The 115,343-nt window shown below is 33.0% G+C and carries 88 protein-coding genes (2 of these 88 running past the window's edge); 23 read left to right on the top strand and 65 right to left on the bottom strand.

Annotation, left to right across the window (positions count from 1 at the left end):
* Positions 1 to 1,229, top strand: partial view of an OmpA family protein gene (locus Q4Q47_RS11255; RefSeq protein WP_303306755.1) — the 3' portion only. It extends 370 nt beyond the left edge of the window; the window shows 1,229 of its 1,599 coding nt (coding positions 371-1,599); its start codon lies beyond the left edge, outside the window; its stop codon occupies positions 1,227 to 1,229.
* Between the two features lie 247 nt (positions 1,230 to 1,476).
* Here the strand turns inward: Q4Q47_RS11255 and clpX are convergent, their stop codons facing one another.
* From clpX to Q4Q47_RS11225, 6 genes are all read right to left on the bottom strand, one after another.
* Positions 1,477 to 2,709 carry an ATP-dependent Clp protease ATP-binding subunit ClpX gene (clpX, locus tag Q4Q47_RS11250; RefSeq protein WP_303306754.1) on the bottom strand — a complete coding sequence of 411 codons (1,233 nt, stop codon included), beginning with the start codon at positions 2,707 to 2,709 and terminating at the stop codon, positions 1,477 to 1,479.
* Positions 2,710 to 2,785: 76 nt separating this feature from the next.
* The gene (gene clpP / locus Q4Q47_RS11245; RefSeq protein ID WP_303306753.1) at positions 2,786 to 3,460 is read right to left on the bottom strand and encodes an ATP-dependent Clp endopeptidase proteolytic subunit ClpP; all 675 of its coding nucleotides are present in this window, start codon (positions 3,458 to 3,460) and stop codon (positions 2,786 to 2,788) included.
* Positions 3,461 to 3,601: 141 nt separating this feature from the next.
* Positions 3,602 to 4,930, bottom strand: coding sequence for a trigger factor (tig, locus tag Q4Q47_RS11240; protein WP_303306752.1), 1,329 nt, complete (start codon positions 4,928 to 4,930; stop codon positions 3,602 to 3,604).
* Between the two features lie 141 nt (positions 4,931 to 5,071).
* Positions 5,072 to 5,419, bottom strand: a complete 348-nt coding sequence (locus Q4Q47_RS11235; protein ID WP_303306751.1) for a phage holin family protein — start codon at positions 5,417 to 5,419, stop codon at positions 5,072 to 5,074.
* Positions 5,420 to 5,526: 107 nt separating this feature from the next.
* Positions 5,527 to 6,291 (bottom strand): alpha/beta fold hydrolase, encoded by a 765-nt coding sequence (locus tag Q4Q47_RS11230; RefSeq protein WP_303306750.1) that lies wholly within the window; start codon positions 6,289 to 6,291, stop codon positions 5,527 to 5,529.
* A 129-nt stretch (positions 6,292 to 6,420) separates the two neighbouring features.
* Positions 6,421 to 7,143, bottom strand: coding sequence for a pyridoxine 5'-phosphate synthase (locus Q4Q47_RS11225; protein ID WP_303306749.1), 723 nt, complete (start codon positions 7,141 to 7,143; stop codon positions 6,421 to 6,423).
* 250 nt (positions 7,144 to 7,393) lie between these two features.
* Between Q4Q47_RS11225 and Q4Q47_RS11220 the strand changes: the two genes are divergently transcribed.
* From Q4Q47_RS11220 to murI, 8 genes are all read left to right on the top strand, one after another.
* The gene (locus Q4Q47_RS11220) at positions 7,394 to 8,053 is read left to right on the top strand and encodes a CBS domain-containing protein (protein WP_303306748.1); all 660 of its coding nucleotides are present in this window, start codon (positions 7,394 to 7,396) and stop codon (positions 8,051 to 8,053) included.
* A gap of 89 nt (positions 8,054 to 8,142) precedes the next feature.
* Positions 8,143 to 9,027 carry an NAD kinase gene (locus Q4Q47_RS11215; protein ID WP_303306747.1) on the top strand — a complete coding sequence of 295 codons (885 nt, stop codon included), beginning with the start codon at positions 8,143 to 8,145 and terminating at the stop codon, positions 9,025 to 9,027.
* Between the two features lie 350 nt (positions 9,028 to 9,377).
* Complete coding sequence (gene porG / locus Q4Q47_RS11210; RefSeq protein ID WP_303306746.1) at positions 9,378 to 10,067, top strand: type IX secretion system protein PorG; 690 nt, start codon at positions 9,378 to 9,380, stop codon at positions 10,065 to 10,067.
* A gap of 1 nt (position 10,068) precedes the next feature.
* Positions 10,069 to 10,809 (top strand): isoprenyl transferase, encoded by a 741-nt coding sequence (locus tag Q4Q47_RS11205; protein WP_303306745.1) that lies wholly within the window; start codon positions 10,069 to 10,071, stop codon positions 10,807 to 10,809.
* Entirely contained in the window at positions 10,742 to 13,396 is a 2,655-nt protein-coding gene (gene bamA, locus Q4Q47_RS11200) for an outer membrane protein assembly factor BamA (protein WP_303306744.1), read from the top strand. The genes Q4Q47_RS11205 and bamA overlap by 68 nt, the downstream gene beginning before the upstream one ends.
* A gap of 174 nt (positions 13,397 to 13,570) precedes the next feature.
* Positions 13,571 to 14,560, top strand: a complete 990-nt coding sequence (locus Q4Q47_RS11195; RefSeq protein ID WP_303306743.1) for an OmpH family outer membrane protein — start codon at positions 13,571 to 13,573, stop codon at positions 14,558 to 14,560.
* Between the two features lie 44 nt (positions 14,561 to 14,604).
* Positions 14,605 to 15,105 (top strand): OmpH family outer membrane protein, encoded by a 501-nt coding sequence (locus tag Q4Q47_RS11190; protein WP_303306742.1) that lies wholly within the window; start codon positions 14,605 to 14,607, stop codon positions 15,103 to 15,105.
* 317 nt (positions 15,106 to 15,422) lie between these two features.
* The gene (murI, locus tag Q4Q47_RS11185; protein ID WP_303306741.1) at positions 15,423 to 16,202 is read left to right on the top strand and encodes a glutamate racemase; all 780 of its coding nucleotides are present in this window, start codon (positions 15,423 to 15,425) and stop codon (positions 16,200 to 16,202) included.
* 11 nt (positions 16,203 to 16,213) lie between these two features.
* On the opposite strand, the gene Q4Q47_RS11180 is transcribed toward murI, so the two are convergent.
* The 4 genes from Q4Q47_RS11180 to Q4Q47_RS11165 form a co-directional block, all read right to left on the bottom strand.
* Positions 16,214 to 16,732: a gamma carbonic anhydrase family protein gene (locus Q4Q47_RS11180; RefSeq protein ID WP_303306740.1), complete on the bottom strand. Its 519-nt coding sequence runs from the start codon at positions 16,730 to 16,732 to the stop codon at positions 16,214 to 16,216.
* Between the two features lie 126 nt (positions 16,733 to 16,858).
* Positions 16,859 to 17,593 carry a LytR/AlgR family response regulator transcription factor gene (locus Q4Q47_RS11175; RefSeq protein WP_303306739.1) on the bottom strand — a complete coding sequence of 245 codons (735 nt, stop codon included), beginning with the start codon at positions 17,591 to 17,593 and terminating at the stop codon, positions 16,859 to 16,861.
* A 285-nt stretch (positions 17,594 to 17,878) separates the two neighbouring features.
* On the bottom strand, positions 17,879 to 18,757 hold the full coding sequence (locus Q4Q47_RS11170; protein WP_303306738.1) for a DUF4349 domain-containing protein: 879 nt from the start codon (positions 18,755 to 18,757) through the stop codon (positions 17,879 to 17,881).
* 145 nt (positions 18,758 to 18,902) lie between these two features.
* Complete coding sequence (locus tag Q4Q47_RS11165) at positions 18,903 to 21,077, bottom strand: histidine kinase (protein WP_303306737.1); 2,175 nt, start codon at positions 21,075 to 21,077, stop codon at positions 18,903 to 18,905.
* Positions 21,078 to 21,452: 375 nt separating this feature from the next.
* Between Q4Q47_RS11165 and Q4Q47_RS11160 the strand changes: the two genes are divergently transcribed.
* The 4 genes from Q4Q47_RS11160 (at position 21,453) to Q4Q47_RS11145 (ending at position 26,677) form a co-directional block, all read left to right on the top strand.
* Complete coding sequence (locus Q4Q47_RS11160; protein WP_303306736.1) at positions 21,453 to 22,169, top strand: SIMPL domain-containing protein; 717 nt, start codon at positions 21,453 to 21,455, stop codon at positions 22,167 to 22,169.
* A gap of 14 nt (positions 22,170 to 22,183) precedes the next feature.
* Complete coding sequence (locus tag Q4Q47_RS11155; protein ID WP_303306735.1) at positions 22,184 to 23,341, top strand: vWA domain-containing protein; 1,158 nt, start codon at positions 22,184 to 22,186, stop codon at positions 23,339 to 23,341.
* 460 nt (positions 23,342 to 23,801) lie between these two features.
* A complete protein-coding gene (locus tag Q4Q47_RS11150; protein WP_303306734.1) occupies positions 23,802 to 24,236 on the top strand; it encodes a hypothetical protein in 435 nt (144 codons plus the stop codon).
* Positions 24,237 to 24,448: 212 nt separating this feature from the next.
* Positions 24,449 to 26,677, top strand: a complete 2,229-nt coding sequence (locus tag Q4Q47_RS11145) for a TonB-dependent receptor (protein WP_303306733.1) — start codon at positions 24,449 to 24,451, stop codon at positions 26,675 to 26,677.
* A gap of 200 nt (positions 26,678 to 26,877) precedes the next feature.
* Here the strand turns inward: Q4Q47_RS11145 and Q4Q47_RS11140 are convergent, their stop codons facing one another.
* Positions 26,878 to 27,882 carry a PorP/SprF family type IX secretion system membrane protein gene (locus tag Q4Q47_RS11140; RefSeq protein WP_303308463.1) on the bottom strand — a complete coding sequence of 335 codons (1,005 nt, stop codon included), beginning with the start codon at positions 27,880 to 27,882 and terminating at the stop codon, positions 26,878 to 26,880.
* 174 nt (positions 27,883 to 28,056) lie between these two features.
* On the opposite strand from Q4Q47_RS11140, the gene Q4Q47_RS11135 reads away from it, so the two are divergent.
* From Q4Q47_RS11135 to Q4Q47_RS11115, 5 genes are all read left to right on the top strand, one after another.
* Positions 28,057 to 28,959, top strand: coding sequence for a NifU family protein (locus Q4Q47_RS11135; RefSeq protein ID WP_303306732.1), 903 nt, complete (start codon positions 28,057 to 28,059; stop codon positions 28,957 to 28,959).
* A 91-nt stretch (positions 28,960 to 29,050) separates the two neighbouring features.
* Positions 29,051 to 29,251 (top strand): dodecin family protein, encoded by a 201-nt coding sequence (locus Q4Q47_RS11130; RefSeq protein ID WP_303306731.1) that lies wholly within the window; start codon positions 29,051 to 29,053, stop codon positions 29,249 to 29,251.
* A gap of 146 nt (positions 29,252 to 29,397) precedes the next feature.
* Positions 29,398 to 31,434, top strand: coding sequence for a thioredoxin domain-containing protein (locus tag Q4Q47_RS11125; protein ID WP_303306730.1), 2,037 nt, complete (start codon positions 29,398 to 29,400; stop codon positions 31,432 to 31,434).
* On the top strand, positions 31,431 to 31,784 hold the full coding sequence (locus tag Q4Q47_RS11120) for a DUF1304 domain-containing protein (protein ID WP_303306729.1): 354 nt from the start codon (positions 31,431 to 31,433) through the stop codon (positions 31,782 to 31,784). Before Q4Q47_RS11125 ends, Q4Q47_RS11120 begins: the two co-directional genes overlap by 4 nt.
* 35 nt (positions 31,785 to 31,819) lie before the next feature.
* Positions 31,820 to 32,632 (top strand): mechanosensitive ion channel family protein, encoded by an 813-nt coding sequence (locus tag Q4Q47_RS11115; RefSeq protein WP_303306728.1) that lies wholly within the window; start codon positions 31,820 to 31,822, stop codon positions 32,630 to 32,632.
* Here Q4Q47_RS11115 and tsaB read toward each other — a convergent pair.
* The 14 genes from tsaB to cyoE all read right to left on the bottom strand — a co-directional run bounded on the left by tsaB (position 32,629) and on the right by cyoE (position 45,002).
* Positions 32,629 to 33,312, bottom strand: a complete 684-nt coding sequence (gene tsaB, locus Q4Q47_RS11110) for a tRNA (adenosine(37)-N6)-threonylcarbamoyltransferase complex dimerization subunit type 1 TsaB (protein WP_303306727.1) — start codon at positions 33,310 to 33,312, stop codon at positions 32,629 to 32,631. The genes Q4Q47_RS11115 and tsaB overlap by 4 nt on opposite strands.
* A gap of 221 nt (positions 33,313 to 33,533) precedes the next feature.
* Positions 33,534 to 34,904, bottom strand: a complete 1,371-nt coding sequence (locus Q4Q47_RS11105; RefSeq protein WP_303306726.1) for a TolC family protein — start codon at positions 34,902 to 34,904, stop codon at positions 33,534 to 33,536.
* A 23-nt stretch (positions 34,905 to 34,927) separates the two neighbouring features.
* Complete coding sequence (locus Q4Q47_RS11100; RefSeq protein WP_303306725.1) at positions 34,928 to 36,055, bottom strand: efflux RND transporter periplasmic adaptor subunit; 1,128 nt, start codon at positions 36,053 to 36,055, stop codon at positions 34,928 to 34,930.
* Positions 36,056 to 36,069: 14 nt separating this feature from the next.
* Entirely contained in the window at positions 36,070 to 37,314 is a 1,245-nt protein-coding gene (locus Q4Q47_RS11095; protein ID WP_303306724.1) for an ABC transporter permease, read from the bottom strand.
* Position 37,315: 1 nt separating this feature from the next.
* A complete protein-coding gene (locus Q4Q47_RS11090) occupies positions 37,316 to 38,545 on the bottom strand; it encodes an ABC transporter permease (protein ID WP_303306723.1) in 1,230 nt (409 codons plus the stop codon).
* Positions 38,538 to 39,239 (bottom strand): ABC transporter ATP-binding protein, encoded by a 702-nt coding sequence (locus Q4Q47_RS11085; protein WP_303306722.1) that lies wholly within the window; start codon positions 39,237 to 39,239, stop codon positions 38,538 to 38,540. The genes Q4Q47_RS11090 and Q4Q47_RS11085 overlap by 8 nt, the downstream gene beginning before the upstream one ends.
* Before the next feature lie 87 nt (positions 39,240 to 39,326).
* Positions 39,327 to 39,548 (bottom strand): hypothetical protein, encoded by a 222-nt coding sequence (locus tag Q4Q47_RS11080; protein ID WP_303306721.1) that lies wholly within the window; start codon positions 39,546 to 39,548, stop codon positions 39,327 to 39,329.
* Between the two features lie 89 nt (positions 39,549 to 39,637).
* Complete coding sequence (locus Q4Q47_RS11075) at positions 39,638 to 40,174, bottom strand: DUF420 domain-containing protein (protein WP_331497713.1); 537 nt, start codon at positions 40,172 to 40,174, stop codon at positions 39,638 to 39,640.
* Positions 40,175 to 40,391: 217 nt separating this feature from the next.
* Positions 40,392 to 41,135: an SCO family protein gene (locus Q4Q47_RS11070; protein WP_303306720.1), complete on the bottom strand. Its 744-nt coding sequence runs from the start codon at positions 41,133 to 41,135 to the stop codon at positions 40,392 to 40,394.
* Complete coding sequence (locus Q4Q47_RS11065; RefSeq protein ID WP_303306719.1) at positions 41,136 to 41,858, bottom strand: hypothetical protein; 723 nt, start codon at positions 41,856 to 41,858, stop codon at positions 41,136 to 41,138.
* Positions 41,859 to 42,001: 143 nt separating this feature from the next.
* Positions 42,002 to 42,382 carry a cytochrome C oxidase subunit IV family protein gene (locus tag Q4Q47_RS11060; RefSeq protein ID WP_303306718.1) on the bottom strand — a complete coding sequence of 127 codons (381 nt, stop codon included), beginning with the start codon at positions 42,380 to 42,382 and terminating at the stop codon, positions 42,002 to 42,004.
* A 21-nt stretch (positions 42,383 to 42,403) separates the two neighbouring features.
* Positions 42,404 to 43,387 (bottom strand): cytochrome c oxidase subunit 3, encoded by a 984-nt coding sequence (locus Q4Q47_RS11055; RefSeq protein ID WP_303306717.1) that lies wholly within the window; start codon positions 43,385 to 43,387, stop codon positions 42,404 to 42,406.
* A gap of 137 nt (positions 43,388 to 43,524) precedes the next feature.
* Positions 43,525 to 44,106 (bottom strand): cytochrome c oxidase subunit 3, encoded by a 582-nt coding sequence (locus tag Q4Q47_RS11050; RefSeq protein WP_303306716.1) that lies wholly within the window; start codon positions 44,104 to 44,106, stop codon positions 43,525 to 43,527.
* 2 nt (positions 44,107 to 44,108) lie between these two features.
* The gene (cyoE, locus tag Q4Q47_RS11045) at positions 44,109 to 45,002 is read right to left on the bottom strand and encodes a heme o synthase (RefSeq protein WP_303306715.1); all 894 of its coding nucleotides are present in this window, start codon (positions 45,000 to 45,002) and stop codon (positions 44,109 to 44,111) included.
* A gap of 236 nt (positions 45,003 to 45,238) precedes the next feature.
* Here cyoE and Q4Q47_RS11040 point away from each other — a divergent pair, with 236 nt between their 5' ends.
* Complete coding sequence (locus Q4Q47_RS11040) at positions 45,239 to 46,102, top strand: MBL fold metallo-hydrolase (RefSeq protein WP_303306714.1); 864 nt, start codon at positions 45,239 to 45,241, stop codon at positions 46,100 to 46,102.
* Positions 46,103 to 46,275: 173 nt separating this feature from the next.
* On the opposite strand, the gene Q4Q47_RS11035 is transcribed toward Q4Q47_RS11040, so the two are convergent.
* The 11 genes from Q4Q47_RS11035 to Q4Q47_RS10985 form a co-directional block, all read right to left on the bottom strand.
* Positions 46,276 to 48,375, bottom strand: a complete 2,100-nt coding sequence (locus Q4Q47_RS11035; protein WP_303306713.1) for a gliding motility protein RemB — start codon at positions 48,373 to 48,375, stop codon at positions 46,276 to 46,278.
* Positions 48,376 to 48,501: 126 nt separating this feature from the next.
* Positions 48,502 to 49,299, bottom strand: a complete 798-nt coding sequence (locus Q4Q47_RS11030) for an energy transducer TonB (RefSeq protein WP_303306712.1) — start codon at positions 49,297 to 49,299, stop codon at positions 48,502 to 48,504.
* A gap of 128 nt (positions 49,300 to 49,427) precedes the next feature.
* Positions 49,428 to 50,150, bottom strand: a complete 723-nt coding sequence (locus tag Q4Q47_RS11025) for an energy transducer TonB (protein WP_303306711.1) — start codon at positions 50,148 to 50,150, stop codon at positions 49,428 to 49,430.
* Positions 50,151 to 50,210: 60 nt separating this feature from the next.
* Positions 50,211 to 50,588, bottom strand: a complete 378-nt coding sequence (locus Q4Q47_RS11020) for a VanZ family protein (RefSeq protein WP_303306710.1) — start codon at positions 50,586 to 50,588, stop codon at positions 50,211 to 50,213.
* Positions 50,581 to 50,961 (bottom strand): glycine cleavage system protein GcvH, encoded by a 381-nt coding sequence (gcvH, locus tag Q4Q47_RS11015; protein WP_303306709.1) that lies wholly within the window; start codon positions 50,959 to 50,961, stop codon positions 50,581 to 50,583. The genes Q4Q47_RS11020 and gcvH overlap by 8 nt, the downstream gene beginning before the upstream one ends.
* 507 nt (positions 50,962 to 51,468) lie before the next feature.
* Positions 51,469 to 58,794 (bottom strand): T9SS outer membrane translocon Sov/SprA, encoded by a 7,326-nt coding sequence (gene sov, locus Q4Q47_RS11010; protein WP_331497712.1) that lies wholly within the window; start codon positions 58,792 to 58,794, stop codon positions 51,469 to 51,471.
* Positions 58,795 to 58,800: 6 nt separating this feature from the next.
* Positions 58,801 to 59,382, bottom strand: a complete 582-nt coding sequence (ruvA, locus tag Q4Q47_RS11005) for a Holliday junction branch migration protein RuvA (RefSeq protein WP_303306708.1) — start codon at positions 59,380 to 59,382, stop codon at positions 58,801 to 58,803.
* A gap of 48 nt (positions 59,383 to 59,430) precedes the next feature.
* The gene (locus tag Q4Q47_RS23835) at positions 59,431 to 61,728 is read right to left on the bottom strand and encodes an NADP-dependent malic enzyme (RefSeq protein WP_303306707.1); all 2,298 of its coding nucleotides are present in this window, start codon (positions 61,726 to 61,728) and stop codon (positions 59,431 to 59,433) included.
* Between the two features lie 160 nt (positions 61,729 to 61,888).
* Positions 61,889 to 63,748: a trehalase family glycosidase gene (locus Q4Q47_RS10995; protein WP_303306706.1), complete on the bottom strand. Its 1,860-nt coding sequence runs from the start codon at positions 63,746 to 63,748 to the stop codon at positions 61,889 to 61,891.
* Positions 63,732 to 64,958 carry an MFS transporter gene (locus tag Q4Q47_RS10990; RefSeq protein WP_303306705.1) on the bottom strand — a complete coding sequence of 409 codons (1,227 nt, stop codon included), beginning with the start codon at positions 64,956 to 64,958 and terminating at the stop codon, positions 63,732 to 63,734. The genes Q4Q47_RS10995 and Q4Q47_RS10990 overlap by 17 nt, the downstream gene beginning before the upstream one ends.
* A 281-nt stretch (positions 64,959 to 65,239) precedes the next feature.
* Positions 65,240 to 67,870, bottom strand: coding sequence for a TonB-dependent receptor (locus tag Q4Q47_RS10985; protein ID WP_303306704.1), 2,631 nt, complete (start codon positions 67,868 to 67,870; stop codon positions 65,240 to 65,242).
* Between the two features lie 172 nt (positions 67,871 to 68,042).
* Here Q4Q47_RS10985 and Q4Q47_RS10980 point away from each other — a divergent pair, with 172 nt between their 5' ends.
* A complete protein-coding gene (locus Q4Q47_RS10980; protein ID WP_303306703.1) occupies positions 68,043 to 69,065 on the top strand; it encodes a LacI family DNA-binding transcriptional regulator in 1,023 nt (340 codons plus the stop codon).
* A gap of 15 nt (positions 69,066 to 69,080) precedes the next feature.
* Here the strand turns inward: Q4Q47_RS10980 and queG are convergent, their stop codons facing one another.
* The 18 genes from queG to Q4Q47_RS10890 form a co-directional block, all read right to left on the bottom strand.
* Positions 69,081 to 69,998 (bottom strand): tRNA epoxyqueuosine(34) reductase QueG, encoded by a 918-nt coding sequence (gene queG / locus Q4Q47_RS10975; protein WP_303306702.1) that lies wholly within the window; start codon positions 69,996 to 69,998, stop codon positions 69,081 to 69,083.
* A gap of 21 nt (positions 69,999 to 70,019) precedes the next feature.
* Entirely contained in the window at positions 70,020 to 70,487 is a 468-nt protein-coding gene (locus Q4Q47_RS10970; RefSeq protein WP_303306701.1) for a DUF1573 domain-containing protein, read from the bottom strand.
* A gap of 64 nt (positions 70,488 to 70,551) precedes the next feature.
* Positions 70,552 to 71,763 (bottom strand): hypothetical protein, encoded by a 1,212-nt coding sequence (locus Q4Q47_RS10965; protein ID WP_303306700.1) that lies wholly within the window; start codon positions 71,761 to 71,763, stop codon positions 70,552 to 70,554.
* Positions 71,764 to 71,924: 161 nt separating this feature from the next.
* Positions 71,925 to 72,200: a hypothetical protein gene (locus Q4Q47_RS10960; RefSeq protein WP_303306699.1), complete on the bottom strand. Its 276-nt coding sequence runs from the start codon at positions 72,198 to 72,200 to the stop codon at positions 71,925 to 71,927.
* 482 nt (positions 72,201 to 72,682) lie between these two features.
* Entirely contained in the window at positions 72,683 to 74,020 is a 1,338-nt protein-coding gene (locus tag Q4Q47_RS10955) for a cytochrome P450 (protein ID WP_303306698.1), read from the bottom strand.
* Between the two features lie 209 nt (positions 74,021 to 74,229).
* Positions 74,230 to 75,252, bottom strand: coding sequence for a Holliday junction branch migration DNA helicase RuvB (gene ruvB / locus Q4Q47_RS10950; protein ID WP_303306697.1), 1,023 nt, complete (start codon positions 75,250 to 75,252; stop codon positions 74,230 to 74,232).
* A gap of 170 nt (positions 75,253 to 75,422) precedes the next feature.
* On the bottom strand, positions 75,423 to 78,323 hold the full coding sequence (locus tag Q4Q47_RS10945) for a Calx-beta domain-containing protein (protein WP_303306696.1): 2,901 nt from the start codon (positions 78,321 to 78,323) through the stop codon (positions 75,423 to 75,425).
* Positions 78,324 to 78,819: 496 nt separating this feature from the next.
* Entirely contained in the window at positions 78,820 to 80,706 is a 1,887-nt protein-coding gene (locus Q4Q47_RS10940; RefSeq protein ID WP_303306695.1) for an OmpA family protein, read from the bottom strand.
* Between the two features lie 18 nt (positions 80,707 to 80,724).
* On the bottom strand, positions 80,725 to 81,681 hold the full coding sequence (locus tag Q4Q47_RS10935) for a PorP/SprF family type IX secretion system membrane protein (protein ID WP_303306694.1): 957 nt from the start codon (positions 81,679 to 81,681) through the stop codon (positions 80,725 to 80,727).
* A 29-nt stretch (positions 81,682 to 81,710) separates the two neighbouring features.
* The gene (locus tag Q4Q47_RS10930) at positions 81,711 to 86,471 is read right to left on the bottom strand and encodes a gliding motility-associated C-terminal domain-containing protein (RefSeq protein WP_303306693.1); all 4,761 of its coding nucleotides are present in this window, start codon (positions 86,469 to 86,471) and stop codon (positions 81,711 to 81,713) included.
* 480 nt (positions 86,472 to 86,951) lie between these two features.
* Positions 86,952 to 88,745: a cytochrome c oxidase subunit I gene (locus Q4Q47_RS10925; protein WP_303306692.1), complete on the bottom strand. Its 1,794-nt coding sequence runs from the start codon at positions 88,743 to 88,745 to the stop codon at positions 86,952 to 86,954.
* Between the two features lie 28 nt (positions 88,746 to 88,773).
* Positions 88,774 to 89,841, bottom strand: a complete 1,068-nt coding sequence (locus Q4Q47_RS10920) for a cytochrome c oxidase subunit II (protein WP_303306691.1) — start codon at positions 89,839 to 89,841, stop codon at positions 88,774 to 88,776.
* 30 nt (positions 89,842 to 89,871) lie between these two features.
* Complete coding sequence (locus Q4Q47_RS10915; RefSeq protein WP_303306690.1) at positions 89,872 to 91,224, bottom strand: quinol:cytochrome C oxidoreductase; 1,353 nt, start codon at positions 91,222 to 91,224, stop codon at positions 89,872 to 89,874.
* Positions 91,225 to 91,246: 22 nt separating this feature from the next.
* Entirely contained in the window at positions 91,247 to 91,798 is a 552-nt protein-coding gene (locus Q4Q47_RS10910; protein ID WP_303306689.1) for a c-type cytochrome, read from the bottom strand.
* A gap of 7 nt (positions 91,799 to 91,805) precedes the next feature.
* On the bottom strand, positions 91,806 to 92,336 hold the full coding sequence (locus tag Q4Q47_RS10905) for a DUF3341 domain-containing protein (RefSeq protein WP_303306688.1): 531 nt from the start codon (positions 92,334 to 92,336) through the stop codon (positions 91,806 to 91,808).
* Between the two features lie 9 nt (positions 92,337 to 92,345).
* Positions 92,346 to 94,082: an NrfD/PsrC family molybdoenzyme membrane anchor subunit gene (nrfD, locus tag Q4Q47_RS10900; protein ID WP_303306687.1), complete on the bottom strand. Its 1,737-nt coding sequence runs from the start codon at positions 94,080 to 94,082 to the stop codon at positions 92,346 to 92,348.
* 28 nt (positions 94,083 to 94,110) lie between these two features.
* Positions 94,111 to 97,227, bottom strand: coding sequence for a TAT-variant-translocated molybdopterin oxidoreductase (locus Q4Q47_RS10895; RefSeq protein ID WP_303306686.1), 3,117 nt, complete (start codon positions 97,225 to 97,227; stop codon positions 94,111 to 94,113).
* Positions 97,228 to 97,341: 114 nt separating this feature from the next.
* A complete protein-coding gene (locus Q4Q47_RS10890) occupies positions 97,342 to 98,640 on the bottom strand; it encodes a c-type cytochrome (RefSeq protein ID WP_303308460.1) in 1,299 nt (432 codons plus the stop codon).
* Between the two features lie 214 nt (positions 98,641 to 98,854).
* On the opposite strand from Q4Q47_RS10890, the gene Q4Q47_RS10885 reads away from it, so the two are divergent.
* Positions 98,855 to 99,253 carry an SPOR domain-containing protein gene (locus tag Q4Q47_RS10885; protein WP_303306685.1) on the top strand — a complete coding sequence of 133 codons (399 nt, stop codon included), beginning with the start codon at positions 98,855 to 98,857 and terminating at the stop codon, positions 99,251 to 99,253.
* Here Q4Q47_RS10885 and Q4Q47_RS10880 read toward each other — a convergent pair.
* The 5 genes from Q4Q47_RS10880 to rimP all read right to left on the bottom strand — a co-directional run bounded on the left by Q4Q47_RS10880 (position 99,250) and on the right by rimP (position 105,174).
* The gene (locus Q4Q47_RS10880; protein ID WP_408612139.1) at positions 99,250 to 99,735 is read right to left on the bottom strand and encodes a phage tail protein; all 486 of its coding nucleotides are present in this window, start codon (positions 99,733 to 99,735) and stop codon (positions 99,250 to 99,252) included. The two genes, Q4Q47_RS10885 and Q4Q47_RS10880, sit on opposite strands and share 4 nt — an antisense overlap.
* Positions 99,736 to 99,853: 118 nt before the next feature.
* A complete protein-coding gene (locus Q4Q47_RS10875; RefSeq protein WP_303306684.1) occupies positions 99,854 to 100,000 on the bottom strand; it encodes a hypothetical protein in 147 nt (48 codons plus the stop codon).
* A gap of 516 nt (positions 100,001 to 100,516) precedes the next feature.
* Positions 100,517 to 103,324, bottom strand: coding sequence for a translation initiation factor IF-2 (infB, locus tag Q4Q47_RS10870; protein WP_303306683.1), 2,808 nt, complete (start codon positions 103,322 to 103,324; stop codon positions 100,517 to 100,519).
* 145 nt (positions 103,325 to 103,469) lie between these two features.
* Positions 103,470 to 104,702: a transcription termination factor NusA gene (gene nusA, locus Q4Q47_RS10865; RefSeq protein ID WP_303306682.1), complete on the bottom strand. Its 1,233-nt coding sequence runs from the start codon at positions 104,700 to 104,702 to the stop codon at positions 103,470 to 103,472.
* A gap of 10 nt (positions 104,703 to 104,712) precedes the next feature.
* Positions 104,713 to 105,174 carry a ribosome assembly cofactor RimP gene (rimP, locus tag Q4Q47_RS10860; protein WP_303306681.1) on the bottom strand — a complete coding sequence of 154 codons (462 nt, stop codon included), beginning with the start codon at positions 105,172 to 105,174 and terminating at the stop codon, positions 104,713 to 104,715.
* A 134-nt stretch (positions 105,175 to 105,308) separates the two neighbouring features.
* Here rimP and Q4Q47_RS10855 point away from each other — a divergent pair, with 134 nt between their 5' ends.
* A complete protein-coding gene (locus tag Q4Q47_RS10855) occupies positions 105,309 to 106,133 on the top strand; it encodes a universal stress protein (protein WP_303306680.1) in 825 nt (274 codons plus the stop codon).
* A 78-nt stretch (positions 106,134 to 106,211) separates the two neighbouring features.
* Complete coding sequence (locus Q4Q47_RS10850; RefSeq protein WP_303306679.1) at positions 106,212 to 109,463, top strand: YCF48-related protein; 3,252 nt, start codon at positions 106,212 to 106,214, stop codon at positions 109,461 to 109,463.
* 292 nt (positions 109,464 to 109,755) lie between these two features.
* Here Q4Q47_RS10850 and Q4Q47_RS10845 read toward each other — a convergent pair whose 3' ends face one another.
* From Q4Q47_RS10845 to Q4Q47_RS10820, 6 genes are all read right to left on the bottom strand, one after another.
* Positions 109,756 to 110,517 (bottom strand): hypothetical protein, encoded by a 762-nt coding sequence (locus Q4Q47_RS10845; RefSeq protein WP_303306678.1) that lies wholly within the window; start codon positions 110,515 to 110,517, stop codon positions 109,756 to 109,758.
* A gap of 548 nt (positions 110,518 to 111,065) precedes the next feature.
* Positions 111,066 to 111,803: a LytR/AlgR family response regulator transcription factor gene (locus tag Q4Q47_RS10840; protein WP_303306677.1), complete on the bottom strand. Its 738-nt coding sequence runs from the start codon at positions 111,801 to 111,803 to the stop codon at positions 111,066 to 111,068.
* Between the two features lie 2 nt (positions 111,804 to 111,805).
* Positions 111,806 to 113,488: an ATP-binding protein gene (locus Q4Q47_RS10835; protein ID WP_303306676.1), complete on the bottom strand. Its 1,683-nt coding sequence runs from the start codon at positions 113,486 to 113,488 to the stop codon at positions 111,806 to 111,808.
* Positions 113,485 to 113,976, bottom strand: a complete 492-nt coding sequence (locus Q4Q47_RS10830) for a hypothetical protein (protein WP_303306675.1) — start codon at positions 113,974 to 113,976, stop codon at positions 113,485 to 113,487. The genes Q4Q47_RS10835 and Q4Q47_RS10830 overlap by 4 nt, the downstream gene beginning before the upstream one ends.
* Positions 113,977 to 114,755: 779 nt before the next feature.
* On the bottom strand, positions 114,756 to 115,127 hold the full coding sequence (locus Q4Q47_RS10825) for a hypothetical protein (protein WP_303306674.1): 372 nt from the start codon (positions 115,125 to 115,127) through the stop codon (positions 114,756 to 114,758).
* Positions 115,115 to 115,343 carry the end of an RHS repeat-associated core domain-containing protein gene (locus tag Q4Q47_RS10820; protein ID WP_303306673.1) on the bottom strand. The gene runs 6,335 nt beyond the window's last position, so only the last 229 of its 6,564 coding nucleotides appear in the window; its start codon lies off the right edge, out of view — the gene reads right to left on this strand; the stop codon is at positions 115,115 to 115,117. Before Q4Q47_RS10820 ends, Q4Q47_RS10825 begins: the two co-directional genes overlap by 13 nt.

Here is a 115,343-nt window from a genome sequence, read left to right as displayed (position 1 = left end):
ACCAATTAACATTCTCTCCGGATCAAAAAACGGTATACTACACCAGAAGTAGCAAAGCTAACTCGATGGAGTATAAATTATATAAAGCCGTTTTAGAAGAAGACTCACATGGTAATTGGATTAATGAAGAGCTATTAAGTATTAATAAAACAAATGTCTCGATAGAAAACCCTTTTATGAGCCCTAAAGGCGATAAGCTATACTTTTCATCAAATATGCCAGAATCTATTGGTGGTTACGACATCTATGTTTCTGATATAAATACAGATGGTTCTTTAAGTACCCCGGAGAATTTAGGAAGTACTGTTAATACCCTTTCAGATGAAAAATATCCGTCTCTTTCTATGGATTCTAAATATTTATATTTCTCTTCAAAAGGGCATGACAATATGGGTGGTTTTGACCTTTTCACAAGTAAAATTTTAAGTAATGGGTACAGAACGCCGAGAAATATGGGCAGCACTATTAATACTCGCTATGATGAAATTGCTTATTTCTTAGCTGCAAAAAACAAAGGATATGTATCTTCAAACAGGCCAAATGGAAAAGGTGGTTTCGATATTTATACGGCAACTAATGATGAGATAATTCAAACAATAAAAGGTAAAGTATTAGATTTGGAAACTAATATAAAACTTCCTAATACCTTAGTGATTTTAAAAGATGATGAAGGCCATGAAATTTCCAGGCAATTGACCAAAGCGGATGCCACTTATAACTTTAATGTTATTCCTTTTGAATCATATCGTATTACAACCCAAAAGGATGGGTTTAAAGATGGTGATTTTAAATTTACAACGACAAGAAGCTACAATACATCTTATACTAAAGATTTAGAATTACTTACTACCGAACCTGTAATTACAAAAGTTGAAGACGAGTTAAGAATTGTTTTAGAAAACATTTATTTTGATTTTAACAAATGGGGCGTCAAAGAAGAATCTTCTATTTCTTTAAACAAAGTCACTAAAGTGTTAAAGGAGCATCCTGAAATGAAATTAATTATTAATGCTCATACCGATAATAAAGGTAGAGATTCTTATAATTTAGGCCTATCTAAAAAACGTGCAGCATCTGTTGTCGCTTATTTAATAAATAATGGCATTAGCAAAAACAGATTACAATCTAAAGGCTACGGTGAAACGAAACCAAAAATTGATTGCAAAAATGATTGTACCGATAAAAATTTACAGGCTAATAGACGTGTGGAATTCGTTATTATAGAATAGATAAAATATCTCAAATACGCTTTTAATTTCGACTAAATGCCATAGTAAAAGTTTTTAAACGAGTATTTTGTCTAATCATCTAAAAGACAAGAAAACCTTTTGTGCATCATCCAATTAAGTATACTTTTAACAAAGTTTTTAGAAACACTGTGAAAATTTATCCATAATGTCTTTTATTAATTAACATCCATAAAATAAAAAACCACGCTAAATAGCGTGGTTTTTTTATACTATATATTTTAATTTTTTATGAAACTGCCTTTAGTTTCTTCAAAGTTGTTTTCGTTAATTTATCCTCAGCGTAGACTTTAGTTACATTTAACTTCTTCTCATTACTACTAGGCAACTCAAACATAGCGTCTGTTAATATTTCTTCGCAAAGCGAACGTAAACCTCTAGCTCCTAATTTATACTCAATGGCTTTGTTTACAATAAAACCTAAAGCACCATCTGTTATAGTGAAATCAATTTCATCCATAGCGAACAACTTCTTGTATTGTTTAATGATAGCATTTTTAGGCTCGGTTAAAATAGCTCTTAACGTATCTGCATCTAAAGGATCCATATATGTAAGTACTGGTAAACGTCCAATAATTTCAGGAATTAATCCGAAGTCTTTTAAATCTTTCGGAATAATATATTGCAGTAAGTGATCTTGATCTACAATCTCATCTGACATAGAAGCACTATAACCTACTGCTTGCATATTCAAGCGTTTCGAAATAATACGATCAATCCCATCAAAGGCTCCACCTGCAATAAACAAAATATTTTCCGTGTTAACTTCAATAAATTTTTGATCCGGATGTTTGCGTCCTCCTTTAGGCGGTACGTTAACAACAGTACCTTCTAAAAGTTTTAATAAAGCTTGCTGCACGCCTTCTCCAGAAACATCACGAGTAATAGATGGATTATCGCTTTTACGGGCAATTTTATCAATCTCATCAATAAAAACAATCCCTTTTTCTGCTTTTTCTAAATTATAATCTGCTGCTTGTAATAAACGCGTTAAAATACTTTCTACATCTTCACCAACATAACCTGCTTCAGTTAAAACAGTAGCATCAACAATAGCCAATGGCACATTTAACATTCTAGCCACGGTTTTTGCCATTAAAGTTTTTCCCGTACCCGTTTGCCCTACCATAATGATATTACTTTTTTGAATATCTATATCATCTTTAGAAGGAGGTTGTAATAAACGCTTATAATGATTATAAACGGCCACAGACATCACCTTTTTAGTCATGCTTTGTCCAATAATATAGTCATCAAGAAACTCCTTAATTTGTAAGGGTTTACGAAGTTTTAACTCAGCAGATAAATCACTACTATCACTTTGCTTAGATTCTTCAATTACAATACCATGCGCTTGCTCTATACATCTATCGCATATATGAGCATCTAAACCTGCTATTAATAAATTCGTTTCGGGTTTCTTCCTGCCACAAAACGAACATTCTAATTCTTCTTTTGCCATTAATCTATATCTGTTTTTGGATGTAAATCATTATAAATCCCTCAATAACAATTAACTAAAATTACGAATTTTTTATTTAACTACGAGATAAAATCTCATCAATCATACCATATTCCTTAGCTTTATCTGATTTCATCCAATAATCTCGGTCACTATCTTGATATACTTTGTCGTAATCTTGTCCTGAATGCTTACTGATAATTTTATAAAGTTCTTCTTTTAAAATCAAGATCTCTCTGGCTGTAATTTCTATATCACTAGCCTGTCCTTGTGCCCCACCTAATGGTTGATGTATCATAACTCGTGAATGTGTTAATCCACTACGTTTCCCTTTCTCTCCAGCACATAATAAAACAGCTCCCATAGAGGCTGCCATTCCAGTACAAATAGTTGCTACGTCTGGTTTTATAAACTGCATCGTATCATAAATCCCTAAACCAGCATAAACACTTCCTCCAGGAGAATTAATATAAATTTGAATATCTTTTGAAGCGTCAACACTTTCTAAAAACAACAATTGTGCTTGTATAATGTTTGCTACTTGATCATTGATAGCTGTACCCATAAAAATAATACGATCCATCATTAAACGAGAAAATACATCAAAAATAGCGATGTTCATTTGACGTTCTTCAATAATATTTGGCGTTAAACTGGATGGATACATACTACTTATAATTTTATTGTAATATGTGCTGCTAATACCTTGATCTTTTATCGCGAATTTTTCAAATTCCTTTGCGTAATCCATAGTCTCTTAATATTTAATTCGATTAATTGCCTGATTAACATGTAAATGACAAAAAAATCTATTTTAAAAATTCCTTGTTTTGAATAAAAAACGCTTAAATCCGTAGATTTAAGCGCCTAAATATAAGGAATTATTCTTTACTTATTTATCACCATAAACTTCTTTAACAAACTTTTCATAGCTTAATTCTTTAACCTTGATATTTGCTTTTTCTTTGTAAACCGCTAATAATTTTTGGCTAATTAATTGCTCTGAAATTCTACGAGCTTCATCTTGATTTGATAATACTCGCGCTGCAATATCATCCAATTCTTTATCTGAAGGATTCATTTGGCCAAATTGAGCCATTTGTCCTTTGATCATTTCTCTAGCATGATTTTTAATATCATCCATAGTTACCTGAACATCGTTATCAGTAATAAGTTTTCCTTCAATTAATTGATAGCGTAAACTTTTTTCTGATTTTTCATACTCTTCTCTTGCCTGCACCTCGTCCATTTCTTTTTCGCCAGCAGTTTGCATCCATTTTGTTAAAAATTCGGCAGGTAAATCGAACTTAGTATTTTCAACTAAATATTCGGTCACATCATTTAAAAGCTTTTGGTCTGCTTGCTGCACAAATTGCTTTTCGGCGTCTTCTTTTATCTTGGCTTTTAATTCAGTTACTGTAGTTACAGTATCTTTTCCAAAAAGCTTGTCGAACAACTCTTGATCTAAATCTGCTAACTCGCGTTCATTAATCTCTGTAATCGTAAAGTTTACTTCAATATCTAAACCATGTACCTCATCATGACTCAATTTTAAAGCATGCATTAACTCATGCTCATCATCATAAAGTCCTTTAGTTTTTAAGGCGATGACATCACCAGCTTTAGCCCCTATAAATTGTTTTTCTGTAGCTTTTCCTTTAAATTTATCTAAAGTTAAAGTGACTGTATTATCTATTTCTTTTTCTTCATTTTTATAAACTCCAGTAATTTCACTGTCTTTTACAACAACATCTTGAGAAACTAACTTTCCGTATTGTTTCTGAATACGCTCAATCTGCTCATCAATCATTTTATCGTCAGCAACAATATTATATTGCGTGATCGCTTTTTTACCTTTTAAGCTTACTTCAAATTCCGGTGCTAAACCTAATTCGAATTCAAAAGAAAATTCATCAGCATCCCAGTTAATATCATCTTGTGGTCTTGGTAAAGGTTGCCCTAATACATCCAGCTTTTCTTCTGTAAGATATTTGTTTAAAGCGTCTTGCAATAACTTATTAACCTCATCTACCAAAACAGCCTTTCCGTATTGTTTTTTAACCATTCCCATTGGCACATGCCCTTTTCTAAAACCAGGGATATTCGCTGTTTTACGATAGTCTACTAAGATTTTTTCAACTTTATCACTATAGTCTTCTTTAGCGATATCTACTTTTACAACAGCATTTAATGCATCAACGTTTTCTCTTGTAATATTCATTTCAAATTATATAAAGCCATATATCAGGCATTTAACAATAAAGTTTTCTTTTAAAAAACTAAAATTTATGTAACCAAAATTGGGATGCAAAAATATAATATTTTTACATCCCAACAAAGTTTTTAACCGCTTGATTCAAAGCTATTTTTTATCGTCTTTTAAAAGCGAATGAAGTATCGATTGCAAAAAGGAAAGTAGTATACTAAACAAAATCGCAATCCAAATGCTACTTACCGAAAAACCATCAATCAATTTATCGGCAAATAAAATAATTAGAGCATTAATTATTAATAGAAACAAGCCTAAAGTAACTATGGTTATTGGTAAAGTTAAAATAACTAAAACCGGTTTCACAAATAGATTCAATACCGATAGTACAATAGCTACAATAATAGCTGTGAGATAGCCATCTACATGTACACCTTTTAAAAAATATGCTATAACAAACACAGCTATGGCGTTTAATAGAAGTTTGGTTATGAGTTTCATCTGCTTATATTAAATTGGTTTTATTTAATAGACGTCAATTGCATAGTAAATGTTTCAGTAATCGCTAATTTTTTTATTATGCATATTTAATTAAATATACAAAAAAATTATACCACGAACTGTACAACAGTTTCAAAAAAGTCTTTCGGGTTTTCGGCATGCAACCAGTGTCCTGAATTAGAAATAGTAATAATTTCAACTTTATTAAAATGATTAGAAATCACCATTTCATCTTCTACGCCTATATATTCAGATCTATCCCCACGTAAAAACAAAGTACTCTTTTCAAACTTGGAATAGGTTGGTAACGCTTCCCCTACCTCTCCAACTTCTTCTTTTAAAACTTCCAAATTTATACGTAGCGCTAATTTGCCTTTTTCAATCCAGTATAGGTTTTTCAGTAAAAATTGACGGGTTCCTAAATCAGACACATAATCACTTAACAACTTATCTGCATCTCCTCTACTTTTAATGGCATCAAAATCTAACGCGCCTAAACCTTCCAAAATAGCATCATGGTGAATCGGATAAAATCGCGGAGAAATATCTGCTACAATTAATTTCGAAACTATTTCTGGGTATTGTGTTGCAAATAGCATAGCCGTTTTTCCACCCATAGAGTGCCCCAATAATATAATATTAGTAAGATTATGAGCATCACAATAATGCTTTAAATCTTCAGCAAGTACTTCGTAATTAAAATGATCATCCCAAAAACTACGTCCATGATTACGCTGGTCTACCAAATGAACTTGAAAATGGTGCGCGCTAAATTGGCGTCCAAGTGTTTTCCAGTTGTCACTCATTCCTAAAAAGCCATGAAGAATTACAAACGGCTGACCTTCCCCTATTATATTTGAATGTAATATCATAATCCTCCCTTAACCCCTCCAAAGGAGGGAAACTATTACATGATTACTCACTTATTTTTATCTTTTTTCTAATCTATCCTACTTAATTCCGTAAGGTTTTCGACAGAGTTTCTTTCCCTTTGGGAAAGATTAAGATAGGGCCTTTAGCTTATGCAGATACATCTGAATCACATTCTCTACACCTAAATACAAACTCTCTGCTATTAAAGCATGCCCTATAGAAACCTCTAATAAATCAGGAATATTCTTGTTAAAAAACGCAATATTGTCTAACGACAGATCGTGTCCTGCATTAATGCCCAGACCTAAACTATTTGCCAATACGGAGCTATCAACATAAGGTTTTATAGCCTCTTTATTTCCTAAACTGTATTGATGCGCAAAAGCTTCTGTATATAATTCAATTCTATCAGTTCCAGTTGCTTTAGCACCTTCAATTTGTTCTAGAACAGGATCTACAAAAATAGAAGTTCTTATCCCGTTTTGCTGAAACTCCTTAATAACATCAACTAAAAAATGGTTATGTTTTATAGTATCCCAACCCGCATTACTAGTAATAGCATCAACAGCATCTGGTACCAATGTAACCTGTGTTGGCTTTACATTTAAAACTAATTCCACAAAAGAATCTACAGGATTCCCTTCAATATTATACTCTGTATAAATCTCTGGTTTTAAATCGCGTGCATCTTGATAACGTATATGGCGTTCATCTGGCCTAGGGTGTACCGTTACTCCTTCGGCACCAAATCGTTGTACATCTTTTGCAAACTGAACCACATTTGGCACATCACCGCCTCTGGAATTCCTTAAAGTGGCGATCTTATTAATATTTACACTTAACTTTGTCATGTATGATTTTTAAAAATAGAAATCATTTAAGTTTTTTGACTTTGGCTAAAAAATAGTTCTTTTAATCTATACTTTAACTTTTTCTTACTTCGTAACCATGTTATGAAGTTCAAAAAGGTCTCCGTTTAAATTCAAAACTCCTAATTTTCGCTTCAGAGCAAAAAGTTTAAATGAGTTATGCAAAAATACAAAGTAGAACAGGCTTATATACTATTTTTTTAATTAATTTGCATACTCATAAAGCTGAACAATGAAACTTTCAGGATATATTATAAATGACATAAAACCATTAAATAGCACTAGTAAAATAAGTGAGTTGCAATTACTATTTAATCAACTAACCTATTCTCATATTCCTATTAAAGATGAGAACGGCATTTTTTTGGGAACTTTTTTTGAAACGGATGCGCATTGCTTTGAAGGCGACAAGCTTGTTAGTGAATATCTTTATTCTATTGAAGATTTTTTCGTGAGAGATAGTACACTCTGGTTAGATGTCTTGGAGGCTTTTGCTCAAAACTCCGCTAATATTATGCCTGTTTTAGATAAAAAAAACAATTATTTAGGTTATTATGAACTTAATGATATTATTAGTCTTTTTAATGAATCGCCTTTCTTTTTTGAAGCCGGAGGCGTTTTAGTCGTCGAAAAAGGAATTAATGATTACTCATTTAGTGAGATAAGCCAAATAGTAGAATCTAATAACGGTAAACTTTTAGGAGCTTTTGTTTCAAAAGTAAAAAATGACGTTGTGCAGGTCACCATTAAAATAGGTAGCACTGGGCTTAATGAAATCATTCAAACTTTCCGTAGATATAGTTATAATATTGTATCCGGACATGAAGAAGATAGCTATATTGAAAGCCTTAAAGATCGTTCGGATTATTTGAATAAATACTTAAATATGTAAATAATAAGCCTTCTATAAGTTAGTTTCATAAATGAAGCGATTATAAGGAGATGCCATAGCTTGCTATAAAAAACAATAAAAATAAACACATGAAGGTTGCTATTTTTGGACGATTCTACAATAAAACCACAACAACTTCTGTAGAAAGACTGTTTAATTACTTATTAAAAAAAGACATTGACGCCTATATTGAAACAGAGTTTTTTAATATTATACTTAATGAATCTCCTAATATAAAAGACTTTGCTTCATTTAAAACATTTGATACATTAGATAAATCTTTTGATTTCCTTGTAAGTGTCGGAGGTGACGGTACCATTTTAAGAGCAATTACTTTTGTAAAAGATATTGATATCCCTATAATTGGCATCAATACAGGTCGTTTAGGTTTTTTAGCAACTATACAAGTAGATGCTATCGAGCATGCTATTCAAAACATAATTGACGGTCATTATAAAATATCGGAGCGTAGTTTACTTTCAGTAGAAACCACTCCAGAAAACGAAAATATAACAGCACTAAATTTTGCCTTAAATGAAATAGCTGTAAGTAGAAAAAACACGACCTCCATGATTACTGTTGAAACACATTTAGATGGTGAGTATCTTACATCTTATTGGAGTGATGGCTTAATAATTTCTACTCCAACAGGCTCAACAGGTTACTCTTTAAGTTGTGGTGGCCCTGTAATTACACCTGGTACAAATAGTTTTGTTATCACACCAATTGCACCACATAATCTAAGTGCGCGTCCGCTAATAATTCCAGATTCAACAGAAATACAACTAAAGGTTGATGGACGGGAGGAAAATCATTTAGTGTCTTTAGACTCCAGAATTGCGACATTAGATAATGGTACCATAATCAAAATTAAAAAAGCAGACTTTAAAATTAAAATGATTGATCTATTAGATGAAAGTTTTTTAGATACACTCAGAAAAAAACTTCTTTGGGGAGAAGACAAACGCAATTAAACCTGCTTATGCATTGGAACTTCATTATGAAGCTTTTCAAGTATAATAAAAGCTGGTGGTTTTTTAATTTTTAGCATAGCGCGGCATGATCTGTCCCCGATAAATTGGGAAGTTAAATTAAAAAACGCAGCGCAGTGTCAGTTTTTGCAGTACCTAAAAGATGGAATAGATTTTCCTATGCATAAGTAGGTTAAACAATAATTCATAAGAAATACTGTTTTAGACTAATACAATTTAGCTCAAATTATTTATACCAATTAAATTTTTAAAACAAATTATATGCGGTGTTTTATAGTTTAATTGGTATTGAGCTAATCTTATTTATTATATTTGCAAACTTTTGAATATTTATGAGGCATTTAACCATAGTGATATTAAGCATTTTAAGCATTCATTTTAGCTACTCTCAAATTAACGAAGTAGGTTTTTTTGTGGGAGGAAGTAATTTTATTGGAGATGTAGGCGCTACCGACTATATTTCACCAAATCAATTAGCCTTTGGTGGCATTTATAAATGGAACAGAAGTAAAAGACATTCTTATAGAGCGTCAGTCATTTTTAGTGAACTAAAAGGTATGGATACAAAATCTGACGATCCAAGGCGTATTCAAAGAGGTTATGATTTTTCAAGTAATATTATGGAAATTTCATTGGGAATAGAATTAACATTTCTAGATTTTGATTTACATTCTGGACAAAAAATTGCTACACCATACCTATACACAGGTATAAGCACAGCCAAACATGACAATCATTATTTTTTAAATGGTGTGCAAACTCCCGAAAACACATCAAGTTGGGCATATGGTATTCCTATGGTACTAGGTTTTAAAGCTTCTTTTATAGACAATATTATTATAGGCATAGAAGTAGGAGCCCGTTATACATTTTCTGATGCACTTGACGGAAGTCTTCCAAATAATCAATCTAGACAACAATACAGATTAGGTAATATAAATAATAACGACTGGTATATGTTTTCAGGTTTAACCTTAACATATACATTTGGAGAAAACCCTTGTTACTGCCCAGGCAATTAAAATGAATTTAAAAGAAAGCATAGAAAACAAAAGATTACCAAAGCACATTGCTATTATAATGGATGGCAATGGACGTTGGGCAAAACAACAAGGTATGATACGTGCTTTTGGTCATGAAAATGGCACAAAATCTGTGCGAAGAACTGTTGAAGCCTCTGCAGAACTTGGCGTTGAAAACTTGACACTTTACGCTTTTTCTACTGAAAATTGGAACAGACCAAAATTAGAAGTTCAAACTCTAATGAAGCTTTTAGTGTCTTCTTTAAAAAAAGAAATAAAAACGCTTCAAGATAATAACATAAAGCTTATGGCTATTGGGAATTTGAATACGCTTCCTAAAAAAGTTTATAAAGAGCTTCATGATGTTATTGATAATACAAAGCATAATGAAAGAATGACTCTAACCCTTGCACTAAGCTATGGTTCTAGAGAAGAAATACTAAACACTGTTAAAGAAATTAGTATTAAAGTTAAAAATAATATAATTTCGCCCGAAAATATTGATGAATTAATTATAAATGAGCATCTTTACACGCATAATTTGCCAGATGTAGATTTGCTTATTAGAACGAGTGGGGAGCAGCGCATAAGCAACTTTTTGCTTTGGCAAATAGCATACGCAGAATTATATTTCACAAATGTATTGTGGCCAGATTTCACAAAACAGCATTTGTATGAAGCTATTATTGAATATCAAAAAAGAGAACGACGATTTGGGAAAACAAGTGAACAACTTAGCTAATATTTCATTTTTGGCAACACATATAAAGCACTTCACAATACTATTGCTTTTTGTAAGCAGCTTTAATATTCAAGGACAGGAATTACTATATCAAGATGGTAAAAAGTATACTTTAGGAGGCATTACTGTTTCTGGGAATAGCTCATTTAGCGAACAAACAATAGTTACTTATTCTGGTTTAAGAAAAGGAAAGGAAATAACCATTCCTGGGGAAGATATTAGTACAGCTATTAAGAAACTTTGGAACTCAAAATTATTTAGTGATATAGAAGTTTATGTTACTAAAATAGAAGATGATGTTGCTTTTTTAGAAATAAGACTATCCGATTTACCTCAACTTAACGAATTAAAAATAAATGGTGTAAAAAAATCTAAAAAAGAAAAAATAATTGAAGAGAATAAATTAAAAAAGGGAACCAAAGTAACTGAAAATCTGATAACCACAACTAAAAACTTTTTAGTTAACAAATACAAAAAAGAAGGTTATTTAAACTCTAAAATACATATTAATACTATAGATGTAAAAGATTCTATTAAAGTAGCACGTGTTAATATGGTGCTTAACATTGATAAGGGCGAAAAAGTTAAAATTAAAGACATTGTTTTTAATGGCAACGACGTTTTAAGTGATAAAAAGCTTAGAAAAAGTATGAAAAGTACTAAAAAAATAAACCGCCTAAGAATTTTTAAACGCTCAAAATTTATTGATTCAGCTTATCAGGCAGATTTATCTAATGTCATAGAAAAATACAAAGAAAACGGTTATAGAGATGCCCGTATTCTATCCGATAGCTTAATAATTAACGATGACAAAACGATCTCTCTTCAAATAAATGTAAAAGAAGGAGAATTATACACTTTTGGAGATATCACCTTTATTGGTAATACCGTTTACACTAATGAGGAGTTATCTAGAATACTTCGTATTAAGAAAGGCGATACATACAACGGTGTTTTATTACAGGAACGCATTCAAGATGACTCTTCACCTGACGCTCAGGATATAGCAAATCAATATCAAAATTTCGGTTACTTATTTTCTACTATAAGTCCGGTGGAGGTAAGTGCAGATAATAATGTTATTGACATGGAAATAAGGATAATTGAGGGAAAACCAGCTTATTTCAATAGCGTCACAATTGTAGGTAATGACAAAACAAACGACCATGTTATTTATCGAGAAATTAGAACGCGCCCAGGGCAATTATACAGAAAAGCTAATGTAGTACGTACGGTTAGAGAACTTGGTCAATTAGGGTTTTTCGATGCTCAAGAAATCTCACCAAACTTTAATAACCCAAACCCAAACGAGGGTACAATAGACATGGAATATTCTGTTAAAGAAACAGGATCCAGTCAAATCGAATTACAAGGTGGTTACGGAGGAGGTGGCTTTATAGGTACACTTGGATTATCTTTTAATAATTTTTCAATAAAAGATATCTTTAAAAAAGATGCTTATAAACCAATACCGATGGGTGATGGACAAAAATTAGCTTTACGCTTACAAGCAAGTCGTTTTTACCAAACTTATAGTTTTTCATTTTCTGAGCCATGGCTAGGTGGTAGAAGACCTGTTCAGTTTTCATCATCATTATCACATACTAAGCAATTTTTGTATAATCCGGCAACAAGAAATGCAGATAAAAGCAGAAGCTTTAACATTACTGGAATTACGTTTGGTTTAGCAAAACGTTTATCTGTTCCAGATGATTTTTTCACCTTATCGCAAGCCATCAGTTATCAACGTTATGATTTGAATAATTACAACACAGGCTTATTTACTTTTGGTGATGGCTACTCAAACAATTTATCATACACTATTGGTCTAAGTAGAAATAATACCAGTGTAGACCCTATTTTCCCGACAGCAGGATCAAGTTTTAGTGTAACCGCTAAATTATCAATTCCTTACTCCTTATTTAATGGAGTAGATTATGATGCTCTTAAAGATGAGCGAGACACTAATCTTAATATAAGAAATGATGTTAATAGTAGTACCGCAGATAGAGAAAATGCGCAAGCAAAAATTGCAGAAATAGATCAAGAACGTTATAAATGGTTGGAGTTTTATAAAGTAAGCTTTAAAGGTGATTGGTATACTCAAATCGTAAAAGATTTAGTTTTAAAACCAAGTGTAGAATTTGGTTTTTTAGGGGCTTACGATAATGCCAGAGGCGTTATTCCTTTCGAACGTTTCTTTGTTGGTGGTGATGGATTAGGAAACTACAGTTTAGACGGCAGAGAGTCTATCCAATTACGTGGCTATCCAAATCAATCATTGTCTGATCAAGATGGGGGAACTATTTATAATAAATTTTCTTTAGAACTTCGCTACCCTATAACATTAAAAGCATCTGCAAAAATTTATGCTTTAGGCTTTTTAGAAGGTGGGGCTTCATATAATAACTTTAGAGATTACAATCCATTTAGCATCAAGCGATCTGCGGGTCTAGGTATTCGTATTTTTATGCCTGCATTTGGGTTATTAGGGATTGATTTTGGTCGTCGTTTCGATGACATACCAGGTCAAGCTGGTAGTAAAAATAATTGGGAAACTCACTTTATTATTGGACAGCAGTTTTAGTATGAATTTTATTTTGGCATGATATTTTCTAATAACACTATAATGTTTTGCATGAGAATTAAAATTTTTAAGATTAAAATTCGTTAATTTTGAAAATACGATTCGAAAAAGGCAGAAACAAAAAATCATTTGTCGTTTTAGAATTTATAAGTCAATAAATTAAAATATATACAGATGAAAAATAAAGTTCTTTTTTTACTGACATTAGTTTTTATGATAAGCTTATCAATGCATGCACAACGTGGTGTAAGAGTTGCTTATATAGATACTGAATATATTTTAGAGAATGTTCCGGAATACCAGGAAGCTACTGCTCAATTAAATCAAAAAGCAGACAAATGGAAAAACGAAATTAGTGTTAAACTGGGAACTATTGAACAAAAACGAAAAGATCTAAGTAATGAAAAAGCACTTTTAACAAAAGAGCTTATTGATGAAAGAGAAGAGGATATTGCTTTTGAAGAAAAAGAAATTTTTGATTATCAACAAAAACGTTTTGGTCCTAATGGCGATTTGTTTATTCAAAAAAAACAATTAATGCAGCCTATTCAAGATCAAATTTTTGCAGCAGTTCAAGATATGGCCGCAAGCAGAAAATACGATTTCATTTTTGATAAATCGTCTGATGCAGTCATGTTGTTTTCGGCAAAACGATTTGATTTAAGTGATCAAATACTAAGAAGTATAACAAGATCATCAAAACGTAAACAAGCACAATCTAAAGCAGAACGTAAAGCAGCTGAAAAAGAGGAATTAGTTCCAGAAATTAATTACGAATTGGAAGAACGCCAAAAAGCATTAGAAGATAAAAAAGCGGAACGAGAAAGTGCAATTGAAAAAAGAAGACAAGAAATTTTAGCCGACCGTGAAGCCAAGAAAAAAGAAGCTGAAGCCAGACGTAAAAAGATACTAGAAGATCGCAAAAAAGCAAAACAAGCGAAGTTAGATGCCAGAAACAAAACAACAAAAGCAGATGATTCTAAAGAAAGTGAAACATCAAAACCTGATACAGAAACAGTAGAAGGAGAAACAAAAACTAAAGCGCAGCTTATTGAAGAGAATAGACAAAAAAAATTAAAAGAAAGAGCCGCTAGAAAAAAAGCCTTAGAAGAAAGAAAGAAAAAAATATTAGAAGATCGTCAAAAGACAAAAGACAGTATTTAAACTACAATAATTAATAATCTATAACACATTAATACTATTTACAAATGAAACAATTTAAAACTCTTTTATTAGCAACTGCATTATGCATTGGAACTATAAGTTTTACACAAGCCCAAAGCAAAGTTGCACATATAAATACTCAAGAATTAATAGCAGCAATGCCCGAAGCTAAAACAGCACAAGCTGAGCTTGAAACTCTAGGGAAAACATATCAAACCGATATGCAAGCTATGGCTACAGAGTATCAAAATACAGTAAAGCAATTTGATGCCGAAGCTAGCACAAAAACGGATGAAGAAAACCAAAAGAGATATGCTGAACTTCAAGAAAAACAACAACGTATTCAGCAATTTCAAACAGATGCAAGACAAGATTTAGCAAAAAAAGAAGCTGAATTATTTAAACCTATCCAAGAAAAAGCTTTTGCAGCAATAAACAAAGTTTCTAAAGCTCTGGGATATGAGTATGTTTTAGAAAGAACAACGTTAATTGTAGCTGACGGAAAAGATATTTTAGACGATGTTAAAAAAGAATTGGGTATATAAAAATACACTATGAACTCATTTAAACTTTTTGAATTGAAGCGAAAATTAGTCATTTTGTAACCAGTTGAAGACTTTTTTTAGTTGCATAGCATCGCTACGGAATAAAAAAAAGACAAAAAAATGGGTGCAAAAGGGCAATTTTTTAGCCAATTGCAAAAGTTTAAATGAGTTCTCTAAATAAAATTTACTTAAAAAAGCTGTCTTCTTAAAGGCAGCTTTTTTTATTAGTTATCCAAATAAACTTTCGTTAAAAAGTACTTAGTTGAACTAATACCATTTCCAATTGAATTATTTACTTTTATACTAATTATAATTCTATGAGTATACAACCTATTGGTATTTTCGATTCTGGTATTGGTGGCACTTCAATATGGAAGGAAATTCATGCGCTTTTGCCTAATGAGGACACCATCTATCTGGCCGATAGTTTTAATGCTCCCTATGGTCAAAAGGGGAAGGGAACCATTATTAATTTAAGTATTAAAAATACTGAGTATTTAATTAATAAAGGTTGTAAACTTATTGTTGTAGCTTGTAATACAGCAACCACAAATGCGATAGACTACCTTCGAAGTACTTACAACATGCCATTTATTGGGATTGAACCTGCCATAAAACCTGCAGCATTGCAGACCAAAAGCAACGCTATTGGTATTTTAGCAACAAAAGGTACTTTAAGTAGTGCATTATTTTCTAAAACATCTGATATGTTTGCCAGTAACATAAATGTTATTGAGCAAATTGGTGAAGGTATTGTAGAACTTATAGAAAGTGGTAAATTACAATCTGACGAAATGAAAAGACTTTTAGAAGTTTATCTAAAACCAATGATTGATGCCCATATAGACTATTTAGTTTTAGGGTGTACACACTACCCCTATTTAATATCTTTATTGGCTGAATTACTCCCTGATCATGTTAAAATCATCGATTCTGGTGAGGCCGTTGCGAGGCAAACAAAAGCTATCTTGAAGAAAAACAACTTATTAAATATAGAAACTTCAAATAACAAAAACTGTTTTTATACGAATGGGAATCCAAGAATTATGCAATCACTTTTAGATTCTAAATTTGTTGTTGAATATTTAGATTTTTAACTCAATTGACTCTATCCCTTGGTAAACCAGCTTGAGTATTTAATATAGTTATTAGCAATTCTATTAATTTCACCAGAAATAAGTGCTTCACTAATATTCTTTACTTTTTTTGCAGGAACACCTGCATAAATACTGCCAGCCTCTACATGAGTATTTTGGGTAACTACAGCTCCTGCTGCAATAATACTATTACTTTCTATCACACAACCGTCCATAATAATACTACCCATACCAACCAAAACATTATCTTGAATGGTACACCCATGCACAAGAGCATTATGGCCAATAGATACATTATTACCTATATTAGTTGGTGATGTTTTATAAGTACCATGTATAACCACTCCGTCTTGTACATTTACTTTATTACCCATTTTAATATAGTTAACATCACCTCTAACCACAGCACTAAACCAAATACTACATTGGCTACCCATAGTTACATCACCTACAATAGTTGCATTTTCAGCCACGAAACAATCATCTGGTATTTGTGGAGATTTTCCTTTTACTGGTAATATTACTGGCATAATAAATTCCTTTGAAAAAAGGAATCTTGTGAACGTTTCATAATGATTCCTTTTAGTTATTACTAATTTTAATACTTAAAACTTCTTTTCATGAGATTTCCGCCTTCGCGGAAATGACAAAATATTCTATTTAAAATACGACAATAAATCTGATTTTTTTGAGGCCGACACCATAACTTCCTTTCCGTTACTTAGTATTACACTGCCTCCTTTTCCTTTTACATATTTTACAACTTCATTTACATTGACTAAATATGATTTGTGTACTCGTGCAAAACTAGCATTGTTTAAAGCACCTTCAAAATACTTGAGTGTTTTACTTACCAACTTTTTTTTATTCGTATTGAGATAGATTTCAGTGTAATTGTCATCGGCTTTACAGTATAAAATATCAGACATATTTATAACCTCAAAACCATCTAACTGCGGAATGGTTATTTTACCAAGAACTCCATTCGTTTTTGGAATGAGCACCTGGTCTTGAAGCGCATCTTCTTTCGTTTTAATTTCGGTAACATAATCAACTGCCTTTATAAGTTCATCGATGGAAATAGGTTTCATTAGATAATAAGATGCATGTGCATTCAAAGCATCGATAGCATAATGATTGTAGGCCGTTACAAAAACGGTTTCGAAATTAATATCTCCTACCCTATCTAATAGGTCGAACGCATTACCGTAAGGCATTTCTACGTCTAAAAACACTAAATCCAATTCATTATTCCGAATGAGAACCAAAGCCTCTTCTACGTTAGCAGCTTCCCCTAAAACAGTTACATTAGGACAGTATTTTTTGAGATAATTCTTTAAAATATCTCTGCTTGTTTCTTCGTCTTCGACTATAATAGAATTTAGTTTCATAATGCTTTCCCGCGAAGGCGGGAATCTTTTTAATTATTATTTAATGGATGCTTCGACCCTTCGATAAACTCAGGGCAGGCTAAGCTCAGCATGACAGCACAATCATAAATTATCTTTTCGTTTTCATTTGTTCAACATTTATAAATCAAAAATCTACAATCGTTAATCGTCAATCCTTTTTTCATAAATACTTCGACAAGCTCAGCATGACAGCACAATCATAAATTATCTTTTCGTTTTTATTTATTCAACATTCGTAAATCAAAAATCTACAATCGTATATCATTAATCTTTTAAATTTTTAATAATACTATTGAATAAATTTAATTTATCCAAAATCAACAAAGCTAAATAGACAAAACCTGCTATAAAAAATAAAATGACTATTAACTGCAAATAAGTTGAAACGGTCCAACCTAGAGCCACTTTTATACGATGCATCAAACCTATTTTATTTTCTGTACCCTCTATTAATGAAAATTTAATGGTGCAAAATTCATTTTCTTCGTCATAATTTCCTAATTGTACCCCCAAACCTTGCAGTTCTTCCTCAATGCTTAATATCCTATTCTCTAAATTTATATATTCTTCTATTTTACCTCCCTTAGACTTTAATTCAATTAAGGACGTTCTAATTTTTAAAAGTGATTCCTTTTTAGCATTAAGTTGTTTGTATTCGTTCGTTTTATCTTTTTTCGTAATTTCTTTAGATTGAACTTTTCCAATTTTTGAAAGCGAATCATATAAAGACTCAAATTTCTCCGGTTGTACACCAATTAATAACTGTAGCCTTCTATATCCTTTGTTACCACTATTTTGCTCAAATTGAATAATGGCTCCTTGTCTCTTAATTTCTTTATCCAATATTTCTTTTTCTCTTTCAAATTCAGAAGATTTAGTATTTACTGTAGCAATTTTTTCATACTTCTGATCTACATCAATAACTGCCGGAGCGTTGTTTGAAACCGTATTAATTTTATACTTTTTTGAAGCATAATTGACTCTAGTACTTGTAATCTCTTGAAAAAACAAATCACTTTCTTGAATATTATTATTAGGATATTCAGTGTAGCCATATATTATTCTAAATACGAATAGAATTATGAACAATAGTATTAAATAGAAGACTCCTTTTTTCAATCTTTTTTTGAATGTTTGTTTCATTTTTAATCCTTTTTTTAATAGATCGACCCTTCCATAAACTCAGGACAAGCTGAGCTCAACATGGCAGAACATCTATAAATTATCTCTTCGTTTTTATTTATTCAAATTCATAAATCAAAAATCTACAATTATAAATCGTTAATTGTCAATCCTTTTTTAATGTTACTACAACTTTAGTTCCTGCATCTTCTTCATCCTTAAAATCATCGACAAATACATCTACTCTATCTTTATACATCTCGTTTAAAATAGAGACGCGCTTTTTAATATTACCCATCCCTTTCGAGTTTTGTTTTTGCTGGTGCTTCGTTTTTAAAGCTTTTGATTTTTGTCGTCCAATACCATCATCTATGATAGTGATTTTTATTTCGTCTGATTTAGTTTGAGCAACCTCAACCTCTAAATGTCCTTTTGATTTTTTATAACGTAACCCATGCCACACAGCATTTTCAATATATGGTTGTAACAGCATTGGAGGTATTACAAAATCCTGAACATGAATGTTTTCATCAATATTGATACTATAATCAAACTTATCTTGAAATCTGAAATGTTCTAATTTGGTGTATAATTCTAACAATTCGATTTCTTTTTCAAGAGGAATAAAATCTTCTTCACTATTCTCTAAAACGGCACGCATTAGCAATGAAAAATCGGTAAGATATTTATTGGCTGTACGTTCATCATTTGAAGCAATAAAACTATTTACAGAATTTAGCGCATTAAATATAAAATGTGGATTCATTTGACTGCGCAAACTTTTTAGTGCTAACAAGTTATTTGCTAATCGTTGCTGTTTTATATACTTAAACATTAAAAGCGCTCCAAGTAATAACAATAAAACACCGCCTATAAGCGAATAAATTATAAGTTTTTGTCGTTTAGCTTGCTCTATGGTTAGTTCATATTTACTTTCGGATAACGCTCTGTCGCTCTCTAAACTTAAAATTCTATTTTGTTTAGTTACCAAATCTTTACTAAATCTTGTAACTTGAGATATCTCCTGTTCTTTTTTACGATAGAGTTCATCTATAACACTCACATAATTTTCAAATGCAGAAAGGGATTTTGTATAGTCCCCGGTTGTTTTATAAACTTCATATAATTTTCTGGTAGCATCTTTTTGAACTACCAAATCGGCTTTATCATTAGCTTCTTCAATGCTTTCTTCTAAAAATGTAATGGCATTTCCAAAATCACGTTGTTGCGCATAGGCATTACCAATTTTATAGTTTTGTTTTTGGGGTGTTAAAGCGCTTTCGTTATCTAAAACAGAATCATTCTCAAAATCACTTATATCCTCTAGGGCCTGTTTTCTTAATTCTATTTCACTTGAATAATTATTATTGGCGCTTTGAAAATCCGCAACCTTAATTTTTTCTTCAATCGCTCGTTTTTTATTTTGTGTACTTGCAAGCTTCATAGACCTGTTAAAATACCCTTCTGCTTTTTGAGACTCTCCTTTTGCGTTATAAGCTTGCGCTATTTTTGAATTTAAATCGGTTATTTTTGGTGTTATTAAATGCTTTCGAGCAACAGCTAACCCCGCTTCATAATTATCAATTGAAAGCTGGTGAGTTTTGGTTAAAAGATAGACATCACCAATACCTTCGTATAGTTGAACTAATTGCCAATTAGATAATTCTTTTTTATTAATTTCTTTATAGGTTTCTAAACTTTCCTGATAGTTATTATTCTGTTTATACGCAGCTGCCAATTTTAATTTAACAGTATTGGTTCTTACGTTTTGATCACTAATTCTATAATTAGAAACAGCTAAATCGTATTGTTTCCAATACATATAAATATCACCTAAGACCTCATAAGTTTCGGCATGTTCTTTTACAGAATTACCTTCAACAAGAGCCTGTTCAATAAATTGAATACTGCGTTTCGCATCTTTTTTTAAATACGTTTCAGCAGAATCTATTAATGATTTAAATTGGTTGGGGTTTGATCTAGAAAACTTTTTTCGCTTATATACAACTTCATCTTTATTAGGTTCTACCTCAACCGTAATACGTTCATTACTAAGAATCGTATAATATACTGTTTCAAAATCTTTATGCTTTATAATAAGTTCGTCTCCTTTTTTTGCTTCAATTCTAAAATCACCTGCATAATTGGTAGTCGTATAAGCACCTCCATTAACTTCAATATTCACATTTGGAATAGGTTTGCGCGTATCACTTTCAATCACAGAACCTCTTACAATAAATCTCGGTTCTTGATTTACAAACTCATCATTTACTTGAGCAAACATAAATGTTGTACCAAGTATCATGCATAAAAACCATATGTATTTAACAATTACTTGCATGTGCTATTTTATAATAGATAAACTTACGCACTTTCATTGGTATAATAAAATGGCAATTTTACAAATCTGTGTTTTTTTAACACTAAAAAGATATGGTTACACATTTAAAGGCACCCTTTACTCAATCAAACTTAGGTTTTACTCATTCTGCTTTTTTTAAGAAATAAGTTGAATATAGATTTACAGTGTTAGAACTCGTTTAGACTTTTTGGATTTAAGCGAAAATTAGAAGTTTTTAGTTCTGTTGAAGTCTTTTTTGAGTTGCATAGCATAGCTACGGAAGAAGAAAAAGACAAAAAGAGGGCTGAAAACAGCAATTTTTTAGCAAATTAAAAAAGTTTAAATGAGTTCTTAATCAAAAAAAACAATAATCATATGAAAATCACAAAACACCTCATTTTTATCATCCTTTTTTCTACCATCACTTTTGCTCAAAATGGAGAAAAGAATTTTATTGATCAACCTTATATTGAAGTTACTGGACAAATTGAAACCGAAATTATCCCCAATGAGATTTATCTCAATATCGTTCTCAATGAAAATGATAAAAAAGGTAAAGTAAGTATTGAAAAGCAAGAAAATCAAATGATCTCAACCTTAAAATCGCTTTCAATTGATTTGGAGAAAAACTTTTCAATTCTTGGCTTTAATGGCTACTATCAAAGAAAGTTTTTAGCAGACGATCAAGTCACTAAAACAAAACGTTATGAGTTAATTATTAATAACGGTGAAATACTCGGAAAAGTATTTCAAGCTTTAGATAGAATAGATGTTTCAAATATCTTAATTGCTAAAACGAGTCATACAGACATTGAGAAAATTAGAAGAGAAACAAAACTAAAAGCACTAAAAGTCGCCAAAGAAAAAGCCAGCGATTATGCTTCTGCAATTAATCAGACATTAGGAAAAGCTTTATTTATTAAAGAAATACAAAAGACTATAAATAGTAATTACAGCAACGGCCTTAACACAATAAATGAAGTCGTAATTACTGCTTATGGCAGGAGGTCAAAACAGGAAAAAATTCAAGACCTAAATCTTAAAACAATTATAGTTTCTGAAACTGTATTGGCAAAATTCATCTTAAATTAAAAAACTTAAATATCATGAAAACACACTTTAAAACATTCTTATTCTCTATGGCATTAATAGCCTTTATAGCTTGCAATGCAAACAACAAAAAACAAGACTTTGTATATACTTCAATAGAAAAAAAGCACCATGACCCTAGCAAACAATTTATTAAAGTCGCTCTTTTATTAGACACTAGTAATAGTATGGATGGTCTTATAGACCAAGCAAAAGCACAACTTTGGGATATTGTAAATGAATTGTCTTATGCTAAATGTGGCACTAATAAGCCTAATTTAGAAATTGCTTTATACGAATACGGTAATGACAGATTAAACGGAAACGAAGGTTATATTAGACAAGTATTAGCCTTTAGCAACGATTTAGATGATATTTCTAAAGAGCTATTCTCTCTAACTACCAATGGTGGTGAAGAATATTGTGGACAAGTCATACAAACCTCATTAAATCAATTAAACTGGGGTAAAAACCCGGACGATTTAAAGCTTATTTTCATTGCTGGTAATGAACCATTTACACAAGGGAAAATAAATTATAAAGATGCGTCAATCAATGCAAAAGAAAAAGACATTACTATAAATACGATTTTTTGTGGTGATTACAATCAAGGTATTTCTACCTCCTGGAAGGATGGTGCTCAATTAACCAATGGTGATTATATGGCTATAAATCAAAATAAATCAACGGTGCATATTGCATCGCCTTATGATGATGCCATTTTAATTTTAAATCAGAAGTTAAACAAAACTTATGTGGTTTATGGACAAATAGGAAGGCAAAAAAAGGCCCTTCAGATGGAACAAGATTCTAATGCAGGAAATTATAGTAAAGCAAATGCAGTAAGCAGAACGGTAAGTAAAAGTTCTCATTTATATAAAAACAAAACATGGGACCTGGTTGATGCAGTTGAAGACGAAGAGGTCGTTATTGAAGATATTAAAGACGATGCCTTACCTGAAGAACTAAAAGGAAAAACTAAAGCCGAAATTAAAACGTATGTTGCTGAGAAAAGCAAAGAACGAGACGCTATCCAAAAAAAGATTCAGGAACTTAATACGAAACGTAAAGAATACATCGCGAAACAGAAAAAAGGAGTTGATAACGGCTTGGAAAATGCCATGACCAAAGCCATAAAAGAACAAGCAAAAAGAAAAAAATATAGTTGGAAATAAGAAAGATAAATTTTATAACCCTTACAAACCAAGTATCGTTGAAGCAATCTTACAAATTGGAAACTTTAAGTTTAAAATATCGCATTCACCATCGTTCTGAAATTATAGCAACAGACTAAAGTTGAATTTATGCTATAAAGTGTTCTAAATTTTATATGAGCAAGAATTAAAAACGGGTTTATCTTTTTAGAGTTAAACCCGTTTTTTTAATATAAATAAAGCATTCTTTTCGATTAAGAATTGATTTAGAATAAAATCTAATTATGAGATGTTATAAAGATTCCATGACTAATTTGCCCATATGAAATCGGTCGATCATTAATTTTAAGTTCTGGAAAACCCATGCGATTTATATTTCCAAAACAAAATTAGAACATTTATCTTTAGACTCTAAATTGCCCCTAATTTGAAAAGAGCCAATTCAATAAAATCTTTACTCCTCAAAAATTTTATTATTGGAATGTCTTTTATATATATATTAAGCCCATTACAAACTCAAGTATACAGATTGCTTCACAAAATATCGCACCATCTGGTATTAGAAAATCACCACAAAGAAAAGCATTCGGATGACAACAACCATCATGACCATATGTTTCTATCTAACTTTTCTTTTTCAGAAAAGCATCATCATAACAAAAAAGAGCATGCAGAACATCATACTCACGAGTTCCTGTCTTTTATAAGTTCAATTTTTTATATGGGTCATACCCAAAATGACACAGAAAAGCACCCTTTAGATATTAAACTAGACAAGCATATTCTCCCTAAAAAAAGAATCGACCAAGAGCAGTTCTCGTTAGTTATGCGTTCAATAATTTGGTTTTATGACTCTAGGATAACCAGTTGCGAATTGGATGTTAATATCCCACCACCCAAAACAACTTCAACATAAGGTATTTTCAATTTTTCAAGTTCATGGATATATTAAATCTGTGAACCTTGGCATCCCTATATCCATTATAATGGTATTGGGAGTATCATTTTTGCTATTCCAAAATCAAGGCTTTGGGATAGCGAATCGATTGCTTGTACCTTATAATACCAATACATCACAAAATAGGTCTTCCAGTTGGGAGATCATTAAACATTCATAAAATTTAAAAAATGAAATATATAATAATGGCATTATTAATGCTTTTTAGTTATGCTATTTACGCCCAAAATTTGAAGGGAAAAGTAGTCGATAAAAATAATCGACCCCTTGAAGATGTTGGTGTTTTCAATCAAAACACAGGAAAGCACAGTCATACGGATGCTACAGGTTCATTTACCATAACCAATACATACGTGAAGGATTCGGTTTATTTTTCTAGCCTAGGCTACAAAACAAACCTTATCAAAGTATCACAAGAAAACTTAAGCACAAGGATAACAATAGTTATGGAAGAATCGGGTATTTCGCTTAATCAAGTGGTTGTAACATCAGAACTTAATACGCTAAGCCGTATTGTGGATGTAGACGTACAGGTCAATCCTGTAAAATCATCACAGGAAACCTTACGTAAAGTCCCTGGTTTGATAATCGGACAGCATGCTGGGGGCGGTAAAGCAGAACAGATATTCCTTCGAGGCTTCGACGTTGATCATGGTACAGATGTAGCCATTAGCGTGGACGGTATACCTGTAAACATGACCAGCCATGCACACGGGCAAGGTTATGCCGATTTACATTTTGTAATTCCAGAAATTATAGAAAATGTAAATTTTGGCAAAGGGCCCTATTATGCAGAAATAGGAAACTTTAATACCGCAGGCTATGTTGATCTCCGCTTGCGAAAAACGCTGAAGAAAAGTTTGGTCTCTCTAGAAGCAGGGCAATTCAACACATCGCGATTGTTAGGAATGTTCAATTTTTTCGAATCGGAAAATAGTAATGCCTATCTAGCATCAGAACTTTATCTAACCGATGGGCCATTCGATGCTTCACAGAATTTCAACCGCATCAACATTATGGGTAAATATAATTATAATTTATTCGGAAATCAGGAATTAAATCTTACTGCTTCTCATTTTGAAAGTAAATGGGACGCATCAGGACAAATCCCCCAACGATCGGTAAACCAAGGTCTTATAGGAAGATTCGGAGCTATTGACGATACAGAAGGAGGCCAAACAAGCAGAACCAACCTCTTGGCAAACCACACCAAGGCAATCGATGAAAAGCAACTTTTAAAGACCAAGATGTTCTTATCTCTATACGATTTTGAGCTATATTCTAACTTTACTTTCTTTTTAGAAGATCCTGTAAATGGTGACCAGATACATCAAAAGGAACATCGTATTATTATAGGAGCTGAAAGTGTGTTCCAAAAGAAACATATAACTTTAGGTAATAATGTTCAATTCGAATATGAATCAGGAATTGGATTTCGGTATGATAATACTGATGATATTGAGCTATCAAGTACTTTGAACCGCCAAACAATACTTAACAGAATATCCTTAGGGGATGTGGACGAAGTAAATACTTATGGATTTTTAAATACAGAGTTTAAAACTGGGAAATGGACTTTCAACCCTGCGCTACGGTTGGATTATTTCAAGTTCGACTATATGAACAAAATCACAGAAACCTATGATAATCAAAGTGAGTCTAAAGTTGCTTTTAGCCCCAAATTAAATACCATCTTTTCGGTGAATAGAAATTGGCAGCTCTTTCTCAAATCCGGTATTGGATTCCATTCTAATGATACCAGAGTTGTCGTAGCCAACAATGGGGAGGATATACTCCCTGCTGCCTATGGGGTAGATTTGGGTACCATCGTAAAACCAACCGACAAATTGGCCTTGAACGCTACGCTTTGGGGTTTGTTCCTAGAACAAGAATTTGTCTATGTAGGCGATGCTGGAATTGTTGAACCCAGCGGAAAGACACGCCGTTTGGGTGTAGAATTTGGCACACGCTATCAGGCCACAGATTGGTTGTACTTGTATGGGGATATAAACTATACCTATGGAAGAAGCACAGAAGAAGCTGACGGGGAAGATTTTATTCCCCTCGCTCCAGACCTGACTTCATCTGGGGGCATCTTATTGAAAGGTCTTGGCCATTTTTCAAGTGCATTGACTTATCGTTTTGTAGACGATAGACCAGCAAACAAAAATGATTCGATAACAGCTGAAGGCTATTTTGTTACCGATTTTAATCTTGATTACAAATGGAAAAACTGGACGTATGGCATTATTGTAGAGAATCTTCTTGACACAAAGTGGAACGAAACTCAATTTGCTACGGAAAGCCGTTTGTTTAATGAAGCTTCCTCAATCGAGGAAATACATTTTACGCCAGGCACCCCTTTTTACATTAGAGGAAAAGTATCCGTGTCCTTTTAAAATCAAGACATTTTTTCAAAGGGAGTTGTAAAATACTCCCTTTTTAGTTGATATTTTTTCTTCTATATAAAACCAATTGTAAATAATACCACTTTGAGTATAACTTCATTACTGAAGATCTTATTTTAAGTAGATACAATATTTTCCGTTACATCGTACTTCTCCACCTAGCAATGGCTACTATTAAAAAAGGAGGCGTGTTAATTAACCGCAGGACATCTACACTCGTAACGTTTTCGTTTACAATTAAAATTATATCCTAGTGTAAATTGATGAAAACCTCCATTAGTAAATACCACCGCATTTGTTTGATACGTATAAGTATATGCAAACATAAACTGGTTATAATTAACACCTAAAATGGGTGTGATTTGTTGTAATTTTTGGCTGCTAACAGCATTAGAACTCGTTAAGAATTCAGCACCATCTAAACTTGTTCTGTATGACAAACCTCCCCAGATTTTGCCAAAATCCATTTCCCTATAAGCTTTCGCATTAATATCAATCGAGGACTCTTTTGTTCCGTCTTTATGCTGAAACATTAATGAAGGTTCGTAACTCCATTTACTTCCATATTTACTATAAACATATCCTGCAGAAAGTAAATAACGTCTTAAATTACTTGTTATCTCAATATCATTATTAACTCCGGCATTTTTCAATAGATTCTTCACCGTACCATGTGCATAAAAATCCAGATAATGATAAGAAAACCCAAAATCCATATTAAAGTTACCTTCGTTTTGTACAGTCCCATCAATTATAGGGTCTGGACCATCAAACAAAAAAGAGGTTTCATCTAATTTATATTGAATAACCCCTGCACTTAAACCAAAGGACAACATGTTTAAATCAACTTCGCTTCTGGAAAACATTAAATGGTGTGCATAAGTAACGTAGGCTCCCGTTTGTGAATGATACCCATTCTTATCAGTATATAATATACCTCCTATAGCAGACTGCGAATCACCTATTCTACCGTTTAAACTTAATGTTAAAAGTTTTGGTGCATCTTCCTGTCCAAACCATTGTTGTCTTCCAGTTAATCTAATCTTAGAACAGTTAGCTACACCCGCCATAGACGGATGAATTAAATAATAATTATCCGTGAGGTAATCAGTATATATTGGCAACCCTTCTTGAGAAGTTGCAATATGAGTAAAAAACACCCCTATGACTAGCACTAAAACATTTTTCAATTTCATAAATTTCATCCCAAGTAGGCTTTTGGTTAAATGTTAATATTTTGATTATTAAAGTTTTAAATATAAAAAAGATAAAGTCAAAATTTCACCTTTTGTCCCAAACTTTAAGTCACAGAACTCAAATATATAGATAACTACGTTTTCTTTTAGTATTTTTGTAAAAAATTAGCTAAAATGAATACTTTCAAGGTTTCCGTGCAAGAAACGTCCAATAATGCCATCATTAAATTTGAATTAAATCAATTTATAACAAAGCATCAAAGCTTTGAATTTAATAATATAGATGAAGCAAAAGCATCACCTTTAGCACAACAATTATTTTATTTACCATTTGTAAAAAAAGTTTACATTTCCGGAAATTTTGTTGCTGTAGAGCGCTATGATATAGTTGAATGGAACGATGTTCAAGATGAAGTTGCCAAACAAATTGAAGCTTATTTAAATGACGGAGGGGTAGTCATTGAGGATTCAGCTGTTACAAAAAAAGTTCCTGTAACGGTCTATGCTGAGAGTACACCAAACCCAGCAGCCATGAAGTTTGTTACTAATAAAAAAATAGTAACAACGCTTTTTGAATTCACATCCATTGATGAGGCTAAATTATCACCATTGGCAACAGAATTATTTCATTTTCCTTTTGTAAAAAATGTCTTTATAGATGAAAATTATGTGTCGATTACTAAATACGACATGGCTGAATGGCAAGATATCACCATACAAATTCGTGAGTTTATAAAAAGCTATATTGAAAATGGAAAAGAAGTAGTATTGCCTAATGCTGCTGAAACTTTACAAAAATCGACAACACAACTGGATAGTCACTTCGAAACGTTAGATGATACATCCAAAGAAATAATAAATATTCTTGAAGAGTATGTAAAACCGGCTGTAGCTAGCGATGGTGGTAATATTCAATTTATATCTTATGATAAAAACACAAAAAACGTAAGTGTGATGCTACAAGGCGCATGTAGTGGATGTCCATCATCTACTTATACTTTAAAAAGTGGTATCGAAAACATGTTAAAAGAAATGCTTCCGGGTAAAGTTAAAATGGTAGAGGCTATTAATGGTTAATTTATAAACATTGTGACTTTTTTACTTTTTGTGTATCTAAACAAGTGTAAACAAAAGTGAAAATTCAATAATTTATAATTTAAAAAACATTATGTCAGTATTAAAAGTAATTGAAGTTTTATCAAACTCAGATAAAAGTTGGGAAGATGCCACAAAAAAAGCAGTAAAACATGCTTCTAAAAGTGTAAAAAATATTCGTTCTGTATATGTTCAAGACCAAAGTGCCAGCGTAAAAGATGGTGAGGTTACCGAATATAGAGTGAATCTTAAAATCACTTTTGAAGTCAATTAAGTTTGCATTTAATTTAAAAAACATAAGCGTTCCTTTTGAACGCTTTTTTTATGCCTAAATTTCGCTAACTTTGGTGAATGAAGCATTTACAACCTCTCCTATTCATTATTTTAATAATAAGCTGCAAAGGTCAGAACACAAAATCTATGGAACATAAATATACCAACGACCTGATACATGAAACAAGCCCATACCTATTACAACATGCTCACAACCCCGTAAACTGGAATGCCTGGAATAAAAACACACTAGCTAAAGCTAAGGCAGAAAATAAATTATTATTAATTAGTGTTGGTTATGCCGCTTGCCATTGGTGCCATGTTATGGAACATGAAAGTTTTGAAGATAGTTTGGTCGCTCAAATAATGAATAAAAATTTTATTAATGTGAAAGTTGATAGAGAAGAACGCCCAGATGTAGATCAGGTATATATGAATGCCGTTCAGCTTATGACAGGAAGAGGCGGTTGGCCTTTAAATGCTATCGCATTACCAGATGGAAGACCTATTTGGGGAGAAACCTACGTCCCTAAAAAACAATGGATGAGTGCCTTGGAACAAATCTCAAAATTATATGTTGAGAAACCTGAAAAGCTTTATGAATATGCCGATAAACTAGAGCAAGGGTTAAAGACTTTAGACATTGTCACTTTAAATACAGACGAACCCGTTTTTAAGACTGATTATATATCTAGTGCTATTAAAACATGGTCTGCGCAGTTTGATAATAACCAAGGCGGTATGAATAGGGCTCCTAAATTTATGATGCCTAATAACTATCATTTTTTATTAAGATATGCTTATCAAATAGATGATAAAAAATTACAAGACTATGTTAATTTAACACTCAAAAGGATGGCTTATGGTGGTATTTTTGATCAAATAGGTGGTGGTTTTTCAAGATACTCAGTGGACGCAAAATGGCATGTGCCTCATTTTGAAAAAATGCTTTACGACAATGGGCAATTAGTAAGCTTGTATTCGGACGCTTATCTCATTACTAAAAATGAGTTGTATAAAGATATTGTCACAGAGACTTTAGATTATATAAAAAGAGAGATGACCACCGAAAATGGTGCATTTTACTCATCACTTGATGCAGATAGTAATACTCCAGAAGGCGAATTGGAAGAAGGCGCTTTTTATGTTTGGCAAAAAGATAGCTTAAAGACTATTTTACAAAACGATTATGAATTGTTTTCAGATTATTACAATGTTAATAGCTATGGCCTTTGGGAGCATGATAACTATGTCTTAATTAGAAGGGACGATGATGAAAAAATAATCAAAAAATACGATTTAACAAAAGACCTCTTAGCTGAAAAGAAAGAGCATTGGAAACAAACTTTAACAGCTATTCGTAATAAGCGTTCTAAACCACGTTTAGATGATAAAACACTCACCTCTTGGAATGCTTTAATGCTTAAAGGGTATATTGATGCTTATCGCGTTTTTGGTGATCCTTCTTATTTAGCATCTGCCGAAAAAAATGCTAATTTTATAATTAACAATCAATTGCGAGAAGATGGTGGTTTAGATCATAACTACAAAAACGGAAAAAGCAATATTAATGGCTATTTAGAAGATTATGCAGCAACCATTGATGCCTTTTTAACACTTTATGAAAACACATTAAATGAAACATGGTTAACTACTGCCAGAGATTTAGCTAATTATACTTTCGACCATTTCTTTGATGAGGGAAGTAAAATGTTTTATTTCACATCGGATGAAGATGAATCTTTAGTCTCAAGAAGTATTGAATATAGAGATAATGTCATTCCTGCAAGTAATTCTATTATGGCAAAAAACCTGTTCAGACTATCTCATTATTTTGATAATACGCATTATAGTAAAACTGCTATAAGCATGTTAAATAATGTAAAACCGGAAATGCAAGAATACCCATCGGGCTATTCTAACTGGTTTGATTTAATGCTAAACTATGCGAACCCTTACTATGAAGTTGCCATCGTAGGAAAAGATGCAAAAAATAAAATTGCTGAGTTAAACAAAACGTATATTCCTAATAAACTTATTGCTGGCAGTACTTCAGATAATAGTTTACCTTTATTAGAAAATAGATACAACCCAGATAATACGCTTATTTATGTTTGTGTAAACAAAGCCTGTAAACTTCCAGTATCTGAAGTTGATAAGGCCATAACACTATTAAAAGAATGACTTTTTTAACCATCTTATTAATTTCGGTAGTTGCTTTTGAACATATATATTTTCTTATTTTAGAAATGTTTTTGTGGACGAAGCCAAAAGGTATAAAAACCTTTGGGTTAAAATCTAAGGAATTTGCCGAAGAAACCAAAGTTCTAGCAGCAAACCAGGGACTATATAATGGTTTTTTGGCTGCAGGGCTAATTTTTTCTATCATACAAAAAAATATAATATTTGCTGTTTTTTTTCTTATTTGTGTGACTATTGCAGGCATCTATGGGTCTTACTCTACAAAGAAAATAAAACTATTTTATGTACAAGCCGTTCCCGCTATTTTGGCTTTGTTAAGTTGTTTCTTTTAAAAAGATAAAACCTTTTAATCTAAAAAACGAATTCAATGGATTTAGAAAAATGGACTGATTTAGGATTGACATTTATTAAAGACTATGGCATAAAAGTTCTTGGTGCCATTATTATATGGATCATTGGTTCCTGGCTCATAAAAAAAGCCAATAGAATGATTGCCAAAGTGATGACTAAAGCTAATTATGATGCTAGCTTACAAAAGTTCTTACTTAATTTAATCAGTTGGGTTTTTAAAATACTATTGTTTTTAGCTATTTTATCGCAATTGGGTGTAGAAACAACCTCTTTTGCAGCTATTTTAGCAGCTGCAGGTTTAGCTGTTGGCTTAGCACTACAAGGTTCCTTAGGAAATTTTGCTGGTGGTGTTTTAATTATGATTTTTAAGCCCATCAAAATTGGCGATTTAATTGAAGCACAAGGAGAGTTAGGGGTTGTAAAAGAAATTGAAATTTTTACTACCAAAATTTTAACGCCTACTAATAAAGAAGTTATTATTCCTAATGGTGCATTATCTAACGGAAACATTACCAATTATTCTACTGAAGGGAAGTTACGTGTAGATCTAACGATTGGCGTAAGCTATGATGCCGATATAAAACAAACTAAGGATGTGTTAATGACTGCTTTAGCATCCAACCCACAAGTACTTCAAAATCCTGAACCTACAGTTAATGTCTCTGAGTTGGCAGATAGTTCTGTTAATTTTGCAGTACGTCCATGGTCTACTGTTGAAAATTATTGGGATGTGTATTTTGGAACGCTTGAAAAATGTAAAGAAGCACTTGACGCGGCTGGTATAGAAATTCCATACCCACATCAGGTTGAAATTCATAAAAACGCTTAAACAGACTTAGGTTTAGGTTTTAAAGCCACAAAATCTTTTAAATAATAAGGTTCAAAATAAGCGACATCTTCTAGGTCGCTTATTTTATATTTATTATAAGCCAAATGGCTCATTTCATTTGCTGAAGGTAATTTATCATCAATAAAAACAGCATTTGGGTGCTTGATTAATGTTTTTGCTTTTTCAACACCATTTCCTATAAAGTAAACGTTTCCTTTTTCTAAATAATCTTCAAAGGAATTTTCATCCAAAATTTGCGCTTCAGTAGCTCTTATTTGATTATAATCAGTGTTGAAAACAGCAGAATACACTTCCATTCTTCTTGCATCTAACATGGGGATAATAACCCCATTATTACAAGTAACCTGATGTGCTAAAGCTTCTAAAGTAGAAACAGAAATTAAAGGCTTATCTAAAGCAAAACAAAGCCCTTTAGCTGCCGAAACTCCAATTCGTAAACCCGTATAAGATCCAGGACCTTTGCTCACAGCAATGGCTTCTATATTGCCTGATGCTACTTTAGCTTCTTTTAAAAGGTCATCAATATAAACATGAAGTCTTTCGGCATGCGAATAGTTTTTATCGTAATCTTCTTTTAGAACGACTGTTTCTCCATCTTTTGAAAGTGATACGGAGCAATTAGTTGTTGCTGTTTCTATGTTTAAAATGTATATACTCATTTTGCTTTTTAGGTCAAAAATTACTTGAAACTTCTGAAAAAGTTCACTTGGATGTCATTGTAAAGGAGAAACGATTAGCCTGCACTGAGCGCCAAAGTGTGGCAATCTGTTTGCTTATAAGCCTATAACTTAGTTATAATAAATAAACAGATTCTCACGTCGCACTTGTGTGCTCCTCAGAATGACAGAAAAATTAACCTTTTTAGACCTCTTTTTTTCAATTAATCAGTTAAAGATTTTCCCATGTAAAAGTCTAAAACTTTTGTCTTAAAAACAAAATTATACTTCGCATTTAAAAAAGAGGATTGTGCATTAACCAATCTATTTCTTACTTGTTCTAACTCAAAAGAAGTACTTACTCCTAAATCGTACTTTTCTTGTGCGTTTTTAAATGCTTCTTCTTGAGCTATCACAGATGTTTTTGAAGCTTCATATTGTTTTAAAGATGCTTTAGCATCAGCGTAGGCTTGTTCTATATTCGTCGTTAAAGTTTGCTTTTCTAGATCTAAAGCTAAATTTGATTTTTCTTTGTTAATTTTAGACCTTTTAACGTTTGCGTCATTTCTAAAACCAGAAAAAATAGGAATACTCAAATTGAGTCCAAAGTTATATCCCAAATTATTTTCTAATTGTTTACCGAAACCATTAGACCTAAGCTCTATTAACGTTCCAGTATTCTGGTCAAAAATAGGGATCACATCATCCTGCCCTTGAATGTGCTGGTAAGAAGTTCCTAATCCAGCTCCAAAAGTTAACGTAGGATAATACGAACTTTTAGCAATAGCCACATTAAATTCAGCATTTTTAACATTTAGCTCAGCATTTTTTATTTCCGGTCTGTTGGTTAATGCGTAAGATAAAATTTCATTCGTACTATTATAAATTAAAACCGTATCAGTTAAATCTATAAGAATACTTTCCACATCAAAGCCCTCTTTAGAGACTTGAATTATTTGAGACAGATTCAGCAAAGATAAAATCACACTGTTTTGAGCATTTACCAAACGCTCACCATCAGCTGCTAATTGAGATTGAGATTCTAATAAATCTGCTTTAGCTCTTACTCCTGCATCAACAAAACCTTGCACTTGATTTAAACTTTTTTGGCTAATTTCAACCTGTTCTTCAGCCAATTTTAAAGTCTCTTTATTGAGTAAAATATTAAGATAGGCATTAACAACATTTAGTGAAATATTATCCTTTAAAATATCCAACTGAAGCTGACTACTTTTTAAACCTAATTTAGCCTGCTTATAAAAATTTATATTTTGAAAGCCATTAAAAATGGTTATTCCTGAATTTAGTCCAAAACTATTTCCTCTTGTATCTCTTGATATTCTACTACCATCGTTACCAATAAATGATCCAAAATTAAAATTTTGTGAGGCAGATGCGCTAACGGTTGGCAAAAAGTTAGCCTTAGCAGTAATGATATTCTCTTCGGCTATTGATGCATCTAATTCTGTTTGCTTTACCGTAATATTATTCTCTAATGCATGATTAACACATTCCTGGAGTGTCCATTTTTTCTCTTGTGCAGATAGTGTTAGGCTTATTAATAAAAATGCTGATGCAAAAAAATATTGTTTCATTATAGGTGATTTATACTTAATCATTAATCTTCGTCTTCGTTATCATCATCTTCATTATCTTTTGATGCTTTATTCCATACTTTAACTTGATCACCTTCTTTTACACCTTCGGTAATTTCAACATTAATACCATCAGAAAGTCCTAGTTTAACATTTTCTTTTTTAAACTTATTATCACCATTTAATATTTCGACAAAAGGCTTTTCTGTAATCCTGTTATATTGAAGTAACGCTTCTCTAATAGCTAAAACACTATCCTTACTTTCAATATCTATTTCTGCATTGGCACTATAACCAGCCCTTACATTTGTAGTGGAATCTACCGTAACATTTGCTTTAATTGTAAATTGAACGGCTCCATTTTCTTCTTTCCCTTTTGGAGCTACAAAAGTTAACTTTGCAGGAAACTCTTTATCATTAATGGCCCCTAGTATAACTTTTATCTCTTTGCCTTCTTCTAATTTCCCTACTTCTGCTTCATCAACTTTGCCTTCAAAAATCATAAGACTCATATCTGCAATCGTTGCAATGGTTGTTCCTGCATTAAAATTATTACTTTGTATAACCTGATCGCCTTCTCGAACAGGAATCTCTAAAATAGTTCCTGCTATTTGAGCTATAATATTGGTATTTGCCGAGTTACCTCCTGAAATAGATCCCCTCTTAATAATTTGGTAATCGTTTTGAGCTTGCACCAATGATTCTTTTGCCTGATTGTATGACAGTTCACTGTTTTCAAAATCCTGGATAGAAATAACACCTTTGTCAAATAAGGTCTTATTTCTATTATATAACACTTTGGCATTATCGAAAGATAATCTTGCAGATGCTATCCTACTTTTTGCACTTACTAAACTTTGTTCATTGGGCACGACTCTAATCTTAGCGATTAAATCTCCTTTTTTCACAATGTCTCCTTCTTCTACAAGGATTTTATCTACTATTCCCGAAATTTGTGGTTTTAATTCAATCTCTTCTTCAGGATTCAATTTACCCGTTGCTACCGCCTTTGTATTTATGGAAGTATAAAAAGGCGTTTCTACTTTATAGTCCACAACATCCTTTGAGTTTGCATCTTTAAAGTATTTTAATACCCATACTAATAGTATGATGGCTACTATTATTAAAATGATTTTTACTGTCTTGTTCATTGTTTTTTGATTGTTTATTCTTCTCTTAACGCTTCTATTGGTTTTATACTTGTGGCTTTAAATGCCGGAATTAACCCGATTAAAGTCCCTAAAATCACTAATATTAATAATGCTATAAATACAACGGCTATAGATACTGATGCATTCACTATGGCAGCATCATCTCCTTGGCCAAAAGCTGTATCCAGGCCTATTAAAATCCATCCTCCTGTTATGATTCCAAAGATCCCGGCAACTAATGTCAAGAAAACAGCTTCAACAACTATTTGCCTTTTGATTTCAAAAGGGGTAGCACCTAAAGCACGACGCACGCCTATTTCTTTGGTACGCTCTTTCACGGTAATAAGTAAAATATTACCTATAGCAAAAACACCTGCTATTAATGTAGCAATACCAACAAACCAGGTTAAAAATTGCATCCCAACTAAAAACCCTGTTACCTTAGCAAACTCTTTACCCAAATTAAAACTACCTAAAGCGCGATTATCTTTTGGATGAATTCTATTTAAATTTTTAAGCAACAATTTAGTATCGGCTTCTATCTGCTTAATGTCATATTCTGGTTTTCCAGTTATCATCATCCAACCTATCTCATCACCTCTATTGTATATTTGTTGAAACGTTGTAAATGGAATATGCATATCTGTCGATGGTCCCATATTTACATCGCCATTTTTAAATATGCCAATAACTTTAAAATTCATCTCATTAATCTGTACATACTCTCCAATAGCATCTTCATCTTTTTCAAATAATTGCTTATAGGTTTCTTCCGACAACAGCACTACTTTTTTATTAAAGTCAATATCATTTTGATTAATAAACCTTCCATGAATTAATTTCTTTTTTTGTACTTGGTCTAACAAAGGGTAATCACCTGCCATTTGAAAACTCCCCGAAAGAAATTTTCTAATTACTGTTGCCTGGTTCTGGCTTCTTGGAACAACAAACTCTATCCCTTCAATATTTTCTTCTATCTTTTTTGCGTCTGTTAATGATAGCCTAACCTGTCTGCCTTCTTGGAATCCTTTAAACGGCTTACTGGTGCTTTCTCCCCAAACAAAAACACTATTGGTTGCAAAATCACCAAACAAACGATTAAATGAATTTTCTAATCCTCTGGCTGAACCTAATAACCCAATTAATAATAAAATCCCCCACCAAACACCTACCATCGTTAAAATAGACCTTAGTTTGTTTTTACTAAAGCTGTCATAAACTTCTTGCCAGGTATCTCTATCGAATAAAAACTTAAACATATTAATCGTTTCTTAGTGCTACAATAGGTTTTATTTTTGACGCTTTTTTTGCTGGTAAATATCCTGCTATAGCTCCTGCAAGTATTAAAGTGATCGTAGCCCCAATGACCAAACTATTGCTAACACCAGGATCTTTTATAAAATATTCTTTTAGGCTAGGACCAACCAACTCCAACACACCGACTCCAATTAATAGCCCAACATATCCTGCAATGGCTGTAATTAATATAGATTCAATTAAAATTATTGATACAATAGATCTGGGAGACGCTCCCAGTGCCTTACGAATCCCTATTTCTTTGGTACGCTCTTTTACAATAAAAATCATGATATTACTAATGCCTACAATTCCGGCCATAAGTGTTCCAAAACCAATAACCAAAATAATAACACTTAGCCCAAAAGTCATTTGCCCAACAGCTTTAGTCCCTTCTGCCATATTACGAACTCTTATAGCACGTTGATCGCTCCTAGCCACAGAAAAACGATCCTTCATTTTTCTAGTAATCAAGTTTCCAAAAGACAAGGCTTCATCATAATTCATTTCTGGGTTATAGGTTAAGTTTATTTGGTCTATATAATCATTATTACCATAAATATGTTGCGCTGTAGAAATTGGCATATAAATTAAACGTTCCTCATTGTCACCGCCATCATCTGTAAAAACACCAACAACCTTATATTGAATACCACTAAGGTTTATATATTTACCTAAGGCTGTTGTTTTTACAAACAAATCCTCATCTACCAGCCTCCCTATAACAACAACTTTTGTTCTATTTTGTATGTCATTTTGATTAATATATCTCCCCTCTTTTATTATTGTTTTTTCTAAAAACTGATGATCTGGATGGACTGCTCTTAAATTGTAGTTTCCTTGTTCATTTCGAAATGATGCTTGGGCATTTCTGTAAAGACGGGCAGTAATAAACTCTACTTTATTTCCGAACTCCTCTTTTATATAATCGAAATCTTCATTTTTAAACCTAATCCACCTACCGGCCTGTAATCCTTTATGGGCTTTTGTTGTCTTTCCTGAATTTATAAAAATTGAATTTGTAGCATCATCTACAAACGCTTCTGCAAAAGTGTTTTGCAAACCATTAGCTACTCCAAAAAGGATCGTGAATAATAGTATTGCAAAAGCCACTGTAAAACCAGACAATAAACTTCTGGTTCTATTCTTATTAATGCTTTGAAATATTTCCCGCCAAAGGTCTAAATCAAACATACTGTTCTGCCCTTACTTGTTCTACTTTTTTGTCTTCCATAATAACACCATCACGCAAACGAACAATACGCTTACACATATTAGCGATGTCTTCCTCATGTGTTACCATTAAAATGGTTTTACCTTCATCATTTAATTGCTGAATGAATTCCATAATCTCATAAGACGTTTTAGTATCTAATGCTCCTGTTGGCTCATCTGCTAATAATAATTTAGGGTTTGCTGCCAAAGCACGAGCTATAGCAACACGTTGATTCTGACCTCCTGAAAGTTCTTTTGGTAAATGATTTGCCCAATCTGCTAACCCAACTTTTTCTAAATGAAACAATGCCTTTTCCTGACGATTTTTACGTTTCATTCCCTGATAGTATAGGGGCAGTGCCACATTTTCTAGAGCATTCTTATAATTGATAAGATTGAAAGACTGAAAAATAAACCCCAAAAACTTGTTTCTATAAACAGCTGCTTTCTTTTCGGTAAGATCTTTTATGGGCAATCCATCTAATATATAATCTCCAGAATCTGCTTCATCTAACATACCAATAATATTAAGTAGTGTAGATTTACCTGAACCCGAAGATCCCATAATTGCCACCATTTCGCCTTCTACAACTTCAAGGTCTATACCCTTTAAAACATGTAAACTAGAATCACCTATTGGATAGGATTTATGGAGTTGATTTATTTTTAACATTTCTTGACTGTTAGAGTGTTAGTCATTAAGCTTTACAATAAGACTATTAAGACAAAGAAATGTTACAAAAATTGTTCCGAAAAATTTTTATTGTTTTTTTAACGTATTGTATTTCTTATAAATAAAGTATGCAATACCTCCAACAAGAATGTACGGAATAGCCATTAAGTATACAATACCATCATTAATGCCTTCAGCTGCTGTTTGTCCTTCTTCACTTTCTAAAACAGCGCGACACATAGCGCATTGGGCGTTTGTCTCTAGAAGAAAGAGGAAAGAAAAGAGAAAAAAGAGGGTTTTATTTTTCATTTTATAAATTTAGAGATCCCGCTCATAGCAGGATTAATTCAACCAGCTACTTTAAGTTCGCAGTGCCTGCTTCTTAAAGTAGGGTTTCATTAATAATACGGTGAAATCATGATATAAACTATCACGCCTGTTATGGCTACATATAGCCATAATGGAAATGTTATTCTTGCTATTTTTTTATGTTTCTCAATATTATTTGTGATGGCCCTAACATAAGTAATTAACACAAATGGAATCACGATAATTGACAATAAAATATGTGTTAGTAATATAAAATAGTAGACATATTTAATGGCACCTTCACCTTCAAATTTAGTTGAATCGCTGGTCATATGGTAGGCTACATACATCACTAAGAACGATACAGAAAGCATGATGGCTAGCTTCATTAATTTTTCATGTGTTGCTCTATTTCCTTTTTTAATTTGAAGTACAGCTAATACTAAAACTAATGCTGTCAATCCATTTATCGATGCATAAATAGGAGGTAGAAATGTCAATGGTTCTACATTTGGGATTTTCACTCCAAATAAAATGGCTACGACAATTGGTATTAATACGGATAATACTATTATTAATTTATTATATTTTTTTTCGTCTAAAATTTCTTTTTCTTTACTCATCATATCATAATTATGTGATTCTGAAACATGCTTCGAGTTGTTTTAATTTACTTCAACTTTAGTTTATCTTGAACGTAGCTGAAAGGCTCGTTACAAGCCATTTTAAATAACACTATTATCTAAACAAAAGAAACTGCTATGTCATTCAGAAGGAGGCACGACTGAAGAATCTAAGTAACATGAACAGAAAGATTCTTCGCTGCGCTCTGAATGACATTAATTATTCATTAAGCAACTTTCTAATATCTTCTTTTAATGCACTAATTTCTTCTTTTACACCTTCTTCATCAACTTGTTCAACTTCTGAAACAATGCCTCTGTAATAAATGATTGGGTTACCAAAATTGTCTTTTCTTGATCGTATGTATCCATTTTTATCAATTAAAGCAAAGTTACCAGAGTGCTCGAAACCGCCTGCTGCATCTTCTTCTTCGGCAGAATATAGATTAAACCCTTCGTTTGATAGTTTGTAAATAGTTTCTTTATTTCCGGTCATTAAATGCCAATTAGGATTTGTTACCCCATATTTATTAGCATAGGATTTAAGAATTTCTGGGGTATCATAATCTGGATTTATTGTGAATGATGCTACTCCAAAATCATTAAAATCTTTAAAGGTATTTTGAATTTGAATCAGATTCGCATTCATTCTTGGACAAATGGTTGGACATGTTGTAAAAAAGAATTCTACCACGTAAACCTTACCTTCATAATCTTTATTAGTTATTGTTTTCCCTTCTTGGTTTGTAAAAGAAAAAGCGGGTACTTTTTTAGGGTCGCCGTTTATTTCAATAAAAGCTAAATCTGATGCAGTTGACTTCTTATCATTGGCAAAATCACTTCTGCTCTCGTTTCTAATAATATCTTTATTAGAAATTCTGTCTATAATTTTTGGAATAAAAATAATACCAAAAACCAGAATGATAAATGCGATTCCTATATATGAATAATTCGTTTTTTTCATTTAATTAATATTTGTTTCAGCTTTTAAATCGCTTGCTCTTCTTGTATCAGAATTAAACTCTCCTTTTCTTTTTTGTCTATATTCTGTAAACAAAATGCGCATATCTTCACTCATCTTATTTTTTATTTCTGCTACTTCAATACAATCATAAGAATCTAAACCATAAACGGATTTATTCTTTTCAAGTTCATTATCTGTTCTATCATCAAGTCGCCCCCTTTGGTTTAAATCTTTATCAATAATAAACACATGATCTGTATCTAAATTTTCAGAAAGATTCGTTTTACTTTTTAAAGTAAGGAATGCCTTTTGAATATCTCTAGGTTCTCCAAAAATAAAATGCCAAAATCTTAAATCTTCATACGAACTGATCTCCATCTTAAGTTTTTTAACAGCTTCTTCTGTGCCTGTAGGCATCACTATAACTATTTGAAACCGTTTAAACCCTTTAAACTTATCATAAACTAATTCTTTTAAATTAGATGCTGCTGTTGCTTTATCCAATGGATTATCCCCGAAAAAGCCTAATACAGTAATATGATCTTTTAAAAGGACTTGTTCCTTTGAATCTGAAGAGAATTGTTGTAAATCTAAAACCGATTCGTTAACAATATCCAACGGTGTGTAATTATGGGTAGCAGGATATAAAAACAACAAAAACGTTACAGGAAGAAAAAACAAAATTCCTAAAACCACGTACCGACTTACTTTTTTGTAATCCATCAAATAACAGTATTTATAGCATTCCTCATTTCAAATAACCTCAAGAAAATGAGAAGTGGTATTATAAAAATATACGTTTGCAAAAATAAAAAAAGACGGTTTAAAAACCGTCTTTATATTTCTATTTAACTAAACAAATTTAGTTAAAAATCTCTTTTTATATATCCACCTTTATATACATCGAATACATAACCGCCTTCTTGCAATAAAATAAATATTAAATATAGAATTAAGAAGATCGCAGTCCAAACTACCATACGTCTTAAAGATTTTAATTCGTCACGCATATGCATAAAATCCCAGGTTATATAATATGCTTTTACAATGGTTAAAATAATGAATATCCAGTTAAGGGCTTTCATTCCTAAAACTTGTCCCATTAAGGATTCTGGTTTAATTATACCTAATACAACTTCAATTACAGTTACAATTGTTAAGAAAATTAAAACGCCCCATATTTTTTGGGTATTGGATTTAAACTTAACTAAACCTCTAAATATTGCTAATTTATGTTCGTGTGCCATTTTATATATATTCTTAAATAATTAAACCAGGTAGAAGAATGTAAATACAAATACCCAAACTAAATCTACAAAGTGCCAGTATAACCCAACCTTTTCAACCATTTCGTAATTTTTACGTCTCTCGTAAGTTCCTAAAATCACATTAAAGAAAATAATGATGTTTATAATAACTCCAGAAAATACGTGGAAACCGTGAAAACCTGTTATAAAGAAGAAGAAGTCTGCAAATAGTGGTGAACCATACTCATTAACATGTAAATTGGCTCCTTCTACAACAACTTTTCCGTTTTCTTTTATTTGTCTTAATGATTCCCCTCTAGACAAAACTGTTTTTTCACCTGCTTCATTAATTATCTGTGTTCTAACTAAAACATTATCATGAGTTTCTAAGCCATGTACTACTTCTTCAACGGTATAAGTTGGTAATGTTCCTTCTGAAACAAACCATAAACCACCTTTACGTTCGTGTTGTGTTCTTTCTGCATGTGCATCAACGACAACAAAATCTCTTAATGCTACACGATGACCTTCAGTATCTACAAACTGTAAAATATTACCTCCTTTTGTTTGTACAGCTCCATAATCACCTTTAATAAATGTTCCCCATTCCCAAGCTTGAGAGCCAACAAATATTAAACCTCCAATAATGGTTAAAAACATGTAAAGGGTCACTTTAGCTTTATTTAAATGATGACCAGCATCTACCGCTAATACCATTGTTACAGACGACATAATAAGTACAAACGTCATAAAAGCCACATAATACATGGGGGCATTTACACCATGTAAAAAAGGAAAGTGGGTAAACACTTCATCGGCAATTGGCCATGAATCAATAAATTTAAATCTTGAAAATCCATAGGCTGCTAAAAACCCAGAGAATGTTAAAGCATCCGAAACGATGAAAAACCACATCATCATTTTTCCATAACTTGCATTTAGAGGTTTATTTCCTCCCCCCCAAGTTTTACCTTCTGTTCCAGTATTTACAACTGTAGTACTCATATTTAATGGTTGTTTTTTAAAAGTTGCACAAAAATAGTCAATTTATTTATCTAATAAAACATCCAACACTAAATTATACATACTTCAAAAAAAAGCTACTTTGGATGTTACATGAGACCATTAGAAATCAATAAAAATCATCGAATGAAATATAAAAACAAAAAGAGATAAACCCATAGTATATCTATAAAATGCCAAAAGGTTGCTGCAAGTTCTAAACCAAGCATTTTCGTTATATCGTACTTTTGTTTAAAATGATTATAAATTACTATCAACAAACAAAATAATCCAACAACGACGTGCAAAATATGCACAATGGCTATTAAATAAATGTAAGACATGGTTACATTACTGGTTGGTCCTGTAAAATTATAACCTAAATCTATGATCTGTTGAAAGCCCAAAAATTGATTAAAAATAAAAATAATACCCAAAATAAGTGTCACAACCAACCAAAGCGTCGTTGCACTTCGATTTCCATCTTTTAAAGCTTTTTTAGCCAAAATGAAAGATAGGCTACTAATAATTATGACCACAGTGCTTATTAAAAAAGCATTAGGTAATTCAAAATCCTTCAACCAATCTGGTCTGGAACTGCTTACAATAAAAGCACTCGTCCACCCCATAAAAGACATAATTAACGAAATGATACCAAACCATAGCATCATTTTTTTCGCTCTACTATTTTTTTCTTCTTGTGTTCCCTGAGTTAAATCCATGGTTATCTTATAAATTTATCTATTACATACACTATTTGTACAAGTGTTATATAGGAAACACTGGCCAGCATGAGTTGTTTTGCAGCTTTCTCGGTCATTTCTTTAAATAATCGAATCGCATAGTATAACATGCCTAATCCTAAAACAAAAACTAATATGGCAGCAACAATTGATAATTGCAATTTTCCTGTAAATCCAAATACTGGTATAATAGATACTAGTAATGTCCAAATAGTATACATGATTGTTTGTACCGCTGTTCCCTTATCTTGTTTCCCTGTTGGCAACATAAAGAATCCACCTTTTTTATAATCGTCAAACAAAAACCAACCTATTGCCCAAAAATGAGGGAACTGCCAAAAAAACTGTAAGGCAAATAATGTTCCTGGCTCTATGCCAAAATCATCGGTAGCCGCTACCCACCCTAACATAAATGGGATCGCTCCAGGAATCGCTCCTACAAAAACTGCAAGTGGCGTCTTCGTTTTTAAAGGGGTGTATACGCAGGTATATAAAAATATGGAGATAGCGCCAAACATCGCTGTTTGCTTATTGATGGTATATAAAATAATGATCCCTAATAAAGTAAAAACGGACGCGATGATGAATGCGGTAGTCACAGACATACGCCCCCCCGGAATCGGTCTATTCTTAGTCCGCTTCATTAAAGCATCTAAATCCTTTTCAATAATTTGATTGAAGGCATTCGATGCGCCCACCATAAAATAGCCGCCAAAAGCTAATAGTATGAGTGTTTTTAAATCAACGGTGTCAACACCTAATAAATAACCTGCCAATGATGAAAAAACCACGCTTAATGCTAATCGCATTTTAGTGATTTCTTTAAAATCTGAAATAACAGAAGGTGTTGCTAATGAAGATTTTGAATGACTCAATGTTTTATTTGCTCTATGGCTTTTAATTGCGAGTGCAAATATACTCTATAAAAGCATTTTGAGCAATGGTAAGTGTATTTTTAATATCTTTATAAAACTATCGTATTCATAAATTCAATTTTATGAAATATCCATAACTAAAAGTTCGATAACCCAGGACAATGATTATATGGATGCTACAAACCTGTAATGAGTGTAGACGAAGTATGACAAATAAAAACAATAGATATAAACATATGAAACTATTAAAATTATCAACGATCATATTTTTAATTAGTTTTTCAAACTATGCACAACGCAATTTTGACAATGTCACTATTGAAACTACAAAACTTACCGATCATGTTTATATGTTAATTGGTAGCGGTGGGAATATTGGTGTATCTGTTGGTGAAGATGGCGTTTTTGTAATAGACAATCAATTTGCGCCTTTAACACCTAAAATTTTGGAAGCTATAAAAAAGTTAAGTGACAAACCTGTTAAGATTGTCATGAATACACACCACCATGGTGACCATACTGGCGGTAATGAAAACCTTGGAAAATTAGGCGCAACAATTATGGCGCATGATAATGTTAGAAAACGACTTAAAGCCAAAAGCCCCAAAGAAGCTTTACCAATTATTACATTTAATGACAAATTACATATTCAAATGAATGGCGAACAAGTTGCTATTTTTCACATTGAAAATGCGCATACTGATGGCGACGCTATGCTATATTTTACCGAAAGTAATGTTTTACATACTGGCGATACTTACTTTAATGGGCGTTATCCCTATATAGATTTAAATTCCGGGGGAAGTGTGAATGGTTATATTAATGCTGTAAAAGCAGGCTTAATGCTTATTGATGAGGACACTAAAATTATTCCTGGGCATGGTCATTTATCTACCAAAACCGAATATGAAACGTTTTTAAAGATGCTTGAAACCATAAAATCTAATGTTTTAAAAGATATTGCTAGTAATAAAACCGAAGATGAAGTAGCGTCAAACACTTCTATAACTTCGGCATATGACACTTTAGGTTATGGCAATGCTTTTATTAATAGTGAAAAAATAAGAAGGACTTTTTATAGAAGTTTGAAGGAGCAATAATTTATAAGATTGTTACAATGATATGATATCTCCTAAAGTTTACCTTAAGCATAGTTGAAAGGTGGATATGGCTAAAATATTAAATTTAGCACTACGAATTATTTCAACCAAAGAGAGAAAAAAACTAAGCTTAAAACTCATTATGTTGAGATTCCTGCCTTCGCAGGAATGTGCTAAAAATCAAAATACCAATTAAACAAATCGGTTCTAATTCCAAAATTAAACCAGACAGTATTATTTTTAAAGGTCGCTGTCGTTTCTGCTTCTGGATTAAAATTTCTAAAACTAATATCTGTAAAGATCTTTAAATTGGATGCTGGATTAATAAGATAACCTGCTTGTAAATTACCATTAAAGGTTTTGGTTTTTATGCCTTGTCCTACTTTAACTCCAGTATCAAAAGGCCTGTCATTATAATCTCTATAAACATCACCTCCATAACTAAAATTATCTGTACCGTTATTAAAATCTAACCCGCGTACCCCGTAAATAAGTTTTGCATTGGCAAACCAGCGTTTGTAATGGTAACGTCCAATTAAAATAGCCTCACTAAAATTTGCACCCCATAGATGCGCCATAGATTGGTTATTATGTGCATAGTTTAATACAATTGTATTATGCGAATACGTATAAGGCCTTACTCTGTTATATTCAAATTGTAATAATAAATTATCAATTTTAAAAGCATTAAAATATTTAAGTCCTAATTGGAAGCCAAACTTGTTTTTCCAACTTTTTTCACCACCTTTAACATCACTAAGAGAAAATTCATCTAAAATAAATTGACCATATACATTTATATTATCATTCCATTTATATTTTGCAGATGCACCTAGAAGTGCATTTCCTGCGCCTTGTCCTGTCTCAAACTCAATAGCTCTAAAGAATATAATGGGATTTAGGTAATTTATATCAAAGCCTCTGTCATTAGAGTTTGTCCAAAGCACCGATTCGAATAGTCCAATATTCAATCGTTTAGACACATTCCAACTTAAATAATGGTTTGCAATATACTTGGTTAAAAAGGCTTTATCGGCAATAACTTCTGGTCTTACATCTTTTAACCACATCCAGGTGTTGGTATACTTTATTTTCCAAAATTTAGTGTTTAACTTTAAAAAAGGGTGAGGACTTGTTACATCACTAAGTAATAATGATCGGTATCCATCTCCTATAAAATTTTTACCATGTCCAAATTGAACATTTATAAACTTAGCTGGCGAATACGATAAATAAGCTTCAGCTACAGGGTAGTCATAAGAATCAGTTTTAAATCGTTTAGCAATACCCCGACCAGGAATAATGGCAGGGTCGGGACCAAAAGCTTTTAAGCTTTCCGCATATTGATTTACATATTGGGCAAATCTACCTTGACTTTCAAATACCGAGGTATAGAAATTAAACTTTTTCCCTAAACCTCCTTGAACTAGAATACCTCTCGTATTATTATATGTTGAACTAAAATCAGCATCGGTATCTTTACCTACTTGCAAATCGAATATAGGATCCACTGTAAACCAATAATCCTTCCCTTGTAATTGTACCAAATGTTCATTCCAAAGTTTTTTACCCACCCAGGTATCTGCTTCCTTTTTTAATTTTTCCTTTTCGGCCTTAAAATCGTAATATTTAGAAACCTCCTCATACATAAATGGCTTTGAAGCTGTATGATTATTGGTTCCTATAAGATTCATACTTCTATCAAACCTTGAATAATCGCTATGTGTAAACGGAATATTTAATTGGCTGTTATAAGCTTTATTTTCAAAAGCTTTTAAATTGGCATTAACTTTGTCAAACTCCGTTTTTGATTCCTGTTCTAATTTAGATATTTTATTCTCTTTTGCTAAATCCTTCGTTTTTACGGCTTGATTAATTAATGGAATCTTTATAGGCAGCGAATATTGTTTGTACGTTTTTCTACTATTGTAAGTTGCTGGTTTGATCTTTGGTAATATTGAAAATACACGTTTGGCCTCTTCCTTTAACTCTTTATAAATGGCATCAATATAAATAACTCTAAACTGTCCAACGGTATCTACTTCAAAAAGAACAATAACTTCTCCTTTATATTTCTCGTCATATACTTTTTGAGGTACTTTGAAATTTTTATAAATATGCTCGAATACATTTCTATCAAAGCAGTTTTGCAAAGAATCAATGACGACATCATCACAATTTGAAAAAACTGGAGGTTTTTCAGCCAAAAAGATATCTTGTGAATAACTATTATATTGAACTAAAAGAAGGAGTAGTACAATGAATCTCTTCATGAAAATAGGTTAATAATTAATTTTGTGCAGAAAGATACTATATTTTAATAATACGTTCATTAAAAAAACCGTTATCGGTTAAAATGATAACGGTTTTAAAAATTTAAAATTATAATGTTTTATTAATCATTCAACTTGAAAAACTATAGGTAATGTATAAACAACACTTACATTTTTATCACGTTGCTTACCTGGTGTCATCTTCGGAAGAATATTAATGACACGTTCCGCTTCATCTCCTAATTTTGGATGTGGAGATCTGGTTTGAATATCTGTTACATGTCCTGTTTTATCAATTTTAAACTTTACATAAATTTTTTGTTTCCCTGATAATCCGTGATCAGATGCTATACCACTTCCTTTAAACTTTCTTTGAACAAGTTTTGTGATTTTTTTAGACATACATTGTTTTCTTTCTTCATTCGTTTTTGTCTTTTCACAACCTGGGTAAATAGGTGCAACTTCAATTATAGCAAATGGGACATCTTCCTCTTCTGGTTCTTCTCCAGGATCTATCAAACCCGGATCTATCGGTGTTTCAGTACTCGTATTCTGCTCTGGTGTGTCAATACCTAATACTTCTTTCATAACATGATCATCATCAACAATTATAGGGTCTTTAATTAACAGCTTCTTTTTTTTCTGAGGTTTTGGTTTCTCCTCTGCTTTTGGTTCTACATAAACTTTAAATTTCTCAACTGAAATTGTCATTGGATCGTCTGGAACAACAATCGCATACTCGTCGGGAATAGTACTTTCAAACTTCATCTCTAACAAACCAAAGGCTGCTAGTAAACATACAATTAACCCTATTTGAAAGTAAAGGGTTGAGTTTTTTTGTAAATTTGCATCATGCTTTTGTGATTTTTTCACGATTTGCTCATTTTCCCGAATGAGTTCGTGAGTTTTCTTTTGATTACTCATAATAATTATAGTATAAATGTTAATATTATGATAAAAACACAATAAGCATACCAAAAAAGAAATCCCGTTACAAAATTTGTAACGGGATTTTATATTATTACGATTCCTGTCTTACAGGAAGTTATAACTTAATCTTGTACCTGGAAAATAATTGGTAACGAATATGGAACATTTACTGGTTTTCCACGTTGTTTTCCTGGTTTCATTTTTGGCAATAAGCCAATAACACGAGCTGCTTCTTTTTCCAAGCCCGGGTGTGGTGCTCTAGCACGAATCCCAGTAATATTACCAGTTTTGTCTATTTTAAAAATGACATTAATACGTTGTCTTCCCGATAAACCTAAATCACTAGCCAATTCTGTATTGAATTTTCTATTAACAAATTGCGCTATTTTTTTAGACATGCAATCTCTTTTCTTAGTATTGTTCTTCTCTCTTTCACATCCTGGAAAAACAGGCACATTTTCAATTACTGAAAATGGGACATCGATATCTTCATCTACTTCTTCCACTTCTACTTCTTCTACCTCAACAATTTCAGTTTCCTGATCTACTTCTGTCGATTCTATAACAGTTTCTTCTATTTCAACTTCATCCTCAACAATCTCAATAACTTCCGGTGCAGCTGGAGGTGGCGGTGGTGGTGGAGGTGTTTGTATTTGTTCTGTAATTGGGATTTCCTCTTCCAATTCTTCATCCATATTTACCATTCCAATGTCTGTATCAGACTTGTCATATGATTTGTAATTGATAGCATAGTTTGTTAAAAATAACATTAATGCTAAACCAATAGCGAAGTAAAGTGAACTATTACGTCCAACATTAGCTTTGGGATTTTTCTTAGGTTCCATAATTTATATCGTTTATCAAGATTGCTAAAATAACTATTTATTTATAAAAAAAGCAAGTGTTTATACGTTTTTAACGTGTAAATTGCTTTTAAACCACAATACAACCGATGCTAATAAAGCACCAAAGGTATTTGCTACAGCATCATAAACATCTAGGCTTCTTGAAGCTGTAATGCTTCCCTGTAGTACCTCAATAACCATACCAAATAAAACAGAAAGAATCGCTGCAAAAAACACCGCTTTTTTGCTTTTAAATTTAAAAGTATATAAAAAAGTATAAAACCATAAAAGAGTTAAAACAAAATAGGCCAAAAAGTGGAATATCTTATCTCCAAAAGAAATCCCTATATCTGGAACGTTATTAAGCTTAATTAAACTAACTGTAACTAAAGCTAACGAATATATTATGGTTATTATAGGCGTTAATTTTTTAAGCACCTATTAACGTCTTGTAATCATCAGTAGACATAAGCCCTTCTACTTGGGAAAGGTCTGAACATTTAACTTTTATCATCCAACCATCACCATAAGGATCACTATTTACTTTTTCTGGTTCGTCTTCTAAAGACTCATTAAATTCTATAATTTCTCCAGACAATGGTAAAATCAAATCTGATACTGTTTTAACAGCTTCAACCGTTCCAAAAATTTCTTCCGCATCTAGTGTTTCATCAACTGTCTCTACTTCAACATATACGATGTCTCCTAATTCACTTTGTGCAAAATCTGTTATACCAATAGTTGCAACATCACCTTCGATTTTAACCCATTCGTGATCTTTAGTGTATTTTAATTCTGATGGAATATTCATAGTATTAATTTAAATTCATTTATTCAACAAATGTATTTATTCAAATCTTAAATTCAAATAGATTATCTAATAAAAAACATTCTAACCTCATTCACTTAAATGATAAAGTAAGATATTGATGTTTTTAGTTATAGATTACTTATTTAACGGGTTCTGTTTAGGTAAACAAATAACCTAATAATATTGATTTATTTTAAAGTTATTTTATCATTGCGGAATTTATACCGAGCATAGTCGAAGTATAAAGGCAGAAATCTGCTTTATTGTCATTCAATTTCAATTTAAAAGATTCCTGCCTTACTGAAACAAGTTCAGCACATGTCGCAGGAATGACAATTCTTGGGTTATACCAATTAAATTTCAAAATGACGAGTAAATAATTTGAGTTATTTTTTATTTAGATAATGAATAAAATTCAATCATAGCAGTAGCTACGGTTTCATTTTATGAGGAAATATAAATGAAAAAGAAACGAATTATACACGTTCTTTTGATGTTTAACTGGTATTAATTACCAAAATTATATCTAATGGTAAAGCCAGATCTAATAGTTGTTTGTGGAAATGCCGTAGAGATAGCATATTCCGAAAATGAATAATCAAAATAAAATAGGGCTGTTAAGTTTTTACTAAACGCATAATCTGCAGAGTATTTTAACCCCCAAATAGTTTGTCCGGATGTTACTTGATTATTTTCTAAATCTAAATATCTAATAATAGTCTTATTATCTCTAACAGACACATCTGCCTTCATGTTTAAATCACTTACAACACGTTTTCGTGGTCCTGCTAATTTCGAGCGTATTCGTAAATCTTTAATTCTATAACCTAAGCCTACAACATATTCTTTCCCTTGTACCTCAGTCATTAAATTATTATCAAAACTAAGTGATATTAGCCTGTCTTTTTTAATTTCAGCTAAGATTTTGATAGAGTTTTTCATTTCAAAATCAAGCCTAACTAAAGGACTAAACAATTCTGTTAAGTTAATATTACTAAGCAAACGTTCATTTTTATAATTACCAGATTGATCTTTAGTATTGTTTGACTGGCTATCATAATCTAAAGTTGGATTTATTCCTTCATAATCTAAATTAGATTGAAACTGATTTATTGTATATGTTGAACGGTACCCATGTGTTAATGAAAAACGTTTGAAATGTTTTTTAAACCATTTAAACTTCATAAAACCTGAATACTTTAAATCCCAGTTAGGAATAGGTACATCTCTAAATGCTCCTAATCTCGTACTACTGGCATCTTGACCAGAATAAGCAGCTAAAAACGCTGGCAATAATACGGCTTGGTTACTTTTCCCGTAGCCCTTTGGAAAACCATCAGCATCCAGATCGTTTAAATCTGCACCATTCTTTTCAGCCAATCTTCTGGCTATTATAAGCCTGTTAGCTCTAAAATCATTAAAAGCCTCAGAAGTGGTTTCATCACTTTTACTAAATGCCGTTTTTAATAAAATAGTTGATATATTAAAATTACCAAAGGTGTTAGGTGTTAACGATTCATACTCATAAGTACCAGGGTTTCCGTTAACTCTAAAGTTTTCGGTATAATTTTCGTAATAAGTGCGATTCCCTACGATGTCAATTTTTAAACCTTTTACTGGCTCTAAACTCGCAGAGACATCAAGTTGTTTTGTGTTAGTTGCTGTATACTGTTGATTAAATTCAGGAAAAACAGTTAACCAACCTCTTCTTGCAGCAAGGTCTCTAATATCACTTTGGGTACCAAATGTAAATCCTGCCGTTGGTTTTAAAGTCCCTACAAAACCAGGCGTTTGCAAATATCCAGGTAAAAATGTTCCATTGTTTTCAGAATAATTCAACTGAATTCTCTTTATACTTGTTAAAATGTCGACACCAGCATTTAACAATTTAGTCACAGATTGATTCTTTGCTTTTGGCGGTGCTTTTTTATTTCCTCCTGGTCCTGGCGGTGAACCACCATTTGAAACCGATCTGGATCGCACTCTTTTAATAGGTCTTTTTACCAATCCAATATATTTATAAAACCTATTCATATCTAAAGTTGAATTGATATTATGAACATTTGAATTTGAAATAGTATTTCCTAAATCGTATGTATTAGGATCGTTTGGCAGTGTTACTTCTCCATACAAATCAGAGCCCTTCTGCCATTCAAAAGTACCCGTGTATTGATATGTAGCATCAAGAAAACTAAAGGTTGGGATTTTATTAATTGGCAACTGGTAAGTAATCCCTAAATTTTGATTTTGTCTATTAGGGTCTCCAAAATCTAAGAAACCGTCCCAAACATCTAATGTTGCATCTTGTTCCCCATTAATGATATTATCTTTAAAATAATTACGCACAATATTATTATTCGCAGCTGTAAAATTGAATTGTAATGATTTTGTTAGATTATAATTAATAGTATATTGAAAATCGAATGTGTAGTTTCTTCTAAATAATTCCTCTATACCGATGTTGGCTCCTCCAAGATCAACTTCTCTAAACTTTTGTCTATTGAATTGTCTATTAATATCTGTGTTAATGGTAAAGCTTGTTGGTAATAAGTTTACATTGAAATCCTTTAAAATTTTCCAATATTTCCCAGTAAACAAGGAATCATTTTTCTTGAAAGGTTCTACTTCAATTGGATTAAAATTAAACGCATAATTTGCTCCAACTCTAACTGTTTTGTTAACAGAATTTTCAATCTCAAAATCTCTATGCTCTACTTTATTATATGAATAATTTAAAGTTAAATTCTCCACATCGTAAAAGCGAGGTGTTGCATCTGTTGTCCTTGTCTTTCTAACGCCTATAAAATTAATACTTTGCCTTCTGGTATAGTCTTCAGATTGTTCTTTAATCTGATCTCTTTCTGCTTTTGTATTTGCAGCATCTAATCTGGAATCTAAGGTTAAATCTTTGTAAAACTGATCATATTTAGGCGTGATAAGCTCTTCGCTTTGCCCATAATTAAAAGGCACTTGAATCCCCCATTTTTTGGGTAATAATTGTCCAACATTGATATTCGTTACGACATCATATTGTTGCACATCTTCTAAACTACGTTGACTTGGTCCTTGCTCAAGACCACCAAAACCAGAAGTACTTTTTCTTCCTGTTGCACTTATATTCGCAAAATCTGCAATATTAGTATCTACACTTAATACAGCTGCCCAACCGCCTTCGTTGTCTAAATCGGATAGGCGGAGTTCGTTAAACCAAATTTCTGCGCAAACATCATTTCTTGTGGTTGTATTTTTAACACCTACCATAAGTGTTCTTACATCTCCAAAATTCGGATTTCCTTTTATTCCTATTCTATGCTGACCTACTACATAACCATTAAATGGATCGCCTACAGGAATTAAATCACTACCAACAACATCATAAAATGTAGGATCTTCATTTAGTAATGTCCCATCAGAAATACCAAGTGCTTTAATTCTTCCTAACAACTCAATCGATAAATTAATTTCATTAGCCTCAGGCCAAAGCCCTTCTCTTGTTGTTGAAGTTGAAACTTGTAACGGTATTTCTATTTGGTAATAGTTTTCGGTAAGGTCGTTACCCATTCTAATAAATCCGACTAATTCATTATCGGATAAACTTCCTGTTCCTGACTCATTATCTTCAGCATGCATAAACATTCTTAAACGTTTATACTGACGCATATCAATATTAATATTTTTATATACTGCCTTTGAATCTTCAGACTCGATATCACAAACTTTTACAACTAAAGACTGCTCATTTTGTTGAACTACGGTATTATTATTAAATAACTCCTCAGGCTCAATCCCTGGCGGTCTGTCATAACTCCCTTCATTTTCCAGTGTACCAATAACGCCTACTGAAAATTCAGTTTGAGGATCATCCGGAGTCGGGTCATTTTTATCTAAAGCTTGTGTATAACGTCTCCAATCGCTTCTTACCAAATCGAGTGTACCAAAGCGAAATACGGTATTTTCTGTAAATTCTTTAAGGTATACTCTTGTAAAACGAACTGATCTTAAATCACTAATATTCCCAATAGGAGTGGCATGACTACCTTGAACCGGAACCCTAAACTGGTACCATCTAACATTTCTGGTCTCTCCGTTAGCCAATTGACGAGGTCTATCCTTAAAATCTCTTAAAAATTCTTTTAATGGGTTACTATTAGGAATGTTTTCAAAATCTGCTTCCGAGGTAGGTAAATTTTGTCTCGTTATGTCTAATTCATATTCAAAATAACTATCAATCGTATTCATAGTATTATCACGATTAATATCTTCGACATCCGGTTGCGTATTAGCTGCTCTATCTGTACTAGTAAATGTTTCCGGTGTATTTCCTTCTACACCATTGTACTTTTTATAACGCTCAAAAATATCTCCATCCGTATTTAAAAAATAGGTGTAATTGTCGTTAGAAGGGTCATCCAACCCACTAAATGGTTGGTATATCGAATTTAATAGAGGGTCTCCTGTATCAGTTGGAGCCTCATCACTATCACCATAACCATCATACCCCACATCTTGATTGGTACGCTCTTGACCTGTAGTATCAAATGCATAAATTAATGATTGATTTTGTGGCACTATAGTACCCCATTGTGTTGGTTGTTGTTTTAGAATACTAATGTCTCCATCTTCCGGCAACCCATTTTCGTATAATTTACGTCCATCTTTGATAATATCTTCTGAAATATTTCCAAGATTGAATACTAATTTTCCACCAGGGTTTGTTGGATTGTCTTGAAACGGGTCTTGTAACCAAAACTCAATATATTCTACATTTTGTTGTTCAAAATCTGTAGAGGTTAGTTGACGCGTAATACCTGCCCAACTATCTTGAGAGTTATCTAAAACACCATCTTCTGCAGAAGCTTCAAAATTATAGGGCCCTCTTTCTTCTGGATAATAGGCTAAATCTAGTGTGAAAAGTACTGAATTTTGACCTTGTACTAAATCTCTATCTGGAAATAGCTCATTTATAAATACACGACTGGTATATAAGCTAGACATATCTTCATCTGAGATCCCAGAAGGACGTTGGCTACTGTAAAATATAGGATCTATACTATACCAGTTAAGCAATGCTCTTTGGTAACCATTTTGAATACCATTATTATCTTCGGTTGGGTTACTTGGAACATTTAACCCTAAAGGTCTACTAGATAAAAACCATGATTGCTGAGATTTTAAATCAATAGCATTTTGTGAACCTTCAAAATCATCAACATAAGATGTGGCTTCTCCATTAAGATTAGTGCCTTTTGGTGCGCCTGGCGCTAAATAGGCAAACTCACTTCTAAGTGATAGATTAGACTCTACGTCTGTATCAATATTTGGTAATTTATTGACTAATCGGGTTAAAAATGGCACTTTAGTAGAGTAATTACCATTAAACCCAAAAATAGTATTGTTTATGGGTTCTGTACCATAATTTGCTTTTTGTGTTATAGGTCTTTCATTAAGATTTAAAAGCGTCGCTCCTAATACGAAATTCTCATTAAACTTATGCTCTACATTTATCCCTGTAAAACGCCTTGTTTGCTGGCCAAAAACCGCATTATTTTCGGTAGACACTTGAATAGGTGTATTGGATGCTTTTAAAGCTTCATCTAAAATCTGAACACGGCCTAATTGATAATTCACAGTATAATCAATACCTTCAACTAAAACACGTCCACCAGCTGTAACCTTTACAGAGCCCCTTGGTACATTAAAAGCCCCTATAGGAATACCATCACTTCCTCCACTTGATTTGTAACGCCCTTTTAGTTTGAATTTGTTTTTTTCAACAGCCTCTAAAGCAGCTGTTTTTGTACTTTTATAAAGTACATCGTACACGTACTTATTTTGATTATCATTATATGTAACATTATTATCATAATCACCACCTCCTAATACGTTAAAAAGATATTCTCCAAAAGGTTCGGCACTGGTAAAAACTATTTTTCCATTTTGAGGAATCACCGTTATGCCAGGGTAAAAATCAAAAAAACCGTCACCTCTGGCTTGTGGGTCATTATTAAAATTGAGTTTATCTAAATTAAACACTCTTAATAATGGTACATTTTGTATTAAATTTTCATCTGGTGTCGATCCATTAACCGGGTTTCCATTTACATCGAGAGCAAAATTAGCACCAACTGGTGATATAAAATTTAATGGAGATGCTTCGTTATAAAAGATATTAAGTTTAAAATCTTCCGGGCTTAAATTGAAAGCTCTAGTATCGTAGATATTCTTCATCATTAAATCCCAAACAGGTTGATCTACACTGGTAATGCTACTTTTTAATAGTTTTAAAACTAAATTGGAGTTAACGACTTGCGTTACTTGTCCTGAAGCATTGGTTGTTACATCTGTAGCATCAACACCATCATTCGCAAATTCTCCTACTTGATATACCTTACCACCTAAGGTATACTGAAATGCAACGGCTAAAACCTCATCATTATTTAAACGCTGATTTAATGATATATATCCTAACTCTGAATTTAAAGTATATTCTTGACCATTTATTAATTTTCTAGCGTTTTCTAGTTTTGCATAATCAAATCCTTCTGTAACACCTGGCACTGTTATTCCCGACTGTACTGTGGCGACATCTCTAATAGCATCTGTAATCTGGGATCCGGCACCTCCAATATTAGTTGGATCTAAAGCATTATTAGGATTATTTGGTATGGCACCCGGTCTAAGAATATTAACCGATGATCCTATTTTAGTAGGATCTGACTCTCCTAAATCTTGAAGTGCTATAATATTTCTAACATTCTCAGTTCTATTACTTCTATTCGTTACCCAAACCTCAAGCCTTGTAATTTGTAATCCTCTATTATTTATAAGTGGATAACTCTTTAAAGCTCTATCATACGTATCTCTAAAATATTGCGCTATAAAGAAGTGTCTATTCTCATCGTAATCTCTAATGAATAAGTCAAATTCTTCAACGGTACCACCTCCTTGGGCTATTACTGTATTAGCTTGTGATTTTTGTTCAGAAAACACACCTGTAACCGTCGTTTTCCCAAACTGCAATTGTGCTTTTACACCAAATAAACTTTGTGCCCCTGTAATCAATGAGCTATTTAATGGCATGCTTACATTACCTACTTCAATTTTTTGAATGATATCATCTTCTGTAGGTGTGTATTCTAACTTAATAAGGTTTTGAAAGTCGAAAGTTGATTGCGTATCATAATTCGCCGTTACTTGTAATCGCGTACCAACTTTTCCTAATAAACTTAAACTAATTCGTTGGTCAAAATCAAACGTAAAATTACTCCTGTTTCTAGGTGAAAATGATGGATTGTCTTGCTTAGAAAACAAAACTCCTAAGTCCATTTCTACAGACCCTTGTGGAACGACTTCAATAGTATTTCCTCCAAAAACAGTTTCAAAAAAGTCTGATTTTACATAAAATTCTGGGAGTAGATTTTTTTGCCCGTCTTTGGCATCTTCTTTTTTGCCATCAAAAGCGTCAATTTTTTCTTTATAATAGGATTTTAAATTTTCTTTAGCTACTAAAGCATAATACTCTTTAGGTGTTAAAATAATGGGAAAATTAATATCGAAGTTTCCTATTTTTTCGGTATAGATATATCTATTTATAGTGGCATCGTAAGTGTATTTAGACTCTACACTATTAGGATTTGGTGTTTTTAAGCGTCCTATATTATAACCTGTTTTAACCGAATCTTGTTGAACAGGTTCTTGAGACCATGCTACTACTGAATAAAAGAGAGCAAAAATTAAAAAGGCACTTCGACGGAACTTGTCTTGAGCGTAGTCGAAAGACCTAGTATGGCAATTTTTAATTGATTTATAAAATTTGAGATTCGTTTTATTCAAAGTCTATTATAAATTTTTTAAAGCCTGCTTGATAATGGTTTCCACATTGGCATCAGGCTGTGCAATCATAATTTTATCCACAACACGTTCTGCTTGTTTCTTTACAAAACCGAGCACTTCTAAAGCAGATAACGCTTCATCTTTATTGGTATTGCCTTGAGAAACGGAAACTTCGTCTATATCATAAATCTTTAAGATCTTGTCTTTTAAATCTATTATAACACGTTGCGCTGTTTTTGCTCCTATTCCTTTTATAGATTGAATTAAAGCGACGTCGCTTGAAGCAATCCCTTCTCTTACCTGTTTTGGCGTTAATGATGATAACATGGTACGTGCTATACTTGCTCCAATACCACTTACAGATATTAACAGTCTAAAAATTTCCCTTTCTGCCAATGACGAAAACCCATAAAGTGTATGTGAATCTTCTTTAATCTGAAGATGTGTAAATAGCTTTAAATTTTCACTGTCTGAAATTTGAGAAAAAGTATGTAATGAAATATTCAATAAATAACCTACTCCATGACATTCAATAACTACATGCGTTGGGTTTTTTTCTGTAAGTTTTCCTTTAATATGTGTTATCATGTATAAAGTTCGTTAACCGACCAAATGTAATAAAATTATCGCACTAAGTTACTTCCTTCCAGCATTTTCTAACTCCCACTTTTCTTTATGTTGAGCGTCAATGACAGCTATCGCGGTCATATTCACAATTTCATCAACACTCGCTCCTAATTGTAGAATATGCACTGGTTTTTTCATACCCATCATAATAGGCCCTATAGAATCGGCTTCATGCAATTCTTTTAATAATTTATAAGTGATATTTGCCGAATCCAGATTTGGAAAAACTAATGCATTTACTTTCTTTCCAACCAACTTTGAAAATGGAAACTTCTCCCGTAGCATATCATCATTTAACGCAAAATCCGTTTGTAATTCACCATCTACCTTCATCTCTGGGAAATGACGATGTAAATAAGATACGGCCTCTCTAATCTTTGATGCTTTTTCATTATCTGAAGATCCAAAATTAGAATAGGACACCATGGCTAACACAGGATCTAAACCAAACATCTTAATTACCTTAGCTGTCATTTGGGTGATCTTAGCTAAGTCCTTGGCACTAGGGTTAATATTTATAGAGGTATCACTTAAAAATAGAGGTCCTCTTTTTGTCATCATTAAATTGGTTGTTGCTATACGGGTAACACCATGCACCATTCCAATAAGTTCCAACATAGGCTTTACTACTGTTGGATAATTACGAGAATACCCGGAAATAAGAGCATCGGCATCACCTTCATTAACCATCATAGCCGCAAAATAATTACGCTCTCTCATTAAGCGTTGTGCAGAATAATACGTTACGCCTCTTCGTTTACGTTGCTCCCAATATACTTTAGCATACTTGTTTTTACGTTCGTTCTCTTCTTCTGTTTTTGGATCAATTATAGGAATATCTGCATCAAACTCAATTTCCGCCATTAGAGACTCTATGGTTTCTTTTCTTCCTAATAGAATGGGGTGTGCTATCCCTTCTTCATACGCTATTTGAGCAGCTTTTAAAACATCTAGTTGGTCTGCTTCAGCAAATACAACACGTTTCGGATTCAGTTTTGCTCTATTTAAAAGTAATCTTACCAACTTATTATCAGAACCCAAGCGCTCTAACAATACGTCTTTATACTTTTCCCAATCGGTAATAGGATGTTTAGCCACACCGCTTTCCATAGCCGCTTTTGCTACAGCTGGAGGCACTTCGGCAATCAGTCGAGGATCAAAAGGTTTTGGTATAATATAATTTTTACCAAACGTGAGTCTGGTTTCTCCGTAAGCTATATTAACTTGCTCTGGGACAGGTTCTTTTGCTAATTTTGCTAATGCTTTAACAGCAGCCATTTTCATAGCTTCGTTTATCTTTGTAGCACGAACATCTAGCGCGCCTCTAAATATAAACGGAAATCCTAATACGTTATTTACTTGATTGGGATGATCGCTACGACCCGTTGCCATAATGATATCTTTACGAGTAGCTACTGCGATGTCATACTTTATTTCCGGATCGGGATTAGCCATAGCAAAAACAATTGGATTTTTTGCCATTGCCAACAACATTTCCGGAGATACAATATTTGCCATTGAAAGACCAATAAAAACATCGGCATCTTTCATAGCTTCATCTAGCGTATCTATTTTTCTATGGGTAGCAAATTCTGCTTTTTCTTTAGAAAGGTTTTCTCTATCATTTCTTATAACACCTTTACTATCCAACATCACCATGTTTTCTCGTTTTGCGCCACAGGCTTGATATAAGCGAGAACAAGAAATAGCAGCGGCACCTGCGCCACTTATTACTATTTTAATTTTTTCAATCTTTTTTTCTGCTAATTCTACTGCATTTATCAACGCAGCAGCAGAAATAATAGCTGTGCCGTGTTGATCATCATGCATAACAGGAATATCCAGTTCTTCTTTAAGACGTCTTTCTATTTCGAAAGCTTCGGGAGCTTTAATATCTTCCAAATTGATGCCACCGAAAGTAGGTGCAATCATTTTTACAGTTTGGATAAACTCATCAACATTTTCGGTACCTACCTCAATATCAAACACATCAATATCAGCAAAAATCTTAAATAGAAGCCCTTTTCCTTCCATCACCGGCTTTGATGCTTCGGGACCAATATTTCCTAAACCTAAAACTGCCGTTCCGTTGGAAATTACAGCTACTAGATTTCCTTTCGCCGTATATTTATAGGCGTTTTCTGTGTTTTTTTCAATCTCTAAACAAGGTTCTGCTACGCCTGGCGAATAGGCTAGAGACAAATCTCTTTGACTGGCGTATTTTTTGGTTGGAACTACCTTTATCTTTCCTGGGGTTGGTTTCGCATGATATATAAGGGCCTCTCTTCGTTTACTTTCTTCGCTCATAATTATTGTTAATTAATGATTCCCGCATCTGCGAGAATGACAATTTAAAAAAGAAACCTTTAAGTTGTACTTAAAGGAATTTTTAATTTAACTAACAAAGATAGCAATCCTATTAAGGAAACCTCTATTCTTTTAAAAAATTGATGTTTCTTTTTAAATTTTATGTGCTTTTTGGAAAGATTGAATCTGGGTCTGTAAGCATATTCAAGCTGTTTAAATATTTAGCTTCTAAAAGCTCAATACCTAATTTATACGATGCATTGGTCCAACCAAAACCTCCATCTGTAACATATTTGAAATTTGTTCCTACATTACCGTATTCTACATCTACTTGATGTGTACATGTATTAACATCAAACTTTTCTGGTATTAAACCATTATAATTTACAGCTGTTTTTACAATGAGCCATAACCATCTATAAATAAGTTCTTGTGCTTTCGTTTCAAACCCATAATTTTTTAGTCCTTGCCAAATTAACATTTGGTGTGGTGCCCAACCATAAGGAAAATCCCATTGTCTTTCGGTTGCATCTTTTGGCATGGCCTCTAAACCAGATGTTGATGCTAAACCTCCTTTACAAATTAAATTGGGTAATTGTTTCTTAACTATGCTTTCTGCTTGTTCTTCTGTACATAAATTTGTCCATAACGGGTAAAGGTTTGTTGTTGAAATGCATGGTTGTTGCTTCTTTTTAACAAAATTGTAGTCATAAAACACAGACTCTTTTTCGTTCCACATATAACCTATCATTAACTGCTTTCGTTTGTTTGCACGTTGCAACCATTCAGCTGAACTAAAAGTATTATTGTTATATGAAAACGAATCGTTAAAATACGATGCAATAAGATAGGCTATATCTGTTTCATATTTATATAGCAAACTATTTAAATCAACGGAATTCAGGTGTGCTGAACAATCATCTAATCTATTTGTTGTATCGTGCCCGCTTTCTCTCATGCTTCTATCGTGTACGAAATACTTATCTAAGGCTTCATCAACAATTTCGTTTTGTTTATACTTTTCTTTAAATTCTATAAACGGTATGTTATGTTTTTTTGCAAAGATTTTAAATATAGCATCAAAATGTTCTGGCTCTGTTTCATTAGGAACTCCTGTACCTTCTCCAAAATAGCGATTTAATTGTGTATCGGTTAATCTCACATTTTCAGTCATCCAAACATTAAAATATTCAGAAATAGCTGTGGTCAATTTTTGTTGTAACCAATTTAGTTGTAATTTATTAGAATAGGTTTCGTAAAACTCTTTAATAAATGATGTGAAAAATGGTGGCTGAGACCGAGACAAATAATAACTACGATTGGCATTTAATATTTTCCCGTAATGAATAATTTGGTACTCTAAATTATCAATCATAGCCTGAGCAAGTTCAAATTTATCATCGATTATAAGACCTAAGCCAATAAAATAGCTATCCCATCCATACATTTCATTAAAGCGGCCTCCCGGCACAACAAATGGGATACTTTTCTTTTTCTCTTTTGAATACGCTAATGCTAAAATTCCTGGCTTTTGGTTTAAAGCAATTATTTCCTCATTTGAAATATTTTCTGGAATCGTTTCAACTTTAACATGCCCATACGCCATTGTTTTTTGTTTATAAAACTCTAGTGCTTCAACATCAGATTCTGGCACATATAACCGCAAAAAATCACCTTGCATTTTTTCATCTTCCAGTACATTTAATACCCCTTCGTTATCAAAACTTCTGGTGAGTTTATCCCAATAGTAATCTTTAATAACTCTGGATGTTCGTGTTACTGGTTCTTCAACTATATGTTCTAAAAGGATATTCCCTTTATGATTAGTTAAAAGTGCTGCTTCTTGCAACAGATTAGATAAATGATAAGTTCCTTTTATAAGGACACTATTACCTTCTTCATTTTCTATAAAAAATTCTTTTTTTCCTAAATCATCAATAGTTATTGTATGGCTTCCTGTAGTATCTTCTTGTTTTATTAATTGATCTATAAGTTTAGACTTATCAACGGGCAACTTCATATTTCTTCGTCATTTTGTTTAACATAAAAAGTGTGATTATTAGAATAATCATAGGAATTAACATAAAGAAAAATGCTTTTCTCCCACCTATGTGTTCAAATAGATACCCTATTATTCTGGAACCTAGTGTTCCTCCTAAAGCAGAAAAAATAACTATTAGTCCTGTCATAGAACTGTGCATTTTTTTAGGTAATGCCGATAGCACCGTAGAACTTATAAGTGGATAAATTGGAGCTATAAAAAGTCCAATAATCGGAAACACGAACCCTATTAACGGGATGTCGAGTACACTTTTAATTTCGATAGCCTTTGAATCCAGTATGTTTGGCAATACTAAAACAACTATGAACATTGATATAACCAAACAGGTTGTTACTATTGACAACCAAGGTATTCTTTTCACAATAACACCTGCAAGTAATCTACCTACCGCTAGTGAAATGGCTAAAATACTTGCCATTTGAACACTTAATGAATCACTAAGTGATAATACATTTTTGTTAAATGTAGGTAACCAAGTCATAATACCTTGCTCTACCATTACAAATAAGAATGCGCTCAGGATAAAAAAGATAACTAATGGTAATGCCATTAATTTTATCATTTCTAAAAAATCCTGAGATAAAGATTTGTTGGAGACTTCTGCTTCTATATTTATTTTCGAGAATAACAGAATTATAAATGAAACTGCTATCATCCCTGCCAAAAACAGGTATACTCGCAACCAGGCATCTGGGTTAGATGCATCGAAAAAAGCAGGGAATATAAAATACGCTAAAGCGATTCCTACCATAAAAAACCCTTCTATAGAACTCATAAAACTACTATGTTCTTTCTTGGTTTTTGTTAGTAAACCAATCATAGAATACACAGAAACCTTAATAAAAGCAAAGGCTACTCCAATTGTTAAAAACAGCACTTTAGTACTTCCAAATGTATTTCCATAATACATATAAACACATCCAAAAAACACTATTAAAAGCGCTAACAACATACTTTTTTTATAGCCTATTTTGGGCAAAAACGAGGCCACAAAAAATGACACAAAAGCTATTGGTAAATCTTTAAAAGCTTCCAGAATACTTGCGCTTGTTTCACTTACATTATAATTATCTATGGCTTGCTTAATGACTATCCCTACGCTATTTAGCAAAATAGCAAACACAAAATAATTAATGTATAGAGCCGCTTTAATTCCTAGGTTTTTCATCTGTTTAAAATTCTTTGGTTTTCTGAAAAATGAAGAAACTAAAAATTTCTGCACATTCAGGAATTCGTATAAAGAGGCTGTCTAAAAATTCTAAAAACTGTCATTCTGAATATTACCTTCGGAACAAAATATATTTTGTTCCGAAGGTAGCAGCGAAGCTGTGAAGAATTTCTTTAAAATTAAACACGAGATTATCAGTGTATTGAGATTTTTCAGCTACGCTCAAAATGACAGTTTTCAGACATCCTCATTATATTTATTTCATATTAAGGACTCTTTAATTAAAAATTAATTGCTACTGATACCCTTACTGCTCTACCTAGAATTGACCTTCCTAAAAACACATCTCCATCTGCTGGTGCAGCACCATCCCCTTCGGTAAGTCCAATTGTATTAAATAAGTTTGATGCATCTAATCCGAACCTTAAATTGTTTACTTTATAGGATGCTCCTGCATTTACGACACCAAATCCTGGTAGTTCAAACGTATTCTCAATATCATGATATTTTTTTCCAAAATAAGAATACTTAGCGTATACATTAAAGTTATCCGTTATATTATAATCTGGTCGGATGTTATAATAAAATTTTGAAATTCTTCTTGCTAAATTCCCATTTAAAGCAGTCTGAGACCCTTCATAACCATCATATTCCGGATTTTGAAGTGTTCCATTTAATGTGGCATTAAAATTTCCTAATTTTAAGATAGCCTCAAGTTCTAAACCTATATTTTTTACGTTTGCAAACTTTCTTTCAGAGACGCCTCCTGCTCCTATATCCTGATAGGTTATGTTGTCTAATTTCATGTGAAACAGATTCGCAAATAAGGCTATTTTCTCGGATGAATATTTAAACCCAAGTTCTGTTTGGTTTACCTTGGTAGGTTCTAAATCTTGAAAAGCTTGATTTTGGTTTCCTTCTCCACTTTCAACGGCAATGTAAAAGGCTTCTTCAATAGGAGACCTAAATCCTCTACTGTATCTTAAATATGATGCCATATTATCATTAAACTTATAGTTTGCTGCTCCTGTATAAGAGATTTCACTTACATCATAATCCCAATAAACATAATCTCCTCTTAAAACATTTACACCATTATCTGCTGTGTTATTTGGCAATATCCCAATATCGTTACCCCAGGTTCCATGGTCTCCTGCTCCTGAATACTTATCATCATCATATCTAAAACCAAAATTTAAAGTTAAATCTTCGCTCGCCTCAATTTCAGCGTCTAAAAAAATGGCATTTAATGTTCCTTTTATTTGAGATTCTCTTTGCAACCATGATATCCCAGAGATACCATTGTATGTATATGCTGTTCCCGTATTAGAATCCACCAGATTTACTAATCGCCCTTCATCTTCGACACTTGTTAAGAAACTGCTCCAATTCCAATTTTGATTTGATTTCCAGTTAGAATAATAATATCCTACATTTAAATTAATCTTATCCCAGTTAAAGTTGAATGCTAAATTATTAGCAAAATTGTTCATCTGCTTTCTAATATTCCAAAAGTCAGCTCTTTTTAGATTAATATTAGATCCTAATGTAGCACCTCCATTGTTATATGTAAAAACAGCATCGCCATTGGCAATTCCCAGATCGGCAGCATAATCTGCCTGACTGGTAATACCTCCCATCCATGCGGCAGCAAAAATGGCATTGTAATCTAAATTAATATCTGTATTCTTGAAACTATTTTTTACTGAAACTATGTCTGAAAGTTGGTATTTAAATTCCCCTCCAATAGCATTCGTTCTTGGATGAATCCCATCTTCTAAATCTGCTTTAAAAAATCCACCACCACCTTGCGGTACATTTATTTTAGTCATTTCACGATTCGCAAATGTTCCGTAATTAGCATCAAATCCAGGGTATTCTTTTACATCATCTCCTCTTTTAACGAAAGGTGTTGATTGATAAAAAATCGTTCTGTCATCTAAATTTTTAAAATAGAGACGTGCATACCCTTTATCAAATCTATAAGTCATATTAAACTTAACTTGTCCACCATTATTCGCTTTATATCCTGGATCTCTAATTCCATCATCTACTCTATAAAAACCACCGACATTATAAAACAATTTATCTTGAACAATGGCCCCTCCAAGATTAAAATCTGTTCTAAATAAACCGTAATCGCCTACTGTTAATTTTGTAGTACCTTTAAATTCATTTTGACCTGTATTCGAAATAAAGTTAATGATACCTCCTGGAGCTCCAGAAGCATATATAGAGGCTGTACCTCCTTTTACGGCCTCTAATCTTTTAACAGTAGCGTCTGTTCTTTGAAAGTTATCGATGTTAGCAAATTGTAAGGCGCCATCTTCAAAGACAGGCATACCGTCTTCTTGAAATTGAACATACTCATAGGCTCCTGCTGTTGGAATACCTCTTGCAAATAAGTTGTTTCCTGTTTCTCCCCCTGATGTTTCAACCAAAAACCCCGGTATAGATTGTAATAAGTCTGCTGTGCTTTGTGGCGCTTGTTCTTCTATTTGTTTAGAACCCATAGTCGTAATTGCAACACTTGATTCCATTTTCTTTCTTGGGTTTCCAGAACCTGTTACAACGACTTCGCTTAATGACATTAAATCTTCCTGAAGCGTTACATTTAGTTGTACACTACTGCCGCTCACTGTAAAAGAAAGTTCCTGAGTTTTAAAGCCTATATAGGAAACTACAAGTGTAAAACTTCCATCTTCTACATTACTTATTACATAATTTCCATCAAAATCTGTAACAGATCCTTTACTAGTATTTTGAATAACTACATTAACTCCTGGTAGTGGGCTCCCATTAGTATCTGTTATAGTTCCTTCAATGCTTCCATTTTGAGCTATTGCTATACTGGACATTAAAGCCAGCATTGTAAAACAAAGCTTTTTTAAGATTGTAATTTGTTGTAACATAATTAGTTCTTTTTTAGTTTAAGTTACTCAAATATACTTTTCCAGATATTTTAACCATTCAAATATTTTTCGAAAACGTTTTCGATTTTACCGAAAACGTTTTCGAAAGCTTTACAGTCGTTTTCTATTACTAAATAATTATTCATAATTTAGTAATTTTTACATTCATAACATGAAAACTATAACTTTAAAACAAATTGCAGAAGAATTGAATATTTCTGTAACAACAGTTTCTAAAGCTCTTAAGGACTACCCTGATGTAAGTAAAAAAACAAGACAGCGTGTATTAGATTTAGCAAAAGACTTAAATTATATTCCAAACTCATTTGCTGTCAGCTTAAGAATGCAACAGTCTAAAACTATAGGTGTTATTGTTCCTGCTACGGTTCATCATTTTTTCTCAAATGTTATTAAAGGTATTTTAAAAGAAGCAGAAAAAAAGGATTATTTAGTTATTCTTTTACATTCTAATGAAAACTATGAGCTTGAAAAAAAACAGGTTGATTTGCTTATTAGCAAAGGTGTAGATGGCATTTTAATCTCTTTATCTAACAAAACCAATAATTTTGAGCATCTTCAAAAAATAATTGATCATGATATCCCTTTAGTTCTATTTGATAAAATAGCAAAAACGGTTAAATGTTCTAAAGTCATCGTTGATGACAGAAAGGCTGCATACGATGTTGTTTCTCATTTAATAAAAAAAGGGCATAGGCGAATTGCTCATTTTAGAGGGGATCTAAATCCTCAAAATTCTATAGATCGTTTTTTAGGTTATAAGCAAGCATTGTTAGATCACGATATAGACTTCGACCCTACACTGGTATATATGTGTAATAATAATTCTGATTTTGAAGATGGGTATAGCAATGCAGAAAAACTGTTAAAAGATCATGGTAAAACGATAGATGCTATTTTTACAATTACCGATGTTATTGCTATAGGTATTATTAAATATTTTACCGATCATAATATTAAGATCCCTGAAGATATTGCATTGTTTGGCTTTAGTAATTGGTTTATGGCTTCTGTAATTAGTCCAGCGCTCTCTTCGGTTGAGCAACATGGTTATGAAATGGGCGAAAAATCTGCTCATATCGTATTTCAAGAGATTGATTCTAAACACAACGATATGCCTATTGAACCTCAAATTGTCGTGCTTCCTACTGAGTTAATAATTAGAGATTCTTGTTAATTAATTATACTATTTCTATTTTAAAAAATCGATGTTTCTTTTTAAACCTGAAAACTTTGTCCGTTTTACTGCAGATTTTTGAAATACCTTCTTAAACGTATCTTCTGTTATCTCTTCCCAATCTTTTTTGGTCATGGATAACAATTCTGGATGTGGATTAAAAAGTGGTTCGTTATGTGGTTTTGAGAATCGGTTCCACGGACAAACATCTTGACATACATCGCAACCAAACATCCAATCATCAAATTGTCCTTTAAATTCTGTTGGAATATTTTCTTTTAATTCTATAGTGAAATAGGAAATACATTTACTTCCATCTACCACATAAGGTTCTGTTATTGCTTGTGTTGGACAGGCATCAATACATGCGGTACACGTACCGCAATGATCTGTTGTTGGTAAATCGTATTCTAGATCCAAATCAATAATAAGTTCTGCAATAAAATAAAAAGAGCCTGCTTGTTGGGTTAATAAATTACTGTGTTTCCCAATCCAACCTAGTCCACTTTTTGCAGCCCAAGCTTTATCTAAAACGGGAGCTGAATCTACAAAAGCTCTCCCTTCGACCTCTCCTATTTCTTCTTGAATAAAGTTTAAAAGTGATTTAAGTTTATCTTTTATTACAAAATGATAGTCTCTTCCATAAGCATATTTAGATAGTTTATAACTATTGGCCGTTTGCTCTTGGCTTGGGTAGTAGTTTAACAATAATGAAACAACACTTTTAGAACCTTTTACCAGTTTTGTTGGGTCTAAGCGTTTATCAAAATGGTTTTCCATGTATTGCATTTGCCCATGCATATTCTTGTTTAACCAATTTTCTAATCGAGGGGCTTCTTCTTCTAAAAAGCTAGCTTTACTAATACCGCATGATAAAAAACCGAGGCGTTTTGCTTCGGTTTTTATGAGGTTTGAATTGATAATAATACTCAATATAAGTAAAGTTTTTAAAAATTACTCAATATCTAATTTCAATGTTAATTTATAAAACTTTTCTTTTGTATTAGCTTTAAGCATAGCATACAATTTTTGACTTCCTACTCTATCTTTTATATTAAATGTCAAATCAATATAACCTTCGCCTCCAATTGCAACTGAATCTTTTGTATGTTCATAGCCTGTACATACACAATCAGGATTAATATATTCAATAAATAAAGGGGCTTCACCAATATTTTTAAAAGTATATCGCCCTTTTACTGTAGAGTCTCCTTTTGGAATTGTTCCTAAATTAATAATCTTAGTTTTAAATTTCATTTTTGCCAACTCAACTAATTCAGCAGCTTTATTTGAATCAATATTTTTTTCTTCTGATTTTATATCTTTTTTTATTACACTCCTTTTTTCCTGATTATTTTCGCCTTGCCAATTACACGAAAGAAAACATACTACTGTAACAAATATAAAAGCAATCAATTTCATAAAACCTTTATTAATTTAAATTTATTGTGAGTTGTACATCTTAAAACATTAAGAAAAAGAAATATCAAAACACAGAATGGTATAATTTAAGCTTATAAAAACTTATTTTTTCTTCCTCTTCCTCTATTGTCCCATTTGAATAGTAAAATCCATTTTTATAGTATTTAACTTCAAAACCTTTAGGCACTTCAGTATCAACTATTAATTTTTTATTTTTATATATCTGTAAACCATCATAAGCACTAGAAATACTCTTTCTATATGATCTAAAAACTAATAAATTCTGGTCATTACTCTCAAAAACTTTTATATCACTATAATAGCCTCGTTTAGGTCTATCGTTAAAAAATAATTCTCTAAACTTTTTTACATCATGTTTTTTTAATTCTTTATAATTTGTGTCCATATTTTCTCCTTCTACCCCAAAAGCATACTTTATGTTAAAATCATGATCATAAACATATATTAAAGAATCTATTTCATGGGCAATATAAAAAAATCCTTTAGAATCAATATCAAAATTGAAAGTAGAATGATGTGGCAAATATGAATAATTCAATAATTCAGGTGTTCTACGACCTAACAGTCTTAATATATTTATATCTGAATAATTTGACAAATCAAGTTCGGCAAGTATCCTTCCTTCTTTATAATATTTATATCCTCCCATAAGTCCATTAAAATTAGAATGTTCAGAATAAATAGGGAAATAGCATTTTTTATTAAAATTTTTAAATTTTAAATTACCAAAATCTGGTGAATATATAATGGGTTCTTTAGCAGATGGCCTTTTTATATTTCTAGCTTTGCCATACTTTTGACTTCCCTTCCAATTGATACGAGTTTCTTTTATTTTCTTCCAATTATTATCAAAAACAAAAACCCGGTTAGAAGCTTCATGAAATAAACTTTGTCCATTTGACAAAAAACTAAATCCGCTTATGCGTCCAATAAAAAGTTCATTAGGTCCTTTGCCGTGTCCAATTTTTTTATCAATCAAATTACCTTCATAATCAAATAAAAACACCCAACAGAATCTATAATCTACAAAAGCGATGTTGTCTTTTAAATACCCTATTTCTCCAATATATGAAGACGATTCTATATGATCTAATGCTATTTTTTCTATTTCTACAGCATATCCCAATTCTTTTTCAGTACTTACTGTAGTATTGAAAAAATCTTCAAAAGGCTTACTACTGTCACTATTACAAGATAATAGACAAAACAAAATACTTAATACAGTATAATAGTAAAACACTCCATTTTTAAACATAAAAACTTTAGGTTATTTATTATATTTTCGCTATTTCCTCCTACTAAATACATACTAAAAAAATGCAGAAATATAAATTTAATTCTCATTGAGACAAAATCAAATAACAATTCTTCTAAGACCAAAACTCGTCTTTTTAGCCTAGAAAACCTTAACTTAAATCACTTACAATTAGCATCACCATAAGAACACCAATAATTAGCATTGGATCCTGCAGCAACAGCACCACATGCATCTGCTCCGTTTGGCGTACAAACAGCATACCAAGTGCAATAGCAAGGTGTTGAATCCGATTCTTCAGCGTTTGCTATATTTATATGCATTACATTAAACAAAGAAACGTCAGAAAAATTACTTACTTCCGTATTTTTTATTCCGTAAATAACGGAAAGGGTAATCAAAACTAGAGCTACAATACTCTTCAATACTTTTTTCATAATATTTAATATTTAATATTTAAACAAAAATAGGGCTATTTTCTGCTTTAGCAAGCAATTTACATATTAATTGTTTTATTTTCTTTCACTTTGTCTTTGGTGCGAAAAAGATATTTAACATAGATTTTCTATAAGACTTGTCTTTAGAGTCACTTTTCTAAACGAGGGCTTCAGCTTTTAAAAAAGCTGCTTACTTATACCACATGATAAAAACCCGAGGCGTTTGGCTTCGGTTTTAATAAGGTTTGTATAGCTTGCTTTTAAATTCATTCTCTATTGGTCTTCGACTGTGCTCCTGGTATTATCACAACTTGCTTATGCTAAATTTTCTTTTTATATAATTATGCTGTAAATATAAATGAATTCTATGATGTCTCACTGAGCGCAGTCGAAGTGCTTTATTATTAAGTAGCACCTTAGAGCTTCGACTTTAGTTTATCTTGAGCGTAGCCGAAAGGCTCAGCCTGACATAATAGTATGCTTTAGGTTTTCAAAGTAAACCTCATCTTAATATCCACAGGTTTTAAAGTAATTAAAGGGTTTACTTTTATAGTATCATTGTCGGTAGACATACGGAATCTTTTTAATATTGCGCTCACAGCTAGAATCATTTCATACATTGCAAAATTATTCCCTATACATAATCTTGGTCCTGCTCCAAAAGGCATGTAATAAGGCATGATGCCTTTTCTGTTTTCTTCAAAAAAACGAGATGGTTTGAATACTTCTGGACTATCCCAATAGTTTTTATTTCTATGTAATTCGTAAATGGATGCTCCTATAATCGTGCCTTTTTTTAGTACATAGTCATTTATTTTATCATCTTCAATATTTACTCTATCTGTTATCCAAGCGGGAGGGTATAAGCGGAGGCTCTCCTCAATACAGCACTTTGTGTAATTAAGTTGAGAAATTTCTTGTAAAGGCGTTAAATTTTTAGCACTGGTTTTTTTAATCTCAGATTCAACCTTTGTTAACTCTTCTTTATTTTGAGCCAGCAATTTTAACGTAAATGTTAAAGCATTGGCTGTTGTTTCATGACCTGCCACAAATAGAATTAATATTTCATCAATTAATTGCTCATTTGTCATGGTTGTTCCATCTTCATATTTTGCTGAGAGTAACATATCTAGAAGGTCATCGTGTTCATCATCAGACTCACGTCTTTGATCAATAATCGTATTAATGATGCCTCGGCTTTCTTTTACCAGTTTCATATGGTATGCGATCTCACCTGATAGGGTATACCATAATTTCTTATACGGCATCCTTAGTTCTTTAACAATAAACAATTGTAGTTTTTCAATGATAAACTGCAACCTTTTTAAGGTTTCTTTTTCTGCTGAAAAATCAAACAATGATTTAGCAACGACTTCGAATGCTAATTCATTCATTATTGGGTATAAATCAACAAACCCTTCAGTATCAATTCTATTAACTTGTTCGTTAACAGCCTTATCTATAATCTCAACGAGGTTTTGAATTTTCTCTTTATGAAATGCTGGTTGAATTAATCGACGTTGTTTTAACCAATAATCTCCACTTGAAGTTAATAACCCATAACCAACATATTTTGATAAATAGGTGGTTTGAATTTTAGATTTATGATAAACTTTATGGTTTTTTTGTAGCATGTGCTTCGTAATAACAGCATCTCGTGTTAAAACTATATGCCCATAAAAAGGGGATTTTATTGCAAAAGTATCACCTACCTCATTAAACCATTTATTGTGAAATGGAATGGGGTTTTTTGCTATGGTAGATGATTTTATTAAGAATTTATAAAAAGGAACTCTATTAGGATACTTATATTTTGACATGGACAAATTATTAAAATAACGTCAGTTTCTATTTAACTTTTTCAGAAAAACAATGTTAAAATGATAATTATACCATTTCTCATATCGAGTAGATTCCTGCTTTCGCAGGAATGACAAAAACTACTAACTTGATCTCCCGTACCCAATAACATCACTTCTATACGTTAGTTAATTTTCTTTTTATATAGGTCTCGGAATTGACACTAACACTAAAACAACCCTCCTTGAATATCTCCTTTTATTCTACCTAAATGCTTATAAGCTTGCTCGGTAACTTCCCGTCCGCGAGGTGTTCGCATAATAAACCCTTGTTGAATTAAAAAGGGCTCATAAACTTCTTCTATAGTTTCTGGACTTTCACTAACCGCAGTTGCTATAGTTGTAATACCAACAGGCCCTCCTTTAAATTTATCTATGATAGTTGATAAAATTTTGTTGTCCATTTCATCCAATCCGTGCGCATCTACATTTAAAGCTTCTAATGCAAATTTCGCAATTTTAATATCGATGGTTCCATTTCCTTTTATCTGAGCAAAATCCCGGACACGGCGTAATAAGGCATTTGCTATTCTTGGAGTTCCTCTGCTTCGTCCTGCAATTTCTATAGCTGCTTCCATAGATATTGGCATATCTAAAATACTGGCACTCCTCTGTATGATGGTTGTTAATAAATCTGTTTTATAATATTGTAACCTGCTTTGAATACCAAAACGCGCACGCATCGGCGAGGTTAATAATCCTGATCGGGTTGTAGCACCAACCAACGTAAACGGATTTAAATTGATTTGCACTGATCGTGCATTAGGCCCAGACTCAATCATGATATCAATCTTGTAGTCTTCCATCGCAGAGTACAAATACTCTTCTACTATGGGGCTCAATCTATGAATTTCATCAATAAACAAGACATCACGTTCATCTAAATTAGTTAGCAAACCTGCTAAGTCTCCTGGTTTATCTAAAACGGGGCCTGATGTTACTTTGATACCAACATTTAATTCGTTCGCTAAAATATGTGCCAAAGTTGTTTTCCCCAGGCCTGGAGGTCCGTGAAACAAGGTATGGTCTAAAGCTTCAGTTCTTAAATTCGCTGCTTGAACAAAAATTTGAAGATTCTCTAAAACCTGATCCTGACCTGTAAAATCATCAAATGATAATGGTCTTAATTTTTTTTCTACATCTAATTCCTCTGGAGAGAAATTTTCGCTGGATGGGTCTAGGTTTTCGTTCATAGCAACTTCCTGTGAAGGCAGGAATCTTTTTATTACTTAAATAATTTATGCCAGAAATGGTATGACAAAAAATCTATTAAAGCAAATATAATCAAAAAGCCTTTCCGAATTAGAAAGGCTTAAGCAAATAATTTGGTTTAAAACAATAGATTTAGATCCCTATTTATGGTTTATTTCTTGATTATTCTCTTTACTAATGTTCCTCCCTCCGCTTTTATCCTTAAAAGATATATCCCAGGATTGATACTCGATAAATCAACTGTTTGATTCTCTAACTCAACATTTTCAACAAACTTTCCTAAAACATCGAATAATGTCACCTGTTCTACTTCTACATTATTTGTTTCGATATACAAGTTATTTTCTATCGGATTTGGATATAAGCTTATCGAGTCCTTTAATGGTCTATCCTCAAGGCTCAAAGTAGCGGTAGTAAACGTCTTTACGGTACCGTAAGTTGTTCCGGAACTATTGATGGCATAAGATCTGTATGAATATCCCGAATTGTCGCTCAGTCCCATAACAGATTGGCTATATGCTCCCGCTCCAACTCCTATCTGTAATTTTGTGGTATTGGCATCTCCAATTTCAGGATCATTATCGTCTGCTGTCAGGGCGTAAACGATGCCCCGGTCCGTTACACTGGTACTTCCCTCGTCCGTGACATTGCCTCCCAAGATTGCCGATGTTGTCATTATGTTACTGGCATCGTCCGTAAGAACTGTTACTGTAATATCATCATTATTAATAGTTACTGTAGCGCCATCTGTGATGTCTACCGACAAGGCTGTAGCTGCCAGGTTGGACTGGGCTATTGTGACCGTTTCATTGGCCTCCAGTTTTGTATCTCCGGTAGGGGTCACGGTAAACGTTTGTGTCTCGCCGGCATTACCTGTAAAGGTCAAGGTCTGACCTGTCACTGCCGTATAATCACTGTCCCCAGTGGTAGCGGTTCCATCGCTCGTACTTACGTCTACTGTAAAACCGCCCTGTACGGCATTGTCCAAGGTTGCCGTTACCGTGATAGCCCCATCGTTCTCGTTCCCGCTTACATCGGCTATGGTGACTGCGGCTGCATCGTCATTGTTTACCGTTACTGTTGCTCCATCGGTGATGTCCACCGACAAGGCTGTAGCTGCTAGGTTGGACTGGGCTATTGTGACCGTTTCATTGGCCTCCAGTTTTGTATCTCCGGTAGGGGTCACGGTAAACGTTTGTGTCTCGCCGGCATTACCTGTAAAGGTCAAGGTCTGACCTGTCACTGCCGTATAATCACTGCCCCCCGTGGTAGCGGTTCCATCGCTCGTACTTACGTCTACTGTAAAACCGCCCTGTACGGCATTGTCCAAGATTGCCATTATCGTGATGGCCCCATCGTTTTCATTCCCGCTTACATCGGCTATGGTGACTGCGGCACTATCGTCGTTATTAATAGTGTAAGTATGTATCAGATTCGTCCCTAAAGTTGCATTCGTTGGACTCGAAATAGTTACTATAACTGTTTCGTTAGCTTCCAAAATAGCATCAGATACTATACTGGCTATGGTTATATCATTATTACTATCTCCTGCTGTAATGGTTAATGAGCCATCTGCTAAAGTATAATCTGTACCACTTCCTGTTGCTGTTCCTGTTACAGCATAATTTACAGACACATTACTTCCGCTTATAGTATTTAATGAAATTTCTAAATTTACACTGTTAACACTTTCAGCTCCTGAAGAACTAGTAGATGTAAAAGCTACCGTTGGATTTGATGTTGTAAATGTTTCTACTGTCCCTTCTGTCGTTCCTTCACTATTTATGGCGTATGCAGAAAAGCTATAGTTACTGGAGGCGAGTAAACTCGAAATGGCTTGATTATAACTTCCTGTTGTACCAGAAACGATTACTTTAGTTACGTTGGCACCTCCAGATTCTGCCACTGTTGGCGTGGGATCTGTAGAAGTTAATGCATATACAAAGCCTCTTTCTGTTATAGCTGCACCTCCATCTGAGGTTACATCACCATTAAGTGTGGCACTGTTCGACAAAACTAAGGTACTTGCTAGAGTCGTTACAGTAGGGAGCGATAAACTTGATGGTATTGAGTACACTATATCATCAATAAAAACATTTAAATCGACTGCTTCAATCCATAATTCGTCTATATCCTGAAAATCGGTATTACTAGATAATACCTGATTCCCGTCAAAAGTAATATTAACAGTTGCCCCTACCTGAGCACCATCTTTATAAGCCTTTAAAGTCCCCGAAGTACTAGCTCCAACACCAGAATCTTGAATATAAATACTTGAAATAGCAAATTCATCTCCTCCGTGACGCTTAATAGTCCATTTGGTTACTCCACCAATATCGACATTGTCATCATAAAGCGCTCCAGTACCTCCAGATCCTGAGGTTTCTCTAAAAGAAACAAAATCGTTGGTTGCTAATGAATTTATTGAAAAACTTAGCGGTCCTAATGAAACTGTTTTTCCAAGTTTTCTATTATTAGTTATTCCTGTATTATTAAAATTAATTGTTGCAGTACCTGTAGGCACAGCACCTTCTACTACATTGCTAATAGTTATTCCTTTTAAGGTAAATGCGTCTGGTTGGTCTGTTAGAGGGCTCACAGTAAATTCAATTTCCGAAACTCCAGTAACGGGCAAGGTATTATTGTTGTCAAAAAAAGTGCCTATTGAAACACCTGAATTATTTTCAGACAGCGATTTATTTGCACTTAATGTCATTGTTCTAATTGTACTCCCTACAGCATTTTTAAAAACTATCTGAGTATTTGTTGTATAAGTAGATGGCCCATTTGTTGGTGACAGATAGTTAAAAATGGTTAAATCATTCACATCGAAAGATATGGCATTTACTCCATCTGCTTTAATAGTAAATACCGCGGTTGCCCCAGGAGTTGTATTTGTGGAAAATAATTCTGCACCTACTACACTACCAGTAACATTAGTTGCTTGGTTGCTAGCTTCTAATATTGATGTTGTAGAAATTGATTTAAATCCAATGCTACCAGAGTCATTTGTTCCAAGTCCTCCAAACCTATAAAAATCTTGGGAAATCATTTGAAAACATGTCATAATTAGTAAAAGACAAAAAAGGTTTTTGATCTTTTTTTGTTTCAGTTCATAATTTGAATGAAATACTAAAATAATTTTTTTCATGATATTTAAACTGTAAAGGTTATCAGTCTGTCGACTTGTAATATTTTTCAATATTTATTTATACGAATATAAAACAAAAATGTCTGAAAAATAACATTTAATCGTATTTTTTGTACTTTTCATCGATATTTCATACTAAATCGATCAATTTTGGCACAAAAAAGCCTTTCCGAATTGGAAAGGCTTAAGCAAATAATCTGGTTAAAATTATGGCTAGTTATAAATGGTTGGTTGGCTATACCAATTTGAGTATAAAATATCACATGTCGACTCGTTCTTTTTAAATCTAAATACCTTGTTCATAAATTCCGTAACAATGCTATGCAATATAATCACAGCGTTTTTAGATTTTAAAATAACATCGGCTTTAATATGACATTCTATACTCAAATTGGTATTAATTTATAATAGTAAATTCACAGCGCCTGTTAATATCGTATTCTTCATCACTACAAATACCTTCTTTAACACATTCGTTAAGTGGTTGCATTTCTCCATAACCAATACTTTTTAGTCGGTTTCTGTCAATGCCTTGGCTTACTAAATATTCTAAAGTAGATGCTGCCCGACTTTTAGATAAATTTAAGTTGTATTGATCTGATCCTCGTGCATCTGTGTGCGCAGATACTTCAATGGCCATATCCGGATACTTGTTTAGTAAATCAACAAGCACATTTAAAGTTACTGCGGCATCTTCTCGAATGTTAGATTTATCGAAATCGAAATAGATTTTATCTAACTGAATTTGAACATCACCTCTTTCGTTTTCCTTAACACGTTCTTCTGCAGAGGCATACGACTCTAAAGTTAAATAGATATTATGGTATATTTTACCTTTACCATCTGTTGAGAATTCAACATCTTGAGGAATGTATGCTTTTCGTGTTCCTCGAACTTTATATTTTTTATTAGGTTCTATCTTAAATAGGTAATCTGCTTTTTCGCCTATAATAGTATCCTGAATTACTGTACCTGTTTCATCAAATAATGTTACTAAAGAACCTACTAATAATTCTTTACTATTTTTATCTTGTACAATACCTTCTACTAAATACTTGGTTAAAATGTTTTCTTCTCTCGCAAAACCATACAGTCTATCATAACCACTTCTATTTGAAGACACATATCCTTTATTATTCTTTTCTCTTACAGTATATGCAAAATCGTCTAAACTGCTATTTATTGAGCCTCCTAAGTTTACAGGTTTATCAAAACTACCATTTAGAATGTTACTCCTAAGCACATCTAAACTGCCATATCCCTGATGCCCATCTGATGAAAAGTATAATACATCAAGATCACTTATGTAAGGAAATTGTTCGCGATGTTTTGTATTTACTTTATCGCCTAAGTTTTCTGGCTCCCCATAAGTACCATCATCATTTATAGCTACTTTGTAGATATCGAATCCTCCAATAGTCCCTGGCATATCGCTAGCAAAATAAAGTGTTTTTCCATCTTTACTTAAGCTAGGATGCTCTGTACTATATTTATTTGAATTGAATGGTAATTCTGTAACATTGGTCCAGATACTATCCACCAACTCCGCTTTAAAAATTTTAATATGAGCAATACGCTCGGTATCTGTTTTTGTACGCGTTTTATTGGTTCTATTAAAATACATGGTTTTAGCATCGCTACTAAATGTCGCACTACTTTCATGAGAATCTGTATTTATCTCATCTGAAAAAGGTGTAATATCTTCTAAAGTCCCATTATCAGTCATGGTTGCTTTATACAAATCTAAATACGGTAAATTATTCCATGAGTAAGCTGGGTTTTTACTATTTCTTGATGAAGCAAAAGCTACTTTATTGTCTCCATAGAATGATAAACCGAAGTCACTGGTTGAATTAGCGCTTTCTAATTGTTTTAGTTTAAATATATGCGGAGTCTTTTTATCTAAAGCGTCCATAAAAGCAGGCGTATTTATTCTTTTATTGAAATATCTGCTTAAATGAAAATCGGCTTCTTTATAACTTTTAGCACCTTTTAAAGCTTGTGCGTATCTAAAATGTAATTCAATGTCTATAGAGTCTCCATAAGTTACAAATAACTCCCGATAGGTTTTTATTGCTTTTTGCAAATTAGCATTATAATAATAACTATCTGCCAAATTTTGAAGCACTTCTTGAGTACGCTCTTTCTTTTCATAAATCTCAGCCGCTTCAACATAGGCTCTCATTTCAAAAAGCTTATTGGCTCTTTTTAAATTTCCTTTTTGCGCTAATGCTATTCCACTAACTAATAAAAGGCTTGCAAATATGTATATATGTTTTTTCATAATTGTCATCATTTTTGGTTAGAAGAATCTAGGTGAACGATCGTATCCTCCTTTAAGTCCGAATAAATCAATATCAAATAAAATAAATATTTCATGAGATCCTGAATTGAAATCACCTAAGGTCGTGGTTGTAAAGTCGTAAGCGTACCCAATTTTTAATTCTGGTGTTATTCTAAAACTTGCTAACCCACTTATAGCATCATCTAATCGATATCCTAACCCTACTTCTAACCTGTCATTAAATAACACATTAGCTGTGATGTCTAAAGCCAAAGGAGCACCTCTAACTGATTTTGCCATAAATGCAGGCTTAAACTTTAAATCTCTGTTAATATCAAAAACATAACCTCCTGTTAAAAAATAGTGAATATCTTGAACACCTGTAGATTTCACACCGCCTTCTGTTTCTAAGTGCTTTGTTGTTAACAGGTTTGGAGCGGATAAGCCAATATAATAGTTATTGGTAAAATAAAATGCTCCAATACCTAAATTAGGAAATGTTTTACTGATATTTTCATTAAACGCGACATCCGTTGTCGTATTACCTGATTGTAAATTGAAGCCATCAAAATTAACATCAAATAATGTAAACCCTGCTTTAATACCAAGCGATAATTTTGCTTGAAATCCTACTGGTAATATATAAGCGAAATCTGCATAAATATTATTTTCACTTACAACATCACCTATATTATCATTCGTAAACGAAATACCCATTTCAATTTTCTCATTAATAGGTGTGTGAGCGAAAAAAGTTCCTGTTTTTGGAGCGCCTTCTACGCCAACCCATTGTGTTCTATATAAGCCTCCTAAATTTAGAATCGCATCTTCTGCTGTTGCATAGGCTGGATTAATAACACTCATATTATACATATACTGTGTAAATTGTGGGTCTTGTTGCGCAAAACTTTGAAATGACAAGAGCGTCAAACTTAACAAAGCAGCTATTTTATGATATATATTTAAATTTTTCATTGTTTCTTAAATTTTGCTTTATCTATATATTATCTGCTTAAGTATAAGCGTCCTTGTTCTGGTTTATTTTCTCCATCATTGAAATTGAAAATATAATAATAGACTCCTACTGGTAAATCTCCACTACCTATTGTTCTGGATTGATTAGATATACCATCAAATCTTGGTGTATTAGCATTTCCTTTATATACAATATTTCCGTAGCGATTAAATATCTCTATTACAAAATTGGGATATAGAATATGTAAATTATCAAAATCATATGTATCGTTAGTTCCGTCTCCATTTGGTGAGAATCCGTCCGGAAGTATCAATTTACCACAAGACGTTAAATCTGTAGTAATTGCTAAACGAACACTACTTTCACAACCTGTAGTACCATCTACTAAAGCGGCATAATAAGTAACATTGTGATTTAAAGTTGAGCTGTCCGAAATAACAGAACCATTTGATGCAGCATCATACCAAACTATATTGCTTGTTGATGCGTTATATTCTGTAATATTTAATGACAGATCATTAATTATTGGACCATCATTGATACAATATTCTGCAGCTAGATTATCTAATGTTGGCGTTGGCGTATCATTAACAATAACATCAACTTGAACATTTGTTGAAGACTCACAACCAGAGGCATTTGTTTGAGTTGCATAATAATCTTCCCCATCTACCAATGTATCTGTGGCATTAAGTTGTGTTGTCAAAGCAGCATCTTCATACCAGGTAATGGTTCCTGTTGCCGTTAAAGCTGCATCTAAATCTGCGACTGTTGGATTGTCAATCAAACAAAATTCCATAGTTGCATTATTCACAATTGGTGGTGAACTATCACTAACAGTTACTGTTATATCTGCGGTAGCATCTATTGCACAAGGTGAGTTTGCTGTTACTGTATATCTATAAACACCAGCAGTATCGACTAAAGGGTCAAAAACTCCCGTACCACTAGCTAATGCTGGTGACCATGTTCCTAATGTATCTGCGCCTCCTAAAAAGGTAAATAAATCTGTCGGACCATCTATCACACAAATTAATGCTGGATTACTAGTTCCTGCATTTGGTGCTTGTGTAACTGTTACAATAACTTCGCTTCTTGTAACTCCACATGCGTTTGTATGTGTGTAAGTATAAATATCTCCTGCATCAACCGTTGGATCGAAAACACCTGTTCCACTTGTTAATGCTGGTGACCATGTTCCTCCCGGGTCTGCAGCTCCTAAAAGCGTAAATAAATCTGTTGTTGCATCTGTACTACAAGCATCTAAAGTATTATCTGTTCCTGCACTCAAAGGTTCATCTATAGTAACCGTTATAGTTGTACTATCATCTACACATGGTGCAGAAGCAGTTATATAATATGTAAATTGATAATTATTAGCACTAAACCCTGTTACATCATAAGTTGTTGGAGTTGATACTACTGCTCCTGTATTGTCTGGACCTTCATACCAAGTTCCTCCGTTATCCTGCGAACCATCTAAACCATCAAAAAGGTTTATTGTAGTATTATTACATTCAGAAATTCCGGGGTTAACAGAAACTCCCGCATTTGGAGATTGATAAATTCTAGCTATTACTTCTGTTCTCACGGAAGATTCACATCCAGTTGTTCCATCTGTTTGTGTGGCAAAGTAGTTTTCTCCATCTATTAGAGTTACTGTTCCAGCTAATGGCGTTCCTCCTGTTGCATCATCGTACCATTGTATAGTAGTTCCTGTTAAAACTGTTAAATCTCCAACGGTTGCTGTATCACAAAATTCCTGAGTTGCGTTTGCTGTTGGTGCTGATGAATCGTTAATAGTAATAGTTACCATTGGCATTTCTGGTGCATCACAACCATCTATGGCTGTTACATCGAATGTAAAACTATATGTTGTTCCCGGTAGTAGATTATCTAAACGCACAGTACTTCCCGTTAATTGATTGGAAGGCGTATCGTCAATCCAAACTCCCGGATCTGCATCCACACTTAAATAGTCTAATAAATCCAACGTTTGCCCCGGTGTAATATCCGCTACACAAAAGGCATTCGGGTTAGTCGTTGTTCCTGCATTCGGTGCATCTTCTATCGTTATGCTCGTTGTTGTATTATTGGTACATCCATTTATATCTGTAATACTATAAGTATAATTGTATACTTGAATATTGGTAAGTGTATTTAAATCCAAAATGTTAGTGATCGCCGTTCCTGTCGTGTCTGTACCTAAATACCATTGCCCTCCTGCATCTACTGTTCCTGTTAAAAGCGTAAATAAATTAAAAGAGGTATTATTTAACGCAGGATTATTTTCACAATAAGTTGCTGGGTCAGCTGTTCCCGTATTGGGCTGTGCATTAATTGTAATTAAAACAGTTGGCATTTCAGGTGCATCACAGCCATCTATGGCTGTTACATCGAATGTAAAACTATATGTTGTTCCCGGTAGTAGATTATCTAAACGCACAGTACTTCCCGTTAATTGATTGGAAGGCGTATCGTCTATCCAAATTCCCGGATCTGCATCCACACTTAAATAGTCTAATAAATCCAACGTTTGCCCCGATGTAATATCCGCTACACAAAAGGCATTCGGGTTAGTCGTTGTTCCTGCATTCGGTGCATCTTCTATCGTTATACTTGTTGTTGTACTATTTATACATCCGTTTATATCTGTAATACTATAAGTATAATCATATACCTGTATATTTGTTAGTGTATTTAAATCTAGGACATTGGAAATCATTGTGCCTGCAGAGTCTGTACCTAAGTACCATTGCCCTCCCGCATCTACTGTTCCAGTTAAAAGCGTAAATAAATCAAAAGCTGTGTTATTTAATGCGAGATCATTTTCACAATAAATTGCTGGATCTGCTGCTCCTGTATCTGGTTGTGCATTAATTGTTATTAAAACAGTTGGCATTTCAGGTGTATCGCAACCAGGGAATGCAGTTACATCGAATGTAAAACTATATGTTGTTCCTGGTAGCAGACCATCTAACGTTACAATGCTTCCTGATAATCGATTTGAAGGCGTATCATCACTCCAAACCCCTGGATCTGCATCGACGCTTAAATAATCTGATAGGTCTAATGTCTGCCCCGGTGTGATATCTGATAAACAAAAGGCATTTGGATTTGTAGTTGTCCCTGCATTGGGCGCATCTTCTATTGTTATACTTATCGTTTCTGTATCAGAACAAGTTCCATTATCAATTGTATAATTAAAAGTATATGGACTTCCTCCTACAGTAAAACTCGTAATATCTAAATTTAAAGGATCCGATATTGTTGCGTTGGTAGCATCTGTCCAAATTCCTAAATTATTATCTTGAGATCCATCTAAGGCATTAAACAGATTATAATTTGCTATCAATGCATTTTCACAAAATGTATCGTTTGTAGCAGTTCCGGCATTAGGATCTGCCAATACTACAATTTGAATCGTTGTAGAATCTTCCGGACAAGGCGTTGTAGTATTCTGTGAGTATGTAAAATTATATGGGCTACTTGCAGGAGTAAAAGCTCCAGTGGTTAAATCTATGGATGATGGAACAACCGTACCTGAGCTGGAAAGTCCTTCTGTCCATACACCTCCGAGGTCTGCATCAGTATCTAACAACGTCATTAAGTCAAAATTTGAAGGTAGGCCGGACACACAAAATGTTCGGTTTGCTCCTGATGGCGTTCCTGAGGATAATATAGGCGAAATTATAATTGTTACGGTTGAAATTCCATCTGGACAAGCACCACCACCAGAGATTGTATAAGTAAAAACATATGTCCCTGCAATTAAAGTTGAGATATTTACTGTTCCTAAGTGTCCATTTGTTATTGCTAAGGACGAATTAGTAGTCCAATTACCTCCTGTTTGTGGAAACCCTCCTAATTCATCAAATAGATTAAAATCTGCAGCTGGAATATTATCTTCACAATATCGTAAAGTATCTGATGATCCTGCATCTACCGGAACATCTACATTTACGGTTACTGCCACCGCGTTACTTGTACAAGAACCATCATCTATTTGAATATAATATATACCACTTGTTAATGGGTCTGATGATGATAATTTTGATGCTTCTATTGGATTATCAAAAGCATCAAGGCTTGAATACCAATTAAAATTAGTAGCCGGAGTACCCGTTTGTAAACTACCCACTGTAGGTGTAGGGATTGCATTGGCACAAAACGCCTGTATAAGATCAGGCATTGGGTCTTGCGGTGAAGCGAACACACCTACTCTGGAAGTCTCAAATTGACTTTTACAAACCCCACCGGCAGCTACGAATACTATAGCCAAATTTGTTAGGCCATTAGGGAATAAGGTAGCTGGAGCTACTTGGTTAACAAGATCAAAGCTATAATAAATTTCAACACTACCCCCTGGCGGAATACCCGATTGTAAAACATTATCTATGTAATCTTGAAAATCTATATTTTCATTACTACAATAATTAGCATCTAAATTCTGTCCTGTTGGATCTACTGTAAAGTCTATAAATATGGATTCTCTGAAACCACAGGTACCAGAGTCATCATCAGCATAATAGGTTCCTTGTGAAACAAACTCTCCCGGATTAAAAGCAGTTCCTCCTGTTGGGACAGCATACCAACGTATGCCATTACCTCCATCTGTTGCATAAGTATTCAAATCATTAAAAGTAAATCCAGATGCATCACAAATAGCTGGCGGAGTTGGATCTGCTATCGTAGGACATTGTGCAGAAACCGACAATGAAGCACATAATAACAGTAAAATATAGAATGTATTTAAGAACACATTTCTAAATAGTAGTGTTGTTTTCATAATTGAAAATTTAGATTCATATCTAGTTAGTTCAGAATAAGACGTGTAAAATTCACCAAATATTTTACAGGAAAGTTTTTCACAAATTTATTCAGCGTGCAATTTAACGGATATTTTTGTATTTCATCGACTTTTTGTGAATTATTTTACATTTCGTCGATAAAATCTGCGTATTGGCGGTGTTTCAAGCTTTTTATACTTGTTTTTAAGAGGTAAATAGTCACTTACAAAATACATGTGTAATAAAAACCCTACTTGAAACAAAAAGAAAAGAAGATAAAATACTAAAAGCCAAAGCCTTTCTAATTTAGAAAGGCTTTGGCTTTTATAATAAAGAATTTCGGGTTTTGACCTTTTTGATCAAAACCCGAAATTCTTTTATTTAGATTCCCGTTTTCACGGGAATGACAATTTCAACGGAAACCCCGAGACTGAGCCTCGGAGAATTCTTTTCAATTAAAAAATTGTATTTGCTACTGGCTAGTGTTGTAGCTCTTCCTCTCCTTCCTTTAAAGGGACGTTTTGAGGAACAAAATCTACATCATGCCCTGGTTTGCTATAATCATAAGCCCAACGGTGTACATGTGGAATTTCACCTGGCCAGTTTCCATGCATATGTTCAACAGGCGCAGTCCACTCTAGTGTTGTAGATTTCCATGGGTTTTGTGTTGCTTTTTTTCCAAAGAAAATACTACTAAAGAAGTTATATAAATAAACGATTTGCACCACTCCTCCTATTAAAGCAAATATGGTAATAATAACGTTTACATTAGCTAAATCGTCAAATAAAGGGAAATTACTATTTGTATAATAACGACGTGGTAATCCTGCCATACCTATAAAGTGCATTGGAAAAAATACACCATAAGCACAAACAGCCGTGATCCAGAAGTGGATATAACCTAAGTTTTTATTAAGCATCTTTCCAAACATTTTAGGGTACCAATGATAAATTCCTGCGAACATACCATACAATGCAGATATTCCCATTACTAAGTGGAAGTGAGCTACTACAAAATAGGTATCATGTACATTAATATCTAAAGCACTATCTCCTAGAATAATTCCTGTTAAACCTCCTGTTATAAATGTTGAAACAAAACCAATTGAGAATAACATCGCGGGGTTCATTTGTAAGTTACCCTTCCAGAGGGTGGTTATCCAGTTGAACGCTTTTACCGCTGACGGAATCGCAATTAATAATGTTGTAAATGTAAATACAGATCCTAAAAATGGATTCATTCCAGAAATAAACATATGGTGACCCCATACGATTGTAGATAAAAATGCAATTGCCAATATGGAAGCAATCATAGCACGATATCCAAAAATTGGTTTTCGCGAATTGGATGCCATAATTTCGGATACTAGACCCATTGCCGGTAATATGACGATATATACCTCTGGGTGCCCTAAGAACCAAAATAAATGTTCAAATAATACTGGAGATCCTCCTTGATAATGCAGTACTTCTCCTTGAATGAATATATCTGATAAAAAGAATGATGTTCCAAAACTTCTATCCATTATTAATAATAAGGCTGCAGATAATAAGACTGGGAAAGATATAACACCAATAACAGCTGTAATAAAAAATGCCCAAATGGTTAAAGGCAGTCTTGTCATAGACATTCCTTTTGTACGTAAGTTAATTACTGTAACAATATAGTTAAGGGATCCTAATAATGAAGATGCTATGAATATAGCCATAGATACTAACCATAGCGTCATTCCCATACCTGAACCTCCTTGAGCCATAGGTAAAGCACTTAATGGTGGATAGATGGTCCATCCTGCCGCTGCAGGTCCTGCTTCAACGAATAAGGATATTACCATGATGACACTTGATAAGAAGAATAACCAATAAGATACCATATTTAAAAAACCTGATGCCATATCGCGCGCACCAATTTGCAACGGAATTAATAAGTTACTAAATGTACCACTTAAACCAGCAGTTAATACGAAGAATACCATAATGGTACCATGAATGGTAACTAATGCTAAATAAATATCTGCATCCATAACACCATCTGGTGCCCATTTACCTAATAATGCCTCAAACAATACATTAGGCTCTTCTGGCCATGCGATTTGCATACGAAACATCAAAGACATTAATACCCCAATAACGCCCATAATAGTACCAGTAATAAGATACTGTTTAGCAATCATTTTATGGTCTTGACTAAATATATATTTAGTTACAAACGTTTCTTTATGATGATGTCCGTGGTCGTCGTCGTGTGCGTGAGTATCTGCGTGTGCTGACATAATCTTATATCGTTTTTATCTTTTAAAATTAGTTAATTAGAGAGTTTTTGAATGCTTTTTGCTCTTTTATCCAAGCATCATATTCTTCTTGAGTTTCTACAACTATCTTCATTTGCATATTGTAGTGAGACTTCCCACAAATTTTATTACATAATAATATATAATCAAATTCGTAAGGCTCTAAAGGTTCTTCGCCTTTAGCTAATAGAGGTTTACTATTTTCTACTCTAATTCTATTAATATTTTGAACCTTTTCTTTCATCTGAGATGTTTCTCGCATATCTGCCGTAGTGACAGTTGGCGTGAAACCAAATTGTGTAATCATTCCAGGCACACAATTCATTTGGGCTCTAAAATGTGGCATATAAGCCGAGTGTAATACATCTTGAGAACGCATCTTGAATAATACAGGCTTTCCTACTGGTAAATGTAACTCGGTAGTAATGACATCATCTTGTGCGTTAGGATCAGCTTCATCTAAACCTAATATGTTAGCACGATCAATATCAATTAAACGTACATTCGCTTTTCCTAGAGTATTATCTGCACCGCCATATCTAGCTTTCCAGTTAAACTGCTGTGCATATAACTCAACTACTAAAGGGTCATCACTCTCATCTATACCCATGATATTAATCCAGGTATTTAATCCATAAATAATTAAACCGGCTAAAACAATTACTGGAATGATCGTCCAAATAGCTTCTAGTTTATTATTATCTGCAAAGAATAATGCTTTTTTTCCTTTTTCACCTTTATATTTATAAGCAAAATAGTGTAATAAGAACTGTGTAATCGTCTGTACTATAAAGATAATTACCATAGAGATAACCATCAAATTATCAATAGTCGGACCATGCTCTGAAGCTGAATTCGACATTAATGGCAAATCACCCCATTTTACAAAGCATACAATAGTAATGACATAAATGAAAGCTAAAAAGCCCATCATTAAATATGCATTTATTGTGTTATCCTTATCGGTAGCAACTTGAGAATTTTCGTTTTTAGCCTGTGCTAGATCGAAAATCTTTACCATTTGCCAAATGGCTACTAAAATAAATACTAAAACTATAATTGTTAATAAAGCAGTCATTGTTATCGTTCGTCTTTATTTATATCTTAATTAATAATGAAATTCTTCACTTTCTTTTCTAAAAGGATATCCTTTTACAAGTAATGGTGCTTTGGTTAAAGCGGTAAATACTACAAATATGAATAATCCAGCAAATAATAATATTGAGCTTATTTCTGGAATTCCTATAAACCATCTATCACCAACTGTAGCTGGCATAATCATATTGAAAATATCAATATAATGACCTGCTAATATTACCAATCCTGCCATAACAACAAACCAAGGAATACGTTTGTAATCGGCATTCATTAACATTAATATTGGAAATACAAAATTCATGACTACCATACCTAAGAATGGTAATTTATAATCTTGGAAACGTGTTACAAAATAGGTTACCTCCTCTGGGATATTAGAATACCAAATCAACATGAATTGCGAGAACCATAGGTAAGTCCAAAAAATACTGAATGCAAACATAAATTTAGCAACATCATGTAAATGATTTTCATTTACAAACTCTAACTGTCCCTTTGTTTTTAAGTACATGGTAATTAAAGCAATCACTGTAATACCACTTACAAACATACTTGCAAACACATACCATCCAAATAAGGTAGAGAACCAGTGTGGATCTACACTCATAATCCAATCCCAAGACATCATAGATTCTGTATAAATAAAGAATACTAAAAATGCTGCCGAGATACGGAAAGACTTTTTAAAGTTACTCTTATCTTCTGCTGTATCTTGTGCAATTGAGAATTTACGTGCGAAGTGACGATATAAACTCCATCCCCCTATAAATATTAATCCTCTAATGGCAAATCCCCAGATATTTAACCATCCTGTTTTACCTTGAATCAACTTATCATGAGCAACGACTTCAGGGTCCATCCAAACAAATAAATTATAATGTCCTATAGTACCAGATGCAACCGCAATAATTAATACAATTAAAGCACCAGGTAACAAGTAAGCTGTAATCCCCTCCATTACTCTAAATAATACAGGAGACCACCCCGCTTGTGATGCAATTTGAATGGCATAAAATGCCAATACTCCTAATGCAATCATCATAAAGAAAAAGGCTGCAACATAAAGTGCAGACCAAGGTCTGTTTGCTATTTGATGTTGAACATGCTCCACATGTTTTGTGTGCTCATCAACTTCTGCGTGTGCTTCATCACCATGAGTATCGGTTGCATGTGCATCGTTACTTGGAGCAGCGTGTCCAGCTTCTTCTCCATGTCCGCCACCATGATGCGCTTCTTCTGTAAGCAAGTGCTCAACTTCTTCAAAAGATTTATGAGATGTTATAAAACCATAGCCAACACCTAATAATCCTAAAACCATTAGAATGATAGAAAATGTCTTTAATTTATTTGAAAATGTATACATATCTATAATAATCTTATCAATCTTACTTTTCTAAATCTGATTTTAACTTCAACACGTATGCTACTACTTGCCAACGTTCTTCTTCGTTCAATTGGTTTGCATAAGAACCCATGGCGTTTTTACCATAATAAATAGTATGGTAAATACTTCCTTCAGTTATAGCTCTTCCTACATCATCGTAACTAGGAATACCAAGGATTTTTTCACGCTTAACAAGCTTTCCTTGTCCTTTACCTTTATTACCGTGACAAATCCCACAGTAGATATCATATAATGCTTTTCCTCTTTCTAAATCTACCTGAGTAGAATCTATAGTGCTAACTAATGTCTCTTTAGCTAACAGGTAACCTTCGTTAGAATTTTCAATATCAAAAGGCACATACCCTCTTGGTATCGTACCTTCAACAGGCACCTGTGCTTCTACACCATCAGGAAACGCTGCTTCTCCATACGTTTCGTAACCTACAGACTCATACATATTAGGCATGAATTGATAGTTTGGAGCTGAATCTTTTTTACAGGATACTGCTACAAATACGACTGCTACTACTAATATTTTAATTAAGCTTTTCATCTTTTTCTTAATGCGCTTTATCAATTAAATTAATTTCGACTGCTCCAGTTTCTGCTAGTAAACTTTCTAGCTCTTTTTCATTTCCATGAACCGCTATTTCCATTAAGAAATGATCATCTGTAGTTCTTGGATCTGGGTTTTCTGCATTTTTAAATGGCCACATTCTACTACGTAAGTAAAACGTTATCACCATTAAATGCGCTGCAAAAAACACCGTTAACTCAAACATAATTGGTACAAATGCTGGCATATTTTCTATATAACTAAAGCTTGGTTTACCTCCAATATTTTGAGGCCAATCTTCAATCATAATGAAGTTCATCATAACGATAGCAACTGTTAAACCAACTAAACCATACATAAATGCTGTAATAGCGATACGTGTAGGTGCTAACCCCATGGCTTTGTCTAGTCCGTGAACCGGAAATGGTGTATATATCTCTTCAATGTGATGTTTTTCTGCCTTAACTTTTTTAACAGCAGACATTAATACATCATCATCCGTATAAATAGCGTGAATAACTTTTGAAGCTTCCATTGACTATATTTAGTTTATTAAATTTTTAGCTTGTCCAGACCAATCATCACGTTCTGCTCTTCCTGGGAAAGAACCTGTAATAGAATCTAACAAGTCATATTCTTTTTTCGTCATCTTACTAACCTGAAGGAAGGTATAAATACCTATGCTATTAAGCGTTTCTTCCATTTTAGGTCCGATACCATTTACTTTCTTCAAGTCATCAGCTGTCTGAGTAGTAGCATCAAAAGCTCCAATGCTTCCAAGTAAGTCACTTACTTTAGCTGAATTATCTTCGTCTGGAGTTTCAGCAGCTGTAGCAGCTGGTTTAGAAGTTTGTCCTCCAGAAGTTCTTGCATCGACTCCTGTACCTACTAAACTGTCTCCTCTTTCTCTAATTTTCTTATATCGTTCTCCAGAAGATTTCAAAATCGTTTTAACCTCTGCTTGTGCTATTACCGGAAATGTTCTTGAGTACAATAAGAATAATACAAAGAAGAATCCAATCGTTCCTACAAAGATTCCTATATCTACAAATGTTGGTGAGAACATGGTCCATGATGATGGTAAATAATCTCTATGCAACGATGTTACAATAATTACAAAACGCTCAAACCACATGCCTATGTTTACCACAATAGAGATAAAGAAAGAGAACATAATACTTGTTCTTAGTTTTTTGAACCACATGAATTGTGGAGAGAATACGTTACAAGTCATCATTGCCCAATATGCCCACCAGTAAGGTCCTGTTGCTCTGTTTAAGAATGCATATTGTTCATATTCTACACCAGAATACCATGCAATAAATAACTCAGTGATATATGCTACACCTACTATAGAACCTGTAATCATAATGACTATGTTCATTAATTCGATGTGTTGTACTGTTATATAATCTTCGAGGTTACACACTTTTCTCATAATAATAAGCAATGTGTTTACCATAGCAAATCCTGAGAATACCGCTCCTGCAACAAAATAAGGTGGGAAAATGGTGGTATGCCAACCCGGAATTACCGATGTCGCGAAGTCAAATGATACAATGGTATGTACTGAAAGTACTAATGGTGTTGCTAAACCTGCAAGTACCAAAGATACTTCTTCAAAACGTTGCCAATCTTTAGCACGACCTGACCATCCAAAACTTAATAATGCGTATATTTTCTTTTGAAATGGTTTGATAGCTCTATCTCTAAGCATTGCAAAATCTGGTAATAAACCTGTCCACCAGAATACTAATGAGACCGATAAATACGTAGATATTGCAAATACATCCCATAGTAATGGGGAGTTAAAGTTTACCCATAAGGAACCAAATTGATTTGGAATAGGTAACACCCAATAGCCTAACCATGGACGCCCCATGTGAATAATTGGGAACAATCCTGCCTGAACAACAGAGAATATGGTCATGGCTTCTGCAGAACGGTTAATGGCCATTCTCCATTTTTGACGGAATAATAATAGTACTGCAGAAATAAGTGTTCCTGCGTGACCAATACCAACCCACCAAACGAAGTTAGTAATATCCCAGGCCCAACCTACGGTCTTGTTTAAACCCCAAGTTCCAATACCTGTTGATATGGTATAAATAATACATCCAATTCCCCAAAGAAAAGCGGCAAGTGAAATACCAAAAACTATCCACCATTGTTTATTTGCTTTTCCTTCTACAGGCTTTGCCACATCTACGGTAACATCGTGATATGATTTTTCCCCTGTAACTAAAGGTCTTCTAATAGGTGCTTCGTAATGAGACGCCATAATTATATAATTGATTCTTTAATTAGATTTATGCTTCAGTTGTATTTCTCACTTTTGTTTGATACTGCACATTTGGCTTAGTACCAACACTTTCTAATAAGTGATACATACGATTATCTTTTAAAAGTTTTGCAACTTTACTTTCTTTATCATTGATATCTCCAAATGACATAGCACCGCTACTACAAGCTGCAGAACATGCTGTTTGGAATTCACCATCCTTAATTTCTCGTCCGTCACGTTTTGCATCCAGAATTGTTTTTTGTGTCATTTGAATACACATAGAACATTTTTCCATCACACCACGAGAACGCACAACCACATCTGGATTTAATACCATACGTCCCAGATCATCATTCATATAATAATCGAACTCATCATTTCCGTTATATAAGAACCAGTTAAAACGACGTACTTTATAAGGACAGTTATTTGCACAATACCTAGTACCTACACAACGGTTATATGCCATATGGTTCTGACCTTGACGACCATGTGATGTTGCCGCCACAGGGCATACAGTTTCACAAGGTGCATGATTACAATGCTGACACATGACTGGTTGGAATGCTACTTGAGGGTTCTCAGAAGCATTTTCCATTTCACCAAATTCACTCAATGAGCTTCCTAATCCAGATATCTCATCCTTTTTAGTATTATCGCCATCAAATGATTCTTCAGATGAATAATATCTATCTATACGTAACCAATGCATATCACGGCTACGACGTACTTCTGTCTTACCAACTACTGGCACATTGTTTTCTGCATGACAAGCAATCACACAAGCTCCACATCCTGTACAAGCGTTTAAGTCTACCGATAAATTGAAGTGATGTCCAATAGAGCGATCAAATTCATCCCATAAATCTACCTCTGGTGATGTTACCGGAGTTTCTTCATGATTTAAAGACACTACAGGAATAGCATTCCAGTATTTCTTATCTTTAGTATTGAATATCTCTAAAGTAGTTTCTTTAACAATGTCTCCACGCCCCATTAAGGTATTGTGTAACTGTACTGAAGCAAATTCATGCTCACCAGCAACCTTCTCTATTGTTACGTTTTGTACTGCATTAAAGTTTTGGTATAATGCATAAGCATTAACACCTGTTTGCATTTCTGTTTTTAAACCTAATGTTTTTCCATATCCAAGTGCTAAACCAACAGAACCTTTTGCTTGTCCTGGTTGAATCATTACTGGAGCAGTTACAGATACATCATTTACAGTTACTTTTGCATAACTACCATTCAATGCGCCATCCGCCACATGATGATTTGTCAAACCTAATGTATCTGCATCAGCTTTGGAAACTGTTAAATAGTTATCCCAAGATGTTCTTGTAATTGGATCTGGAAACTCTTGTAACCATGGGTTATTGGCTTGTTGCCCATCTCCCATACCTACTTTGGTATATAATGTTAATTCTAATCCGTTGCTTTTTGCAGAAGTTACAAGTGATTGAGCTGCATTTCCTGAAGAAGATGTTGCTTCAGCAGATTCATCAGCATCAGTTTCAGCTTCAGTAGTTGTATCTTCAACTTCAGTCTCAATAGCTCCAACAAACACACCATCATGTAATGCTTTGTTAAAAGAACTTCCTCCTAAAACATCGGTTCCCCAAGCTTCTTTAATGTAATCATGGTATGAAACATCATTTCCTGTCCATTTTAATAAAGTTTCTTGAAATTGCCTAGTATCAAATAAAGGGCGAATTGTTGGTTGTATTAAACCATAGTGTCCTTTTTTGATTTCAACATCTCCCCAAGATTCTAAATAATGAGGTGCTGCTGCAAGATAATTTGTAAGTGAAGATGTTTCATCCGCTTTTAAAGAAAATGCTACAGATAAACCAACATTTTTCAATCCTTCAACAAAATCTGAAGCATTTGGTAAGCTATAAACTGGATTAACACCACTCATAATAAGTGCTCCAACATGTCCAGCTTTCATATCAGCAATTAACTTAGTTACTGCTTCGTCGCTACCTTGTCTTGTTTTAATAGGTGCTGTTTTATCAAACGCTTTACTAGCTAGAGCCTCGTTTATCTCTAAAACAACTGTTTGAGCGTTTACATCTTGAATTCCTGTAACGACAACACCATTACTTCCTGCTTTCTTAAGTTGAGAAGCGGCGCTTTTAACAGCTGCTTCAACTTTTTCCGGAAGTCCATTTACTGAAACATTGTTTCCAGTAACTAAACTATACAATTTAGCTAAAGCTAATTTTTGCTGCGTTGGTGTTAATGGCACACGTTTGTCTGCATTAGCTCCAGTTAAAGACATATTAGACTCAAATTGCACGTGACGCGACATTTTACCATGATCTGGCACTCTATTTTTAGAATACCCAGCATCAAAACCACCACCTTGCCAATCTCCTAAGAAATCAGCTCCAATAGAAACGATAGTCATGGCTTTAGCGAAATTGTAATTTGCTAATCCACGTTCGTTATATTTAGCTTGGTAAGCATCTAATGCAGCAGACTCTGAAACAGCATCATAAACTACATGACGAACATTACCATATTTTTCTTTAAATTCTGAAATCAACTTACTCGTAGATGGACTCGCAAAAGTTTGTGTTAATAACACAATCGCTTTATTTGCAGCTGCAGTATTTGTTAATTTCTGACTGGTCTCAGAATCAAAAGTATCCCAAGAAATAGATGCTTCTCCTTTTCTAGGCCCTTGAACTCTTAGACTGTCATACAAACCTAAAACTGAAGCATTCACTCTAGCATTAGCACTACCATTAGTAGCTGCCATGGTGTTGTTTTCAATTTTAATTGGACGCCCTTCTCTCGTTTTAACTAAAACACTCGCAAAATCAAATCCATCTGCAATGGTAGTTGCATAATAGTTAGCAACACCAGGAATAATTTCTGTTGGTTGCACAACATAAGGAATAGATTTTTTAACAGGACCTTCACAAGCCGCTAACGAAGCAGCTGCAGTACTAAAACCTACATATTTTAAGAAATCGCGACGCGTTGTAGATGTAGCCTCTAATGTATCTTTATCACCTAAAAATTCATCAGTAGGAATTTCTTCTACGAACTCGTTTTGTTTTAGCGCCTCAACAATAGAGCTATTCTCGTTTAGCTCCTCAACACTTTTCCAGTATTTCTTGTTTGATGACATATTATATAATTGAATTACTTCTTATTATTTATTTTAAAGTTTTTCGTTTTTAACGAAAAACAAAATTTTAATTCTATTTAAAGTTTTCCGCCTTCGCGGAAAAGAAAAATAATATTAATAGTGACACTTACCACATTCCAGTCCACCCATTTGAGCAGCTGTTAACTTATCTACACCATACTTTTTAGATAACTCTTCATGTATTTTTGTATAGTAAGCATTGTCTTTTACATTCACATTAGTTGTTCTGTGACACTCAATACACCAACCCATTGTTAATGGTGCATGCTGATACATCACTTCCATTTCTTCAACAGGACCATGACACGTTTGACACTCAATTCCTGCAACAGTGACGTGTTGCGAGTGGTTAAAGTAAACAAAATCCGGTAAGTTATGAATACGCACCCATTTTACTGGTTGAGAATTCCCTGTATATTTTTGCTCAGCATCGTCCCATCCTGCTGCTGCATATAATTTTTGAATTTCGGCATTATAATCTATACCTATTTTATTGCCTTCAGCCAAAGTTTCCGGAGCAACTTCATATATAGATTTATGACAATTCATACATACATTTAATGAAGGAATACCAGATGTTTTACTTACTCTTGCAGAAGAGTGACAGTATTTACAATCGATACCGTTATCACCAGCATGAATTTTATGTGAATAATGTATTGGCTGTACAGGCTCATATCCTTGATCAACACCAATTTGCATGAAATACCCAAAAACAAAATATGCACTAGCCAATAAGAAAAATATAGCTGTTACCAACATTAAGAATTGATTCTTAACAAAAGCCTCCCATAATGGTGTTCTTTCTGTAGCTTCTGATAACTCTATATTTTGTACCGAAGCAAAACGACGTAATGTTTTGTTTACCACAAATAAACCAGCAGCTAACAATATAAATAGGATTGCTAGAGCTCCTAAAATAAGTTCGTTTGAAATACCTCCTATATCCGACGTCCCTGTAGTCGATTCCGTCGCTACTGCCGCAACGGCAGGAGCTGCTTTTTCTTCAGCGGTATATGCAAGAATATTATTTATATCATCATCCGATAATTGAGGCATAGCAGTCATCGCTGCTCCACCATAATCATTATAAATTTTGTTTGCGTATGCATCACCAGATTTAATGACACCTGCACTGTTACGTATCCAAGCACTAATCCAATCTCTGTCTAAACCTTGTTCATCAGACAAACGTTGTTCAACATGACGTAATGCAGGACCTGTCATTTTTTTATCTAGTTGATGACAAGCAGCACAATTGGCATTAAATAAAGATTTTCCTTTTGCTGGATCTCCTTCCTGAGCAGAAAGAGAGGTTGTAAACGCTAATAAAATAATTAAGCCTAAACGAAGAATGTTTTTCCTTAATTTACGGTGAATCACCTTTTCCATATTGTTGGTTAAATTAACTTCTAAACTTTGGTATGATTTTTTCATTATTCTATGATAAATATCATACTTGTAAAATCTCAGGCAAAAGTAATACTTAAAGTCGATTCTAGAAATGTTAGATAAGTGTTAATTGCTAATTTAGAAGAATTCTAAATAATAAAAAGGACTGTAATTAAGTTTATAACGTATACATTTGTATAAATATATTTAAAATATGAAGCCATTGAATCTAAAAATTAGCTTTTTAAGCATTATTTGTTTTGCATTTACTTCGTTTTATTGTTCAGCTCAACAAGGCAATGTTACTGTAAATCAAGACAAAAACATAACTACTTTATTAAATCTCAAAAAAGAGATGAATAAAAATGAGGAAGATCCTAGCAGATATAAAATACAAATCTATTCTGGGAATCGTGCTGATGCAAAAAGTGCTCAAAAAGAGTTTCGTAATTCATTTACCGTTTGGAATCCCACTATTCAATACGAACCACCAAATTTTAAAATTTGGGTAGGTAATTTTAGAACACGCTTAGAAGCTGATAGAGCACTAAAAAAAGTGAAGAAAAAATTTCCTCATGCTTTTATATTTAAACCTAAAAAGAAGAAAAATTAATATCTTGACGGATAAGTCCCTTGTAAAGCAATTATATATTTAACACCTAGATAGGGTGATCGCGTATTATGCGTTTTATATGCACCATTGTTTCCTAAGACTCTCACTTTTTTAGAACTTTTCGATTCATTCTCTAACACATAAATTTCACTAAGATGTTGAGATTCTTGCCCCCCTTTTTGACCTAATCTAATTGGTGTAAGTGATGGCCCTTCCCCAGCATGTACAGGTGTTCTTCCTCTTAAATCTGGTAAAGCAAAAGTTGTTCTTCCATCACCTCCATAAGTAGTTCCTAATAAAGAAAATAACGCAGTATTCTGGCCAATGGATAATAATTGCCCATCACAAAACGCCCAACCTCGAGGTGCAAAATTGCCTGCAAACATTTTAATCTCTCCTAAAAGAGGCTCGTCTTGAGCATGCAATGTAACATTCATTGAAAACATAAAGAATAGCAATAAAACTGAGAATCTGGTCTTCATAAGAGTTTTTGAATTTAAAATTTACGATAACAATGTATTAAATTTATTTCACAATAGAATAGGCTACTCAAATACTAAACCATACGCACTTATGATTCTTATGCATTTATAAGCTTAATCACCCACCCACCAACCAGCTAAATATGATATAAATACCATAAAGAATCATTCCTGTAAAAAACAGGGCTATTCCTGTTGTAGCTGCTTCAACAAACATATTAGCCGAATCACTTTTTTCATCGTTTTTAGTTCTAAAAAAATTCATCTATTAAGGGTTTTTGGTTGGTTAGTTATCTAAAACTAAGAAAAACTTCGTCACTACAAAATAATTTTGTACTCAATTAATAATAAATAAATTTTGATTATCTCTAATTAGTCATAAATGAGTGCGTCAACCTGAACTTGTTTCAGGTTCTCTTTATAAATATTTGATTATTACTTTTATGGGATTTCGAGAATAAATTCGGAATGACGCTAAAAAATTATTTATGATACAAAACGAGTATCATAATAAATTAAACAAATAGGTTCAGAAAGCATTGATACTATTTTTCCCAAGACATCTTAATATAATATATCTAGTAGTTATAAACTTAATTAAACCCATTTTGAGATTCAGTTTATTAAAATTTAATTTTAAAAGACTATTTAACTTGTCCTATAATTTCTAGGTTCCTGGCTTTTAATCTTATATTATTTAATTATAATTTTGCTATTATTTGTAATAACAAAAAAGACCGTCTTAAGACGATCTTTTATATTTAAAATATTTATTTAAAGATTATTTCAATTTCTTTTTAACCTCAACCTCATGGAAGGCTTCAATGATGTCTCCTTCTTTAATATCGTTATAGTTTTTAACTTGCATACCACAATCGTAACCTTTTGTTACTTCCTTAGCATCATCTTTAAATCGTTTTAATGACGCTAATTCACCAGTATAAACTACCACACCATCTCTAATTAAGCGAATACCAGATGATCTAAGTATTTTTCCATTGGTTACCATACAACCAGCAATAGTTCCAACTTTAGATACTTTAAATATTTCTCTAATTTCGGCAGTTCCTGTAATCTCTTCTTTAAGTTCTGGAGATAACATCCCTTCCATCGCATCTTTAAGGTCATTAATTGCATCATAAATAATAGAATATGTTCTAATATCGATTTCTTCCTTATCAGCAATTGTTCTTGCATTTCCAACTGGACGTACATTAAACCCAACAATAATGGCATCGGATGCAGATGCTAATAATACATCACTTTCAGTAATTGCTCCAACACCTTTATGCAAGATATTAACTTGAATCTCTTCCGTAGATAATTTTTGGAACGAATCTGTTAATGCTTCAACAGAACCATCCACATCACCTTTAAGGATAATATTTAATTCTTGGAAATCACCAAGTGCTATACGACGACCAATCTCATCGAGTGTAATATGACGTTGTGTTCTAACAGATTGTTCGCGTTGCAATTGCGCTCTTTTTGATGCAATTTGTTTTGCTTCTCGCTCGTCTGCAAATACATTAAATTTATCACCTGCCTGCGGTGCGCCATCTAAACCAAGAATAGAGACAGGTGTAGAAGGTCCAGCTGCTTCAACATCGTTCCCTCTTTCGTCATGCATCGCTTTCACCTTACCACTATGCTGGCCTGCTAACACATAATCTCCCACTTTTAAAGTTCCAGCTTGCACTAAAATAGTTGACACATAACCTCTTCCTTTATCCAAAAAGGCTTCCACTACCGTACCTACTGCCGGTTTATTTGGATTCGCTTTAAGCTCTAATAACTCAGCTTCAAGCAATACTTTTTCTAATAGTTCTTTAACACCGGTACCTACTTTTGCTGATATATCATGCGATTGAATTTTACCACCCCAATCTTCAACCAAAAGATTCATTTGCGCCAACCCTTCTTTAATCTTGTCTGGATTAGCATCTGGTTTATCTATTTTATTAATAGCAAAAACAATAGGAACTCCTGCTGCTTGAGCATGTGATATGGCTTCTTTTGTTTGTGGCATGATATCATCATCTGCAGCAGCTAAAATAATAGCTATGTCTGTTACCTGAGCTCCACGCGCACGCATTGCTGTAAAGGCCTCATGACCTGGTGTATCTAGAAATGCAATTTCTTGTCCATTTTCTAATTCAACTCCGTATGCTCCAATATGCTGAGTAATTCCTCCAGATTCTCCTGCAATTACATTTTCTTCACGTATATAATCCAGAAGTGATGTTTTACCATGATCTACGTGACCCATTACAGTTACAATCGGCGCACGTGGTTCTAAATCTTCTGGTTTGTCTTCAACCTCTTCAATAGATTCTTCTATATCTGCAGTTATAAATTCTACTTTATAACCAAACTCTTCGGCTACGATAGACAATGTTTCAGCATCTAAACGCTGATTCATCGTTACCATCATACCTAATGACATACATGCAGAAATAATTTGAGTTACAGATACATCCATCATAGTGGCAACTTCACTTGCAGTAACAAATTCTGTAACTTTAAGAATCTTACTTTCTGCTGCTTCTATTTGTTGATCAATCTCAGTTTGTTCCCTATGTTGATCTCTTTTATCTCTTCTATATTTTGCTCCTTTACCTTTTGAAGATTTTCCTTGAAGTTTTTCAAGTGTTTCACGTACTTGTTTTTTTACATCTTCTTCACTAGGCTCTTCCTTTACGATATTGCGACGACCTTGACCAGGTTTCCCTTTAAATCTATCGTTTCCTCCAGGTCTTCCTCCTCCAGGTCTATTTCCTTGACCTTTTCCAGCTTGAGGTCCACCAACTTTACTAATACGCCTACGTTTTTTCTTGTTTGCTGCTCCAGCTTCTCCTGCTTTTGCTACTGGTGGTTTCTTTTCTTCTTTCTTTTTCTTTGGCTTATTAAATTGAGATAAATCAATTTTATCACCTGCTATTTTTGGGCCTGTAAGTTTCTTATACTGTGTGGCAACCTTTTCATCTGGAATAACTTCTCCATCTTCATTTATAATCTCCTTCTTCGGTTTTTCTTCTTGCTTTTCTTCAACTTTCTTCTCAACAACAGTTTCTGCCTTAACCGCTTCTACGATTTTTTCTTTTGCCTTTTCTTTTACAGCTTCAACTTTTACCTCTTTTTTAGCAGGCTCAACTTTAGTCTCTTTTTTAGCAGGCTCAACTTTAGATTCTTCTACTTTTTCTTTTTTCTCAGAAACGGTTTCTGCTTTCTTCTTTTTTGGCTCTAAATCAATTTTACCAACTTGCTTAGGCCCTGAAAGTGCCACGGCAGCTTTAACTATTTTTTCTTTTTTGGCTGTTTCTTTTTGTTTCTCTTCAAGTTCACGCTCGCGTTGCTCACGCAACACTTCTTTCTCTTTTATCTTAGCTTCGCCAACCTCTTTAGATGCTACTTTTTTACTAGCATCTGTTTGAAATTCATTAGAAAGAACAGTATATACTTCTTCTGAAATTTTCGTAGTGGGTCGTTTCTCTATTTCAATGCCTTTAGAATCTAAAAATTCTACAGCACGATCTAGAGAGATGTTAAGCTCGCGTAATACTTTATTTAATCTAATTGTCTCAGCCATAAATCGCCTTTAAAATACTCAAATATATTAATAATAGAATTTGCCGCAATAAAATGTCCTTTTTTCCTTTACATGAAAAAAAATCATCCCCGTTCTGCAACGGGGCAGGCTATTTTTATACAATAAATTCAATCAACAATTGATATTATTCTTCGAATTCTTCTTTTAAAATTCTAATAACCTCATTAATTGTTTCTTCTTCTAAGTCTGTTCTTTTTACTAAATCGCCTACTTCTTGCTCTAAAATACTTTTAGCAGTATCTAATCCAGCTTTACTAAACTCTTCAATAATCCATCCTTCTATTTCGTCAGAGAACTCTCTTAATTCCACATCCTCTTCAGCACCTTCTCTAAACACATCAATCTCATAACCAGTTAATTGGCCTGCTAAACGAATATTATGACCGCCTCTACCAATAGCTTTACTTACTTCTTCTGGTTTTAAAATAACTTCTGCTCTTTTAGTCTCTTCATTTAATTTAATTGAAGTGACTCTTGCAGGACTTAATGCTCTTGTAATGTATAGCTGTAAATTATTAGTATAATTAATTACATCAATATTTTCATTACCTAATTCACGAACAATTCCATGAATTCTTGATCCTTTCATACCAACACAAGCTCCAACAGGATCTATTCTATCATCATAAGAATCTACTGCTACCTTTGCTTTCTCTCCTGGAATTCTCACGACATTTTTAATAGTAATTAAACCATCAAAAACCTCTGGAATTTCTTGTTCAAATAGTTTCTCTAAAAATACAGGAGAGCTTCTAGACATTATAATCGTTGGTTTAGCTCCTTTAAGCTCAACAGAATCAATAACACCTCTTACATTATCTCCTTTTCTAAAGAAATCTGAAGGTATTTGTCTATCTTTCGGTAATACAATTTCGTTGCCTTCATCATCCAACAGAATAACTGCTCTATGACGAATGTGATGTACTTCTGCTGTATATATTTCTCCTATTAAATCTTTAAATTGCTTATAAATTATGGTATTATCATGTTCATGAATTTTAGAAATCAGATTTTGACGTAATGCCAAAATAGCTCTTCTCCCTAAATCGATAAGCTTTACTTCTTCAGACACATCTTCTCCTACTTCAAAATCTGGTTCAATTTTTTGAGCTTCAGACAAAGAAATTTCTTGGTTTGGTTCTTCAACTTCACCATCTGCAACCACAACTCTATTTCTCCATATCTCTAAATCTCCTTTATCAGGATTTACAATTATATCAAAATTATCATCATCGCCATACTTCTTTTTTAAGGCGCTTCTAAATACATCTTCTAAAATTGCCATTAACGTGACTCTGTCAATGAGCTTATCATCTTTGAATTCTGAAAAAGATTCAATTAACGCGACATTTTCCATAACTCTTGAATTAAAATTTAATCATAACTTTTGCTTCTACAATATTTTCGTAAGCGATGTTCGCTTCTTTTTTTACAGTTACTTTACCTTTCCCTACAGGTTTTGGCTCCCTAACTTTCCATTCTAATCTAATATCACTGTCTGTTGCTTCTGTAAGTGTTCCTTCTAGTTTATCAGAAGTGGTCTTCACATGAAGCACTCTGTTTAAATTCTTTTTATATTGTCTTTTGTGAACTAGAGGTGATGTTGCTCCTGCAGACATAACTTCCAAAGAAAAATCTTGTTCTTCTCTATCAAGATTATGTTCAATGGCTCTACTAACAAACATACAATCTTCAACTAAAACACCACTATCACCATCTATTGTTACCTTAATTTGATTATCTCCTTGAATAGAAAAATCTATAAGAAATAAATCTGGTCTTTCAATTAACGCAGCTTCTAGTAAATCTGTAACAGTAGTTTTAAACATTTTTAGTATAAAAAGAGGGGACTTCCCGTCCCCTCATTTCTTAAATTTCGCCTTTCAACGGTGCAAATATATAATATTTTATTGATTTCTAAAGGAATATTTCATAAATTTAGATACATCTTACTTGCGATATTATGAAAAAAATACTTGTTCCGACTGACTTTTCAGATCAAGCCGAAAACGCTTTAAAAGTAGCAGCCCAATTGGCAAGAAAATATAATTGCGAAATTTATTTATTACATATAATCGAAATACCACTACAGGAGGTTGATCCTTTAAGTTCTTACAGTAATTTACCTGAAGCTATTTATTTTATGAAATTAGCACATAAGCAGTTTAAAGAATTAAAAACTAATGACTATTTAGAAGGTCTGGTAATATATGAAAACGTTGAGTTTCATGAGATTTTTAAAAGTATTTTTCACGTTTGTAAAAAGCATGATATAGACCTTGTTATTATGGGTTCCAATGGAGTTAGTGGTTTAAAAGAAATGCTTATTGGCAGCAATACCGAAAAAGTGGTTCGCACCTCAGAAACGCCTGTTTTAGTTGTGAAAAATGAACACAAAACTTTTAAAGTTAATGATTTTGTATTCGCATCAGATTTTAAAGACGAAAGTAAGGCCGCCTATGAAAAAGCTATTGATTTTGCTAATATATTAAAGGCCAAAATACATTTACTCATTGTAAACACACCTAATAAATTTGTCACTTCTGCAACATCAAAAAAGAGAATGACAAAATTTAGCGAAGCTTTTGATTTTTCAAATTATACGATTAATATTTACAATGATCTTAGTATTGAAAAAGGGATCATGAATTTTTCTCAATCTATAAAAGCTGATTTAATTGGCATGAGTACGCATGGAAGGCAAGGTATTTCTCATTTCTTTAATGGCAGTATTAGTGAAGATTTAGTAAACCATGCTAAACGTCCTGTGATTACTTTTAAGATTTAAAAAACCTTCTTTTTATTCTAACTACTACTATCTTTGTACAACACAAACCTAATATAAAAATAATTGCTGTAAACTGAAATGAAAAAAAAACTACTTATCCTATCTTGCATCATTCTATATTTTGGTAAAATCCACTCTCAAACAAGTTGGGAATTATTAAACCCTAAGCCAACAGCTAATACAGGAAAAAATGTTGAGTTTGTTACAAATAATATTGGATACATTATTACATCTAATGAGTTATTAGAAACACTGGACGCAGGTACTACTTGGTTAAAAAAACAAAATATTTCTAGTGGAAATGATTTAAGCTTTCATAATACAACTGGTTATATTGTTGGTAGTAATGGGTATGTGTTGAAATCTACAGATAGCGGGGTATCATGGAATCAAATATCAACGGGTTTTAGCGGTTCTTTTAATACTGTAAATATCATTGATGACAATAATATTATATTATCAACTTCAAATAGCATAGTAAAAACTAACGATGGTGGAACGACATGGGAAAGTTTGAATATTCAAAATTCTGGTGTTAATAAAACATCCTTTACTAGTTCACTAATAGGACATGCTGTTTGCAATGGAGGAACAATATTAAAAACAATTGATGGAGGACAAAACTGGTATACAACACAAAGTGCTAATACATTTCCTTCGGATTTTTTTACTGTCTATTTTATAAATGAAAATATCGGTTTTGCAACAAGAGAACATAGTAATATTTACAAAACTACTGATGCTGGTGAAACTTGGACTGAAATCTCTGGAACTACAGACGCAATATATGATTTTCACTTTTTGGATGAGAATAACGGTTTTATAACGGGTGACCATGGAGCAACCTTCAAAACAACAGATGGGGGAACTACTTGGACTCGTATTTTCTTTCAACTGGGTAGAATATATAATACTTCTATGTATGGCATTTACTTTCAGGATGCCAATATTGGTTTTGCAACTGGTGCGAGAGGGCGGATTATTAAAACTATTGATGGAGGTAGTACATGGGAACAATACTCAAATTACAATGATTTCAGTCAAATCCAGTTTCTAAATAGTACTACTGGATATATACAAGCATGGAACAATTTTTATAAAACCAACGATAATGGAAATACTTGGGATTTGATTGGGGCGTTAAGTTTAGGAAACACTGTCTCGAATGGGGAATTTACATTTGTAAATGAAAATATAGGTTATGCAACAACTAGTGGGACGAATGGAGGCCACGTATTTAAAACAACAGATGGAGGTGTTACATGGTCTGCTCTAAACAATGGTTATGATTTAATTGATGAAGGTATAAGTTCTATTTTCTTTATTAATGAAAATACTGGTTTTGTTTCTGGAGGCTTTAATCAAAGAAAAGTAATGAAAACTGTTGATGGTGGTGTTAACTGGACTCAAACTTCTAATCAAGAATTTGGCCAAATACAATTTGTCAATAATCAGGTTGGATATGGGAATAGAATCGGATATTCAAATGGTAGAATGTATAAAACTACAGACGGCGGTGATACTTGGAATGTTAATTTTGAATTAGATGAAGAAATTAACGCATTTCATTTTGTAGATGAAAACAATGGATACTTTGTTGGTGACCAAGGCTTGATTTACAAAACAACTGACGGAGGTACCAATTGGGTAGAATTAGACGTTCCTTATGAAGATTATGTTTTCGTGAAATTTTATAACTCTAATGTAGGATATTTAAGAGGTAATAGTGGTCGCATTTATAGAACTCAAAATGCTGGCAACAGCTGGGAACTATTAAGTACAATTTCTGGCATAACTGATTTACAATTAACCAATCAAAATATATTTTTGGCAGGCTCAAACGGTAAAATTTACAGAAGTGATGTAGAATACGAAACCCTATTTTTGCATATTAACCCAGTTAAAAACATAACTAATTCGAGTACGCATTTAACCGGTAACGTTACTTCTAATGGTGAAGCTATTTCAAATGTTCAATTTGAATATAGTAAAGGTTATTCCTTCCATAATATTATTTCTACAACACCAAGTACAGTTAATTCAAATGAATCTTTGAATGTTTCTATTCATTTATCAAATCTAGAACCAAACACTACATATTACTTTAGATTATCCGGAAAACAGAATTCAACTACAAGATATAGTGATATTTTTAGCTTTAAAACACTTCCCGACTATGAGATAACAACAAATTTCGTCTATAACTATTCAGCAACTACAGCAGAAATCTCAGGTAATATCGTTTCTAATGAACATGATATTACAAATGTAGAATTTCAATATGGATTAAGTTCTGATGCGCTTACTAATAATATAGATGGAAACCCAAAATTAGTAATTGGTAATACAACTGAAAATATTACTACGAGTTTGGATAATCTACAACCCGAGACCCAATATTTTTATAGAATTAAGGCTACCCACCAAGGTGAAGCTATTTATAGTAATATACAGTCTTTCTTTACACGGCCTGAATACAATATTACCCTTTATAGACCAAATATTAACGGAAATAATGTTACACTATCGGCATTTTTAACTTCTTACAGCCAAGATATAACCGACATTGTATTTGAATATGGAACTATCGATTATGAAAATAATATACCGACGACCCCTTCACAAGTCAATGCAAACAATTCTGCATCTGTTAGCGCTACGATAACGAACTTAGATACAAATTTAAATTACTATTATAGATTAAAAGCCATGCATAACGGAAAAGTTATTCATAGCGAAGAGAGTGTATTCAATTTCTCAGGAGATATTATTATAGTAAATGGAACCATAGAAGAAGCTATACAAACCAATTCTTTAGAGTTAAGAGGTTTAATTAATAGTTATGGTGCTTATTTAACAAATATTCAGTTCGAATACGGAGTTACAGAAAGTTTTGGTTCATCAATAGCAGGAATGCCAAATTATGTTTATAGTTATAACACTAAATTAATAACAGGTTTAATCAACGATCCTTTACCAAATCAAACTTATTACTACAGATTAGCTGCCACCAATAATGGGAATATAATTTATTCAGACACCTATCAATTTACAACAGGCACATTAAGTATTACAGGTTTTGATTTAGAAAAAAGGATATCAATATATCCAAACCCAACAATTGGTTTTGTGAATATTAAATCTAATATTTCTGAAAAAATCAAGTCTATTGAATTTTATAATGCTTTAGGTCAACGCATTTATTATGAAAATGTTTCTAACATTTCTCATATAAAAGTAAATGTATCCGCTTTTACAAAAGAAATATACTTCGTAAAAGTAAATTTTGAAAGTAATAAAGCGGTATCGTCGAAATTAATATTGAATTAAAAAACATGATGACTCAGCAACGATAATCATTGTACAAATTCTTAGAAAGCATAAATTTTTATTCAAAAAAATAAAATACAAAACCTTTTAAAATATAAACTTTTTTAGGGCAATACATCGAACACGGCACTAGTTACAAACTAGCGTTAGTCTTAAGGGTCTCGATTGCGCTCAACCCGACAACGTTTTAATTGCTTAAAAAGCAACCATACAAAAAATATTATGTCAAACTCACGTTATAATAGAAAAAAGAAGACCGTTTTATTATGAGAAGTTCAAATATAAAATGATACTAATACTTAAATATTAAAGCATGTAAAATCAATATTCCTGGATATGTTAAGGGAAAGGTAAACAGAAAGCCGTTTAAACCTAATAGTATGGCTGTGAAAAAATGTAAAAGTAATGTGATCCCGAGAATTATTATTAAAGGATATGGGCTGGGAATAAAAAAGCATACTGGTATAGCCAATATGGCAAAGGTAGTTACGTGAGACAGAAACTTTTGTAAAGAAGAGGCTTTTTTTAAATAATTAACCGTTTTTGCAAAACCATGAGAATAGGCGATAAACATATCGGATAAAGTAGTCCCATTTTGTCTATGCTTTGAAAACACTTTTGTAAGTCCAGATGTGGTGCATGAAATTAATGACTGAACCCCTAAAGACCCAATAGTTATCACTTTACCTAAATCGTTGTCAATCATCATGCCCAATACAAAAGAAAAATAGGCTAAAACGCGTATTTGATCCGAACCATCTTTATTCGTTTTTTTCACTGAATACAAGTAAATTACTCCAATTGCGGTTAAGTAAAAGAAAATCCTAAAAAGTATATGTTGCTTACAGTAGAACAGAATACCTGAAAGAAAAGAACATATCATGATTCCGTAATTAAATAATTTTAATTCTGTACGTTTTAAACCTATTTCGGGAAAAGAAAAATCTATATAAACCGAAGACATAATCACTAACTCCAGTCTAGATACAATGGTTGAAATTGTTAAAAGCGTTAGACTTATAGCGTAGGCATCATTTAAAGATAATGAGTTCATAATAAATAATTTGATTTAGAGGCATGAAAACTATTATATTAATAGCTTTAGGTTTTGGTACATTGTTTACGCTAAACGAAAAAGAACCGTTTTCTTTGTTGATTGCAATTCACTTGATGATGGCAATAAAAATCAAAATAACATAAAAAATTCCTGCTGTTTTTTCCTATTCTATTTACTATTTGGTTTTTCAGATTTCACCAGTAATTTTATTTTTATGTGAGCTTTAAAAGAAGCCTGTTTTTGACTACAAACATGCTAATGTAATTTTGAACACCTTGACTATCCTAGCATAAACTAAAGCTTAAATAAGTTTCGACAAAGCCTGCCATGAGCCATGGGGCTCTGCCCAAAACAAGCTGGAGTCGAAAGGATCAACGTAAAATAGAATCTATTGATAGTTAAACAAACATATTAATTAATAATCCAACTCACTTTATTCTAGATTACATGTAAAGTTGGGATAAAATACCGGTTCTTGGATTAAAATGTTTATAAACGCAGGAGAGCATGTTATGAGTGACTCATTTTTAATGATAAGCGTATTTTTATTTTAAGATAGAATGATCCTGTAAAAATTTCTTTTTATACCTATCACTAATGGTAACTAGAGAACCTGAATTTAAATAGACTGTGTTTTCAGATAAGCTTAAAGCTTTAACTTCATTTAAATTCACTAATATTTTTCTGTGTATCTGAATGAATTTCTTTTGCAAAAGAATATCTTTTAGCTTAGTTAGAGAGAGTCTGACCATGTGTTTTTCACTTTTACTACAAAGCATACAATAGTTTTCCTCAACTTCAACATATTCAATATCGTTGATAACAACTTTGAATATTTTGCCCTGCTTTTTTACAAAAATATAATCGGCTGTTAAGACACCTTCTTTATTTAATACCTGTCTGTTTTCTTGTTGGAAATGTTTCTCAATTGAAAGTTCAATAGAATATTGAAGCTCTAAAACGTTAAAGGGTTTTAAAAGGTAAGTAAATGGCAATGTTAGCTTAGCTTGTTCGAAAACTGTTCTACTTTGCGTGGCAGTAAGAAATAAAAAAGGAATGGGAGATTGTAACGTTTGTATATGTTTTGCAACCTCAATGCCTTCGGGTTTACCGTTAATACTTATATCCAAAATAGCAAAATCGAAGTAAGAAGACGCTAGTACATTTTTGGCTTTTTGAAAGCTATTAACCGTTGTAATACTGTAATGCTCGGATAACACATTAATAACTTGTTGCAAATCATTAATATCGTCTTCTAGCAGGAGTATATGTAGGGGTCTCATATTCAGACATCTTTTATAGGCACTCCTAAGGTAATTATTATTCCCATATCATGGTTATTTTTTATCTTAAAAGAGCCATTATTTTTTCTTATTAGCACTTTACTTAAAAGCAAACCCAGACCAAGCCCCTTAGCCCGGTCAATTTTTTCTATGGTTAATGTTTCATAATTATTAATAGTTTTTAGAATATCTAATGGCATCCCGACCCCTGTATCTTTAATTTTGATAATACATTCTTTATTTAAAGAAGACGTTTCTACAGTTATTTTACCACCTTCAGGTGTAAATTTTATAGAATTATCGATTAGATTTCTAAATGTGATTTTAAATAATTCTTTATCCAAAAACACTTGAGTGTTAGCGTCTTGATATTGGGCGCTTAATTCAATGTTTTTAGTTGAAGCCAGTGGTTTATAGTCAAATAAAACCGATTCAATTAGAATATTTATAGCATACGAATCGGGAAGAAATAATAGTTGGTCATTTTGTTCTAACGCCCAATTGAGGATATTGTCTAACAGATGGGACGTGTTTTTAGATATGCTAATGTTTTCACTATTCAGTTTTAAGGCTTTTTGAATATTCTTCTGATTTAGGAGATTATTGAGTGATTCATTATTATAATTAATAGAATTTAAAGGCGATCTTAAATCATGAGAGATTACGGAAAGCAAATAGTTTTTTGTGTTATTTAATTTTTCTAATTCCTTTTTTTGAGTCGTTATTGTTTTATTTTGTCTTGTTTTTATGTTATAAAAATAAAGTAGCAATAGAGCAAGTAAAGAACACACAATACTTCCCAAAAGAAACCAATTACGTTGTTTTTTTTGAATCTGTACTTCCTTTTCTTTTAAAGCAACAACCTGTAGTTTGTCTTTTTCTAGTAATAATGAAATTTTATCTTTATTCCATACAGAATCTTTTAGAACGAGACTTTGTTCTAAATATTCAAGACTTTTTTTGTAATTATTTCTGTTTTTTTCGACAATTGCTAAGTTCTGGGTTGTAATTTGTTGAGCTGTTAAACTTGTATGCGCTAGACTCAGGTTGTATGCTTCTTCAAATAAAGAAATAGCCTGTTTGTCTTTATGTTGCTCATAATAAACGTTTCCAAGATCAAGTTTTGCGTATAATAATCCTAGGGTGTCCTTATCTATCCGCGCTATATCTATCTCTTTTTTTAAAAATTCTTCAGACTTTTTAAATTCTTTTAAATGGAGATAGCATATTCCTATATTATGATAAATTATTTTAAGCTTGGTATTACTTCTAATCTTTTTATTCTTTAGTGCCTTTTCGTAATATACTAAAGCCTCTTCAAATTTGTTTGATTCCAAGGCAACACCTCCAAGATTATAGTAAACCAGATATCGAAAAGGGAATGTTGTACTAATTTTTTCGAGTTTGTTTTTGGCTATAGAATGGAAGCCCTGCCTATACGCACTTACGCCATAAATAAAATTTAAATAATCATTTAAATCAACTTCTTTATATAAGTGAGACGCCCTACTGCTATAGACATAGGCAGAGTCTGTTTGCTGCTTAAAATAAAATAAATGAGCTCTATGAAAGTGTGCATATTTTCCTTTACAAACGTTTTCTATAGCATGTTTCAGGTCTATATCATCTATATTATTTTGAGCAAACAGACCTGTCGGAATTAACAGATAGAACAACCATTTCATCGTTCTTTTCTAATAGTCGTAATGGTTCCTCTTGAAGTTTCTGGGTCTACATCTTCACTTTGTACAAAAATAGCTTCGGCCTCAATACTATTTGTATCTACAGAATAGTTAAACGATATTTTGTACAAATCAAGATATCCTTTCAAGTGTTCTTCCTCTGAATCAAAAACAACTTCAAAGTTTCGGCATAGTACATTTCCACTTGGCTGATTAGGGATTGGAGTCGCTATATTGATTAGCCCGTTGTATTGTAACCATATTTTATTAGTGACCATAATAGCACTATCTAGATGTGTTATTTCCTTTAGGCAATCTGGTAAATAAACAAAAATGTTCACATTATACTTATCTCCTTTTTCAATAATGTTTGATACTGGTTCTGGAACGCTTGTGTCAGGGTTTATTGGCTCAGACGTGACGGATTTGAATTTTTCTATAAAAATAGGTTCGTCTATTTTTATTCCTCCAATTTGTTTTGATGCACTCATAATCATTTGTTTTAAATTTAAGTTCGGTTTGTAAATTTTTATTTGGGAGTCGTAATTTAAGATTATTAACCCATATTATACATGGTTTTCGTTATGAAAAGTTAAAATGGTAATAGATTTGGGGTTTGCTTAGTGTTCTTATCCGCCCAACGACGACGTTTGATATGGAGATAAACAGGTTTGCCTTGTAAAGAAAAATCTTCAATAGTAATTCCTTACAGAAATCATGAGCAGTTAAAATGCGATGCTTTTGGGTATGATCCTTAAAAATGAAGTGTACCCTCTTCTGTTTTATGATTTACTATATCGAAATGCGTAATTAATAATTCTGGTAAAATTAATTTCAGTAGTTTTTATGTAAACCTATTTGAGAACAAGACAAGTTGGTTTCTGTTTTTTTTCAGGCAATCTAATAGCATCTTCAATAGTACTATTGCGATTTAAGGTACAAACTAACCCCCCGGCTCGTTCTAGTTTGTCAAAGTAACGGTCACCCTAGGGTGGTACGAAAAAGGAAAACCTGTATCAATCTTAACTATAAAGTTTAACTATTTGTAAATAAAAAATATAATTATAAGTAAAATTACAAACAAAAAAGCTACTTTAAAAATAGAGTAGCTTTTTTATTTATTTTTTATTACTCTTGCCTGCTAATCTTTAACGCCACTAGTTTTGAAAACTAGCGGTAGTGCTCACTCTTGTGGGGACATACTAGCACCAGCGGAGGCACTAGAAAACTATCTAGATTATATTACTACAAAGCCTACTATAATCATTCACTATTCAGAATCAATAGCATCTCCAGTAAAATAGTCAAGCTTATAAATAATATCATTTCTAAAAACAATTACAAAAAGATCATTTTTTCTTTTGATTATTGAATCTCCAACTTCTAAATCTTCATATAATTCATTGGTTAAGTTTATCTTTTTTTCGTTTTTGAATAACACATAAGCTCTATGGTGATTATCAATTTCAATAATTTTTTCTTTGATAACCCCCATGAAGTTTTCAACCAAAACATCATTCAAGGACACCTGTTTAATATTCTTCTGAGAAGTCATCGTTTTTCTTATCATAAATCCCAAAAAAATAACACCTATAACAAAACATAGTACCCTCAAATATTTTTCCTTTGTTAAAAATCCCATATCCATGTTTTTGTTGATCTCCACATTGCTGACACCCCTAGTTTGCCTGGTTTCTGTAATGAAAAATTTCCCGTTCCTGATGTATACCCATCTCTTCCTCCTCCAAAGTTATTAAAATTAAACTTATCTCGTCTGTTACTTGTATCTTTAAGTGTACCCCCATAATTATAACCATAACCTCCTAAAGGAGATGACAAACTAAAATCATAAGAATAA

Source organism: Flavivirga spongiicola, from assembly GCF_030540825.1.
Taxonomy (GTDB): domain Bacteria; phylum Bacteroidota; class Bacteroidia; order Flavobacteriales; family Flavobacteriaceae; genus Flavivirga; species Flavivirga spongiicola.
This window is presented reverse-complemented; position numbering and strand designations above follow the sequence as displayed.

Bases quoted from the DNA above. Each gene is read 5' to 3' on its own strand.
- clpX (WP_303306754.1), bottom strand. From the start codon at position 2,709: ATGGCAAAAGAAGAATTAGAATGTTCGTTTTGTGGCAGGAAGAAACCC.
- clpP (WP_303306753.1), bottom strand. From the start codon at position 3,460: ATGGATTACGCAAAGGAATTTGAAAAATTCGCGATAAAAGATCAAGGT.
- tig (WP_303306752.1), bottom strand. From the start codon at position 4,930: ATGAATATTACAAGAGAAAACGTTGATGCATTAAATGCTGTTGTAAAA.
- Q4Q47_RS11235 (WP_303306751.1), bottom strand. From the start codon at position 5,419: ATGAAACTCATAACCAAACTTCTATTAAACGCCATAGCTGTGTTTGTT.
- Q4Q47_RS11230 (WP_303306750.1), bottom strand. From the start codon at position 6,291: ATGATATTACATTCAAATATAATAGGGGAAGGTCAGCCGTTTGTAATT.
- Q4Q47_RS11225 (WP_303306749.1), bottom strand. From the start codon at position 7,143: ATGACAAAGTTAAGTGTAAATATTAATAAGATCGCCACTTTAAGGAAT.
- Q4Q47_RS11220 (WP_303306748.1), top strand. From the start codon at position 7,394: ATGAAACTTTCAGGATATATTATAAATGACATAAAACCATTAAATAGC.
- Q4Q47_RS11215 (WP_303306747.1), top strand. From the start codon at position 8,143: ATGAAGGTTGCTATTTTTGGACGATTCTACAATAAAACCACAACAACT.
- porG (WP_303306746.1), top strand. From the start codon at position 9,378: ATGAGGCATTTAACCATAGTGATATTAAGCATTTTAAGCATTCATTTT.
- Q4Q47_RS11205 (WP_303306745.1), top strand. From the start codon at position 10,069: ATGAATTTAAAAGAAAGCATAGAAAACAAAAGATTACCAAAGCACATT.
- bamA (WP_303306744.1), top strand. From the start codon at position 10,742: ATGAAGCTATTATTGAATATCAAAAAAGAGAACGACGATTTGGGAAAA.
- Q4Q47_RS11195 (WP_303306743.1), top strand. From the start codon at position 13,571: ATGAAAAATAAAGTTCTTTTTTTACTGACATTAGTTTTTATGATAAGC.
- Q4Q47_RS11190 (WP_303306742.1), top strand. From the start codon at position 14,605: ATGAAACAATTTAAAACTCTTTTATTAGCAACTGCATTATGCATTGGA.
- murI (WP_303306741.1), top strand. From the start codon at position 15,423: ATGAGTATACAACCTATTGGTATTTTCGATTCTGGTATTGGTGGCACT.
- Q4Q47_RS11180 (WP_303306740.1), bottom strand. From the start codon at position 16,732: ATGCCAGTAATATTACCAGTAAAAGGAAAATCTCCACAAATACCAGAT.
- Q4Q47_RS11175 (WP_303306739.1), bottom strand. From the start codon at position 17,593: ATGAAACTAAATTCTATTATAGTCGAAGACGAAGAAACAAGCAGAGAT.
- Q4Q47_RS11170 (WP_303306738.1), bottom strand. From the start codon at position 18,757: ATGAAACAAACATTCAAAAAAAGATTGAAAAAAGGAGTCTTCTATTTA.
- Q4Q47_RS11165 (WP_303306737.1), bottom strand. From the start codon at position 21,077: ATGCAAGTAATTGTTAAATACATATGGTTTTTATGCATGATACTTGGT.
- Q4Q47_RS11160 (WP_303306736.1), top strand. From the start codon at position 21,453: ATGAAAATCACAAAACACCTCATTTTTATCATCCTTTTTTCTACCATC.
- Q4Q47_RS11155 (WP_303306735.1), top strand. From the start codon at position 22,184: ATGAAAACACACTTTAAAACATTCTTATTCTCTATGGCATTAATAGCC.
- Q4Q47_RS11150 (WP_303306734.1), top strand. From the start codon at position 23,802: ATGTCTTTTATATATATATTAAGCCCATTACAAACTCAAGTATACAGA.
- Q4Q47_RS11145 (WP_303306733.1), top strand. From the start codon at position 24,449: ATGAAATATATAATAATGGCATTATTAATGCTTTTTAGTTATGCTATT.
- Q4Q47_RS11140 (WP_303308463.1), bottom strand. From the start codon at position 27,882: ATGAAATTGAAAAATGTTTTAGTGCTAGTCATAGGGGTGTTTTTTACT.
- Q4Q47_RS11135 (WP_303306732.1), top strand. From the start codon at position 28,057: ATGAATACTTTCAAGGTTTCCGTGCAAGAAACGTCCAATAATGCCATC.
- Q4Q47_RS11130 (WP_303306731.1), top strand. From the start codon at position 29,051: ATGTCAGTATTAAAAGTAATTGAAGTTTTATCAAACTCAGATAAAAGT.
- Q4Q47_RS11125 (WP_303306730.1), top strand. From the start codon at position 29,398: ATGGAACATAAATATACCAACGACCTGATACATGAAACAAGCCCATAC.
- Q4Q47_RS11120 (WP_303306729.1), top strand. From the start codon at position 31,431: ATGACTTTTTTAACCATCTTATTAATTTCGGTAGTTGCTTTTGAACAT.
- Q4Q47_RS11115 (WP_303306728.1), top strand. From the start codon at position 31,820: ATGGATTTAGAAAAATGGACTGATTTAGGATTGACATTTATTAAAGAC.
- tsaB (WP_303306727.1), bottom strand. From the start codon at position 33,312: ATGAGTATATACATTTTAAACATAGAAACAGCAACAACTAATTGCTCC.
- Q4Q47_RS11105 (WP_303306726.1), bottom strand. From the start codon at position 34,904: ATGAAACAATATTTTTTTGCATCAGCATTTTTATTAATAAGCCTAACA.
- Q4Q47_RS11100 (WP_303306725.1), bottom strand. From the start codon at position 36,055: ATGAACAAGACAGTAAAAATCATTTTAATAATAGTAGCCATCATACTA.
- Q4Q47_RS11095 (WP_303306724.1), bottom strand. From the start codon at position 37,314: ATGTTTAAGTTTTTATTCGATAGAGATACCTGGCAAGAAGTTTATGAC.
- Q4Q47_RS11090 (WP_303306723.1), bottom strand. From the start codon at position 38,545: ATGTTTGATTTAGACCTTTGGCGGGAAATATTTCAAAGCATTAATAAG.
- Q4Q47_RS11085 (WP_303306722.1), bottom strand. From the start codon at position 39,239: ATGTTAAAAATAAATCAACTCCATAAATCCTATCCAATAGGTGATTCT.
- Q4Q47_RS11080 (WP_303306721.1), bottom strand. From the start codon at position 39,548: ATGAAAAATAAAACCCTCTTTTTTCTCTTTTCTTTCCTCTTTCTTCTA.
- Q4Q47_RS11075 (WP_331497713.1), bottom strand. From the start codon at position 40,174: ATGATGAGTAAAGAAAAAGAAATTTTAGACGAAAAAAAATATAATAAA.
- Q4Q47_RS11070 (WP_303306720.1), bottom strand. From the start codon at position 41,135: ATGAAAAAAACGAATTATTCATATATAGGAATCGCATTTATCATTCTG.
- Q4Q47_RS11065 (WP_303306719.1), bottom strand. From the start codon at position 41,858: ATGGATTACAAAAAAGTAAGTCGGTACGTGGTTTTAGGAATTTTGTTT.
- Q4Q47_RS11060 (WP_303306718.1), bottom strand. From the start codon at position 42,382: ATGGCACACGAACATAAATTAGCAATATTTAGAGGTTTAGTTAAGTTT.
- Q4Q47_RS11055 (WP_303306717.1), bottom strand. From the start codon at position 43,387: ATGAGTACTACAGTTGTAAATACTGGAACAGAAGGTAAAACTTGGGGG.
- Q4Q47_RS11050 (WP_303306716.1), bottom strand. From the start codon at position 44,106: ATGGATTTAACTCAGGGAACACAAGAAGAAAAAAATAGTAGAGCGAAA.
- Q4Q47_RS11040 (WP_303306714.1), top strand. From the start codon at position 45,239: ATGAAACTATTAAAATTATCAACGATCATATTTTTAATTAGTTTTTCA.
- Q4Q47_RS11035 (WP_303306713.1), bottom strand. From the start codon at position 48,375: ATGAAGAGATTCATTGTACTACTCCTTCTTTTAGTTCAATATAATAGT.
- Q4Q47_RS11030 (WP_303306712.1), bottom strand. From the start codon at position 49,299: ATGAGTAATCAAAAGAAAACTCACGAACTCATTCGGGAAAATGAGCAA.
- Q4Q47_RS11025 (WP_303306711.1), bottom strand. From the start codon at position 50,150: ATGGAACCTAAGAAAAATCCCAAAGCTAATGTTGGACGTAATAGTTCA.
- gcvH (WP_303306709.1), bottom strand. From the start codon at position 50,961: ATGAATATTCCATCAGAATTAAAATACACTAAAGATCACGAATGGGTT.
- ruvA (WP_303306708.1), bottom strand. From the start codon at position 59,382: ATGATAACACATATTAAAGGAAAACTTACAGAAAAAAACCCAACGCAT.
- Q4Q47_RS23835 (WP_303306707.1), bottom strand. From the start codon at position 61,728: ATGAGCGAAGAAAGTAAACGAAGAGAGGCCCTTATATATCATGCGAAA.
- Q4Q47_RS10995 (WP_303306706.1), bottom strand. From the start codon at position 63,748: ATGAAGTTGCCCGTTGATAAGTCTAAACTTATAGATCAATTAATAAAA.
- Q4Q47_RS10990 (WP_303306705.1), bottom strand. From the start codon at position 64,958: ATGAAAAACCTAGGAATTAAAGCGGCTCTATACATTAATTATTTTGTG.
- Q4Q47_RS10985 (WP_303306704.1), bottom strand. From the start codon at position 67,870: ATGTTACAACAAATTACAATCTTAAAAAAGCTTTGTTTTACAATGCTG.
- Q4Q47_RS10980 (WP_303306703.1), top strand. From the start codon at position 68,043: ATGAAAACTATAACTTTAAAACAAATTGCAGAAGAATTGAATATTTCT.
- Q4Q47_RS10970 (WP_303306701.1), bottom strand. From the start codon at position 70,487: ATGAAATTGATTGCTTTTATATTTGTTACAGTAGTATGTTTTCTTTCG.
- Q4Q47_RS10965 (WP_303306700.1), bottom strand. From the start codon at position 71,763: ATGTTTAAAAATGGAGTGTTTTACTATTATACTGTATTAAGTATTTTG.
- Q4Q47_RS10960 (WP_303306699.1), bottom strand. From the start codon at position 72,200: ATGAAAAAAGTATTGAAGAGTATTGTAGCTCTAGTTTTGATTACCCTT.
- Q4Q47_RS10955 (WP_303306698.1), bottom strand. From the start codon at position 74,020: ATGTCAAAATATAAGTATCCTAATAGAGTTCCTTTTTATAAATTCTTA.
- ruvB (WP_303306697.1), bottom strand. From the start codon at position 75,252: ATGAACGAAAACCTAGACCCATCCAGCGAAAATTTCTCTCCAGAGGAA.
- Q4Q47_RS10945 (WP_303306696.1), bottom strand. From the start codon at position 78,323: ATGATTTCCCAAGATTTTTATAGGTTTGGAGGACTTGGAACAAATGAC.
- Q4Q47_RS10940 (WP_303306695.1), bottom strand. From the start codon at position 80,706: ATGAAAAAACATATATACATATTTGCAAGCCTTTTATTAGTTAGTGGA.
- Q4Q47_RS10935 (WP_303306694.1), bottom strand. From the start codon at position 81,681: ATGAAAAATTTAAATATATATCATAAAATAGCTGCTTTGTTAAGTTTG.
- Q4Q47_RS10930 (WP_303306693.1), bottom strand. From the start codon at position 86,471: ATGAAAACAACACTACTATTTAGAAATGTGTTCTTAAATACATTCTAT.
- Q4Q47_RS10925 (WP_303306692.1), bottom strand. From the start codon at position 88,745: ATGTCAGCACACGCAGATACTCACGCACACGACGACGACCACGGACAT.
- Q4Q47_RS10920 (WP_303306691.1), bottom strand. From the start codon at position 89,841: ATGACTGCTTTATTAACAATTATAGTTTTAGTATTTATTTTAGTAGCC.
- Q4Q47_RS10915 (WP_303306690.1), bottom strand. From the start codon at position 91,224: ATGTATACATTTTCAAATAAATTAAAGACATTTTCTATCATTCTAATG.
- Q4Q47_RS10910 (WP_303306689.1), bottom strand. From the start codon at position 91,798: ATGAAAAGCTTAATTAAAATATTAGTAGTAGCAGTCGTATTTGTAGCA.
- Q4Q47_RS10905 (WP_303306688.1), bottom strand. From the start codon at position 92,336: ATGGAAGCTTCAAAAGTTATTCACGCTATTTATACGGATGATGATGTA.
- nrfD (WP_303306687.1), bottom strand. From the start codon at position 94,082: ATGGCGTCTCATTACGAAGCACCTATTAGAAGACCTTTAGTTACAGGG.
- Q4Q47_RS10895 (WP_303306686.1), bottom strand. From the start codon at position 97,227: ATGTCATCAAACAAGAAATACTGGAAAAGTGTTGAGGAGCTAAACGAG.
- Q4Q47_RS10890 (WP_303308460.1), bottom strand. From the start codon at position 98,640: ATGGAAAAGGTGATTCACCGTAAATTAAGGAAAAACATTCTTCGTTTA.
- Q4Q47_RS10885 (WP_303306685.1), top strand. From the start codon at position 98,855: ATGAAGCCATTGAATCTAAAAATTAGCTTTTTAAGCATTATTTGTTTT.
- Q4Q47_RS10880 (WP_408612139.1), bottom strand. From the start codon at position 99,735: ATGAAGACCAGATTCTCAGTTTTATTGCTATTCTTTATGTTTTCAATG.
- Q4Q47_RS10875 (WP_303306684.1), bottom strand. From the start codon at position 100,000: ATGAATTTTTTTAGAACTAAAAACGATGAAAAAAGTGATTCGGCTAAT.
- infB (WP_303306683.1), bottom strand. From the start codon at position 103,324: ATGGCTGAGACAATTAGATTAAATAAAGTATTACGCGAGCTTAACATC.
- nusA (WP_303306682.1), bottom strand. From the start codon at position 104,702: ATGGAAAATGTCGCGTTAATTGAATCTTTTTCAGAATTCAAAGATGAT.
- rimP (WP_303306681.1), bottom strand. From the start codon at position 105,174: ATGTTTAAAACTACTGTTACAGATTTACTAGAAGCTGCGTTAATTGAA.
- Q4Q47_RS10855 (WP_303306680.1), top strand. From the start codon at position 105,309: ATGAAAAAAATACTTGTTCCGACTGACTTTTCAGATCAAGCCGAAAAC.
- Q4Q47_RS10850 (WP_303306679.1), top strand. From the start codon at position 106,212: ATGAAAAAAAAACTACTTATCCTATCTTGCATCATTCTATATTTTGGT.
- Q4Q47_RS10845 (WP_303306678.1), bottom strand. From the start codon at position 110,517: ATGAACTCATTATCTTTAAATGATGCCTACGCTATAAGTCTAACGCTT.
- Q4Q47_RS10840 (WP_303306677.1), bottom strand. From the start codon at position 111,803: ATGAGACCCCTACATATACTCCTGCTAGAAGACGATATTAATGATTTG.
- Q4Q47_RS10835 (WP_303306676.1), bottom strand. From the start codon at position 113,488: ATGAAATGGTTGTTCTATCTGTTAATTCCGACAGGTCTGTTTGCTCAA.
- Q4Q47_RS10830 (WP_303306675.1), bottom strand. From the start codon at position 113,976: ATGAGTGCATCAAAACAAATTGGAGGAATAAAAATAGACGAACCTATT.
- Q4Q47_RS10825 (WP_303306674.1), bottom strand. From the start codon at position 115,127: ATGGGATTTTTAACAAAGGAAAAATATTTGAGGGTACTATGTTTTGTT.